Source organism: Rhodococcus sp. 05-340-2, from assembly GCF_002258915.1.
In the GTDB taxonomy this organism is placed as follows: domain Bacteria; phylum Actinomycetota; class Actinomycetes; order Mycobacteriales; family Mycobacteriaceae; genus Rhodococcoides.
Genome location: NZ_NOYU01000022.1, coordinates 345,094 through 433,746, shown reverse-complemented (window position 1 = coordinate 433,746; position 88,653 = coordinate 345,094). Strand labels below are relative to the sequence as shown.

Sequence of the window (88,653 nt, the reverse complement as noted above, 5' to 3'; positions counted from 1 at the left end):
GGCCAGATCGTCACCGCCCTACGACTGCTCGAACGCAAACAAGTCACCCTCCCACCCAAGAAACACGGAAACATCCCACTATGAGCGAAGCGAATCATGACGCAGTGAGCGGCGAAGCGAATCATGACGAAGCGGTCTCCGCAACCCCCGCTGCCGTTCGTGTGGTGAAGGGCAATCCGAGCGACGAGGAACTCGCCGCGTTGGTGGCTGTTCTGACCGCTGCGCAGGGCGGATCGGAGTCGGCGGGCGATTCTCGTCCTCGCGAGCTCTGGGGTTCGCCGGAGTTGCTGCATCGCCGATTCGCACCTCAATCGGCGTATTCGTTTGCCGCATCGGGCCGTCACCCACGGTGACGGTGCGGTCCTCCGACGCTGCGCCGGGGCCTGTTCGTCTGGTCCTGGCGTCGGCGTCGCCTGCGCGCCTGTCGGTGCTACGTGGTGCCGGGGTGGAGCCGATCGTCCGAGTGTCGGGTGTCGACGAGGATGCGTTGACTGCAGAGCTCGGACCGTCGGCGTCTCCGGAAACGGTGGTCACGGAATTGGCTCGAGCCAAGGCTGCCGCAGTGGCCGAGACGTTCACGGATTCGACCGAGGATCTGGTGATCGTCGGCTGCGATTCGATGCTGGCCATCGGCGGGGAGCTGCACGGAAAGCCGCATTCGGTCGAGGTGGCGCGCGAGAGATGGCAGTCCATGGCGGGGAACAGCGGCGAATTGCTGACCGGCCACGCTGTGCTCCGAGTGACCGACGGGGTGGTCGTGGCGCAGGCTGCAGCGCACAGTTCGACAGTCGTGCATTTCGCGACGCCGTCTTCGGTCGACCTCGAGGCCTACCTCGACTCCGGTGAACCGTTGTCGGTGGCGGGGGCGTTCACGCTGGACGGGCTCGGCGGCTGGTTCGTCGACCGCATCGAGGGCGATCCGTCGTCGGTGATCGGGATAGGCCTACCGCTGGTGCGCACCCTGCTCACTCGTGTGGGTACGTCCCTGGCCGCGCTGTGGGACAGAAGCCCGTCCTGACCCTTGCGGCTCCGCCGGCCGCAGGGCCGCCGGTGCCGATTCCTGCTCTCAGGGCAGCAGGTCGATCAGTTCGCGAGCCCACTCCTCGGCCATGGTCTTCGGCCTGATGTTCGACGAGCTGTCGTGCCGAGCATGAGTACCCACCTGCTTGCCGCCGAGCTCGGTGAGCTTCTCTGCGATGATCTCGCCGCCGCGGTTGAAGGTGTCCTCGTAGACCCGGTCGCCGAGACCGAACACCGCGAACTGCAGTCCGGCCAGGTCCGGCGCGTCCTCGACGAGTGCTTCGAAGAAAGGTTCTGCACCAGTGGGGAGCTCTCCGTCTCCGTAGGTGGAGCAGATGACCACGTGGAAGTCGTCGGTGTCGATATCGGACACCTCGTACTCGAGCATGTCGCGTACCTCGGCGTCATGATCGCTGAGGACGTCCGCAATCTTGTCGGCGACCTCCTCGGCCGTACCGGTCTCGGACCCGAACAACACGACCACTGCCATGGATCGCTCCCCTTTCTCACACCTGCCCGAACACTCGAACAGTCGGAAAGCATAGCCTCACGGGCGATCCGGTCGAAAATCCGTCCTCGCCCGCAGTTGTGACTTGTCTCGAGGTCACCAGAATTCCGGCGTCAGGCCCCATCGATCGAACTCCGCCTCGACCAGCCCTCTCAGGTGTTCCTTGCTGGGAAAGCTGTCCGGATCGAGCCCGGTGACGCACAGGGTTGCGCGTTCGCCCGATTCGTTCCACCAGGCACTGACGCCACCGCCGGTGCGGCGCAGCAAGGCCACATCGGTGTTCTGCGTGATCGACCTCATCGCCACCGCGGTGGCGTCGACACCACCGATGGTGCGCAGTGCGACACCTCTGGCACCGAGATTCGAGCACAGGCACAGCGGTGCCGAGCCCGACGCGGCGAGTTTGGCCACGATCGCGTCGGGCAGCAACTGCATCAGCGGTTTGAGGAGCTCGAACGTCGTCGTGACCGTGCGATCGGCCTGGGTGCTGAATGCCTGCTTGCTCGACGCTCGAATTGCTCCGAGATCGTCGAGATACGCCGCTCCCGGGTCGACGTGGATCGAGACCCCGGACGTCGCGTTGGCCCGCCGATCTCCCACGGTCCTGGTGCTGACCGGGAGGGCGACGCGTACCCGGTCCTCCACCCCGACCCGGCCGCTCCCGGTCAGGATCCCGAGCACCACCGCGACCAGAAGGCTGTTGGAACTGCCGCCTTTGTTCGCCGCGGCAGCAGACCACTCGGCGGACAGGCAATCGACGACGACGGTGCTCGGCCTCCACGCCCCTTCCGCAGGGGCGACGATCACACGCGGACGGTCAGGGCCTGCACCCGTGCCGTCCGGTATTCCCTCGCTCGGCTCGGCGGACGCCGTGGTCCGTGCCCGTATCGCCTCCACCGCGGTGCGGCCGAGCACTCGGGCCGCACCCGAGAGCGCCGCACCGACGCGGCCGAGACCATCGGACAGATCGGCGCGGGTGACCGCCGCCGCGGACTCGGAACCGTGATCGAGCCCGACGCGTGCGAAATCGTCGGGCACTGCGTGTCCGGCCAGTGCGGCCGCAGCCGCGGAGGTGAGGGCACCGCCGTCGCCGACGACGTGAGAGCCGACCAACGACACGACCGTCCCGCCTTCTGCCACCGAGGTGGCCGACAACCGCCACGCCGGTCCCCCGATCGGGTCCAGCGTCACCGCGGCCTCGTCCTCGATCCACCTGTCGACCGCCGCGCGGGCGATCGGTGATCCGATGACCACGGGATCGGCGGGTCGACGCGCTGCTGTCCAACTGTCACGGGCTCCGGGCACCCGGGCCCGCCGAACCGATCGATCGATGGGGCCTGCGGCGAGCAATCGCCACATGGATCGGAGCGCGTCCGGTGCGACGGCGCGGTCGAACCTCCAGACGATCTGGTTCACCACGGGTACCCCGAGAACGCATTCCATGCGGAGGAACAGGTCGTCGTCGTACGTCAGTCTTTCCACTACGCGAGACTATCGCTGCACGAGTGCGGACGCAGGTGGGCCGCAAATGTGTTTCCCGCCATATGTTTTCCGAACCGGACTGGAACGGGCAGGACTGATAGGTTGAGGACGTTTTCCACGCCGACGCGACTGCGAGTGACCCTATGAAGTTCGTGATGCCATTCAACGGCAGTCGCGGTGACGTGACGCCGGGTATCGCACTCGGCGTCGAACTCGCGGATCGCGGACACGACGTGGTGTTCGGCGCACCGCCCAACCTGCTGGACTTCGCTCGCGCGAAAACGGCTGAGTCCGAACGCGTCAGCGTGGTCTCGTTCGGGCCCGACACCCAGCGTCTGTTGGAGTCGGAGTTGATCAGAGTGCGCATCAAGTCGCGTAACCCGCGGACCAGGATGGCGGCACTCGCGGAACTGGCCAATCACGGCTGGGATCAGATGACCGCCGAACTCGAGCAGATGGCCCAGGATTGCCACGGAATCGTCACCGGTTCGCTGGGGCAGGAGATGGCGTTCAACATGGCGGAGTCTGCGGGCAATGCCTTTGTGGCACTGCACTATTGCCCGCTTCGACGCAACGACGTCGTGCCCGTGACCCCGGGGGCCACGTTGCCGGGATACGTCAACCGATCGATGTGGGCGCTGGCGGAATCCATGCGCTGGAAGTCCATGAAGGCTCGCGAGAACGCGCAGAGAGTGTCCCTGGGCCTGGCACCGACCCGCAGTTCGCTGCCCGTTCGATCCGAACGCTACGGCGGAGTGGAGATTCAGGCCTACGAGTCGGCACTGTTCCCCGGGCTCGCCGAACAGTGGGGCCCGCACAGGCCGTTCGTCGGATTCCTGGGGCTGAGCGGCGCTCGCGTCGACGTCGATCCAGCACTGGAGACATGGCTGCAGGCAGGGTCCGCGCCGGTGTACTTCGGATTCGGCAGTATGCCCGTGCCCGATCCGACGGCACTGTTGCGCATGATCGAGAACGTGACCGGACGGCTGGGCGTGCGCGCTCTCGTCTGTGCCGGCTGGAGTGACCTGGTCGGTGCCGATTCTGTTGCTGCCCAGTCGAACTCGAACATCATGATCGTCGAATCGGTCGATCACACGAGCATTCTCCCGCGATGCCTGGCTGCGGTCCACCACGGTGGCGCGGGTACGACGGCTGCAACGGCGCGGGCCGGACTGCCGACACTCGTCTGCTGGTTCAGCGCCGATCAGCCGTTCTGGGGAGCCGCGCTGCGCCGGATCGGAGCCGGAACCAGCACGAAGTTCTCGACGTTGACCGAATCCGTTCTGCAGCAAGGCATTGCCGATATCACTACCGACCGTGCCAGGCAGGCGGCACGCCGACTCGCAGACGCCGTTGCCCCGACCGCAACAGCGGTGGCCGCAGCTGCCGACATCACCGAGGCGGCTGCGCGGAACCGCTGAGGCACTCACCAGAAGCGCGCGGTCAGTTCCCAACGATCCAGGGCCTCCGCCAGGTGGTCACGCAGCGCCTGGTCATCGACGAATCGATCGGGATCCATGGCGTGGACGGTCACGGTGACGCTCGCGTCCGTCTCGCACACCCACGCAGTCAGGCCACCGTCCAACGATCGCGCAAACGCGGCGTCGGCACCCGCGAAGGTCGCTCTGCCCGACACGGCCCGAGCTCGAATGCCGGCCACCGTGGTGAAGACCTCGGGCAGAACACCCAGGTTCGACGCCAGTCCTTCCGCGCCGTCACGCGGTTGCGGAACTCGCGCGACCACGGCGTCGGGCAGCATCTGCACGAGGGCCTGCGAGATGCCTGCGGGTGGTAGACCGGCAGCCTGCCTCGCGGCGAAGGCGGTGAACGCCGCTTTACTGGCTGCCCGAATCGTCGACAGATCGCGGTCGGCCGCGTCGGTGATGGGGACCTCGATCTTGACGATCTTGGTGGCGTTGGATCGAGTGTCGTCGACGGTGCGATCGCTGACCGGCAACGACCACTGCACCGAGTCTCCGATCGAGGCTCGCCCGGCCTGCAACGAGGCAGCCGTGAGGACCGCGATGAACAGGGAATTCGACGTGCCACCCCATCGCTGGGCGGCTGCCTTCCAGGCACCTGCATCCACCTCCGCCACCGCGTGAGGCGATACCCAGGCGGCGTCCACCGCCCCGGCCGTCGGCTGCGAGCGAGTCGGCCGCGAGCGCGGGACAGCTGCGTCCGGACCGGATCGGGCGGGAATCGGGAGCGCGGACGCAGCGGTGTTCACCAACCAGCCTGCAACGGACCCCACCTGGTCCGCGGCGTCTCGCAGGTCCGAGGCGATGGCCGCGATGCCGCCCGCGCTCGGAACCGGCCGAGATTGTTCGGACGGAGAATTCGCAGCAACGAACGCGGCGATCAGAGCGCCGCCGTCGGCGACCATGTGCGAAGCGACCAACGACAGCACCGTCCCACCGTTCGTCAACGGTGCCGCCGACAGCCGCCAACCGAGACCGGTCTCGGGATCGATGTCTCGATCGATGCGACCGTCGGCCCAGGCCGACACATCGGTGGATTCGATGAAGTGTGGGTGAAAATCCAGTGAATGGGAGACGTTCGATGCCACCCATCGATCGCGGGCAGTAGGCACCGTCGACGCGACCACTCGGCGCGCGAGCAGACCGTCGGACAGGTTGTCCCGTAGTTTTTCCAGGTCCACTCGCTGGACGGATTCGTCGAACCACCACAGGAACTGGTTGTAGACGGGATATCCGATGCCGTGATGCATTCGCAAGAATAGGTGATCGGCAAATCCAATTCGAGTCACGCGCCGAACCTACTACATCGAGGAAACAGGGGCGGTGGTGTCAATTCGCCACCATCAATGCATTCACATTCGGCAATACATGTACGGAAAAGGGGTCGGATGCACAGAAAAGGGTCCCGATTGTGTCCCGCACCATGTTCGGGCCGTTCAGTGGCGTGGGTCGTGTGTGGACCTCCGACACCGATCGCACCACACTCCGACTGTGATCTGTCATCACTATGACCAGCAAAATCAGTGATCCGATCGTAGGATACGACAATCGGACACACCGCCGACTGCTGATCGGAGCCCGGTGGGTCAAGACGTTCGGCAGTGAGAAGAATTACTTTTACGCGTCGCGAAATAATTTCACTTACGCCCTATCGTGTGTGCTGAACTCACTTCGGGTCGACGGCAATGACGTTGTTCTTTCAATGCGGAAAGCAGCAATCCAACAGCAAGCAGATAAACGACCGGTCCGCTGCACGAACACCGCTGACAGGTTTACACGATCGACTCGACCGTAATCGAACGTGCGAATACGAACCGACGCCGCACACCGCTGACCGAGCCCGGAACGGAAGAGGACTCCCATGGAATACACCGAACTCGCCGACTACCCCCTCCCCGCCGGTCGCCTGACCGAGTGGGTCCCCCGCGTCGACGACGACCGTTGGGCACCGGACCCCCGTGGGCTGTCGTTCACACACCAGGACCATTGCGAACGCAGCGCACCGGGCTCGTGGATCGGCACGGTGTTCGAGATTCATCGCCGCTACGACGTCGAGGCGGTGCGCGCAACGATCACCGCATACATGGGCCGTCACGAGGCATTTCGCACAAAGGTTCGGCGCGACGAGGAATCCGGTTCCTGGCTGCGCTACACCGCACCGACAGATGCGGTGCAGGTGATCGACCGGGCGCACACCGAACCCCGGACCGAGACTCAGGTCTTCAGCCATCTGCACTCCTGGTTCGGCGAAACCGTGTCCCCGACGGCATGGCCGCACTTCGTCCTCGCCACCATCGAACCGGACGATGCCTCACGCGCTCTCTCGAACGGTCCAGGAGAGTCGTTCCTGCTCGCGTTCGCCGCCGACCATTCGGTGATGGACGCCTACAGCCAGATCTATGCCATCAACGAGATCGACCGGCTCTACGCACACGCTCTCGAAGGCATCGACCCGGAGTTGCCCGAAGTTGGCAGCTACGTCGACTTCAGCCAGTCCGAGAGGACTCTCGGCGAGACGCTGACCGGTGACCACAGCGCCGTACGGACGTGGCAGGACTTCCTGGCAGTCGAGGACGGACGCTTTCCCGCGTTTCCGCTTCCGGTGTCGGTCGACCGTGCGCTCACCGGCACCGAACCGGCTGCGCAGAGCAGCATCTCGTCCTGGCTGCTGACCTCCGATCAATCGGACGCCTTCAATGCCGCATGCCGCGCAGGCGGGTACAACATGCAGGCCGGAATACTCGCCGCTCTGGCGCTGACGAACGTCCGCCTGTCCGGCCGCACGACGTTGCGCACCGTGATGCCGATGCACACCAGGGACGAACAGAAGTGGGCCGCGGCGGTCGGCTGGTACGTCGGAATTCTCCCGATGGAGATTCAGCTCGACAACGCACGCACGTTCGGGGAGGCGCTCGAGGCCGCGGCGACTGCAGGCGCAGCCAACAAGGGGTTGGCCCGGATGCCGTACTCCAAGATCGCCCAGATCCTCGAGTCGACGGAAATTCCCCGATTCGTGGTGTCCTACATCGATCTTCGATTCCTCCCGGACGCCGAGCAGTGGCAGGACCGTAAGGGCAGGGCTCTGCGGAGCAACTGCCACGCCGACGACGAGGTCTACTTCTGGGTCAACCGGACGCTGCAAGGGCTCAACATCTCCGCACGATTCCCCAGCTCGGACGTCGCATCCACCAACGTCCACCGTTTCATCACCGAGTTCGTCGCGGTGTTGACGGCAGTGATCGACTCCGACCGCGGTACCGATACGGTGCTCACGTCGGCCGCTCGGTCGGTGACAGTCGCCGCAGAGTGAGCGATGGAATCGGCCCGCGGCCCGTATCGAGGAGGATGAAGCGACGATGATCATCACCGCCATGGGTAGATGGAATCCCGCTCCCGGCCGGCTGTTGGAGTGGCACCCCACTTCGGCGGCCCGGGCGAGTGCCGAAGCGGCGCCTGTCGATTCGACTCCTGCCTCGTTCCTCCAGGAGGACCATCTCAAGGCTGCGTGGGCGGCCCGCGAACGCGGCGACCTTCATACCGCGTACACCGGGGTGGCAACCGAGATCGACGGTGACGTGGACACCGATGCGATGAGCCGCGCACTGGCCGCCTACGTATTGCGCCACGAGGGTCTTCGATGCTGGTTCGAGGTCGAGGGAAACGACGTCGTTCGGCGTCTCGCCCCACCCGAGGTCGCAGCGTTCGAGGTGTCCGACGCCGGAGAAACCACGGACGACGACGAATTCCAACGCTACGTACGTGGGCGCTTCTCGTCCGAGGCGACGGCCGACGTCTGGCCCGGATTCGTCGTCGGTGTCGTGGCCAGGCCCGGCAGCTTCACCTTGTACTACGGCGCAGATCACGCGTTCACCGACGGTGGCTCGCAGGCGTTGGTGATCAGCGAGTTGGCCGATCTGTACGCACTCGAGACCGGCGCGGACGTACCGGCTCCCGCAGAGGCAGGTAGCCATCTGACCTACGCCGCCGACGAGCGGGCTCGGGCCGCGACGTTCACGGCCGATTCTCCCGAAATCGCGGCCTGGCGAGACATTTTCACCCGACACGACGGCCGCATGCCTCGGTTCCCACTCGACCTCGGACTCGCGCCCGGCGAGAAAGCTCCGGTTCGCATCGTCGAACGCCACCTGTTGAGCAAGGAACCGACTGCTGCATTCGACGCCGCATGCAAGGCCGCCGGGGCCCGGATTAGCAGCGGCATATTCGCCGCCGTCGGGATCACCGACTTCGAATTGGCCGGAACCACCGACTACTTCGGGATCACCGTGCTCAGTACCCGGCACCACGGTGACTACGGACAATCCCAGGGGTGGTTCGTCAATTTCGCTCCGGTCGCGTTCGAGGTGGCAGGAAACGACAGGTTCTCCGACGTCGCGGCCGCAGCCCACCGAGGATTCGAGCAGGCCAAGCAGATCGCGGAGGCCCCGGTGCACGCCGTACTGGGCGCTCTGGCCGCCGACGGCACTCTCGGTAGCGAGTTGGCAGTGAGTCCGAACATGCTCTCGTACATCGACTTTCGCTGGTTCCCCGGCGTCGGGCGAGATGCGGACACACGCGCCGAACATTTCACCGGCGAGGGTTCGACTTCGAACGCGTCGATGTGGATCAACCGAGACGGTGAACACCTGTATCTGGTGGCCCAGACCCCCGATACCGACGTTGCCGCCGCAGCGGTGAAGCGGTACCACGATCATCTGGCGCAGGTGCTGGAAACCATTGCCCGCGAAGGTGATTACAGCCTGACGCCCGGCGATCTCGTTCAGGAGGCGGCCGGTGCGGGTCACCTCGATCACTGAGTACACCCCACGCGCGGGTGCAGTCGTCGAGTTCAACGCCGTCGTCACCGGGAATCCACAGCCGTCACCGGTTCCGCCGTCGTTCAACCAGCAGTTCCACCTCGGTGATCTGGACGAGGCCGAGCGCGTCTGGATAGCCGGAGCCTTCGAAGTGCAGGGCAACCTCGATACCCGAGCACTCGGGTGGGCCTTCGAGCACCTGATCGACCGCCACGACACTCTGCGCAGTTCCTTCGTTCGCGGGGTGGACGGAGTAGCGAGAACGCTCTACGAACCGGGTGCAGTCGAGATGAGGCAATCCACTCGAACCGCCTTCTCGTCGGCGTCGACACTCCGGGATCACCTCCGAAGCACGCTCGAACTACATTGCGATGCACGACGATTCCCGTCGTACACCTGCCTCGGAATCGATCGGCCGGATACCTCGACGATCCTGTGCGCTTTCGACCACTCCAACGTCGACGCCATGTCGATCGCAGTCGTTGTCGACGAGATCCACACCCTGTACGACGCCTACCGCCGCTGCCCGCCGAACCCGGAGACGGACCTGCCTCCGGTCGGTGGGTTCGTCGAATACTGCCGCGTCGAAGCTACCCGGCCGCTCGTCGATGCCACGGACGAGCGCATGGTGCGGTGGTCGAACTTTCTCACCGAGTGCGGGGGCACCACACCACGTTTCCCACTCGACCTCGGCGTCGCCGAAGGTGAAACCGCGCCTCAGGCAACGACTGTCACCTCCTTGCTCGACGCGCAGCACACCCTCGACTTCGAGCAGCTCTGCGCCCGTTCCGGAGCCGGAATGTTCGCCGGTGTCGTCGCTGCGATCGCACAGGCCTGCGCCGGCATCGGCGGACCGAGCCGCGTGCCGTTCCTGTTCCCGTTGCACACCCGCCATCAGCAGCAATTCTCGCGTGCACTGGGCTGGTTCACCACCAACGCTCCCATGACCGTGGAGGTCGAACCCGACCTCACCGACACGATCACCGCGGCCCACACCGCGTTTCGCGCGGCACTACCGTTGAGCAGCGTTCCGATCCCCCAGGTACTGAACAACCTCGGTGACGCGTTCACCCTGTCGCGTCGAGACGTGTTCATGGTGTCCTACATCGACTACACCAAGATCGGTGGCCACGAACGCTTCGACCGAACCGATGCACACCACATCAGCAATGCCACGGTGTCCGACGACGCACAGTTCTGGGTCTCCCGCACCGCATCGGGCCTGGCACTGCGGTCACGATTCCCCGACACTGCAACGGCACACTCGGTGATGGATGCGTTCACCGCGGAACTCGTCGCTCTCATGCGGACCTCGGCAGCGAAAGCCGAGAACGCTGCACTGACGCTCTGAGACCCCACTGAAGTCATTCCGCAGGCTCCACTCCCATCCCCTCAGGTCATTCCGCAGGCTCCACTCCCGCCATGGAAGTCATTCCGCAGGCTCCACTCCCGCCCCGCGACAGAGGTTCCGCATAGGATCGACAGTGCAGACCGTTCACCCCCGGGCGGGCCGCCAGCCGAATATCTTCCGTAGGAGCCGATACGTGCCTGTACCAACCGATTCCAACGCAACGTTCGCCGACTACGCGCATCCGGATCGTCTCGTATCGACCGAATGGCTGTCCGCTCATCTCGGTACCCCCGGTCTTCGCGTCGTCGAGTCCGATGAGGACGTGTTGCTCTACGACGTCGGCCACATTCCCGGCGCGGTCAAGATCGATTGGCATCTCGACCTCAACGATCCGGTCACCCGCGACTACATCGACGGCGAGCAGTTCTCGAAGCTGATGAGCCGCAAAGGCATCTCCAGAGAAGACACCATCGTCGTGTACGGCGACAAGAGCAACTGGTGGGCCGCGTACGCACTGTGGGTCTTCACTCTGTTCGGACATCAGGACGTCCGTCTCCTCGACGGCGGTCGCGACGCCTGGCTGTCGGAGAACCGCGACACCACCCTCGACGTGCCCGAGTTCCCCGCAACCGACTACCCGGTGATCGAACGCGACGACGCGCCCATCCGCGCGTTCGCCTCCGACGTCCTCGGCTCACTCGGAACGGTGCCGTTGATCGACGTTCGCTCCCCCGCCGAGTACACCGGCGAGCGCACCCACATGCCGGACTATCCGGAGGAAGGTGCATTGCGCGGAGGTCATATCCCCACCGCCGTGAGCATTCCCTGGGCCAAGGCAGCCGCACCGGACGGACGCTTCCGTTCTCGGGCCGAGCTGGACGAGATCTACTCCGACACCTCCGCCACCGACGACGTGATCGCGTACTGCCGCATCGGTGAGCGTTCGAGCCACACCTGGTTCGTGTTGACCCATCTGCTCGGGTACCAGTCGGTTCGCAACTACGACGGCTCGTGGACCGAATGGGGCAACGCCGTTCGCGTTCCGATCGCCAAGGGCGAGGAGCCCGGATCGGCTCCGGCCGCTCGATGAGCGCCCTGCCGGAATCCCTGGCCGAGATCGTCGAAGACTTCGCAGCGGTGGAGGGTCAGGACAAGCTGCAGCTACTGCTGGAGTTCAGTCGCGAACTGCCTCCACTGCCGGACCACCTTGCGCAGGACGCGATGGAACCGGTGCCGGAGTGCCAGTCTCCCCTGTTCCTGTCGGTGGATGCAGGCGATCCGGCGCGGGTCCGGCTATACTTCAGCGCCCCGCCGGAAGCTCCGACCACGCGGGGATTCGCCTCGATCCTGGCGCAGGGTCTCGACGGTCTCGGCGCTCAGGAGATCCTCGACGTACCGGACGACTTCTACTCGGCTCTCGGGCTGAGCGACGCGGTCAGTCCGTTGCGACTGCGCGGAATGTCGGCAATGTTGGCGCGGATCAAGCGTCACCTGCGTTGACGGGCGACGGCGCCGGTAGCGCGCCGTCGTCTTGATCGATACAACGGGTCGTCGTTAGACTCCGCGGCAGGGCCGCAAGGGCCCTGTCCCCCGATGCGTACGACGAAGGTTGGTTGCTGCCGATATGGAGTTCACGGAGTTGGCGGACTACGCGGTTCCCGCGGGCACGCTCACCGAGTGGATACCCAGCGTCGGCCCGCAGGCCCGCACTCCCGAGGCCGCAGGGTGGCATCCCGACGCCAGGCCGACGTCCTACGTCCACGAGGCGCACCTTCGTACGAGCCTGAGCAGTCCTCGTCGCGGTCGTGAATCATGGCTCGGCGCGGCCTTCGAAATCGCAGGCCCCCTGAACAAGCCCGCGTTTCGCCAGGCAGTTCTGAACTGGATCGACCGGCACGAGGCGATGCGTTCGAGCGCGTCGATCGACGAGGTGACGGGCGAGATGACGCGGGTGACGGCCGCGCAGGGTGCCATCGACATCTGGCAGGTCGAGCAGGAACGGTGCGCGCAATCGAGCGAGGTGTTCGAGCATCTGCAGTATCTGTTCGACGAGTTCACCTCACCTCTGATCTGGCCCGCCTACGCATTCGTGACTCTCGAACCGGTGGACGAGACGCGTCCGGTCACCGTGTTCTTCGCAGCGGATCACTCGATCATCGACGGTCTGTCCACGGTTCTGGTCGCCCACGAGATCGCTGCGCTGTACGGAGAGGAACTCGGTGGCGCGCCTGCCGGCCTGTTCGAGGCCGGCAGCTACCTCGACTTCGGGTCCTCCGAGCGCGAGAGGAACGCAGAGCTGGAACACTCGCACGACGCAGTGAGGATATGGCGAGATTTCCTCGTCGACGGCGAGGGTGAGCTACCCGCCTTTCCACTCGACATCGGCGATCCGAGCCCGGACGATCTGCCGCAGGGCGGTTTGTCCGCGTGGGTGCTCGATCCCGATCAGGCCGACTCGTTCTCGGTCGCGTGCCGCAAGACCGGACACAGCCTGTTCGCCGGGTTGCTCGCAGTGCTCGCCCTCACCGGCTCCGAACTGGGCGGCGGCACTCGTTTTCGCACGGTGACTCCGGTCCACACTCGCGACGAGCCCCAGTGGGCCTCCGCACTGGGCTGGTTCGTCGGACTGTGTCCGATCTCTTTCGACATCGCCGGTGCGGATTCGTTCGGCTCGGTGGTCGCGGCGGCCTCGGCCGAGGTGAAGAAGACCAAACCGATCGCCCGCGTTCCTCTCGATCGTGTGTTCACCACTCTCGGCTATTCGGCCCGCCCGCGTTTCGTCGTCTCGTTCATGGATGTGCGGTTCGCGCCTGCCGCCGAACACTGGCCGGACTGGAACGCCCGAGCGCTGCGCAGCAAGCAGTACCAGCACGACGTGTACATCTGGATCAACCGAACTCCGCAGGGAATCAACATCGCGGCTCGCTATCCCAACACCGAGCAGGCCACCGCGCGGGTTCACGAGTACATAGGTGCCTTCCGGAAGCTGTTGACCGATGTGGCGGACACCGGCACCGCTCGAATCCCTCATGCGGACGACGACCGATCCGAAATCGGACATACCGACACCGGACAGATCGCTACCAAGCAGTAGCTCACTGCGGCTCGCCGCCGATCCGCTGCAGCTGTGCGGACCGATTGCAGCGATGACAGCGCCGGTGCTTAGACTCCGACGTGACGTTCGTAACGAAGCACGCGAGAAATACATCTGTAGGAGGCTCAGTGCCCAGCCATGCCAGTGCTCAGATCACCAAGGTTCTTGTCGCCAATCGTGGTGAGATCGCGGTGCGGGTGATCCGGGCGGCCGCCGATGCCGGGTTGGCCAGTGTCGCTGTGTATGCCGAGCCCGATGCCGATGCCCCGTTCGTACGCCTTGCCGACGAAGCGTTCGCGCTCGGTGGGCAGACATCTGCGGAGTCGTATCTGGTGATCGACAAGATCCTCGACGCCGCCGCCAAGTCCGGGGCCGACGCCATCCACCCCGGCTACGGATTCCTCTCCGAGAACGCCGAGTTCGCTCAAGCGGTGATCGATGCAGGCCTGATCTGGATCGGACCGTCCCCGCAGTCGATCCGCGACCTCGGCGACAAGGTCACCGCCCGCCACATCGCCGCCCGCGCCAAAGCCCCGTCGGTCCCCGGCACGTCCGAGCCGGTCAAGGACGCCGACGAGATCCTCGCCTTCGCCGACGAACACGGTCTGCCGATCGCGATCAAAGCCGCGTTCGGTGGCGGCGGCCGCGGCATGAAAGTGGCCCGCACCCGCGAGGAAATCCCCGAGCTGTTCGACTCCGCCACCCGCGAAGCCGTCGCCGCGTTCGGGCGTGGGGAATGCTTCGTCGAGCGCTACCTCGACAAGCCGCGCCATGTCGAAGCGCAGGTCATCGCCGACACCCACGGCAACGTCGTCGTTGCCGGCACCCGCGACTGCTCCCTGCAACGTCGATTCCAGAAGCTCGTCGAGGAAGCACCGGCCCCGTTCCTCACCGACGCCCAGCGCAAGGAGATCCATTCGTCGGCGAAGGCCATCTGCCTCGAAGCCGGCTACTACGGTGCCGGCACGGTGGAGTACCTCGTCGGCCAGGACGGGCTCGTCTCGTTCTTGGAGGTCAATACCCGTCTGCAGGTCGAGCATCCCGTCACCGAGGAGACCTCGGGCATCGACCTGGTGCTGCAGCAGTTCCGCATCGCCAACGGTGAGGAACTGTCCATCACCGAAGATCCCGAGCCGCGGGGGCATTCGTTCGAGTTCAGGATCAACGGCGAAGACGCCGGGCGCGGGTTCCTGCCCGCCCCCGGACCGGTCACCACCTTCACCGCGCCGTCGGGGCCGGGTGTGCGGGTCGATTCCGGTGTCGAATCCGGCTCGGTGATCGGTGGCCAGTTCGACTCGATGCTCGCCAAGCTCATCGTCACCGGAGCCACCCGTGAGGAAGCGCTCGCGCGGTCGCGTCGGGCGCTCGCGGAGTTCACCGTCGAGGGACTTGCCACGGTCATTCCGTTCCACGCCGCGGTGGTCTCCGATCCGGCGTTCATCGGCGACGGGGAGTCGTTCTCGGTGCACACCCGCTGGATCGAGACCGAATGGGACAACCAGGTTCCCCCGTTCACCGCCGGGCAACCGCTCGACGAGGACGAGGTCCTGCCGCGTCAGTCCGTGGTCGTCGAGGTCGGCGGCCGCCGTGTCGAGGTGTCCCTGCCCGGGGAACTGTCCCTCGGTAACGGAGGTGGCGGCGGTGCTGCCGGTGCAGTACGCCGCAAACCCAAAGCCCGCACCCGCGGCGGTGCCGGAGCAGGCGCGGCATCCGGAGATGCGGTGACCGCACCGATGCAGGGCACCGTGGTCAAAGTCGCCGTCGACGAAGGCCAAACCGTCGACGCCGGTGACCTCATCGCCGTCCTCGAAGCGATGAAAATGGAAAACCCCGTCAACGCCCACAAAGCAGGCACCATCACCGGCCTGACCGTCACCGCAGGCGACGCCATCACCCAAGGCACCGTCCTCGCAGAGATCAAATGACGTAGCGATGTCCGAGATTCCGGAAATTCGGATCGGTACGGCCGATCGGGAGAAGGCCCTAGAGGCACTGAGTCTGCACTTCAGTGAGGGTCGGCTGACTGTGCCCGAATTCGACGAGCGCAGCGCCGTCGTTGCTTCGGCGACGACGCGTGGGGAGATCGACAAGGTATTCGTCGATCTCCCCGCTGCTTCGACGTCGCACACACCCGCCCAGCTCGGGAAGTCGCCGGCACCGACCGAGGGCGGTGCCGCAATCGATTGGCGCGCAGTGGTGATGCCCCTGGTCATCTTCGGTTCACTGGCATTGTTCTTCCTCACCGACTTCGATCAGAAGTGGCTCTTCTTCCTTCTCATTCCACTCGCGGGTGCGCTGCTGTCGGCAGGTGGCCATTCCAAGGACGAGAAAAAGAAGAAAAAGAAGAGGGATCGTTGAAGGCGCTTCTGTTCGATGTGTTCGGCACAGTGGTCGATTGGCGCACCAGCGTGGCCCGCGAGGTCGAATCCGTGTGTGGTCCCGGCGTCGACAGTCATGCATTCGCCGACCGCTGGCGCAGCCTGTATCAACCGGCGATGGAACAGGTTCGATCGGGCAGTCGACCGTTCACCCGGCTCGATGTACTCCATCTCGAGTCGCTTCGCGTCGTACTGTCGGAGTTCGACATTAGGCTCGACGAGAGTGATGTCGCGTCCTTGAATCACGCGTGGCATCGATTGGATCCGTGGCCGGACTCGGTGCCAGGGCTCACGCGACTGCGTACCGATTTCATCATCGCCCCGCTCTCCAACGGCAACATCTCGTTGCTGTTGGACATGGCCAAGAATGCCGGACTGCCATGGGACGCGATCCTCGGCGCAGAACCGGTACAGACGTACAAGCCCCTGCCCGACGCGTATCTCCGCACCGCGGACATTCTGGGTCTTCAGCCGAGCGAGTGCATGATGGTCGCCGCACACAACAGTGACCTCGCTGCCGCTGCCGACTGCGGCTTCGCAACGGCATTCGTCGCCCGTCCGCTCGAACACGGGCCGAGTCAGACCACCGACCTCGCCGCGGAATCCGACTGGACTCACAGCGCCGACTCGATCGCTTCTCTCGCAACGCAATTGGGCTGCTGACGACAGTTATCGGGTCAGAGGAATCAGCTGGTGCGCAATCCACGCGTCCACGTCCCGATGCGAACGGAAGCGAACAATCGTCAGCTCCGGGCGGCGCACACTCAGTTGCTGCACTCGCTCGGTAGTCGACCGGTACGTGTTCCATGCCCATCGAACGACATGGTCGCGGTCGAAGAGGATGCGATGCAGTGACGGTTCGAAGTTGCCGTTCCACAGCTCGCGCCCACCGAGCCTGCGGCGTAGCGTCCGAATCATCACCTGCCGCATGACTGTTCGACGTGGCAAGTCGAGCCACAAGAGTAGATCCGCACGATCTGCGAGGCGATCGCGCACAACGCCGTACTGCCACTCGGTGACCCACGACGGGCGTGCGATGAACTCCGCCACGTCGGACTCGAACGTCGCACGCGGCGTCCAATTCGGCCCGTGATAGAGGCTGTCGATCTCAATATGTTCGATTCCCAGAATCGATCCGAGACGGGCAGACAGCGTCGTTTTCCCGGAACCGGACGTCCCGGCAACGACGATCCTCGAGGGGCGACGGGACACTGCATCGTTCGGTCCGAGAATCACGGAGACGACGGTAGCGAATCGTGGAAGCCGATCGGTCGTCGACTACGTCGGACGATAGCCACGATCCCGACCATCAGGGGCAACTGCAGAAAGACGATGGCATTGAGTGCGTCGTTCGGAAGAGGCAGACGGTCGAAGAACTGGGCCGTTCCGGTCACGATCAGCACCAGATAGGACAGTTGCATCGACAGCATGTGCCGCCGCACCCAACCCGTACGAGAGCGCCCGAACACGGGCTGGCACCAGCCGAACAGCACCAGCGCGGCTGTCAGGATCGAGACCGCGTGGAACACGCTCCATCCGTCACCGATCTCGGTGACGAAGAAGGACGCCACGATCATCACCAGAATCGCTACGACGTAGGTGCGTCCACACACCCGATGAAAAACGGTGCCTTTGCGGGCGAACAGAACCACTGCTCCGACCAGAACGGACAGCACTGCGGCCGACGTGTGGATCACCGTGATCGACATCGACAGCCACCTTTCGCCCAACCGACGCTACCGGTCGTCGGGTCCGACGGTGTTCCTTTTACGTGCTATCAGAAATGCCTGCGATGTCGACTCGTATCCCATCGGAGCACGATGCACGCGCACGTCCACCTCGAAGTCGGCCTCGACGAGCATGCCCACGACCGCGTCGGGGTCGAGTCGGTACGCGTCGTACGAGACCGAGTGTCCATAAACATGTTCGAGTCGCACTCGCTCGTTGCCGGATTGAAACGCCAGTAGCAGTGGCCCGTTGGGCGTCAGCACTCGATGCAGTTCGGCGAACACCGCAGGCAGCTGCGTGGGAGGAGTGTGGATGATCGAGTACCAGGCGACGATCCCGGCAACGGAACTGTCCCCCGCGTCCAACGCCTCCATCGATCCGACACCGAATCGCAGGTGCGGATGTTCGCGCCCAGCAACCTCGATCATGTTGGGCGACAGATCCATCCCCGCTACGTCGAGGCCGAGGCGGTACAGCTGCTCGGTGATGCGGCCGGATCCACACCCCACCTCCAGCACCTGTCCGCTCGTAACCCGGGCTGCGAACGTAGCCAACAATCCGTGCTCGAGATGTCGGCCGTCGAGTTCGTCGCGAACGATGTCTGAGTAGCTCTCGGCAACGGTGTCGTAGGCAGCTCTCGTCATCGAAACATGCTGTTGCTCGGCCACAGTGGCTACGGTACCGGCTCACCTGGCGTCGGCAGGTACGAGTGCGTCAGCATCTCGAAGAAGTGCCCGGTCGGGTCGCGGAAATACACTCCGCGGCCTCCGTGGTCGGTGTTGACGGTGCCGGGTTCGGTCATCCGAGGGTCGGCCCAGTGTTCGACGCCCCGGTTCACCAGCCTGGTGTAGGCCGCGTCGAACAGATCGTCGCTGACCCGAAACGCATAGTGCTGAAACTGAATATCGTCGAAGGGGGGCTCGGCGAATTGGATGAGGGTTCCATCGGTGAGTTGCACGTTGACGAACGGCCCCCACGACGGCACTTCCGGAAGAGCGAACAGCTCGCGAAAGAACGCCGCGGAATCGGAGCTGTTCTTTGCAACGACGATGGTGTGATCGAACGAAATGGACATGCGCTGCCTCCTGGGCAGTACGACGCCTCCATGCCTGACGCAGTCCGTCATCGACACGCGACGCTGCCGACGATGCTCGCACGGCGCCCGAATCCGAGTCAACCGGTGAATTCACGACCGCAGTTCGGTCATCTTCGATGACACCATTGCCGAGGAAAGGACCCCAGCATGGTCGGCCGACTTCTGTTCGTTCACGGTGCCGGCGGATTTGTCGACGACGCACCGCTGGCCAACGGGCTTGCGAGGGCTCTGCATCTCGATGTTCGGATGCCGGAGCTGTCCGACACCGCCATGGGTTTCGAGGACTGGGCCGGACCGGTTCGGCAACACCTGGACAGGCTCGGACCGGAGGATTCGGTGGTGGCGCATTCCTTCGGCGCATCGATCCTCGTCGGGGTCCTGGCAGAACATCGCCGCCGATGGCCCCTGCAGGCCACTCTGCTGGCGATGCCGGACTGGACTCCGTGTGGGTGGGACGTTGCCGACTACGCGTTCACCGACCCGGAACCCGAGACCGACCTGACGCTCGTCCATTGCCGGGACGACGACGTGGTTCCTGTTTCTCACCTGGCGCTGAACTCGACGGCTCTCCCGTCGGCGACAGTGATCGAGTTCCCGACCGGTGGTCACCAGTTCGACGGCATGATCGACGCCGTTGCCGTCGAAATTCTCGGACCGGCCGCTCACCGATAGTCGTGGTCGATTCCCGTTGCCCATTGCGAACATTCGACGGCAGTCACGTCGTCTCTTCCCCGCAGGAAGTCCCGGGCACCGGCGTCTCCCGACGCCGATGCCACGGCTGCGTCGACGTGTCGACGCGCCAGAACGACCGGATGTCCGGGACGGCCGTCGAACACGGCCCTGGCAAGACCTGTTTCCCGCGCTGCGGCGAGTACTGCCTGCACCACCTCGGGTCCCACGTCCGGCGTATCGACCACGTGCACAACCGCGTAGTCCGCGTCCGACGCCGCCGACAGCCCGGTGATGAAGGAGACGCTCATGCCCTGGTGCCAGTCGGGTGTGTGCACCGCGATCACGCCGTCGGGCACGGGCGCATCCGCCGCGCCCAGCACCACGAACACGCGATCACAGCCGCCGTCGCGCAATGCCTGCACCGCCGTCCTCAGCCACAGCCCGTCGTGGGCGAGGACTTTGGGCGATCCGTATCGCGTTCCGGCACCGGCGGCGAGTAGCACTCCGACGGCAAGGTCCGACACGGTCGCTCCTTTCACTGGTGGGTGCAGTCTTGGATGTTCGCACAACGTCCACGTCGAGTACGACCCGAAGTTTGTGCTCGCTCGACTAGCGAGGATAGGCGTGATGGCTGATTCTTAGTGCACTTCTCCTGCAGCGTCGCAGGAATCCTGCCCTGTTGCTTCCGCGAGGTGCCCACCCATGTCCGTCAAGCCCACCACACGCAAACGTGTCCATCCTGTCGACGAAGTGCTCCCCGTTCCGAAACTTGCCGCCTACGGGTTTCAACATGTCGTCGCGTTCTACGCAGGCGCGGTCTTGGTGCCGATCATCATCGGCAGCGCGATCGGACTGACCAACGAGCAGTTGATTCACCTGATCAATGCGGATCTGTTCACCTGCGGCATCGCGTCGATCATTCAATCGGTCGGATTCTGGAAGATCGGTGTCCGTCTGCCGCTCCTGCAGGGCGTGACGTTCGCCGGTGTCTCTCCGGTGATCGCGATCGCGATGGCGAACGGCGGCGGCACCGAGGGGTTGCTGTACGTCTACGGTGCCGTCATCGTCGCCGGGCTCGTCACGTTCTTCATGGCGCCGTACTTCAGTAGGCTGCTGCGCTTCTTCCCACCGGTGGTGACCGGCACCGTCATCACGATCATCGGTGTGGCGTTGCTCCCGGTGGCCGTCAACGATGCGGTGACCAATCCTGCTACTCACGAACAGGATCCGACCAACGGACGGTGGATGGCCTACGCGATCGGCACGCTGCTGATCATCGTGCTGATCCAACGATTCTTCAAGGGCTTCATGGCCACCATCGCCGTGCTTCTGGGTCTGGTGATCGGCAGCGCCGTCGCATTCGCGTTGGGAGACATGAACTTCGACGGCACCTCCGACGCGTCCTGGATCGGCTTCACGCAGCCCTTCCTGTTCGGTGTGCCCAAATTCAGTGTCATCGCGATCATTTCGATGATCGTCGTCATGCTGATCATCGCCGTGGAAACCACCGGCAGTGTGTACGCGACGGGTGAGATCGTCGGCAAGCGCATCAAGAAGGACGACATCGCAGCAACCCTGCGCGCGGACGGAGTGGCCACCGTCATCGGCGGTACGTTCAACTCGTTCCCGTACACGGCCTTCTCCGAGAACGTCGGCCTGGTGCGCCTGACCGGCGTGCGCAGCCGTTGGGTGGTGGCCACGGCAGGCGGCATCATGATTCTTCTGGGCCTGCTACCCAAGACGGCAGCCGTCGTGGCATCCATTCCGCCGCCGGTGCTCGGCGGAGCCGCGCTCGCCCTGTTCGCGACCGTCGCCGTGGTCGGAATCCAGACCCTGTCGAAGGTGGACTTCACCGATCACCGCAACCTGATCATCGTCGCCACGAGCCTCGGTCTCGCGATGCTCGTGACCATTCAACCGACGGTCTCCGAGGGTGTGCCCGCCTGGCTCGAAATGTTGTTCGGCAGTGGCATCGTTCTCGGCGCGGTCTCGGCAATCGTGCTCAACGTCTTGTTCTTCCACATCGGCAATCGTGGGCAGGCCGTCGCCGGTGGTCCGGGTAAGGGCATCACCCTCGACAAGGTCAACGAGATGTCCTCCGAGGACTTCGCTGCCACGTTCGGGGGCTTGGTGCAGGGCACGCCGTGGGTGGTCGAACGCGCCTACCAGCAGCGGCCTTTCGCCGATGCACACGGTCTGCGCGAGGCGTTCCAGGAGGCACTGTTGGCCGGCACCACCGAGGAACAGATCGAGCTGATCAACAGCTACCCCGATCTCGGTAGCGAGGACGCCACCGGCACCCTCAACGCAGCGGACCACGTCGGCCTGTCCAACCTGGAGGAGGACGAGCACGACAACATCGTCCAACTCGCCGCCGAATACCGCGAGCACTTCGGCTTCCCGCTGGTGATCTGTGCACGGGAGACGGAGCGTTACGATCGAGTCCTGGCCAACGGGTGGTCGCGCGTCGAGAACGCACCGTCGGCGGAGCGGTCGTTCGCGATGATCGAGATTGCCAAGATCGCGAACTACCGATTCGACGATCTCGTGGCCGATGCCAACCCGATCGCCGCCGCGCGGTTCGGGCGCATCAACGACTTCAGATAGCGAGCGAGATGTGCTGCACGAATGGATAGGGCTCGACGGGTTCAATCGACTCAGTGATCGGCAGGCGATGCATGCTCTCTACGAGTGCTGCGCATCGTCGATCTGGGCCCGTCGAGTGGCCCAGGGTCGCCCCTTCGACAGTCGAGACCTGCTGTTGGACAGAGCAGATCGAGTGCTCGCCGAGCTACCCGAGGCGGAGATCGACCACGCGCTCGACGGCCATCCACGGATCGGAGGTAAGGCCGACAACCCGTCTTCGAAACGTGAGCAGGCTGCGGTGACGACGGCGGGTACCGAGGTACGCGAGAAGTTGGCGGCGGGAAACCGTGCGTACGAGGAGAAGTTCGGGCACGTCTACCTGGTGTGCGCCACCGGCAGATCCGCGGAGGACCTGCTCGCTATCCTCGAGGAGAGGCTCGACAACGATGCCGAAACCGAAAGACGGGTGCTCCGCGTGGAACTGGCCAAGATCAATCGAATTCGCCTCGGCCGCATGCTGGGTCCGGAGCAGTGACCGGGCTGTCGACGCACGTACTCGACGCCACCTCGGGAACACCCGCGGTGGGAATGCGGGTGCGGCTGTTCCACCCCGATAAGGGCGAGATCTCCACCGCCACCACGGACGGGGACGGACGCATCGGGGAAGTCGTACCGGGGCCGATCGATCCGGGCATATACCGACTCTCCTTCGACACCGGCGACTATTTCGAGGCGACGAAGACACCGAGCTTCTACCCCGAGGTGTCGATCTCGTTCACCGTCACCGATCCCGATGCTCACTATCACGTCCCATTGCTGTTGTCCCCCTTCGCTTATTCGACCTATCGCGGGAGCTGACATGACCGACCTGACCGGAAAGATCGTCCTCGGATCCAATCAGTACGGCAAGGCGGAGAACCGCGTGGTGCGGATCTATCGGGACTCGCCCCGGCACGAGATCCATGACATCAACGTGTCGAGCGCTCTGCGTGGCGATTTCTCTCCCGCGCATCTGGTGGGCGATCAATCCAATGTGCTTCCCACCGACACCCAGAAGCAGACCGCCTACGCGTACGCCAAGACCAAGGGCCTACTGCACCTGGAGAGTTACGGCCTCGATCTGGCTCGTCACTACGTCGACGACGTGGCGCCCGTCGACGGTGCCCGCATCGAACTCGAGGAATACGCCTGGGCTCGGGCGGTGATCGACGGCGTCGAGCACGATCACACGTGGACACGCAAGGGAGAGGAGATCCGTACGTCGGCGGTGACCGTCGAGGGCAAGGGCGACGCGCAGCAGACGTGGGTGATCAGCGGCTTCAAGGAGATGGTGATCCTCAAGTCCACGGGCTCGGAGTTCCACGGATTCCTCGAGGACGACCTGACGATTCTCGAGCCCACGACCGACCGGGTGATGGCGACATCGCTGACAGCGCAGTGGCGGTACACCACCACCGACGTCGAGTGGGACGCCGTCTATGCGGGCGTGAAGGCGGCCATGATCGAGCGGTTCGCCAATCTACAGTCGCTGGCCCTCCAGCAGACCCTCTACGCCATGGGCGAGGCGGTGCTGGAGAAGTATCCGTTCATCGCCGAGATCACCATGTCCGCACCGAACAAGCATCACTTCGTCTACGACCTGGGCAAGTTCGGCATCGAGAACAATCTCGAGGTGTTCAACGCGGACGATCGGCCGTACGGTCTGATTCAGGCAACCGTCGAACGCGAGGATGCCCCGGACGCTGGAAGTGCTTGGCGGACATACTCTGTCGTCGGATAGTGCGCTGAGTTCACGTGTGCAGTGCCGCAGTCCACTCCACCAACGGTGCGAGAGCACGCCAGGCATCGCGCACCTTCGTCGCGGCCTTGGGTGTCTCGAGCCACGCGGGTGAGCCGAAATGCTTGCCCGCGGTGAGTGACTTGTGGCGCAAGAGGTCGATGCGCGGGTGGTCGAGCTCGTATCCCCGCGGCTTGGTCTTGAGCTTGTCGCCGCCGATCTCGTATCCGGCCTTGGTCAACGTCGCCAAAATCCGCTCGAGCTCGGCTCCGCGGACGTCGTCGTCGACGGTGCGGCGGTAGCGGGCAACGCCGTCGGTCGAGGAGTTGTAGAAGCCGCCTGCGACGAACAATCCGGCGGGGTCGATCTGGACGTAGTAGCCCAGGCTGTCGCCGCGAGCGACGAATCCGCCCTGATGGGTCTTGTACGGGGTTTTGTCCTTCGAGAAGCGAACGTCACGGTAGGGGCGGAAGACCTTGGCAGTACCGAACTCCGGTTCGAGTGTCGCGAGCAACGCGGTCATCGGTCCCTTGACCGCATTGTCGTAGACATCCTTGTGCTCGCTCCACCAGAGCTTGCTGTTGTCGGCTTCGAGGTCCTCGTAGAAGTCCAGGGCCGCGAAGGGTATTCCGGTGAAGCCAGTCATCGTTCGATCCTATGCGGCCCCGGTGGCCGACGAACGCGGGATGGATTGAAGCGCGAGGTAGACATCGAGCCGGTCCGAGGTGGAACTCAGATCGCGGCCCAGCAATTCCTCGACGCGCTTGATTCGGTATCGCACGGTGTTGAGGTGGACGTGCAACGACTCGGCTGTTCGATTCCACGATCCACCGGTGGCCAGGAACTCGCGGAGGGTGTCCGTGAGTCCGGCGTCGGTGCGCCGGTCGTAGTCGAGCAGCGGAGCGAGAACGTGTTCGACGAAGGACCGACGGACGTCGTCCGGCAGAGCCGAGAGCATCGACACAGCCGATGTCAGTTGGGCCCCCGCGGTGACGGTCACCGGGCTGGACCCTTGCCTGCTGACTTCGAGTGCGTGACGGGCCGATCGCAGCGCGCCGTCGATGGTGATCCCGGTCGCTTCGGAACTGACCCCCACGAGCAGCCGGCTGTGCCCGATGCCGGAACCCAAACGAGTCAATCGGGTTCGCAGTGTCTGTGTGAAGTTGGGATCGTCGGTGTTCACGACAGCGACGATGTCCCCGTGCGTGCTGCACCCGACACAACCCCCACCGAAAGAGGTCAGTGTGTCGCTGAGAACAGTGCGCAGCATCTCGCGCAGGTCGATCCGTCCGCTGTGGACGACCCTGACGACGACCAGCGAGCGGTCCGGGTCGACTCCTGCCTGGCGCAGCCGCGTCAGGGCTTCGGGTCTGGTGCTGTCGGCTTCGATCAACGCCACTGCCTGGTCGGCGATTTCGCGTCGGACCAGCCGCCCCTCCTCGCGTCGAGCACGATCGAGCGCAGCGATGGCGGCGAGCTGGCCGAACGCATCGGCGATGGCGGGTGGGAACGTCGCCATGTCTCCGGCGACCGCGAGAAACCATCGCGTGGTCCGCTGCACGAGCGACGGCCCGATGCCGAAGATGCTGTACACGCCGCCGTCACTGAGAGTGGTTGTCGTGGGCAGTCTTTCGGAGGACAGCGCAGCGTGGGTCAGCGTGTCCACGTCGGCGTCGGAGAACGCCGAGACCTCGGCCACGAGCCGACGTCCGGTCGCCGTGAAGATCAGACACGCCATCCCGGTTTCCCTCGAGGTGTGCAGCGCCAACTCGTCGAGGGCTCTACCGTCCGCGATCGCGGTGAGCAGCTGGCGTTGCCGGACGAGCGAGGTGTTCAGCGAGGCGATGCGATCTCCGGTGACACGGCCGACGAGAAACTCGGTCACCTCACCGAACGAGACGGTGTCGGGTACCGCGAGCAGGGGTAGTCCGTGCCGCTCGCATGCGTCGACCAGGTCCGGTGGAATGTGACCGAGCAGCCCTTCACCGGCGGCCAGTGCCGAGGCCCCTGATTCGGTGACGGCCCGGACGAACACCTCGCTGTCTGCGGCCGTCCGATGCCACACGAGGCCGGTGATCACCAGTTCGCCACCCGCGATGTAGCGCGACGGGTCCGGCAGGTCGGTCGTGTACGTCCATCGCAGCGTGCGACCCAGGGCGTCCGGATCGGAGGTGAGCAATCGGATGCCGAGCTGCGTGGCGTCGAGCAAGTCCTTGACCTGCACTGTGCTGTTCCTCCCCCGGCCCCGGCCCTCGCTGAGCGTGCTCGAAACAGCTGAGCTCGTAGGAAGAAACAGTATGTGTGGGTTGTTTCCTCCGAGTTTCGGGCGTATCGCCGGACGACCGAAGATCGGTAACAGATACTCACTACAGTTCGAGATGACACATCGGGTGGTCGATCTGCCGGCGTGGTGGATCTGCCGGCGAGAACGAGGTGAACGAAGGCCATGGATCTCGGCACTGTCGACGACATTCTGCTTCCCGGCTCCCGCGCGGACCTTCCGCCCGGACGCGCGGACACCGCGGTCCTTGCCGGCGGTACCTGGCTGTTCTCGGAGAAGCAGGACCACTTGGCCACCCTCGTCGATGTCACTGCCCTGGGCTGGGAGCCGTTGACCGTCACCGAGACCGGGCTCGAGATCGCTGCGACCTGCACCATCGAGACTTTGGCGAACTACGCCTCTCCGTGGCCGGCCACCGCATTGTTTCCCCGCTGCGCAGCAGCGTTGTTGGCCTCGTTCAAGATCTGGAAGACCGCCACCGTCGGCGGCAACATCGCGCTGGCCCTGCCTGCCGGAGCGATGATCTCGTTGACCGCCGCCCTCGACGGTGTCGGGCAGGTGTGGTCGGGTGATGGGCCCGATCACGACTACCGCATCGCGATCGCTGATCTGGTCACGGGCCCGCACGCCAACGCACTTCGATCGGGAGACGTGCTGCGCAGCATCGATATTCCACTGCACGCGCTCCGGTCCAGAACGGCGATGCGCAAGCTCGCACTGTCACCGCTCGGGCGATCGGCCGCCGTGGTGATCGGGCGAGTCGACGACGGCGGCGAATTCGTTCTGACCGTCAGCGCGTCGACCGTCCGTCCGTTCGTTCTGCGCTTCCCGAGCCTGCCGACGGCGGGCGAACTCGACGACGCGCTCGCCGCCACCATCGGTCCCCAGCACTGGTACGACGACCCCCACGGGGCTCCGGACTGGCGCCGTCACATCAGTTGCACTGCAGCGCAGCAGATTCGCGAGGAGTTGTCATGATCGTAGACATCAACGGTGTACCGACCGATGTCACTCCGCGGCCCGGTCAGTGCCTGCGCACCATGCTCCGTGAACACGACCACTTCGAGGTGAAGAAAGGATGCGACGCGGGCGACTGCGGCGCATGCTCGGTGCTCGTCGACGGCGAACCGGTGCACTCGTGCATCTTTCCCGCGTTCCGTGCCGCCAACCGGTCCGTCACCACCGTCGCGGGGCTCGGTACACCGGACGACCTCCATCCGATGCAGAGGCGATTCGTCGACGCGGCCGGTTTCCAGTGCGGGTTCTGCACTGCCGGAATGGTCGTCACCGCCTCGACGCTGACCGAGGAAGATCTGGACGAGCTTCCCGAACGGCTCAAGGGAAACCTGTGTCGCTGCACCGGGTATCGCGCCGTGTCCGACGCCGTCTGCGGGGTGGTCAACACCGAGAAGTCCGTCGACGGCCCGGCGTGTGGACGATCCCTCGCGGCACCCGCCGGCACGCGCATCGTCACCGGAACCGAGCCCTACACACTCGACCACACCCCTCCCGGGTTGCTGCACGCCAGTGTTCTCGGAAGTCCACACGCGCATGCCCGGATCGTCTCCGTCGATACCACCGCAGCGGAGCAGGTACCGGGGGTGCACCTGATCCTGACTGCGAAAGACAGCCCGTCGACCGCCTTCTCGACGGCCCGCCACGACCGCCGCGTCGACGATCCGGACGACACCCACGTTCTCGACACCGTCGTGCGCTTCATCGGCCAGCGGGTGGCAATCGTGGTCGCAGAATCGGTTGCAGCGGCCGAGGAGGGGTGCCGCGCTCTTGTCGTCGAGTACGACGTGCTGCCCGCCGTATTCGATCCGGAATCCTCGCTCGCACCGGATGCGCCGAAGATCCACGGCGACAAGGACGCCACGGCTCGGATCACGGATCCGTCTCGCAATCTGGTGGCCGAGCTGCACGGCAGTACCGGGGACGTCGACGCTGCCGTTCGCAGCGCAGCGGCGGTGGTCACCGGCCGCTGGACCACTCAACGGATTCAGCACGTACACCTGGAAACCCACGGCACCATCGGCTGGTTGGACGAGACCGGAAAACTGAATCTGCGCACCAGCACTCAGGTTCCGTTTCTGGTCCGCGACGAGATCTGCGAGATCTTCGGTTTGGCACGCGACCGCGTCCGCGTGTTCACTGCGCGCGTCGGCGGCGGATTCGGCGGCAAGCAGGAGTTGCTCACCGAAGACGTGGTGGCTCTGGCGGTACTGCGTACCGGTCGACCGGTGCAGTTCGAGTTCACGCGCACGGACGAGTTCACCGTCGCACCGTGCCGCCATCCGTTCCGCGTCGACGTCACGGCCGCCGCGAGCGCCGACGGTACGCTGACCGCCCTGTCGATCGACGTTCTCACCGACGCTGGTGCCTATGGGAACCACAGTGCCGGTGTGATGTTCCACGGTTGCGGCGAATCGGTGGCGATCTACCGGTGCGCCAACAAGCGAGTCGACGCAAAAACCGTGTACACCAACAACATTCCGTCCGGAGCGTTCCGAGGCTACGGATTGGGACAGGTGATGTTCGCGATCGAATCGGCGATGGACGATCTGGCGCGAGAGATCGACGTCGACCCGTTCGAGTTCCGCAGACGCAACGTGATCGTCCCCGGCGACGACATCGTGGCCGCCCATCACGAAGAAGACGACCTGCAGTTCGGCAGTTACGGCCTCGATCAGTGCATCGACCTGGCGGAAGCCGCTCTGCGACGGGGCAACGGCGAGCACGCCCCGGCGGGCTGGAAGGTCGGCGAAGGAATGGCGGTGGCCATGATCGCGACCATTCCGCCGCGTGGTCACCGAGCCGAGACCTCGGTCGCACTGCTGCCCGAGGGTCGGTACGAGATACGCGTCGGGACTGCGGAATTCGGCAACGGAACCACCACCGTCCACACTCAGATCGCGGCGAGTGAACTCGGCACGTCCGTCGACCGCATCGAAGTCGATCAATCCGATACCGACTCGGTCACGTACGACACGGGTGCCTTCGGATCGGCGGGCACTGTGGTGGCAGGCAAGGCCCTGTATGCGGCGGTTCGCGCGATGTCGGCTCGCATTCTGGATCTGGCCGCCACCGCGACCGGACACCGAAATTCGGACTGCACACTCGGACCGGAGGGCGTGCGCTGCGGAGATCGCTTCGTCACCCTCGACGACATTCTGGCGATGGCGGGAGGCTCCCTCGTCACCGAGGGCAACAGTGGCGGGCTGCCGCGTTCGCTGGCGTTCAACGTGCACGCGTTCCGGGTGGCGGTCCAGGAGGACACCGGGACCGTGAAGATATTGCAGTCGGTACAGAGCGCCGACGCCGGAACCGTGATGAACCCGCAGCAGTGCCGTGGGCAGGTCGAGGGCGGCGTCGCCCAGGCGATCGGCAGCGCGCTGTACGAGGAGATCCGCACCGACGGTGCCGGTCTCGTCACCACCGATTCGATTCGTAGCTACCACGTTCCGCAGTTCGCGGACATACCTCGCACCGAAGTTCTGTTCGCCGACACCTACGACCGTCTGGGCCCGTTCGGTGCGAAGTCGATGAGCGAGTCTCCGTACAATCCCGTGGCACCGGCCCTGGCCAACGCCATTCGTGACGCCGTCGGCGCTCGACTGTACGACCTACCCATGTCGTCGGACCGGGTGTGGCGGGCGGTCAGCGGTCGTAGAACGTCTGCAGAATGATCGTGCTGCGCGTCTGCACGTTGGCGGTGGCGCGGATCTCCTGCAGCAAGCGCTCGAGCGCCCTCGGCGACTCGACCCGCACGAGCAGAACGTAGCTTTCCTCACCGGCAACCGAGTGGCACGACTCGATGGCCGACAGATGCTTCAACCGAGCGGGGGCATCGTCCGGTTGCGCCGGATCGATCGGAGTGATGGCCACGAACGCCGACAGCGGCCGGCCGAGGGCCTCCGGGTCGACCTGCGCCGTGTACCCACGGATGACACGTCGGGACTCCAGCCGCCGAACTCTGGATTGAACGGCCGAGACGGACAGGGAAGCTTTCTCCGCCAACGTCGCCAAAGTGGCGCGGCCATCGGAGACAAGCTCGTCGATGATCAAGCGATCGACGCGATCGAGATTTTCACTCACCTGCGCAATGTAGCCCAGATCCGAGACGAATCAGCGCCCACATCAGTTTCTGCTGGTCGAATCGGTGCTTGTGCCTCTTTCTGCTCGACCGGCAGAGATCACACGAAGAGCGGCGGTAGGGCGAGAACCATGACCGCCGACCAACTGACGTGCGTCAGGATCGGTGCCAATATTCCGCCGGACGCGCGCCGCTGCAGGCCCATCACGTAGCCCAGAAGCACTGCGGCGAAGCCGAGCATCGGGTTGCCCGACGCGAGGGTGGCGATCGCGTAGACGACCGTCGAGATGATCACCGGATGCTTGACGCCGATGGCCGAGTACAGCGCTCCTCGGAAGAAGATCTCCTCCGCCACGCCGTTGAGCAGCGCGATGAACACGATGAGCACCAGCGAACCCACCCGGGCGTGAGCCAATACGTTCTCGGTGAAATCGGCGAGCGGCGGAATCTGCCGCACCACGAGACCACCGAGCATGAACACCCCGCCGACGGCGAGACCGATCAGGATGGGCGTGACGATCGGTCGCCTGATCGATCCCCCGACCTGAATGCGTCCGAGATGCAGTGGGCCCGACAGGAATCCACCGACCGTCCACACTGCCGCCAATACCAGGGTCAGTGCGTAGAACGCCGGATCACCCGGCTCGACCTTGAGCGAGAAGTAGAGCACGGTGGCACCGATCACCAGTGTGATCAGCACGATGATCCGCCGCTTGCGGAACGCCGCGTCGGACTCCTTGTGATCGCGCTCGACCGGGTCGACCAGAGCGGACTTCATCACGTTGAGCGCGGTCGTGGACCACGTTCCCATCACGCCTCCTCGGTATCGGTCAGTCGGCGTACGGCCGACCTCGCGCGTCGATTCACGTCGGCCATCACGTCGAGATTGGTACGCACCGCTGCCGCAACGGGCTTCGAGTACAGCAATCGTCGCCCACCGAGAGCTTCGATCAAGCCCCAGGTGCGGTCCGAGGACGCCGCGACACCCCGACGTCTGATCCCCAGAGCGTCACCGCCGCTCCACGCCGCATCGGTGCTCGCGAGCCGAAGCGGATCCTTCAGCGCACACACACCGGGTGGGTCACCGACCATTCCCCGCACACTACGGGCCATGGCGTCGGCAATCGTGGTCAGACCTCGGGGAGGGTCGGGAACGAGCTCACGAATCCGGCTCTCCGACGTCGTCATCGTGTTGTGCAGCGACCCGACGAGATCCTCGGCGAGTCCGGCGGGAACCGGAATGATCTTTCCGATGACCTTGCCTGCGAGCGAGGTCGGCACCAGCGGCACCGGAACGCCGATGCGCTGGAGACCTGCAGCTTCGACGTACGCGAACACCAGATCTCGATACGGCACCACATCCGGCCCACCGATGTCGTAGGAACCCGCGGGAACTGCCTCGGCGTCGGCGGATGCCACCAGGTAGTGCAGCACGTCGTCGACGGCGATGGGCTGCACGGGCTCGGCGAGCCAACTGGGCAGCGGAAGCACCGGCAAGCGGTCGGCGAGATAGCGCAACATCTCGTACGACGTCGAACCTGCACCCAGAACGATGGCCGCTCTGAGCCAGACCAGCTCGACACCGTCCACCGTCAGAGCCTCGCCGACGTCCGCCCGGCTGGCGAGGTGCTCCGACAGCTGGTCGTCGTCGGGTACGAAACCGCCGAGGTAGACGATTCGGCGTACTCCCGCCCGCGCGGCCGCTGCGGCGAACTGCTCGGCGGAACGTCGGTCCTGCGCGCGGTAATCGGACTCGCCGATCGCGTGCACGAGGTAATAGGCCACATCGATGTCGCCGGATTCCGCGAACGCGGCAGCGCAGGACCGGTCGTCGGTCACATCGAGCGATACTGCGGTGACGGAGTCGAAGAAGTCGAAGGTCCGCAGGTTGTCCGGCGTTCGGGAGCCGACCACGACCTCGGCCTCGTCGGCCAACAGAGCTGCCACCAACCGCGACCCGATGTACCCGCTGGCACCGGTGACGAGAGCTCTCATGCTTCGAGGCTAACGGCACTCGAGGCGTTGTGTCGGTGTGGCATTGTCGCTCCTATGGCTCTGGTCTTGGCAGGTGTGGTTCTCCCCGATCCGCTCGGTACCGAAACGGTGCTCCGACGAGGAGTCGCGGTCGCTCGGGCCGGTGCGGGCTGGATGCTCACCACGACCGCTTTCGCGCTTACCCTGCCCGGCCGAATCGAAGCACTGTTGACGCGTATTGAGATGTTGATGACACGCATCGATCACGTGATCGACTCCGCCGACGCCGTGGTCGCCAGCGTGCAGCGGACAACCGGTGCCGCGGACGAGGTGGTAGCGTCGGCGTCGGTCGCCTCGCACACCGCGCTGGAGCTGATCGAATTGTTCGATCCCATCGCCAAGAAATCCGAACCCATGGCGCGAAAGTTCGTCGACAACCTCTCCGAGGAGGAAGTCGACGCCGCGATCGCCATGGTCGATCAACTGCCCGGGCTCCTCGATCACATGGAAGCGTTGCTTCCCATTCTCGCCACGCTCGACACGGTGTCCCCCGAGATTCACGAGCTTCTCGGAGTCACCAAGGACGTTCGACGCGCGGTCATCGGCATTCCAGGGTTCAAGTTCTTCCGCAATCGCGGCGAGGACAAGCTCAACGACGAGTTGCGAGACGAAGAGCGGTAGTCCCTACTTCACGAATGCGAACTCGTCTCCGGCGTGGAAGCGGGCCAGGGTCTCCGAGATGGACCGCCGTGACGGCGGATGAAATGCGAAGGCGTGCAATGCCGCTGCGACGTACGCGATTTCGGGAGACTTGATGAAGCCGATTCCGCCGAGCGATTCGATCGCAGCCGAACTGCTCCGCACCAGAGCGTCGCGAATTGCGATGCGGTTGAACAACAACCTCACCGAGATGTCCTGTCCGCGTTCGCCTTCGTCGAAGGCGCGAGCCACGTTCTCGATGGCCGCCATCGATGTCTCGAGTTCGGCCGCTGCGCGAACGTAGCCCTCGTGGTCGCCCTTGTCCTGCTCGATCATGCGTTCCAGCAGTGATGTCGCGGCACCGATGTAGTTCGCCGAGATCAACATGCCGAACCAGAGGTAACCGGTCATCTCGTGCACGCCATCGGGATCGTCGTCCTTGTTGGGTAGGACCAGGCTCGCGGGCACTTCGACGTCGTCGAGCACGACTTCCTCGCTTTGCGCGCCGGCCAGGATGTCGGTGGTCCAGAACGGCTTCACGCTGATACCGGGAAGGCTTGCCGGAATCAGAGCGACGGCGCGGTCGCCGGAGTCGATCTCGACACTGCAGGTCAGCAGATCCATCGAACGAGCCAGGCTGCAGGGCTTCTTGCTTCCGTTGACTATGTAGTTGTCACCCTTCTTCACGGCTGTCATCGTCGGAATGAACACACTGCCACCGGTGACGCCCTCGGAGAATCCGGACGCGACGATCGCCTTCTGCTCGACCAATCCCTTGATCAACGCGCGGTCGTCCTCGGTGGCACCGCGAGCGAACTCCGTCAGCGAGGCCAGCGAGAGATGGTGCATCGTGGTTCCCGCGCCCAGCGAGGGCGAGCGAGACCCGATGGCCCTCTGGGCCCGGACCGCGTCGATGGCCGGAGCGCCGAGACCGCCCAGTTCGGCCGGGACCACCAAACCGGTGCCGCCGAATTCTCGAAATTTGTCGACAGCGTTGGAATCGCGCGCTTCCAATTGTGCAAGCGGTGCCTCGTCCAGATATGCCAACAAACCCGGAATGTACTTTTCGAGAGTTTCTCTTTCGCGCACCATCAGGCCGGTCATAGCTAATCTCCTGTGTCATCGATTGTTACGGTTGTGCCATAGTTTGATCGCGACATAACGGTCACGGATACAAATTGGCGGATGAAGAAATGCAGAAGTCGAATTCGCGCTGATCGTCGACGATACCCCTCGACCTGCGGATACAAACACCCTTTTTCTGAGAATCGCCTGAGCCGAAAGATACTTCGATCACTTTTCGAGGAATTTTCCTGACAGCGCTTCCTGATTTGTTCGACCGAAACATTCGATGATTATTCTTCGCCCGTAAACCCATCGCGTTTGTCGACCGCGCCGAATGACTGATGAATTCGCGACAGATTGAAGACAAAACCAAATCCGACTCTGTGAGGAGTTCTGGTCGATAATGGCTGTCAACAGATTGATGAAAAGACTCGGCGGTGACGAGCGTGTGGACTTGCTGCGCGCCGTTCGGGAAGCAGACGTGGCTCCGTACTTTCGCAGGATGGAGTCCGCCGTGGCGCCGGTCGTCCGAGTCGAGGGCAAAGACAAGCTCATGCTCGGCTCCAACAATTACCTCGGGATCGCAGACCACCCCAAGGTCGTCGAGGGAGCCCAGCATGCGTTGGACACCTTCGGAAGCGCAGTGACCGGTAGCCGGCTGCTCAACGGAACGATGGATCTGCATCTCGAGCTGGAGAACGAAATTGCCCAGTGGCACGGAACCGACGACGCGCTGGTCTTCACCACCGGATATCAGACCAACCTCGGAACCATCAGTGCGATCGTCGGACCCGGCGACACCATCATCGTGGACTCGGCGGCACATGCATCCATTCGCGACGGCAGCACTCTCTCCGGCGCTTCGGTGGTCAAGTTCAAGCACAACGACATGGCCGATCTCGAAGCCAAACTTCAACAGCCCGTCGTCGACGACGGAGCCGTGCTGGTCATCGTCGACGGCCTCTATTCCATGGAGGGCGACCTTGCACCGCTCGATGTGGTGTCCGAGCTGTGTATCCGCTACCACTCGGCACTGATGGTCGACGAAGCACACAGCCTCGGCATCTACGGGCCGGAACTCACCGGAGCCGCCGAACTCTTCGGCATCACCAAGGACGTCGACGTCACGATGGCATCGCTGTCGAAGAGCCCCAGCTCCACCGGCGGGTTCGTCACCGGTTCGAGCGATTTGATCGACACCCTCCGAGTCAAGGCCCGCGCCTTCCTGTTCACGACCTCCGGCGTGCCTGCTGCAGTGGGTGCCGCGTTGGCATCCGTCCGTCTGATCCGAAGCGACGAGGGCAAGGATCGAGCTCGGCGCGTACTCGACAATGCCGAGATCCTTCGCGGCGGATTGCAATCGGCTGGGCTCGACGTGGCAGGCCGCTCCGCCACCCCGCACGGAGATACCGCCTCACCCATCGTCTCTCTCCACGTCGGCGACGATCTCGTAGCCATGAATCTGTGGAAGAACCTGTACGACCGTGGCATCTTCACCAGCGCCGCACTGCATCCCGCCGTGCCGAAGTTAGGTGCGATTCTTCGCCTGTGCGCGATGGCCACCCACACCGAACAGCAGCTGGCGACCGCCACGGAGCAGATCATCGAGGCCGTGGCAGGGCTGCCCGAATGAGTGAGCACACTCGTGGCCTGCGCATTGCGGTCACCGGGGCAACGAGCGATTTCGCGGCCGCGATACTACCGCGGTTGTTCGATGATCCCGAGGTGGATTCGGTAGTCGGCATCTCTCGTCGACCAGCTCGACTCGAACACCCCAAGTTCGCCTCGCTCCGGTCCGATATCAGGTCACCGGACCTCGAGGACATCTTCACCGGCTGCGACGTCGTCATGCATCTCGCGTTCGTGGTCGAGGAGCTCAAAGACAAGGCCGAGACTCACGACATCAACCTCCGCGGCTCACGCAACGTCATCGATTCGGCATATCGAGCGGGCGTGGCGCGAGTGGTGATCGCGTCGAGCATCAACGCATACGGTGCCGACATCGCTCCCGAGCCGCTCACCGAGAACAGTTATCCCGCAGGCGATCCCAACCGCTATTACTTCTACGACAAGGCCGAGGTGGAGCACTACGCGGAGTGGTGGCTCCGTAGGCACCCCGGCGAGATGACCATCTCCATGTTGCGGTGCACGTACATAATCGGACCCGACTTCGCCAACGACGGAATCGACCAGTTCACCGGGCCGATCGGTGCATTCCCGGAGGCGGATCGGGCGTCGTACCAATTCCTGTACCAGGACGACATGGCCGACGCCTTCCACCGCGCGGTCAAGACCGACCTGATCGGCCCGTACAACCTGGGTCCGGTGGACTGGGTCGGTGTGCGCGAACTCGCTGCGATGCAGGGCCAGTTGATGTTCGACGTACCGCAGAAGGCCGCAACCCGCGTCGCGAACGTCGCGTTCAGACTCGGCTTGACACCCTTCTCCGGGCAGTGGGTCACACCAGGGGAACCCATCGTCGATTCCTCTGCTCTCGGCCGAGCCACCGGCTGGGCACCGACGCTCACGGCACACGAGAGCGCGGCGGTGATGATTCTGCTGCAAGGCAAGTCGCTCGTGCGACGCGGCGACGCCCTGGCTCGCGGCATCGCCTGCGAGGCGGCGCTGCGCCCGGCATCGGAGGCCGTTGCGCTGAGCCGCGAGGATGTCGCAGCACTGCGGGTCGAACATCGGCAGCTCGACACCGGCCACGGAAGCGTGCACGTGGAGATCCATCGAGCATCCGTCGGATCCGGACAGTCGGTGGTACTCGTCGCCGACGCCGGTCTGCATGCGCGCTATCTCACGTCGTTGGCCTCGGACATCGCCGCCGGGGGTGCCCACACTGTGGTGCTCGATCTACCCGGGCACGGCTTGAGCACCGGTCCGCGCGGGCGATCGTCGGCAGCGCAGACCACCGAGGCCGTGGATGCAGCACTACGATTCGCTCGAATCGAACTCGATACCGCGCCGATCGCTGTACGTAGCGGAACCCGTCATGCGGCGGACACTCTGGTCGGCGGCATTCTCAGGCGGGCCACCGGCTGGAAGACGATGGAAGAACCGACCCGGCCCGACGCGCTGCTGCCGTCGAAGATCCGGGTCGACGGAACAGCCGGCATTCGGTTCGTGTCGACGGCCGCCGATGCGTTGGCCCAGTGCACAGCGACGACGGGGCTCAGCGTCGCCGGGTGAATGTCCGACGGACGCGCGTCCACCACGACGCTCCCGCTGTATCGAGTCCTGCAGTCGGGGGTTCGGCCGACCGGGAGCGATGCTCGCGCTCGAGTCGGTCCACCTCGGCTCGGTTGGTTCTCCAGCTCTCCATCCAGGTCTCGACGTCGACCGGTGCCAGCGGCACGACCGGAGGCGTCGGGAACCGGATCCAGTCGACGATGCGAGCGTTCAACTCGTCCAACACGTCTCGCGCCGAATCCTCACGCCGAATGCCGATCAGTGTCGACGGCAACCGCTCGATCTCCTTGCGCAACTGCAATGCGGTGGGCAGCAACGCATCGGCGGGCAGGTTCTCCCGTTTCAGGTAGCCACGCACCCACCACAGCTCGTCGCCGGGATCGCCGACCGGAATCGGCTTACCGGTGCCCTCGAGCCCCTCGAACGCACCGTTGTCCTGCGCCTCACGAATCTGCTTGTCCACCCAGGACTCGAACGTGACTCCTGGTTTCTTGCGTTCGGTCACCCCGTCGACTGTAGATCCGGAGCCGGGCTCCGCGCCACGTCTTCCGCACCGGAGCGTTCACCATCGGACGCCGAGCGCGGGATTCTGCCGGTTCTGCTCGATCGTGAACGGTCGGGTGCGGCCGGCGAACACGACGAAGCCCCGACCCGATACGCGGGCCGGGGCTGGTGTCATACAGCGGTGCTGGTCAGCCGTACTCGGCGACCAGGCGATCGAATTCTTCGCGGTCGATGACCTGGGGCTCGTTGATGGCCAGAGCCTGCGCGTACTTGCTCGCCAGGTGGTAGTCGCGACCGAGTGGTCCGTGCTCGGCATCGTCCTCGTCCGATTGGATGCTCGCACCCGGCGGCACCTCGTTCTGCAGGCCGTTGGTCTTGCTGCCGAGCAGAGCGTCGAGTTTCGCGGAAATCTTCTGCATGGTCTCTAGGTCGTCGGTCATGGAAGCGGTGTACCCGAAACGCTCGAATCGACACCGCCGCGCGATCGGGGAACTGCGTGAGGATTATCTGTCGGCGCCCGGGGGCATGATGATGGGATGGCCAGGCACAGTACGGGCACCGAGACAGCGAGCGAGCTGTCGGTGATGCAGAAGTTGTCGCGGCCGACCCGTGAATGGTTCACCGGCGCTTTTCCTGCTCCCACGTCCGCGCAGTTGGGCGCATGGTCGTCGATCTCGAGCGGCGCTCACACCCTCGTCGTTGCACCGACCGGATCGGGCAAGACCCTCTCGGCTTTTCTGTGGGCTCTGGACGAATTGGCGCAACTGGGCGCGGACAGCAAGCGCAAGACGAAGGTCCTCTACATCTCGCCGCTCAAAGCGCTGGCGGTCGATGTCGAACGCAACCTGCGCGCACCCCTGGTCGGTATCACTCAGACGGCCAAGCGACTCGGCCTCGATCCACCCGACATCTCGGTGGGCGTGCGCTCCGGTGACACCAGCGCGGCCGACCGTCGGAACATGATCAAGACTCCCCCGGACATCCTCATCACCACCCCGGAGTCGCTGTTCCTCATGCTCACCTCGGCAGCGCGAGACATTCTCGCCGAGGTCGACACCGTAATCGTCGACGAGGTACACGCCGTGGCCGGTACCAAGCGCGGCGCACACCTTGCGGTGTCACTCGAACGTCTCGACGGCATGCTGGACAAGCCTGCGCAGCGCATCGGCCTGTCTGCGACGGTTCGCCCGCACGAGGAGGTCGGCCGCTTCCTGGCCGGTGCTGCTCCCATCGAGATCGTCGCGCCGCCAGCTCCGAAAACGTTCGATCTGACGGTCCAGGTACCCGTCGAGGACATGACCGAACTGGGTGTCACCGATCCGAACGCCGATACCTCCGCCGCTCCCCCGGCGCAGGGCTCGATCTGGCCGCACGTCGAGGAGAAGATGGTCGATCTCATCCTCGAGCACAGTTCGTGCATCGTGTTCGCGAACTCGCGAAGGCTCGCCGAGCGACTCACGGCGCGGCTGAACGAGGTGTATGCCGAGCGAATCGGCGACGGCGTCGACACTCAACACAAGCCGCCGTCGCAGGTCGGTACTCCCAACGACGTGAACCACGGTGCCGATCCGTTGTTGGCCCGGGCCCACCACGGCAGCGTCAGCAAGGACCAACGCGCACTGATCGAGGACGACCTCAAGACCGGCAGGCTGCGCTGCGTCGTCGCCACCAGCAGCCTCGAACTCGGAATCGACATGGGCGCAGTCGATCTGGTCGTTCAGGTCGAGGCACCGCCGTCGGTGGCCAGCGGGCTCCAACGCGTCGGCCGCGCGGGGCACCAGGTCGGCGAGATCTCGAAGGGCGTGCTGTTCCCCAAACACCGCACCGACCTGATCCACTGTGCGGTCACCGTCGAACGCATGACGTCGGGCAAGATCGAGGCTCTTTTCGTACCCGCCAATCCCCTCGACGTGCTGGCTCAACAGACCGTCGCGGCGTGCGCACTCGAGCCCATCGACGCCGAGGACTGGTTCGATTCCGTCAGGCGCACAGGCAGTTTCGCCACACTGCCCCGATCCGCCTACGAGTCGACCCTGGATCTACTCTCGGGCCGCTACCCCTCGGACGAGTTCGCGGAACTACGGCCACGGCTCGTGTGGGACCGCGACGCAAACACCCTCACCGGCCGTCCCGGTTCGCAGCGGTTGGCGGTCACCTCAGGCGGAACCATCCCCGACCGTGGATTGTTCACCGTCTACATGGTCGGCGAAAAGCAGTCCAGGGTAGGCGAACTCGACGAAGAGATGGTCTACGAATCACGAGTGGGCGATGTCTTCGCGCTCGGTGCCACCAGCTGGCGCATCGAGGAGATCACCCACGACCGAGTGTTGGTCAGTCCGGCGTATGGCCAACCGGGCAGGCTCCCGTTCTGGCACGGCGACGGCCTGGGCCGGCCGGCCGAACTGGGCCAGGCTCTGGGAGAGTTCCTGCGAAGCACCACCGATCGCAGCAACTTGGCCGAGCGGCTGAGCTCCGACGGTCTCGACGCCAATGCCGTCAACAATCTGATTGCGTTGCTCGACGAGCAACTCGAGGCGACGGGTCAACTGCCCACCGACAAGACGATGATCGTCGAGCGGTTTCGCGACGAACTGGGCGACTGGCGGCTGGTGCTGCACTCGACCTACGGCCAGCAGGTACACGCGCCGTGGGCACTCGCGGTGGGCGCGAGACTGATCGAGCGCTACGGCATCGATGCCGCCCCCACGGCCTCCGACGACGGCATCATCGTCCGACTCCCCGATACCGACGATCAGCCACCCGGCGCGGAGCTGTTCGTGTTCGAGCGCGACGAGATTGCCGACATCGTCACCGAACAGGTCGGCGGATCGGCATTGTTCGCGTCCAGATTTCGCGAATGTGCCGCTCGCGCACTTCTTCTGCCCCGCCGCAACCCGGGCAAGCGGGCACCGCTGTGGCAACAACGGCAGCGTTCGGCGCAGCTGCTCGACGTGGCACGCAAGTACCCGACGTTCCCGATCCTGCTCGAAACCGTCCGCGAATGCCTCCAGGACGTCTACGACCTCCCCGCCCTCGAAGACATCCTGGCCCGCATCGGTCGGCGCCAGATCAGAATCGTCGACGTCGAGACACCATCGCCGTCCCCGTTCGCCAATTCGCTGCTGTTCAACTACGTCGGCGCATTCATGTACGAGGGCGACAGCCCGTTGGCCGAACGCCGAGCCGCTGCACTGTCACTGGACTCCGCGCTGCTGGCCGAGTTGCTCGGACGCGTCGAACTGCGAGAGCTACTCGACGACAGCGTCATCACCACCACCGAACTCGAACTGCAGCGCCTCCCCGAGGACCGCCACGCCAAGGACATCGAAGGCGTCGCGGACCTGCTGCGGCTGCTCGGTCCGCTGACCGTCGAGGAAGTCGGCCTTCGAACCGACGGCGACGAGTACCCGCAGTGGCTCGCCGAGCTCGCCGATGCCAAGCGGGCGATGGAGGTCTCGTTCGCCGGCAAGAACTGGTGGACGGCGATCGAGGACGCCGCTCGGCTGCGCGACGCATTGGGCGTCCCTCTTCCCATCGGAACTCCGGCTGCCTTCATCGAACCCGTCGACGACCCGCTGGTCGACCTGATCAGCAGGTACGCCCGGACCCACGGACCGTTCACCCTCGACGACGCGGCAGCGCGCTTCGGGGTCGGTACCGCTGTGGTACGCGACGTTCTGCGCAGACTCGCCGTCGACAAGCGCGTCGTCGAGGGCGAATTCCGGCCCGGTGCCACAGGCAGCGAATGGTGCGAGGCCGAGGTCCTCCGGCGTTTGCGGCGGCGGTCGCTCGCTGCGGCCCGGCAGGAAGTCGAACCCGTCTCCACCGCCACCCTCGGCCGCTTCCTGCCGGCGTGGCAGCACGTGGACAGCCGACGCCTGAGCGGAATCGACGGCGTCGCGACCGTCATCGAACAGCTTGCCGGCGTTCCTGTTCCGGCATCGGCCTGGGAATCTCTCGTGCTCTCGTCGCGGGTGACGGACTACAGCCCGGCGATGCTCGACGAGCTCACCTCCACCGGCGAGGTGTTGTGGGCGGGGCACGGCGCGATCTCGTCGAAGGACGGCTGGGTGAGCCTGCACATGGCCGATACCGCTCCGCTGACTCTCGTGGCCGCGGCCGAATCCGACCTGTCGGAGTTGCAGATTCGCATTCAGGACGCTGTCGCGGGCGGCGGCGCGTACTTCTTCCGCCAACTCTCCGACACCGTCGGCAGTACCGACGACACCGCACTGCAGGCTGCTCTGTGGGAGCTGGTGTGGGCGGGCCGTCTGAGCAACGACACGTTCGCCCCGCTGCGCGCCCTGTTGAACTCCACGACCACCCGCTCGGCCCCGAGTCACCGAGCACCACGTCGCACACCGCGGTTGCGCTCGTACCGGCAGTTCGAGCGCCCCGCTCTTCCGACTCGCACCGGTCCACCGACTGCGGGTGGACGGTGGTCGAGGTTGCCCGAGCTCGAGCCCGACCTGACCGTCCGCGCCCATGCGACCGCCGACGTGCTGCTCGAACGCTACGGCGTGGTGACCCGCGGTTCGGTGATGAACGAGGGCGTGCCCGGCGGATTCGCCACGATGTACAAGGTGCTCACCGGATTCGAGGATTCCGGTCGCTGCCGTCGCGGCTACTTCGTCGATTCCCTCGGTGGGGCGCAGTTCTCCACCTCCGACGTGGTGGACCGGTTGCGCAGCTACGACGAACCGAAGAAGAACGCCACCGCCGTCGTGCTCGCGTCCTGCGATCCGGCCAACCCCTACGGCGGAGCACTGCCCTGGCCGAAAGCCGGCAGCGGCGAGGCCGGGGTCGGGGAGAAGCCGGACGAGACGACGAAGCATCGGCCGGGTCGCAAGGCCGGTGCACTGGTCGTCCTCGTCCGCGGCGAATTGACGATGTTCGTCGAACGCGGCGGGAAGTCGGTGCTGACGTTCGGTGAGAACACCGACGACATCGGCGCTGCAGCAACCGCATTGGCGGCCACCGTTCGACGCGGCGGTGTCGACAAGCTACTCGTCGAGCGGATCAACGGCCACGACATTCACGGCACCGACTTCGCCAAGACCTTGACCGAAGCAGGTTTCTCGGCCACACCACGCGGCCTTCGCCTGCGTCGCTGAATTGCCCACGACCCGTACGAACACCAGAGAGGACACCGACAGCGATGCCCGAGGGCGATACCGTCTGGCGCGCCGCCAACACCCTGCGCGCAGCACTCGAGGGCAGGCAGCTCACCACCTGCGACATTCGCGTACCCCGTTACGCCACAGTCGACTTCACCGGAGAGACCGTCGATTCCGTCGCCTCACGCGGTAAGCATCTGCTGATTCGAGTCGGCGGCCACGTCATTCATTCGCATCTGAAGATGGAGGGCACCTGGCACGTCTATGCACCCGGTGCGAGGTGGCGTCGCCCGGCCTTCCAGGCGCGGATCATCTTGAACACCGCCGACGCGCAGGCGATCGGTTTCGAGCTCGGAGTCCTCGACATCGTCGAGGACGAGGACGAGGTCGTCGGCTATCTCGGACCGGATCTGCTGGGTCCCGACTGGGACCCGAAAGCCGCCCTGACCAATCTGGAGTCGGATCCGGCTCGTCCCGTCGGACTCGCTCTACTCGATCAGCGCAACATCGCCGGGCTCGGCAACGTCTATCGAAACGAGATCTGCTTTCTCCGTGGCATCGACCCGCGCACGCCGGTCGCCGAAGCCGGTGACCTGAAGAAGACGATCGACCTGTCCTATCGATTGATCATGGCCAACAAGGATCGCAACCAACGCGTCACTACCGGGGATCGGCGCCCGGGCCGACACTTCTGGGTGTACGGGCGCGAGAACAAGCCGTGCCGACGATGCGGAACCACCATCGAATTCGGGCTCATCGGTGACAACCCACTCGAGGAACGGCAGATCTACCACTGCCCGCACTGTCAGAACTGAGATCTGGCGAGATCGTCCGGTCCATGGTGTCCTTTTCGACGAACCCTGTTCGTCCTTCGTGTGTAGGTCGACGAACGGCGCCGACCACGACGATTCGAAGGAGCCTTCATGACCACGTACGCAGCCATCGTCTACACCCACGACGCCGACTGGACCTCGCCCGAAGTTGCGGACGAGATGGCCGAATACGGTGCATTCAGTGCCGCGGCAGGATCCGCGATCACCGGCGGAGCGGTCCTCCACCCCACCTCGACCGCCACCACGGTGCGCGTGTCGGGAGGGAAGGGAGGTGACGTCCTGGCAACGGACGGTCCCTTCGCCGAGGCCACAGAGGTGCTTGCGGGGTTCTTCCTCCTCGAGGCGCAGGACCTCGACGCCGCGATCGCACTGGCCGCACAGATCCCAGCGGCGTGGAACGGAGCGATCGAAGTCCGGCCGGTCATTCCGATGACTCGATGAAAACGCCGGCCGAGCACCTGTCGGCCGTGGTCCGTGACGAGGGTCGCCGGGTCCTGGCGACCCTCGTTCGCACTACCGGCAGTTTTGCCGTCGCCGAGGACGCAGTCTCCGAGGCTGTGGTGACCGCACTTGCTCACTGGCCCAGATCGGGTGTGCCCGACAATCCGCGTGCCTGGCTCACGACCGTGGCTCGCAACAAGGCGCTCGACATCATCAGACGAGAGGCCGGGCGCTCCGCGAAGGAACGAGAGGCGTCCGATCTCGCCCTGCTGAATCGGAATTGGAGCGAGGGTGATGAGTCCGCGATCGCCGACGATCTGTTGCGGTTGGTCTTCACCTGCTGCCACCCGGCGCTCTCCGTCGAGGCGCAGGTGGCGCTGAGTCTGCGCACCCTCTGCGGGCTGGCCACTGCCGATGTTGCTCATCTGATGCTCGTGCCGGAGGCAACCATGGCCAAACGGCTCACACGCGCGAAGAAGAAGATCGCCGCAGCCAACATTGCGTACCGAGTACCGGAGTCGGCGGAGCTACCGCAACGACTCGACGCGGTGGCCACCACGGTGTATCTGATGTTCACCGCCGGCCATCACGGCGGCGACACGCTGGTGCGTCCTCGACTGTGTGACGAGGCAATTCGGTTGGCCCGCTTGCTGATCGACCTCATGCCGGACGAGCCGTCACTTCAGGGGCTACTGGCCCTCATGCTGTTCACCGACTCGCGCCGGGCGACCAGGACCGACCAATCGGGCGGCCTAATCAGGCTGGAGGATCAGGACAGATCTCGATGGGATCGAGAGGCGATCGAGGAGGGTGCTCGATCGATGAACAGTGCACTGCGTCGCAGCGACTCTCGGCACAGTCGGTACACCATCCAGGCAGCCATCGCAGCATGTCACGCCGGCGCAGCGACGTACGCCGACACCGATTGGTCGCGGATCGTCATGTTGTACGACGCGCTCGTGGTTGTGGAGAACACACCGATCGTGGCACTCAACCGTGGTGTCGCCGTGGGAGAAAGCCAGGGGCCTGCCGCCGGGCTCGATGCACTCGACGCGATCGATTCTCTCAGCGGCCACTACCTGTGGCATGCCTGTCGAGCTGTGATGCTCGATCGCCTGGACCGCGCGGAGGAGGCCAGAAGTGCACGAACGACTGCGCTCGCTCTCGCCCCGTCGCCGGCCGAGAGGGCGTTCCTCCGATCGCAACTCGCGTCGTCTTCCCACCCTGCTCGGCGACGACACGAAGAACTCTGAAAGCTCCCTGTCAGGTGCGACCAAGGCTGTTCACAGCTTCGCCGATCACCATGGATCGCATGCTGACACTTGCGATGTTCACCCTGCTGATCATGGCCGTTTCCGGCGCGATGGCGGCGCGCGCACCCCGGACGCTGGTTCGATTGCGCTAGATCGTGCGAACGGGTTCGAGTATTTCCTGGCGAGCCTCGGGAGCGACGACTCGTAGGGCGTCCGCCGATGCGTCGTCGGGCTGACGCTGCGACTCGATCTCGGCCTCCACTCGGGCGCGGTACGTCTCGACCTCACGGTCGACCGTGGCCTCGTCCCAACCCAGGACCGGTGCGATCAACGCCGCAACCTGACCCGCGCAGTTCATTCCGCGATGCGAGTACTCGATCGAGATTCGGGTGCGACGCGAGAGCACGTCCTCCAGATGCAGTGCGCCTTCCGCTGCCGCGGCGTACACCACCTCCACCTGAAGGTATGCCGGCGCATCGGTGAGTGGTTGCAGCAGTTCGGGTTTGCCGTCCGCCATCGCCAACACCTCGTCGATCAGCGAGCCGTATCGGTCCAGCAGGTGCGTCACCCGATGTGGATGCAAGTTGTACATTTCGCCCAGATGCGGTGCCTGATTGACCAGGGCGAAGTAACCGTCGGCACCGACGAGGGGCACCTTCTCGGTGATCGAGGACGCCGCTCGCACCGGGATGTCCTCGGCCGCCAGATCGACTGCGTCCTCGGCCATCACGCGGTAGGTCGTGTACTTGCCGCCCGCGATCGCAACGAGTCCGGGTGCAACCCGGGCAACCGCGTGTTCCCGGGACAGCTTGGAGGTTTCGTCGCTCTCACCGGCGAGCAATGGCCGCAAGCCCGCGTAGACACCGTCGATGTCCTCGTGGGTGAGTGGCGTGACGAGCACCGAGTTGACCTCGCCCAGGATGTAGTCGATGTCGGCTTTGGTCGCGGCCGGGTGTGCCAGATCGAGGTTCCAGTCGGTGTCGGTGGTACCGATGATCCAGTGCGCACCCCACGGAATGATGAACAGCACCGACTTCTCGGTGCGCAGAATGATCGCGGCCTCGCTGACGATTCGATCGCGCGGCACCACGATGTGCACGCCCTTCGAGGCGCGTACCCGGAACCGTCCGCGCATGTTGGACAGCGACTGGATCTCGTCGGTCCACACGCCGGTGGCATTGATCACCACGTGTGCACGCACCTCGGTGGTGGCACCGGTCTCCGAATCACGCACGCGCACACCGGATACCCGGTCGGCCTCACGCAGGAAACCGACGACCTGCGTGGAGGTTCGCACCACTGCGCCGTAGTGAGCGGCCGTCCTGGCGACGGTCATGGTGTGCCGGGCGTCGTCCACGACCGTGTCGTAGTACCGAATCCCGCCGATCAACGACTTGCGTTTGATACCGGGCGACATACGCAGCGCACCGGATCGAGTCAGGTGCTTCTGCTGCGGCACCGATTTGGCCCCACCCATACGGTCGTACAGAAAGATACCCGCGGCGATGTACGGACGCTCCCACAACCGATGTGTGAGCGGGAAGAGGAACTTCAGCGGCTTGACCAAGTGCGGTGCGAGCGTGGACAGGGAGAGTTCACGTTCGTGCAGGGCCTCACGGACCAGCCCGAACTCGAGCTGCTCGAGGTATCGAAGCCCGCCGTGGAACATCTTGGACGAGCGAGACGACGTTCCCGACGCGTAATCTCGCGCCTCGACCAGGGCCACCTTCAGTCCCCGCGTCGCCGCGTCGAGTGCGGCTCCGGAGCCGACGACGCCACCGCCGATCACCACCACGTCGAACTGCTCGGTTCCGAGCTGGTCCCACGCCTCCACCCGCTGGTCGGGTCCGAGGAACTTCGTATTCGATCGGTTGCTCATCTCGAACGCTCCCTCTCCATCGAAAATCCCCGCATTGCTTGCACGTCAGGCTACCGCCCCAGGTCCTTCGAGCGCAGAACCTGCCGTGGTGGAGGCACTCGGGTCAGGTCGCTCGGGTCGACGCCGAGTGCGCGGCACCCAATCGCCGCACTGCTTCTGCCAGCACGGTCGGGGTCGATCCGGCGAAACTCAACCGGAGCGAGTGCCGGTACTGCGCACCCGAAGCGAACGCCGTGCCCGGCACGAAGGCAACTCCGTGTTCGAGAGCCGCGTCGAGCAACTCGCCGGTGTCGGTTCCGTCCAGGAAGGTGGCCCAGGCGAACATCCCACCCGCAGGGCGCGAGACGCTGAGGCGATCACCGAACTCGGCGACGAGAGCAGAAGTCAATGCCGTTGCACGGCAAGCGTACTCACCCCGCAGAACGGCCAGATGCGCATCGAGCCACGGGGTGTCGGCGAGCATCTCCGCTGCCATCGACTGCGTCATCGAGGATCCACACAGATCTGCGCCCTGCTTGAGCAGCTCCACCGCCCCACAGACGCTGGGCGGGGCGACGAACCAGCCGACACGAAGCGTCGGAGCCAGGATCTTCGACGCACTCGAGAGTCGAATGACGCGGTCGCTGTGACACGCGATCGGTGGCGGAGCGCCGACTCCGAATTCCGTTGTGTCGAAATATATCTCACCGTACGGGTCGTCCTCGATCACCCAGAATCCGTAGCGATCCGCGAGCGCCGCGAGGTGGCGTCGACGCTGCTCGCTCATCGTGACTCCGCGAGGATTGTGAAAGTTGGCGACGGTATGGACCACCACGGGACGCAGCCCCGCCGTCAGTCTGCGTTCGAGTTCGTCGGTATCCATTCCGGTATCGGCGATGGGGATGGACTCGATACTCGCCTCGGCGATCGAGAAGACCTGCAGCGCACCGGTATACGCGGGTTCGTCGACCACGACGACAGCACCCGGGTCGATCAGGGCCTGCGCGAGCAACGTCAGGGCCTGTTGCGAACCGTGTGTCACGATGACGGACTCAAGCGGAACTGGCGCTCCCCCGCGCACGAGCGATTCCCTGGCCGCAATGACGCCACGCAGAGTGCGGTGGCCGGATGTCTCGCAGTACTGCACTGCGTCGGGGCGGCGAAGCACAGCCTCCGCTGCTGCGGCGATGCGGTCGACCGGGATCAGGTCGGTGGCCGGTAGACCACCGGCCAGGCTGATCACATCGTCGCGTGCAGTGAGAGCGAGAAGATCACGGATGGCCGAGCTGGTGAGTGAATCGGTACGCCTGGCCAGGCCGGCGGAACGGTACGTAGTGGACATGAGAGGAACTCCGGGGCAGCAGGAATGGGAGAACGGCCCGCGGATCCGCTGAGTCGAAGAAGGAGCGGACGGGTGTGTCCGCTCCTTCCGACTGTCTCACGTGCTACCGAAATATGAAACGCAGTTCTCACATTATGAGATCAGTCCAGATCGTCGTGCGCCATCAGCTGACGCGCGGCCTCGATGACCGAACCGGACAGCGACGGGTACACCGAGAACGTGTTGGCCAGGTCGTTGACCGAGAGGTTGTTCTGCACGGCCATCGCGATCGGCAGAATCAGCTCCGACGCACTCGGGGCGACCACGACGCCACCGATGACGACGCCGGTGGCCGGGCGGCAGAAGATCTTCACGAAACCACGCTTGAGTCCGCTCATCTTCGCTCGCGGATTTGTGGTCAGCGGCAGCATCACCACGCGCGCCGGTACTTCACCGGCGTCGATCTTGGACTGCGCGACGCCGACCGACGCGATCTCGGGCCGAGTGAACACCGCCGAGGCCACGGTCTTGAGCTTGATCGGGCTGACGGCCTGTCCCAGTGCGTGATACATCGCAATGCGTCCCTGCATCGCCGCGACCGAGGCCAGCGGCAGCAGACCGGTGCAGTCACCGGCTGCATAGATGCCCGCGACGGCAGTACGCGAGACGCGATCCACCCGCAGGTACCCGCCCTTGTCGAGTTCGATGCCGACGTTCTCGAGTCCCAGACCGGAGGTGTTGGGCACCGATCCGACGGTCATCAGCGCGTGACTGCCCTCGACGGTGCGGCCGTCCGAGAGCGTCACGAGAACACCGTTGTCGGTGCGGACCACGGAATCGGCGCGGGCGTGCTTGACGAGGGTGACGCCACGTTCGTTGAACGCGTCCTCGAGCACCAGCGCGGCATCCTCGTCCTCGTGCGGAAGGACGCGGTCGCGGCTCGAGACCGCGGTGACCTTGACGCCCATCTCGGTGTAGGCGGAGACGAACTCGGCACCGGTCACACCGGATCCGACGACCACCAGGTGCTCGGGGAGGGCCTCGAGGTCGTAGAGCTGACGCCAGTTGAGGATTCGTTCGCCGTCGGGTTCGGCTCCCTTGACCACGCGGGGGCGGGCTCCGGTCGCGATGAGCACCACATCGGCGTCGAGGATGCGCTCTTCGCCGTCGGCGAGCACTGCCTTGATCTGGTGCGAGGCCATCCCGACATGGGTGTCGATCATCTCGGCGCGTCCGGCCAGCAGTTGCACGCCGACGGAGGTGACGCGGTGGGCGATGTCGGAGGACTGCGCCTGCGCGAGGCTCTTCACGCGGTCGTGAATCTTCGGCAACGCGACGGCGGCCTGCGATGGATCGAGCGAAATGCCCAGGTCGCTGGCTCGACGCATCTCGGTGCGAATGCCGGTCGAGGCGATGAACGTCTTCGACGGCACGCAGTCCCAGAGAACGCAGGCACCGCCGATACCGTCGGAATCGACGAGCGTCACCTCTCCGCCGTGCTGTGCGGCAACCAACGCTGCTTCGTACCCTGCCGGACCACCACCGATGATCACAATCCGGGTCATTGATCCTCTTCTCGCATGCTCGAAATCTCTCGTCGTGTCGCGTCAACGGTATTCCAGAGGCTGCCCTCCCGCGTCTTCAGGGCTGGCCTGCCTCGCCCCGCAGGAGGGCGGACCTGGGGCGACGCACCGAAACACGACCACGAGGCGTCAGTGGGTACCGATACGGTTTAGGCTGGCCGACGTGCCAATTTATGCCGCCTACGGATCCAACATGCATCCGGAGCAGATGTTGCAGCGATGCCCTCACTCGCCCCTGTCGGGAACCGGGTGGCTGCACGGATGGCGGTTGACCTTCGGCGGTGGCGACATCGGTTGGGAAGGCGCACTGGCCACGGTCGTGGAGGATCCCGACTCCCAGGTCTTCGTCGTGCTCTACGACGTATCCGAGGAGGACGAGGAGAGCCTGGATCGCTGGGAGGGCTCGGAACTCGGTATTCACCGGAAGATCCGGCTGCGCATCGAGACCGGCCGGGAGCCGGTACTCGCCTGGATGTACGTACTCGACGCCTACGAGGGCGGCCTGCCGTCGGCGCGCTACCTCGGCGTCATGGCAGAGGCAGCCGAAATTGCCGGTGCCCCAGCCGAATACGTGCGAGACCTACGAACCCGCAACAGCCGCAACGTCGGTCCCGGTACCGCCTCGTAGCTCGAGAGACGGATCAGAAGTAGTTCTTCATGACCGACGCCACCCACGTCGGTTCCTTCACGTCTTCACGCTCGGGAACCATCGACTGCAGGAACGGCTTGACGTCCAACACCGGTGTGCCGTCGATCGCGTCGAGACCTCGGACTCGGATGCGCAGTCCGGCCACGTCGACGATCTCGCACCGCGACACCCCGAGATGATTGGGCCGGTCCTTGACCCGTTGAGCGAGGACGCCTACCCGAGGAAGCGTCGTGTCACCGCGGGGGTGCCGCGAACCGGTCGTCGTCGCGGCCGGATCGCACAGGTGGAAGCCGTAGACCACTTCGAGGTGGGAGAACTCGGCGAGACCGAGGGTCGCGTCGGCGTCGAGGACAGTGTCGTGGAGTTCGATGACGGACTCGACCGATCCCCAGTTGTCGTCCACCACCTCGGCGCGATCGGATCTGACGACCCCGATCGGCGACACGTCGAATGCCATCTCTTCTCCTGCCTCTAGGTCGGATCCAGCGCGATTCCGGTCATCACCTTCACGCCCACGGCCAGTGCTCGTTCGTCGAGATCGAAGGTGGGTTGGTGGATGTCGAGTTGTGGTCCGGTGCCCGGCCACACACCGAGTCGAGCCATCGCGCCCGGTACTCGTTCGAGGTACCACGAGAAATCCTCGCCACCGCCGGACTGCGCGGTGTCGGCCAACGCGTCGGGTCCGACCCGGCCGATCGCCTTCTCGAACGTGTGCGTGGAGGCCGCATCGTTCACCACGGGAGGCACGCCGCGACGGTAGTGCAACTCGAACTGCACCCCGGTGGGTGCCAGCAAGCCGGTGACGATCTCGCGGACCAGCGGTTCGAGCAATGCCCAGGTCTCGTGGTCGCCGGTGCGGACGGTACCGGTCAGCATGCCGGTCTGCGGTATGGCATTGGGGGCCTGGCCCGCGACCACCGCTCCCCACACCATGACCGTGCTGGTCCGCGGGTCGATTCGCCTGCTCAACATTCCGGGCAGACCGGTGATGACGGTGCCCAGTGCGTAGATGAGATCGGTGGTCAGGTGCGGACGAGAGGTGTGTCCGCCGGGTGAATCCAGCCGAAGCTCGACGGTATCGGCCGCAGAGGTGATCGCACCGAGGCGCAGGCCGACCTGCCCCACCTCGAGCCGCGGATCACAGTGCAGCGCAAAGATCTTGGTGACGCCGTCGAGCGCGCCCGCGGCCACCGCGTCGAGGGCACCGCCAGGCATGACCTCCTCGGCGGGCTGAAAGATCAGGCGCACCCCGTACTGCAGGTCCGGCAATGACGCCAGCGCCAGCCCGGTCGCGAGCAGCACCGTGGTGTGCGCGTCGTGCCCACAGGCGTGCGACACCCCAGGCACGGTCGACGAGTACACCGCGCCGGTGTTCTCCTGCAGCGGCAGGGCGTCCATGTCCGCCCGCAACGCCACCCGGGGACCGTCGGGTCCGATGTCGCAGATCAACCCCGTTCCGCCGGGGAGCGGCTTGGGCGACAGACCCGCTGCTTCGAGATGCTCCATCACGAACGCGGTGGTGGCGAACTCGCGTCGAGCGAGTTCGGGATTGGCGTGAATGTGCCGACGCCACTGAGACAGATCGGAAGTATGCGCGTTGATCCACCGATCGATCGCGTCTTCGCGGGTACTCACGACTGCGCCGCCGAGCGAGCGATCACGCCGTCGAGCAGGCGGGCGCGAGTACCGGGATCGGCTGCGGCACGCGCGGCAGTTCTGGCGAGACCGAGAGCTCCGTCGAGCAACGCTCGATCGGCCGACTCGGTGACACACGCCGCGGCGAACTCCGGCTGATGCGTCACCGCCCCTCCTGCATCGAGTCCGACGACGGGATGAATACCGGGTAGAACATTCGTCACGTTTCCCATGTCTGTGCTGCCCAACGGGCGAAATCCTTCCAAATCCGGAGCCAGGGGCGATCGGCCCAACGCTTCGATCTCCTGCCGAAAAGCTGCGACCAGCCACGAATCGGGTGTCAACGCCGCATAGGTGGGCGACACCGTGCGGATCTCGTGAGTGCACCCCGTGGCGATCGCTCCTGCCTCGAAACACGCGTACGTCTTCGCCGTCAGAGCGTGCAGCGATTCGGTGGTGTTCGCGCGCAGGTAGTAGAGCAACTCGGCGTGGCCGGGCACGATGTTCGGTGCCACACCCCCGTCGCTGACGATGCCGTGCAACTGCTGACCCGGCGAGAGGTGCTGCCGCAGCAGCCCGAGTGCCACCTGACTGATGGTCACCGCATCGCCCGCGTTGATTCCCCATTCGGGAGCTGCCGAGGCGTGCGCGGCACGGCCGGTGAACTTCACGGCGATGTCCGCCAGCGCCAGCGAGGTCGCACCCACGATGTCGAAGGGGCCGGGATGGACCATCAACGCCGCGCCGACGCCGTCGAACACTCCTCGCTCGAGCATCAACACCTTGCCGCCGCCGGTCTCCTCGGCCGGGGTGCCGAGCACTCGCACGGTGATGCCGAGAGCGTCGGCGACCGGCGCGAGCGCGAGCGCTGCACCCACAGCCGAGGCCGCGATGATGTTGTGCCCGCACGCATGACCGATCTCGGGCAGAGCGTCGTACTCCGCGCAGATACCGATCACCAGATCGCCGCTTCCGAACGACGCGGTGAACGCGGTGTCCATGCCTGCGACGGCCGCCTCGACCTCGAAATCGTGGGCTCGGAGCGTATCGAGGATCTTGGCGACGCTGCGATGTTCGGCGAACGCCAGCTCCGGTTCCGCGTGAATCGAGTGCGAGAGCGCGACCACTTCGTCGGTGGCGGTGGCCAGGGCGCGGTCCATCGCCTCGCCCACGGCAGCACTGTTCGTTTCGTCGATCACGAGAGACAGTGTGTCACTAGCGCGACCGAGTGTCGGAACAGCTGTGCTTCAGTCGTGGGTGAAGTCGGTCCTGCTACTTCCCGAAGCTGAAGTTGCTGTCGTCGGTCGCGGTGTTCAGCGCGGCGAGCAGATCCACGTGCATACGACTCTTGATCCCGGCCAGGTTCGCACCTCGGGTGCTCGTCAACGCGGCCGCCTTGGCGACCGCGTCGGACACCAACGACTCCTCCGACGCCGTCGCCTCGGCGATTCCGGCGGCCACGGCGTCGGCACCGCCGTAACGGCGACCGGTCGTCATGGCCTCGACGGCGGTCTGCTTGGGCAGCCGGGAGTTGATCAGAGCAGACATTCCGACGGTGAACGGCATGTTCAGGTTCACCTCGGGCAGGCAGTAGAAGCCGCGATCGACGCGCTGGATGCGGAAGTCGTGCGAGGTGGCGAACATCGCGCCCGCGCCGAATGCGTGCCCCTGCACCGCGGCGACGGTGGCCATCGGAAACGCCAGGAGCCGGGTGTAGAGAGTGTGCACGCGGTCGAGGTACCAGGTGATCTTGTCCAGGTTGGCGAACAGCCAGTCGGTGTCGAGGCCGTTGCTGTAGAACTTGCCCGCCGACGTGGTGACCAGCGCGGCCGGACCGGTCGAGGCCTCGACCTCGTCGAGCAACGCATGGGTGGCGTCGATCCAGTCCGGATGGAACCGATTCTCGGGATTGTCCGCCCCGTTCTGGGCACCGAGGAACAGGATGTGGACGTCGCCGTCGCGTTCGAGATAAGGCATGCAGCGGATACTACCCAACAGTAACTTCCGCCGGTCGCACATCCGTGGCGTCGATCTCCTACTGTTGTTCATCGTGGCAACAACCGACGCACATGCGACCGACCCCGTGACCGATCCGGAGGGTGCCGCGCGCACCGCCGCCGACGCACTCGCCGCGGCAACCGGAGTCGACACCCACACCGTGGCCATCGTTCTCGGTTCCGGATGGCAGGCGGCAGCCGACGTCTTCGGCTCCCCCACCGCAACCGTGCGCATGGCCGACCTGCCCGGTTTCGCGCCACCGTCGGCGTCCGGCCACTCCGGCACCATCACCTCGGTGGACGTCGGCGGCACCCACACCCTGCTGCTGCAGGGACGCACACATGCCTACGAGGGGCACGACCTGCGACGCGTCGTGCATCCCGTGCGTACCGCGATCGCGGCAGGTGCCACGACCGTCGTGCTCACCAACGCTGCAGGCGGTATCCGAGACGGCATGAGCGTCGGACAGCCCGTGCTGATCTCGGACCACCTCAACCTGACGGCTCGCTCGCCCCTCGTCGGGGCCGAGTTCGTCGATCTGGTCGACGCGTACTCCCCCGAACTCCGGGCCCTTGCGGCCGAGATCGATCCGTCGCTCGAGGACGGCGTCTATGCAGGCCTGCCCGGTCCGCACTACGAGACGCCCGCCGAGATCAGGATGCTGCGCACGCTCGGCGCAGACCTCGTGGGTATGTCGACGGTGCACGAGACGATTGCCGCACGAGCGAAAGGCGCACGCGTCCTGGGCATCTCGCTGGTGACCAATCTCGCGGCCGGCATGACCGGAGAGCATCTGAACCACACCGAAGTACTCGCTGCCGGCAAGGAGTCCGCTGCCCGCATGGGAGCGCTCCTGCACGAATTGGTCTCCCGCCTGTGACCGAGGATCTCACCGAGCGAGTACAACGATGGATCGCAGGCGATCCCGACCCCGCTGCTCGCGAGGAACTCGACGGTCTGTCCGATGCCGAACTCGCCGACAGGTTCAGCGGTCCCCTGACGTTCGGTACCGCAGGTCTTCGTGGCCCGGTGCGCGCGGGACCCAACGGAATGAACGTGGCGGTGGTGACGAAGACCTCGGCCGGCATCGCGGCCTGGTTGATCGAGAACGGTCTGGGCGGGTCCACGGTCGTGGTCGGTCGCGACGCCAGGAACGGCTCCGAACAGTTCGCATTCGCGGCCGCCGAAACCTTCTCCGCCCAGGGCTTTTCCGTGGTGATGCTGCCTCGGCCGCTACCGACCCCCGTCGTCGCCTTCGCGGTACGGGCACTCGATGCCGAGCTCGGCGTGCAGATCACCGCGTCGCACAATCCCGCCGCGGACAACGGGTACAAGGTGTATCTCCGCGGCGGCTCGCAACTGATCCCGCCGAGCGACGCCCAGATCGAAGCGCTCATCGCGGCCACTCCGGACGCGATCGAGGTTCCGCGCGCGATCGTCCAGCCCGGCGGCTCCGACATCGCGGCTCGATATCTCGATTCGGTTGTTGCACTGCCACATTCGACGCGTCGAGACATCCGAATCGCACTCACCCCACTGCACGGCGTCGGCGGTGAGCTCGCAATGGCAGCACTACGCGGTGCGGGGTTCCGCGATGTCCAGGTGGTCGAGGAGCAGTTCGAGCCCGATCCAGCGTTTCCGACCGTCACGTTTCCCAACCCCGAGGAGCCCGGAGCTGCCGACGCCGTGCTCGCGTTGGCGGCGGACATCGACGCCGATATCGCGATCGCCCTCGACCCCGATGCCGATCGCTGTGCGGTCGGGGTGCCTACGGACAGCGGGTGGCGCATGCTGACCGGCGACGAGACCGGGGCCCTGCTCGCGAACCATCTCCTCGCCGATGCGCCCGCCGACTCACTGGTGGCCAACACGATCGTCTCGTCGCAACTGCTCTCGGCGCTCGCTCCGGCGCGCGGCGCGCGCTATGCCCGCACCCTGACCGGATTCAAATGGCTCGTCCGCGCGGGCGAGGGCCTCGTGTACGCCTACGAGGAAGCCATCGGGCACTGCGTCGATCCGAACGTGGTGCGAGACAAGGACGGTATCTCGGCCGCGGTGGTGCTCGCAGATCTGGCCGCCGGCCTGAAGCAGGATCGTCGCACCCTGCTCGACGTGCTCGACGACCTCGCGGTCGAGTTCGGGGTTCACCTGGGTGCGCAGGTCTCGCGGCGGGTCGACGACCTCGCCGAGATCGGGAACATGATGCACCGGTTGCGCAGCGCACCGCCGACGGAACTGGCCGGGCGGGCCGTCACCGCGTCGGACTACGCCCAGCGCGACGACGAATTACGCACCGACGCAGTCGAGATCAGCGGATCGGGCCTGCGGGTGATCGTGCGGCCCTCCGGCACCGAACCCAAACTCAAGGCCTACCTCGAGGTGATCGAGCCGGTCGACGGCCCCGAAGACCTGCCGAGAGCGCGGGCGGCAGCAGCCGAGGTTCTGGCCGAACTGACCGACTTCGCCCAGCACCTCTAGCCGTCGACGACCCGAACCTCAGAACAGCGCCGACTGCACCGCGGGCAGATCGGACGTGAAGGCCCCGAGTTCGATTCGCCGACCCTTCAATGCCGCAAGATCCACGACGTAGGTCTCGTCGTCGACCGTCGCGATCACCGCCTGCCCGACGCATGTCCTGATCTCGAGTCCTTGCGAGCCGGTTGCGACATCGGCGGGGTAGGCGACGCGGCTGACGTTCTCGCTCAACGCCTCCCGGCCTGCGGGCGGAGCCCATGGTTCGTCGATCGGGGTGCATCCGGCAATGCCTGCCTCGGTCAGCATCTCGCGGACCTGCTGGGCCCGGGCAGCGGTGGCGGCATCGAGCCTGTCCACGTCGATCGGCAGACACAGCGAGGCGGCTTTCGCCGCGGACCTCACCGCCTGCCGTAGCCCCATCGATTCGGTCACGAGATCCTCGGCAACCCGGACGGCCTTTCCGTCGTCGGCATGGGCGACGTACTGCGCGCAGATGGCACCTTGCTCGGCGAGCCGGCCCCATTTGCGCGTGTCCGCCGCCGTCCCGATCTTGAAGGTGCCGTTGGCGAACGCCGCCAGATACAGCCAATGCGGTTGCATGACATGCTTTTCCAGATCACGCGAGACGAATCCGCTGCGATGCACGGTGTGCACGAATCGAAAGCTGTCCTTGTCGGCGCACGTCGCGCACTGCCCCGACGCGACGGCCCGCTCCCGGCCGGGGCACGGCACGTAGCGCGGCGGGCCGTCGGCCCGAAATGCCATGCGCCCGGTGCAGTACCGATCGGTCGACGCACCCAGCGCGCGGAAGCCGAGCCTGCAGCCGACCAGTTCGTGGAACTCGATCTGCTCGGTGTCGACGTCGAGCACCCGCAATCTCGGGCGCGGTGCAGGTGCTGCCTCCGAGGGCCAGGAGACGCCGAGAACCAATCGATCTGCGACAGAGGGAGTCAGCGCGGACCGAACTGGCGATCGCCCGCGTCACCGAGGCCGGGAACGATGAAGGCGTTGTCGTTGAGACCGTCGTCGATGCTCGCTGCCACCAGTCGCACCGGCAGACCCGAGGCTTCGAGCGCGGCAACTCCTTCGGGAGCGGCAACGACGCAGATGGCGGTCACGTCCGCCGCGCCACGGCCGACGAGCAGTTCGATGGTGTGGACCATGGATCCGCCGGTGGCGAGCATCGGGTCCAGTACGTAGACGGGCGTCTGCGACAGGTCGTCGGGCAGAGATTCCATGTACGGCACGGGCTGGTGAGTTTCTTCGTCTCGGGCCATTCCGACAAAACCGACGCGAGACTGCGGGATGAGGCTGCTGGCCTTCTCGACCATGCCGAGGCCTGCGCGCAGGACCGGGACCAGCAACGGCGGTCGTGCCAGCCTGGTGCCCTCGGTGACTGCGACGGGTGTGCGTACCTCGAAGGTGTCGATCGCAGCATCGCGGGTGGCCTCGTAGACCAGCATGTGGGTGAGCTGGCGCAGAGCCGACCGGAACGTGGCGTTGTCGCTGCGCTCGTCCCGCATCGTGGTGAGCAGGGCTGCGGCCAGTGGGTGATCGACCACGTGTGTTTCCATGCCGACAAGGATAGGACTTCGGTGGCAGGACGCGAACGGCAACTCGGGGGAACCGAATGGCAAGTACCCGCGTCGAACCAGTTGGGCGTCGCACTCGGCGACCGTCGATCGATCGCATTCTCAGGGGGCACCGATGGCCGAGCTCGTCGTCGAAACCGAGGGGGTCCTCGCATACGGTGCGGTGGCGTCGACCATGGCCGAACAGATCGCCGCGGCAGGTGCTGCCGCCGCCGCATGCGGACCCGCGGTGCTGGCTCCGGTCTTCGGTCTGATCGGACAGGAATTTCTCGGTGCGGTCACCGGCACCCATCTGGCGCACACCGACGCCGTGGTGCGCCTGGCGGGCACGGTGGCGAGCATCGGTTCCGCGGCCACCGCATCCGCGGTGTCGTACGCCCTCACCGATGCAGGCACCGGCGCAACCCTTGCGGCCTCGGCCGCTGATACCACCGTGGCCTCGGCCGCCGGTGTCGCGCAGGACGCGAGGTAAACGCCGATGATCGATCTGCTGGCCCGTCCCATCGTCGATCTGCTCGGAGCCTTCGGCAACGGTGAGCTCCCCACCGGCGGTCCGGCCGACGTGCTGCGTGTGTCCTCGGCAGCGATCGAGGCGGCGCAGGGAATCGGCAGGGTCGCGATCACCGAGCTCGCTGCGAACTGGAACGGTGACGCCGCCGACGCGGCCATTCGGTACGCCGAGAACGCTCATAGGAGCGCCATCGCCCTCGCCGACCACGCCGACGACATCGCTGCCGTCGTCGATCAGGCCTGCCGCGACGCCACTCGAGGCTTCCTGGAACTGCAGTCGATCGTCCGATCGTTCGTAGGAATCGCACTGTCGGCCGGGCCGATCATCGCCACCCCGGCCGGCCAGACCATGCTGATCACGGCGGCCATCGAACACCTCGAGCGAGCTCTCGTGGTGGTGGCGCGCGTTCGGGGCGAATTGGCCGTCCACTCCGCGAGAGTCGGTGAACTGGCCGCTCCCCCGACAGTTCCCGCCCCCGTGGGCGGCGGACCGACACCGACCCCCGGCTCCCCCTCGAATCTCATGACCTCGCCCGCGACATCACAGGTGATCGAGGCAGGCGAGAAGCTGGCGAAGACGTTCGCGCAGTCCGTCTCCTCCCATGCCGCCGGAGCCGAGTCGCCGAGCATCGGCGGCGCACAGAACTACCTGGGCAATCCGGGCGCCGATCCCTCCCCGACCCCGGACAGCACCGGCCGGGGAGTCGAGATACGACTACCCGACGGCAGTACCGTCACCGCACCCAATGCCGAAGCCGCAGGTGCCGTCCGCAGCGCGCTGACCCAGCAGGGTGTGCCCTACGCGTGGGGCGGCACCACGCCGGGCAGCGGGCTCGACTGCAGCGGGCTGACCCAGTGGGCGTACGCACAGCAGGGCGTCGAGATCCCGCGTCTGGCACAGGAACAGGACATCGGCTCCGCCGTGGCACCGGGTGAGGTGATGCCCGGTGACCTCGCAGTCTGGGACGGGCACGTGGCCATGGTCATCGGCAACGGTCAGCTCGTCGAGGCAGGCGACCCCGTACAGGTGGGACCGATCAGAACGACCAACAGCGGTATGGGCTTCAAGGGCTTCTACCGTCCGACCGAATGAAGGGCCGGCCAGTGACGGACTCGGACATCACCGTCGTCAGCGCGGTATCGGGTACGCGATCGGGATCGGTGACCGTGCGCGCCACCGAACACGGACTGCCGATCGGGATCGCGATCGACGAACGCGAACTGCGTTACGGCGGAGGCGCATTGGCGTCGGCAATTCTCGAGCACTGCGTACGGGCGAGTGCGGCAGCACGAGCCCAGCGCCGCACCCTCCTCGCCGAGGAGGGCGTTCCCACCGAGGTTCTCGATCGTCTCGGTCTGCCCACCCGTGCCCGAGTCGCCGCCGAAGCGAACGCCGATCTCGCAGAGGACTCCGCACCCACGAGTTGGTTGAAGCAGGTATGACCCACGCCCACACCACCGAACTCGACGCTCTGGTCGGCAGCGCCCAGCACCGGCTGGATGCACTCCGCGAAACGCACGAGCGACTGGACCGCATCAGAATTCGACTCACCTCGCCGGACAACCTGGTGACCGTGGTCGCCGATGGATCAGGAGCCCTGGTCGAGCTCGAACTAGCCGAGAACCTCGGATCGATTGCCGCTCACGCACTCGCGTCGACGATCACCGCAGTGGCTGCCGACGCTGCACGTGCGGCGCTCGACCAGCGCGAGGCGATCCTGCAAAGTCTGCAGGGTTCGTTCACAGACTCCTGAGATAGGCTTCGCGCCATGGCTGGAGACATCATCCCGATCGAACTCGGTCTCACCGCCGGTGACTTCTCGACACTGTGGGCACCGGAGTGGCGAGAAGGCGACGACGAGTGGGAGGCATTCCTCGGACACGAGGAAGACCTGTACGGATTCTCGACCGTCGCAGAGCTCGCGGCATTCGTCAGATCCGACGACGACAACGATCTCGTCGATCATCCGTCGTGGACGGTGGTCTCCGCACTCGCCGCACACGAGCTCGAGCCCGACGATCTGCACCGCTTCGATCTGGTGGCGGTGCCGGAGTTGGTGGCCTCCGATCCCGAGGCCGACGTTCTCGCCGAACTGCAGGCCACCTTCGACATCGTTTCCTCCATCGGCGATGTCTGCGAATTGCGACCTGTCACAAGCTTTTTCGGCTCCAACCCGTTCGTCGGTGCCGTCGGCGGAGGCGTGGAGAACTTCCTCGGTCGCGAGGGCGGCGAACTGTGGGACCGCATCGGTGCAGCGGTCGCCAAACACTGGGACGACGTGCTCGACGCAGTCGACTCCATCGTCACCTCCCCCGCTGTCGACTCCGCAGCCGTAGCCGTCGCCGAGGCCGAGATCACCGCAGCCGCCGAGAACGCCGTCGACGCCGATGACGTCACCGACGACATCGACTCCGATTCGGACGACGAAGACGAAGACGACTCCGCCGAGGTGGACCGCGATCCGATCGCCGCTGCCGCAGCCGAAGAAACGTTCTGGACCACGGTCGGCATCGACCCGATTCGCATCATCACCTCGGACGACACGCTCTACACCCTGCGGTGCTACCTCGGCGACAAGCCGGTGTTCCTCGGCCGCGGCGGTGCCATCAGCGTCTTCGGTTCCGAGCGTTCGTTGGCCCGGTATCTGGCCGACGATCACGATCATGATCTGGCGCAGGTCAGCACTTACTCCGATGTTCAGACCGCAGCCATCGACGGCTCCCTCGACATCACGATCACCGACGACAACGTGTACGTGCTGCCCGGCCTCGCCGACGACCTCGCAGACGGGCCAACCGCAGTCGACGTCGAACAACTCGACCTGGCCGTCGAATTGTTCACCGACGCCGCCGATTTCGCCGGTGACGATTCGGTCGACGAGGCTCTCGCCACGTCCACCCCGCTGGGTTGGTACGTCTCGTACGCCCTCGAGCCCAGTCCCGACCGGCTCGCTCCGAGCGCACCGTTCGACGTCGAGGCCGAAGCATGGCGCGCCCTCGAGCGTGAGTTCGAGAGCCGACTGCGCAAGAAGTAGCCGGCCGCCGGGTCTGGTCGATCAGCCGATCAGAACTGCGTAACCGGGCTTGATGACGTCGTCGATGAGCGCCAGCCGCTCGTCGAACGGCAGGAACGCCGACTTCATCGCGTTGATGGTGAAGCGCTCGAGATCGCTCCAGCCGTAGCCGAAGGTCTCGACGAGCTTGGCCATCTCGCGACTCATCGAGGTATCGCTCATCAACCGGTTGTCGGTGTTGACGGTGACTCGGAATCGCAATCGGGCAAGCAGATCGAACGGGTGCGTCGCCAACGATTCGACGGCTCCGGTCTGGACGTTGGAGCTCGGGCACAGTTCGAGGGGCATTCTCGTGTCGCGGACGTACGCGGCGAGCAGACCGAGTTCGGGTGTGCCATCGGCACCGGTGGTGATGTCGTCGGTGATCCGGACCCCGTGACCGAGCCTGTCGGTGCCGCAGAATGCCACCGCTTCCTGGATCGACGGCAGACCGAACGCCTCTCCCGCGTGAATGGTGAAGTGCGCGTTGCTCGCTCGCATGTACTCGAAGGCGTCGAGGTGGCGACTGGGAGGAAAGCCCGCTTCGGCACCGGCGATGTCGAAGCCCACGACCCCACGGTCGCGGAACCGGACCGTCAGTTCGGCGATCTCCCGCGAACGCGCCGCGTGCCGCATCGCGGTGAGCAAGGTGCCGATCGTGATGTTCTTGCCCCGCACCTTGGCCGCGGAGATCCCTGCTTCGAAGCCGGCGAGCGTATGGGTGACGACCTCGTCGAGGGTCAGTCCGCGCTCGAGGTGCTGTTCCGGTGCGAAGCGCACCTCGGCGTACACGACGCCGTCGTCGGCCAGATCCTCGGCGCATTCGCGCGCCACTCGGAACAGCCCTTCGGGGGTCTGCATCACGGCGACGGTGTGCGCGAACGTCTCGAGGTACCGCACCAGCGAGCCACTGTCCGCGGCGTCGCGGAACCACTCGCCCAGCGCCGCACCGTCGGTGGCAGGAAGATCGCCGTAACCGCATTCGTCGGCCAGCTCCAACACGGTCTGCGGGCGGAGTCCGCCGTCGAGGTGATCGTGCAGCAATGCCTTGGGAGCTGTCCTGATCGACGCGAGATCGAGTGGCGCACTGCCACCGATCGAGGACTGAGTGTTCTCCGCGGTGCTCATGTGTCGACGGTAGCGTGCGGCTCCCGCGCACGCGCGCCTGTCATCGCCACTCGGCGAGTCCGCGGATTCCCCCGACGTCCGCCCCTTCCGCGACCCATTTCGTTGCATTGTTACTCCGATGAAAACAATTCCGTCGATACACAGCGGATCGGCGACGGAAATCGTAGTGTTCAGCACACACGCGCAGCCGATTCCGTCGGGTCCCCTCCGACGTCCTCGGTCGACTCGAACCTCGGAGAGACCTATGTCCACTGTGGAACCGCCGAACACCATTCCGGGTAAAGGGCTCAACACCGGCGCTCTCGGGCTGGTCGGCAACATCGTCATCGGCTTGTCGGCGGTAGCCCCGGCCTACAGCCTCGCCGCCACCCTCGGTTACGTGGTTCTGGCCGTCGGCGACAAAGCGCCCTCCATGTTTCTCATCGCCTTCGTTCCGATGCTGCTCACTGCCTTCGCATACCGCGAACTCGGTCGCGACACACCGGACTGCGGAACCTCGTTCACTTGGGGCACCAAGGCCTTCGGACCCTGGGTCGGTTGGATGGCCGGGTGGGGGCTGGCCGTGTCGGCGATCATCGTGCTGGCCAACGTCGCCGAGATCGCAGCCATCTATCTGTTCGAGTTCCTGGGCCTGTCGGGGTTGGCGGAGTCGACCGCGGCCAAGGTCGCTCTCGGTTCGTTCTTCATCGTCTCGATGACCTACGTCAGCTTCCGCGGCATCCTCATCAGCGAACGCATGCAGAACGTGCTGCTGGTCGTGCAGTTCGGAGTGCTCATCGGAGTCTCGGTGACGGCACTGGTGAAGGTGGGTACCGGAACCGCAGGACCGCAGGCCATCACGCCCCAGTGGAGTTGGTTGGTGCCCACCGGAGTGACGATGTCCGACGCGGCCCAGGCCATCATCCTGTGCATCTTCATCTACTGGGGATGGGATGCCTGCCTTGCCGTCGGCGAAGAAACGAAGGACTCGGAGAAGACGCCGGGACGGGCCGCAGTGATCACGACACTGATCCTCGTCGCTACGTACGTGCTCGTCGGATACGCCGTGCAGTCGTTCGCCGGGTTCGGCGATACCGGCATCGGCTTGAACAACCCGGACAACGTCGACGATGTGCTCACCATTCTCGGCGATCCGGTCGCCGGGTCGATCGTGGCGTCGCTGCTGTTGTTGACGGTCTCGATCTCGGCGCTGTCCTCGACGCAGACGACCATTCTGCCCACGGCCCGCGGAACCCTGTCGATGGCCGTGTACGAGGCCATTCCCAAGCGGTTCGCCAGCGTGCACCCCAAGTACATGACGCCCGGCTTCGGCACGCTCGTGATGGGTGCCGCAGCCCTGCTGTTCTACCTGGTGCTCACCTTCGTCAGCGCCAACGCATTGCAGGATTCGGTGGCCTCGCTCGGGCTCGCGGTCGCGTTCTACTACGGCATCACCGCGTATGCGTGCACGTGGTACTTCCGCCGGACGCTGCTGACGTCCGTGCGAAACCTGTTCATGCGCGGCATCTTCCCGTTCCTCGGCGGATTGTCGATGACGTGGGCGTTCGTGCAGAGCGCAATCGACATGATCAAGCCCGACTACGGTTACACCGTCTACGGTCCGATCGGCGGTGTGTTCGTCCTCGGCGTCGGCATGCTGGTACTCGGAATCCCGCTCATGCTGCTGTGCTTCGTGGGCAACAGGGACTTCTTCCAGGGCAAGACACTCACCGCGTCCACCGAAGTCAAGGTTCCGGACACTTACTAGAAGAGAAGGACCGAAACTCATGAAGATCACCGTCGGCTACCTCGCCACCCCCAGCGGCGACGACGGCGTAGCCCTGGCCTCCGCCCTCGCCCGCGCCCTCGACGCGTCCATCGACATCGTGCTGGTCATGGCCGTCGACGAACCGGTCATGGAAGGCAGCGGACCGTATCGCAAAGTTCTCGAGGCCAAGGCACGCGGCTGGGTGGACGACGCGGCCGCTCAGGTGCCGTCGGGCATCGAGGTGACCACACACGTTCTCTCCCACGAGTCGTTCGCCCGCGCGTTGATCGACTTCGCGGTGAACACCGATGCCGACATGATCGTCGTCGGCGGTGCGGGTGACGGCCTGCTGAACCGGCACTCGATCGGGTCGGTCGCCAGTCAACTGCTGCATGCCTCGGAAGTGCCGCTGGCACTTGCCCCTCGGGGCTATCGGCTCTCGAACGCACCGATCACCGACCTGACCGTCGCCGTCCCCACCCGGGCATCGGCCCCGAATCCGCTGCCCTTCGCGATCACCATTGCCAGCGCGGCGCACGTTCCGGTCCGCTTGGTGTCACTGGTCTCGCTCGAGCCGACCGGGGCACCGAGCGACGAGACGTCACTGGACACCCGTCGCCGACAGGTCGCTGCCGCGCAGGACAATCTCGACCACGCGGTGCGCACACTCCCCGACATCGACGGTCTGGAGTCGGTCGTCGCCGACGGGTCGACGCTCGACGAGGCGATGGGCAACCTCGACTGGAAGCCGGGCGATGTGCTGTTCCTCGGCTCGAGTCGATTGGCGACTCCGAAGCGGGTGTTCCTCGGTTCGAGCGCGGCCAAGATTCTGCGTGCTGCCCCGGTGCCGGTGGTCGTCGTTCCGCACGATTAGTGCCACGGCAGTGGTGCGGTCGAGTGCCCCGAGTAGCACTCGACCGCACCACTGCCTCTGGCACCTCAGCTGTCGAAGCCGAGACCGAGCGCGTCCATGCCCTTGAGCCACAGGCCGCGTTTTCCGCCGTTGCGGTCGGCTCGGGCGAATGCCGCACGGGTGATGTTGATTCCGATCGACTTGAGGGGCTCGGGCGGGAACGGCAGCGGCATGCTGCGCACCATCTTCAGGCGTGTTCGTTCGGTGTCCTTGCCGTCGAGAAGATCGAGCGCGGTGCGGGCCCCGAAGTGCGACGCGCCGACGCCGAGTCCGGTGAACCCGGCCACCGAGGCCACCCGTCCGTTCATGCCGAGATCCCAGAAGGCGCTGAACCGCGAGCACGTGTCGATCGATCCGCCCCAGGCATGGGTGGCGCGAATTCCTTCGAGGCTCGGGAACATCTGCAGCAGGTGTTCGGCGAGCAATGCGAACTCTTCGGGATGTTGGGTTCGGCGTGGGTCGGTGTCGCTACCGTAGAAGTAGTGCGCATCCCACCCGCCGAACAGGATTCGGTTGTCCGCCGTCAACCGGAAGTAGTGGAATCGGTTGCCGGAGTCCGCCAATCCTTCGCGGCCGGACCAGCCGATGTCGGCGAGCTGCGCCGACGTCAGTGGTTCGGTCATGATCACGTAGTCCCACACCGGGACGATCCAGTGACGGAGTTTGCGGCGCAACGATTTCGACGCCGACGTGGCCAGCAGCACCTTGCCGGCCTCGATGGTGCCGTAGCCCGTCTTCACTCGAATACCGTTGCCGGACTTGTCGATCGACAGCGCCCGAGTGTTCTCGTGAATGCGAACGCCGAGCGATTCGGCCGCGTCGGCCAGGCCCCAGGCGAGTTTCGCGGGGTCGATCATCGCGACATCGGGGTCGAACAGTGCACCGCGCGCCATCGGTGAGGTGATCCTGGACTGCACTGCAGCGGCGTCGAGGTATTCCATCGGCTGCGACAGGCGTGCACCCTCGTCACCGAGCTCCCGCAGGTCGTTCACCTGCCAGTCGAAATTGGCGATGTCGAGCTCGCCGGTGCGCTCGATGTCGGCGTCGATCCCGTACTTCTCCGCAGTCGCGCAGATCGCGTCGAGCGTCTCGGTGCCCATCCGCAGCAACTCGGGTAGTTCGTCGGCGTAGCGGTCGAGCCCGTTGCCCAGTCCGTGCGTCAGGCTGGCCGCACAGAAGCCGCCGTTGCGTCCGGTTGCGCCCTCGGCGATGCGGTCGCCTTCGAGCAGCACGATCGATCGGTTCGGGTTCTCTTCTGCCGCCTGCAGAGCCGCCCACAGTCCGGTGAATCCGCCGCCGATGATCACCAGATCCGCTGCAGCCGAACCGGTGTGCCGTGTCCGCGGGGCCGGGCGTTCGGGACGATCGAGCCAGTAGGACTCCGGTGCCGCGCCCGCCACCATCGCCACGCCGCGGTCGGTGGGTTCGGTTGCCCATGATGCGCTCATCGGGCGTCCTCCTGCGCTTCGGGATCGGCCGACGCGAACACCGTTCGATGCCAACCCTTTCGAGCCACACCGGTGATGTCGGTCATGACGTGCTTGACAGTGAGGTACTCGTCGAGCGAGTAGCTCGACATGTCCTTTCCGAAGCCCGAGGCCCCGAATCCGCCGTGTGGCATCTCGCTGATGATCGGGATGTGGTCGTTGATCCACACACAGCCGGCGGCGATCTCCCGCGTCGCTCGGCCCGCGCGGTACAGGTCTCGGGTCCACGCGGATGCGGCGAGTCCGAACGCAGTGTCGTTGGCGCGCCGGATCGCATCGTCGTCGCCGTGATGCTTGGACACCGTGAGCACCGGACCGAACACCTCGTCGCGATAGATCTCGTCCTGCTCACCGACATCGGCGATCAGGGTCGGCGGATAGAACGCACCCCGGCCCTCCGGGACACGGCCTCCGGTCACCACTCTGGCCCCCGCGTCGCGAGCCCGATCCACCATCGCCGCCACCCGATCTCGATGCGCGACGGAGATCAACGAACCCATGTCGGTTGCCGGATCCGTCGGGTCTCCCACGACGACGCGACCCATCAACTCGGCGACCCCGGCGACGAAGTCCTCGTACAGGGATTCGGCGACGATGGCGCGCGTGGCTGCCGTGCAGTCCTGGCCGCCGTTGATCAACGATCCGGCGACGGCACCGTGCACAGCGGCATCGAGATCCGCGTCGTCGAAGACCACCAGCGGTGCCTTGCCGCCGAGCTCGAGCTGCACCCGAGTTCCGTGCGCGGCGGCCTGCGCCATGACGCGCCTGCCGACGGGAGTGGAGCCGGTGAAGGTCATCAGGTCCAGTCCTGCATGGGAGGACAGCGCGACTCCGGCGTCGAGACCGGTTCCGGTGACGACGTTGAACACCCCGTCGGGCACGCCTGCCTCGGTGGCCAACCGCGCCAACCGCAACGTGGTCAGTGGCGTGAGTTCACTGGGCTTGAGCACGATGGAACACCCGGCCGCCAACGCCGGTATCGCCTTCCACACCGCCATCTGCAGCGGATAGTTCCACGGCGTGATCGAACCGACCACTCCGACAGCGTCACGCCGAATGGCGGAGGTGTGCTCACCCGAGTACTCCGCAGCAGCCTTGCCGTCCAGGTGCCGCGCAGCTCCGGCGAAGAACTCGATGTTGTCCACGCTCCCCGGAACGTCGAATTCCGTTGCCAACCTTGTCGATTTACCGGTCTGCGCCACTTCCTCGGACACGAAGTTCTCCGCGTCGGCCGCAACGAGACGCGCCAGTTCCAGCAACACAGCGCTGCGGTGTGCGGGGGTGGCGCTGGACCACGAGGGAAAGGCCGATCGGGCATGCGCGAGAGCCGAATCGACGTCTTCGGCGGTCGCCAGACCGACCTCGGCGACGACAGCTCCGGTCGCGGGATCGTCGACCTCGTACCGATCACCACTACCGTCGACCGCGCGTCCGTCGATCCAACAACCAGGAATGTTCGCCATACCTGCAGAGTACCGTCGGACCCACGGATTCTCTCTGTTTCCAGCCTTTCGACAACTGATTCTGTCGTCTGAATCCACAATTGACACGCTTTTCATCGTCGACGGGTTGTGTTCACGGCCACGACAGTGACAAGATCGGTCCATGCCCGAGCAACCACCCATCGCACTCGACGACGTCTCCAAGGCGATCATCGAGCAACTCCAGGAGGACGGGCGTCGCTCGTACGCTGCCATCGGCAAAGCCGTCGGACTCTCGGAAGCGGCTGTGCGTCAACGAGTTCAGCGCCTGACGGACTCCGGCGTCATGCAGATCGTCGCGGTGACCGATCCGGTGCAGGTCGGGTTCAAGCGGCAGGCCATGATCGGCATCAAATGCACCGGTGACAGTCATGCACTGTCCGAGGAACTGTCGGCGATCGATGCGATCGACTACGTCGTCCTCACCGCGGGGTCGTTCGACGTCGTCGTGGAAGTGGTGTGCGAGGACGACGAACAACTCCTGCAGATCCTGAACAAACAGATCCGCAGCCTGGACGGTGTCACCAGCACCGAAACGCTGGTCTATCTCAAACTCGTCAAGCAGCAATACAATTGGGGAACACGATGACGCGAACGACATCCGAACTCGACGCTTCCGCAGCCAAGCATCTGTGGGGCCACTTCACCCGCCACGGCGCAGGGGTCACACCCCCGATCATCACCCGCGGTGAGGGCTCGACCATCTGGGACTCGAACGGCAAGAGCTACATCGACGGTCTCTCGGGGCTGTTCGTGGTGCAGGTGGGCCACGGACGCGAGGAACTGGCCGAGGCTGCCGCCAAGCAGGCCAAGGAGTTGGCGTTCTTCCCCCTGTGGTCGTACGTCACCGAACCTGCGATCGAGCTCGCCGAGCGGCTCGCCGGGTACGCCCCGGGCGATCTCAATCGCGTCTTCTTCACCACCGGCGGCGGCGAGGCCGTCGAGAGCGCATGGAAGCTCGCCAAGCAGTACTTCAAGAAGGTCGGCAAGCCCGGCAAGCACAAGGTGATCTCGCGGTCCATCGCCTACCACGGCACCCCGCAGGGCGCGCTCGCCATCACCGGAATCCCGGCGCTCAAGGAACCGTTCGAGCCGTTGACGCCGGGTGCGTTCCGGGTGCCGAACACCAACATCTACCGCGCCCCTGCTCCCCTGGACACCGATCCGAAGGCGTTCGGGATCTGGGCTGCGGATCGCATCGCCGAGGCCATCGAGTTCGAAGGCCCCGACACGGTTGCCGCGGTGTTCCTCGAGCCGGTTCAGAATGCCGGCGGGTGCTTTCCTCCCCCGCCCGGATACTTCGAGCGCGTCCGTGAGATCTGCGACCGCTACGACGTTCTGCTCGTGTCCGACGAAGTCATCTGCGCGTTCGGCCGCATCGGGTCGATGTTCGCCTGCAGCGACTTCGGCTACGTACCCGACATCATCACCTGCGCGAAGGGAATGACCTCGGGCTACTCGCCCATCGGCGCAATGATCGCCTCCGACAAGCTCTTCGAGCCGTTCGACGACGGCACCTCGAGCTTCGCGCACGGATACACCTTCGGTGGCCACCCCGTCTCCGCCGCCGTTGCCATGGCCAATCTCGACATCTTCGAGCGCGAGGGCATCAACGCGCACGTCGCAGACAACGCACCGGCGTTCCGTGCAACGCTCGAGAAGCTGCACGACCTGCCGATCGTCGGAGACGTGCGCGGCGAGGGATTCTTCTACGGCATCGAGTTGGTCAAGGACAAGACCACGAAGGAGACGTTCAGCGACGCCGAAGCAGAACGCATCCTTCGCGGCTTCCTGTCCACGGCCCTGTTCGACGCAGGCCTGTACTGCCGCGCCGACGACCGTGGTGACCCGGTGGTGCAGCTGGCTCCGCCGCTGATCTGCGGTCAGAAGGAGTTCGACGAGATGGAGCAGATCCTGCGCAGCGTGCTGACCGAGGCGGGCAACCTGATCTGACCGGTCTCGCTACAGCCCGATGCGGTCGATCACGAGGGGCCTCGGCTGCGTGGCCGTGGCCCCTATCTCCCAGCTGGATTCGAGTGCCTGTTGCGCGTACTCGAAACGCTCGGGGGTGTCGGTGTACAGGGTTGCGAGCCGATCCCCGGCCCGCACCCGATCACCGGGCTTGGCGTGCAGCCGCACCCCGGCTGCGCTCTGCACCGGCTCACCCTGACGTTCTCGGCCTGCCCCCAGCCGCCACGCCGCCAGTCCGACGCCCATCGCGTCCAGTCCGGTGACGACGCCGTCGTGCGTCGCAGTGAATTCCTGGCTCTCGCGGGCGACGGGTAGTGCGGCATCGGGATCGCCGCCCTGCGCGGCGATCATCGTTCGCCACCGATCCATGGCCGAACCGTCGGCGAGCTTGTCGGCCGGATCGATCCCCTCGATCCCGGCAGCGGCGAGCATCGTGCGCGCCAGCGTGATCGTCAGCTCGACGATGTCGGCCGGGCCACCTCCGGCAAGGACCTCGACCGATTCCTGAACCTCCAGCGCGTTCCCTGCGGTCAGCCCGAGGGGGGTGTCCATCGCAGTGAGGACCGCCAGAGTGCGTACGCCCGCATCGGTTCCGAGTTCGACCATCGCGGTGGCCAGTTCACGTGCGTCGTCGACGTTCTTCATGAACGCACCGGCACCGACCTTCACATCCAACACGAGCGCTCCGGTGCCCTCGGCGATCTTCTTGCTCATGATCGAGCTGGCGATCAGCGGTATCGACTCGACCGTTCCGGTCACGTCGCGCAGTGCATAGAGCTTCTTGTCGGCCGGAGCCAGATCGGCACCGGCAGCACATACGACGGCACCGATCGCCGGATCGGCCAGAATGCGATGCATCTCCTCGCCGCTCAGATCCGCTCGCCATCCGGGGATGGACTCGAGCTTGTCGAGTGTTCCGCCGGTGTGCCCGAGTCCTCGACCCGACAGCTGCGGCACAGCGGCCCCGCAGGCGGCGACGAGCGGAGCCAGCGGCAGCGTGATCTTGTCTCCGACACCACCGGTCGAATGCTTGTCGACGGTGGGCAGCGGCAGCGCCGAGAAGTCCATTCGTGTGCCCGACGCGATCATCGCGTTCGTCCACGTACCGAGCTCGCGACGCGACAATCCGCGCCACAGAACGGCCATCGCGAGAGCCGACATCTGTTCCGGCGCGACGGATCCGCGGGTGAACTCGGCGATCACCCATTCGATCTGCTCGTCGTCGAGAACGCGTCCGTCGCGCTTGGCACTGATGATGGATACGGCGTCAGGCATGGTTGTTCACGCGTCCTTCGTCGAGGTTGTCGGGGCCGAAAGCGTTCGGGAGCAACTCTGCCAGTCGAGCCGGTCCCGAGACGGTGTCGACGAGCAGATCCGGGCCGCCGAACTCGTACAGCAGCTGTCGGCATCGCCCGCACGGCATCAGAATTTCACGCCTGGAATCGCAGCACGAAAAGGCCACGAGTCTGCCGCCGCCGGTCGAGTGCAAGTTCGACACCAACCCGCACTCCGCGCACAGCCCCAAACCGTATGAGACATTTTCCACATTGCACCCGGTGACTATCCGATTGTCGTCCACCAGAGCTGCTGCACCGACCGGAAAGTTCGAGTACGGGGCATAGGCACGGCCCATGGCCTCATGAGCATTGTCGCGCAACGTCTTCCAGTCGATTTCGTTCATGGTGAACCATCCAATCACGGTGTCTGAATTGATGCAGAGATCCGCCCGAAAGTGCGTGCATCAATTGGGAAGGCAAACCTAACACCGGATTTCGGCACCGTACGAACCTCGAGTCGAATTAGTTCCGTGTTTCGAATGGGTTTACAGTTTCGAGTAAGCGGCTAGTACAACCAGCACTAGGGCCGAATCGCGACAAATCGAGCCAGGCAAGACCGACCACCGGGGCTCGATGCGTCCACCAACGACGTTGGAGGCATTGCACTCGATGAGTAGCACGACGGAAGTCGCTCCGGTCAAGGAGCGCAAGCGGTCCCTGTACCGCGGGGATCCGGGCATGTGGTCCTGGGTTCTGCACCGCATCACTGGCGTGTTGACGTTCTTCTTCTTGTTCGTCCACGTCCTCGACACGGCGATGGTCCGGGTCAACCCCGAGACGTACGACGCCATCATCGAGACCTACAAGACCCCGCTCGTCGGTCTGATGGAAATCGGTCTCGTCGCGGCAGTGCTGTACCACGCGTTGAACGGCATCCGCGTGATGCTGATCGATTTCTGGTCCAAGGGACCGCAGTACCAGAAGCCGATGCTGTGGGCGATCGCAGTCGTCTGGCTCGTCGTCATGATCCCCGGCGCGGGACGAATCTTCTACAACATGTTCACGGCGGGTGGTCACTGATGTCGACGCAGGGTCCCGAGGCGAAGGTCCTCGGCACGAACTACGACCGTCCGGCCAGCTTGGCCAACCCGCGTTCACCGCGGCGCCAGAGCAAGGGCAACTTCGAGCTCTACGCATGGCTGTTCATGCGCTTCTCCGGCCTGGCACTCGTCGTGCTCGTCCTGGGCCACATGTTCATCATGCTGATGCTCGACGACGGTGTGCACCGCATCAACTTCGCATTCGTCGCCGGTCGCTGGGCCAGCCCGTTCTGGCAGTTCTGGGACCTGACGATGCTGTGGCTGGCGCAGCTGCACGGCGGCAACGGCCTGCGGACGATCATCGCGGACTACTCCCGCAAGGACTCGACGCGATTCTGGCTGACCACGCTGCTGGTGCTGTCGATGATCCTCATCATGGGCGTCGGCACCTACGTCATCTTCACGTTCGATCCCAACATCACGGCGAGCTAAGGACACTGACGCTTACATGCAGGAACATCGTTACGACGTACTGATCGTCGGCGCAGGCGGTGCCGGTATGCGTGCTGCGATCGAGGCCGGACCCCGTGCTCGCACAGCCGTACTGACCAAGCTCTACCCCACGCGCTCGCACACGGGCGCGGCTCAGGGCGGCATGTGTGCCGCTTTGGCCAACGTCGAGGAAGACAACTGGGAGTGGCATACGTTCGACACCGTCAAGGGCGGCGACTACCTCGCCGACCAGGACGCCGTGGAGATCATGGCCAAGGAAGCCATCGACGCAGTTCTCGACCTCGAGAAGATGGGTCTTCCGTTCAACCGGACGCCCGAGGGCAAGATCGATCAGCGGCGCTTCGGCGGCCACACCCGCGATCACGGCAAAGCTCCTGTGCGTCGTGCGTGCTACGCGGCCGACCGCACCGGCCACATGATCCTGCAGACGCTCTACCAGAACTGCGTCAAGCACGACGTCGAGTTCTACAACGAGTTCTACGCGCTGGATCTGTGTCTGACCGAGACCGACGACGGTCCTGTCGCGACCGGAATCATCGCCTACGAGCTGTCCACCGGCGAGCTGCACATCTTCCACGCGAAATCGATCATCTTCGCCACCGGAGGCTCGGGCCGGATCTACAAGACCACCTCCAATGCCCACACCCTCACCGGTGACGGCATGAGCATCGTGTTCCGCAAGGGTCTTCCCTTGGAGGACATGGAGTTCCACCAGTTCCACCCGACAGGTCTCGCAGGCCTCGGCATCCTCATCTCCGAGGCCGTGCGTGGTGAGGGCGGCATCCTGCGCAACGAGTCGGGTGAACGCTTCATGGAGCGCTACGCACCGACCATCAAGGACCTCGCGCCCCGCGACATCGTCGCGCGCTCGATGGTGCTCGAGGTGCTCGAAGGACGCGGTGGCGGCCCGAACAAGGACTACGTCTACATCGACGTCACGCACATTCCCGAGGAAGTTCTGGACGAGAAGCTCCCGGACATCATGGAGTTCTCCCGCACGTACCTCGGCGTCGACCCCGTCAAGGAACCGGTGCCCGTCTACCCGACGTGCCACTACGTGATGGGCGGTATCCCCACCAAGATCCGTGGCGAGGTTCTGCGCAACAACGAGGACATCGTCCCCGGCCTGTACGCGGCCGGCGAATGCGCCTGCGTCTCCGTGCACGGAGCCAACCGTCTCGGCACCAACTCGCTGCTCGACATCAACGTCTTCGGACGTCGTGCCGGCATCGCGGCGGCCGAGTACGCGAACTCGGTCGACTTCACCCCGCTCCCCGAGGAGCCGGCGAAGATGGTGCAGGACTGGCTGGAGTTGATCCTGTCCGACCACGGTCACGAGCGCGCAGCCGACATCCGTACCGAGATGCAGCAGTCGATGGACAACAACGCATCGGTGTTCCGTACGGAGGAACGTCTCGAGACGGCGCTCAAGGATGTTCGCGCCCTCAAGGAGCGCTACAACAAGATCACCGTCGAGGACAAGGGCAAGCGCTACAACAGCGACCTGCTCGAGGCCATCGAACTCGGCTTCCTGCTCGAAATGGCGGAGGTCACGGTCGTCGGCGCACTCAACCGGAAGGAATCGCGCGGCGGACACGCTCGCGAGGACTACCCCGAGCGCAACGACGCCGAGTACATGAAGCACACCATGGCCTACAAAGAGGGCGAAGGTCTGCTGACCGATATCCGCTTGGATTACAAGCCGGTAATCCAAACCCGCTACGAGCCGATGGAGCGGAAGTACTGATATGAGCGCACCAACACTGGACAAGAAGTCCAACGAGTCCGATCTGCCGCCCGTCCCCGAGGGCGCGGTGATGGTCAACCTCAAGATCGCGCGCTTCAACCCCGAGAACGGTGACGGTCAGCGCTGGGACACCTTCCAGGTCCCCACCCTGGCCACCGACCGTCTGCTCAACCTCCTGCTGTACGTGAAGGGCTACCTGGACGGCACACTGACGTTCCGCCGCTCGTGCGCACACGGTGTCTGCGGCAGCGACGCGATGCGCATCAACGGTGTCAACCGTCTCGCCTGCAAGGTGCTCATGCGCGACATGCTCCCCAAGGACTCGTCGAAGACGCTGAACATCACCATCGAGCCCATCAAGGGTCTGCCGGTGGAGAAGGACCTCATCGTCGACATGGAGCCCTTCTTCGACGCGTTCCGCGCCGTGAAGCCGTTCCTCATGACGACGGGCAACGAGCCGACCCGCGAGCGGATCCAGTCCGCAGCGGACCGCGCCCGGTTCGACGACACCACCAAGTGCATCCTGTGCGCGTGCTGCACCACCTCGTGCCCCGTGTTCTGGAGCGACGGCAGCTACTTCGGCCCCGCTGCGATCGTGAACGCACACCGGTTCATCTTCGACAGCCGTGACGAGGGTGCAACCGAACGCCTGGACATCCTCAACGACGTCGAGGGTGTGTGGCGTTGCCGCACCACCTTCAACTGCACCGACGCATGCCCCCGCGGCATCCAGGTGACCAAGGCGATTCAGGAAGTCAAGCGCGCGTTGCTCTTCGCTCGCTAGCAGGCACATCCACAACGGAAAGCGCCCCTTCGCATATGCGAAGGGGCGCTTTCCGTTTCCGGTCTCAGACGAACGCGCTGAAGCCGGTCACACCACGGCCGACGATCAGGTTGTTGATCTGCGCGGTGCCCTCGTAGGAATACAGCGCCTCGGCGTCGGCGAAGAACCTGATGACGTCGTGCTCGATCAGAATTCCGTTGCCGCCCATAATTTCTCGGGCCCAACTCACCACTTCGCGCAACCGCGTCGTACAGAACGTCTTCGCGAGCGCCGCATGCTCGTCGTAGTGGACGCCGTTGTCCTGCAGTTGAGAGACGCGAATCGCCATGCCGAGCGAGGCGGTGATGTTCGCCGTCATGCGTGCGATCAGGTCGGAGATGAGCTGGAACGACGCGATAGGAGATCCGAACTGTTCGCGTTCGCGCGCGTACGTCACGGCCCGCTCGTACGCGCCCATCATCACGCCCACGGCCTGAAACGCCACTCCCCCACGGGTCAAGCGGAGCACCTTCGCGGTGTCGGCGAACGAGTTGGCCTCGGCAAGCTTGTTCTCGACCGGGACTCGGCAGTTCTCCAGATGGATGTCGGCGTTCTCGACCGCGCGGAGCGAGTACTTGCCCTCGATCTTCTCGGCCCGGAATCCCTCGAAATGCTTTTCGACCACAAAGCCCTTGACCTCGCCATCGGCCTCGTCCTTGGCGAACACGATGGTCAGGTCTGCGAAGGTAGCGTTGCCGATCCAGCGCTTGCTGCCGTTGAGGATCCAGTGATCTCCGTCGAGTCGAGCGGTGGTCTCGAGTCCGCCTGCGACGTCGGAGCCACCGTGCGGTTCGGACAGTCCGAACGCGCCGATCGTCTCCATCCGGCGCATGGCGGGCAACCACCGCTGGCGCTGCTCCTCGGAGCCGAGAATGGAGATACTGCTCATCGCCAGCGAACTGTGCACGCTGAACATCGTTCCGGTGGACGGATCGACCCGCGCGAACTCCATCTCGAGCCAGCCGGTGAGCAGCTTGCGGGAGGCCTTGCGATCGTCGAACGCGTAGCCGAGACCAGCGATCTCGAGCTGGGCGATTTTCGGCATCAGGTGCACCGGCGAGGTGGCCTTCTCCCAGAATTCGTTCGCCCGCGGCGCGACCTCCTCCTGCAGGAACCGGCGGGTACGCAGGACCACCTCGGTCTCGGCCTCGTCGAGCATGCTCTGATACCCGTAGAAATCGGATTCGAGAAAGTCCGGCGACAGTGGTCCGAGGGGCTCGTGCTCGCTCATGTTCGGCTCCTTCGTCTGGCACCTCTCATCGGGCACCGCTACCGATCTTCTACCCGCCGCGCCCGATTCTCACGCATGCACCGCGGCCTTCGCCGGTCAGCGGCGCAGTTCGTCGGAGAGGGTCGCCAGTTCGTCGCCGCCCGCCATTTCCTTGGTGAGGTCGTCGAGCGAGATCTCGTGGTGCGCACAGTCCAACGTCTGACGTCCACGATCGAGGAGAACGAAGTGATCTCCGACCATGTACGCGTGATGCGGATTGTGGGTGATGAACACGACGCCGAAGCCCTTCTCCCTGGCCGCCGAGATGTACCGGAGAACCATGCCGGACTGCTTGACGCCGAGAGCGGCGGTCGGCTCGTCGAGAATCAGCACCCGGGCACCGAAGAAGATGGCGCGAGCGATGGCCACGCACTGACGTTGGCCACCGGACAGCGAGCCGATGGGGGCATCGACGTCCGGCAGATCGATACCCATCTTGCGGAGTTCGTCGATGGTCGTCGCGCGCATGGCATGGGTGTCGAGGGTCTTGAAGATCGTGCCCTTGCGCAGTTCCTGGCCGAGGAAGAAGTTGCGCCACACCGGCATCAGGGAGACGACCGCGAGGTCCTGGTAGACCGTGGAGATACCTTGTTCCACCGCCTGCTTCGGCGAACCGAACGTCGTCGCCTTGCCATCGACGAGCAGTTCCCCCTCCGACTGCCGATGCAGACCGGACATGATCTTGATCAGAGTGGACTTGCCTGCGCCGTTGTCACCGAGAACGCAGGTGACCTCACCGGCACCGACGCGGAGGTCTATCCCGTGCAGCGCGATGATGTTGCCGTAGCTCTTGCCGACGCCTTTCAGCTCGATGAGGGGCGTGTTCGCAGAGGACGTCATGGTCACCTTTTCGCCGCGTAGTTGCGGAAGGAACTGTTCGCGATCACTGCGAACAGCAGCATCGCGCCGAGGAAGAACTTGAACCAGTCCGGGTTCCAGCCGGCATAGACGATGCCCTGGTTGGTCATGCCGAAGATGAACGCTCCGATGAAAGCACCGACAGCCGTACCGTATCCACCGGTCAGCAGGCATCCACCGATGACGGCGGCGATGATGTAGAGGAACTCGTTGCCCACGCCCTGGCCGGACTGGACCGTGTCGAACGCGAACAGCAGATGCATGCCGACGAACCAGGCGCAGAAGCCGACGAACATGAACAGGCCGATCTTGACCCGGGTGACCGGGACGCCGACCGCACGCGCCGATTCCTGGTTTCCGCCGACTGCGAAGATCCAGTTGCCGGTCCGGGTCTTCATCAGCACCCAGGTCGCGGCGAGCGTGAACACGATCCACCACACGACGGTGATGCGGACCGAGACACCCAGCAGCGAGAACGAGGACGAGAAGAAGGCCTTGGCCGAGTCGAATCCCTCCATGTCCGAGATGGACGGGGTGGCGACCTGGCCGGTGACGAGCTTGGTGACGGCGAGATTGATGCCGGTGAGCATCAGGAACGACGCCAACGTGATCAGGAACGACGGAATCTTCGTCGTCATCACCAGGTATCCGTTGAGGAAACCGACCGCAAGTGCCAACACCAGCGCCAATGCAGAGCCCGCCCAGACGTTCAGGTGCAGGTTGTAGGCCAGCATGGAGGCCATGATCGAGGAGAACGTCACCGCAACCCCGGTGGAGAGGTCGAATTCTCCGCCGATCATCAACAGGGAGACACCGATCGCCATGATGCCGATGGTCGAGGATGCGTACAGCACGGTGGCCAGAGCCTCGGGCGATCGAAACGGCGGTGCCACGATGCAGAAGAAGACGAAGATGGCGACCGCGCCGAACAGGGCACCGACCTCCGGTCGAATCAGCAATCGCTGCAACGGTTTCTGCTTCTTGACCCGCTCGTCTGCGATCACGGTGTGTTCGGACAGAGCCGGATCGGCCTGTGTGGACATGAATTTCCTTCCGCGCCGGAGCGACGCACTCAGCGCGTGCCGTTACGGGCGTATTCGGCGACCGCGTCGATGTTGGTCGAATCGATGAACGCGGGCCCGGTCAGCACCGGTGTACCTCCACCGATCGTGTTGCCGTTGTTGAGGTAGAGCCACAACGAGTCGATGGCCAGGTAACCCTGCAGATACGGCTGCTGATCGATGGCCCACGCCACGTCGCCGGACTCGATCGCATCGACGAGTGCTGCGTTGGTGTCGAACGTGACGATCGTGGCGTCGCTGCCCGCATTGGTCTTGGACTGCACCGCAGTCAGAGCGATCGGAGCGGCGAGGGCGATGACGTGGTCGATCGTCGGATCCTGCTGCAGCTTGGCCGTGATGGTCGACTCCACGGACGGCATGTCCTTGCTGTTGACGTTGAGGATCTCGGTGGTGCCTCCGGTGAAGCCTTGCCTGACGCCGGCGCAGCGAGCCTCGAGTGCCACCGCGCCCTGCTCCTGGATGATGCACAGCGTCTTGCGAGCACCGTCCTCGGTGAGGCGCGCTCCAGCAGCCTGTCCGGCGATGGTCTCGTCCTGGCCGAAGTACTGCTGGACTCCCATGTCCTTCCAGGAGTCGTAGCCGGAATTGAACGCGACGACCGGAATGCCTGCGGCGCTTGCCGTCTCGACTGCGGAGGCCATCGCGTCGGGCTTGGCCAGAGTGACCGCGATTCCGTCGACCTTCGAGTCGATCGCACTCTGGACGAGGTTGGCCTGGTTGGGTGCCTCGGGATCTGCGGAGTAACGCAGTTCGATGTTGTCCTTGGCCGCGGCGGCCTCGGCACCCTTGCGAACCAGATCCCAAAAGGTGTCGCCGGGAACCTCGTGCGTGATCATCGCGATCGTCGCCGACGGAGTGTCGGCGACTCCCGCGTTGCTTCCGTCGTCGGACGATCGAGGAGCCCCACCGGTGCTCGAACAGGCCGCGACAGTCAGTGCTGCGACCGCACAGACCGCGCCGACCGCGATCGGCCCGCGTCTTTGCCGAAACCTCATTGCACTTCCCTTTCCAACAACCGGCTCTCGAACACCGACGAATCCGAGCCGCCGACCTGATCACTGTAAGAAACGATTGGTACCCGTCACGCATCTTCGACGATTATTCGTCACACAACAGAACCGGGGTGTGCACCACCGGACCTCGGACGACATGAGAGAACTCTCATCTCCGATTCACGTAGCCACAATCCACCGTCGTCAGACTCGGCCGTGTGCGAACCATCATCGTCTCGGCCCTGGGACTGCTCACGCTCGCCGTGCTCGTCACGGCATTGCTGACGACTCGATCGACGGGCGAGCAGACCCCGTTGCCCGCACCCATCGTTGCACCCGCCGCACCCGTGCAATCCGCCCCGGGTACCCCACAACCCGTTCCCCCTCTACCTGGACCGAGTGAACCCACGCCCACTCCCGCGCCACAATCGGTGGCACCGGACGGATTCGTGCCCCCGCCTCCGCTACCGCCTGCCGACTGGGACGATGACTTCGACGACGACTGGGATGACGATGACGACGACTGACCTTGCTGCGAGACCGACCACGTGATGCGGACGCGACTGCTCGCCCTACGCCCGACGAGCGCCAGGAGCCGCATCTTCTCGTGGGTGCTCCTGCTGGTGCTGGCATCGCTGGCGGCTGTCACCGTCACCACCTGGCTGCTCATGATTCGCGCGACCGACAATCGCATGCGCGAATCGCTGCGCACCGAAATCGCCGAGTTCACCACCCTCACCGACGCGGGCGTCGATCCTGGAACCGGCGCACCGTTCGACGACATCAACGACGTGCTCCGCGTGGTGATCACCTACAACCTCGCCCGCCCCAACGAGAAGTTCCTGGGCTACGTGGACGGTGCGTTCGCCGTGCAGAGCAGGCAGCAGGCACCGGTGCGACTGTCCGACGACAACGGCTTCACCGCCGAGGTGGGTACCGTCACCGCGCCCGTCGAGGGTTCGTATTCGAGCGCGGCAGGTGAAGTGGTGTACCTCGCGGTGCCGGTCTCCCTGACGGGCGACCCGGTGACCGGGGTCGTGGTCGCCGCCTACTTCGCCGACCAGGAACGCGCCTCCGCCGACGAGACCGCGACCCTGATGCTCGTCGTCGGCGGCGTCACCTCGGTGCTGGCGGCGGTCGGGGCGTGGTTGGTCGCGGGCCGCATCATGTCTCCGATCAGACACATCACCGCCACCGCCAGAACGATCACCGAGACCGACCTGTCCGGCCGAATCACCGATGCCAGAACAACGGGTCGAGGCGACGACATCGGAGCCCTGATCGACACACTGAACTCGATGCTCGACCGAATCGAGTCGGGTGCGGCCAGTCAGCGCAGATTCCTCGACGACGCAGGCCACGAGCTCCGCACTCCCATCACCATCGTCCGAGGTCATCTCGATGTGCTCGACCACGACGACCCCGCCGACGTTCGCGATACCGTTGCGCTGGTCGACGACGAACTCGATCGGATGAACCGGCTCGTAGCCGACCTGTTGCTGCTCACCCGGGCCGACCAGACGAGCTTCGTCACCCCTGTGGTCACCGACGTCGACGCGCTCACCCGAAGCGTGTTCGACAAGGTGACCACCCTCGCCGACCGGGAGTGGGTGCTCGAGGCGAGCGCAACCGTCCACGCACCGCTCGACGCACAACGACTGACTCAGGCGTTGCTGGCACTGGCGGACAACGCAACTCACCACACGACGCCCGGCAGTCGCGTCGGCATCGGATCCCAACTGTCCGACGGTGACATCCGGTTCTGGGTCACCGACTCGGGCCCTGGAATCGAGCGCGACGAACAGGAACGAATCTTCGAGCGCTTCGCCCGCGGTCGCAACGGAACCAGACGCACCGAGGGCGCAGGTCTCGGCTTGTCCATCGTCACCGCCATCGCACAGGCCCACCGTGGACGGGTCAGTGTCGGCAGCGCACCGGGACACGGGGCCACGTTCACCATCACGATTCCACTGACCGATTCCCCTCCCCCGCAGAAGGATCGACCATGGCCCGCATCCTGATCGCCGAAGACGAATCTCGCATCGCCTCGTTCGTGCACAAGGGACTGCGAGCGAGCGGTTTCAGCACGACGACCGTCTCCGACGGCAGATCCGCGTACGAACACGCGCGCAGCGGCGACTTCGATCTGGTGGTACTCGACATCGGGTTGCCGATCATGGACGGCTTCGAGGTACTGCAGCGACTGCGCGGAGAGCAGTGCGAGATACCGGTGATCGTGTTGACCGCACGCGACAGCGTCCAGGACGTGGTGTCCGGTCTCGAGACCGGTGCCGACGACTACATGGCCAAGCCGTTCCGCTTCGAGGAACTGCTGGCGCGCATCCGAGTTCGCCTGGGCACCAAACGAACCGTCGACACCACACAGCTTGCGGTCGCCGACCTCACCCTCGACCTGCGTACCCGGCGAGCTGTGGTGGGAGACCGCACCGTCGACCTGTCGGCACGGGAGTTCGCCCTGGCCGAGACCTTCATGCGCCACCCCGGCCAGGTCCTCTCGCGAGAGCAACTCCTGTCGCAGGTGTGGGGATACGACTTCGACCCGGGCTCCAATGTCGTCGACGTCTACGTCCGCTACCTTCGGGCGAAATTCGGTGCCGCCCGAATCGAGACAGTCCGCGGAATGGGATACCGACTCGCCGAGACATGAGTGGCGTCGGCCGGTGCCGACGCCACTGCTGGAGTGTCAGTCGTCCCAGTCGTGATCGTCGTTGTCGTCGTCCAGATCGTCGTTGTCGTCGTCCAGATCGTCCCAGTCGTCGTCGCGGTCGTCGAGATCGTCGTTGCGGTCGTCGTTGCGGTCGTCGAGATCGTCGTACCGGTCGTCGTTGCGGTCGTACCGGTCGTCGTCGTTGCGATCATCCCAGTCGTCGTCGTAGCGGTCGTTCGGGATCTGGGTCGGCGCGGGCTGTTGGGGAGCGGCCGGCGGGGTCGGAGCCGAATCCGACTCCGACAGAGGCTGTTCCACCGAGATCGAGGACGGCCGCTGCTGGGTGGGGCCGTCGTCGGCGATCGCGAGTGCGCCGACGCTTCCGAGGGTGACGACAACGGCTGCTGCACCGACGATCATGAACTTTCCTGGCATTCTCATGGCTGCTCCTTCGATCCGAGTTCTGTGGGCCACCGTTTCGGTGATGACTCAACGATCGCTGTCGAACGTGAGAAGCGAAGGAGCACAACATGAGCGAGTTCTCATACTGGCGACGGGCGAATGCGGCAACGCGAGATCGACATTCGGCCGTTGTCGGTGGCGGTGTCGGGACAAGATCCGGAGCGGCCGTTCGGGCGACGCTCGCCGGTGGGTCGCCACGTCACCCGACCCCTGAGCGCCTATGGTGATTCGCGATGAAAAGGATTCGAGTGTGTGTGGCCGTGTCGGCAGTGTCGATGGTTCTCGTCGGCATGGGCTGTGGACCGGCTCTGGCGCAACCCGCCGGCGAGCCACCGGCGGTGACGACGACACCGCCGTTCACGACGCCCGACACCGACAGCTGCCCGTACGCCGCGTCACCTCCCCCGGCGATCGACCTGTCCGAGGTACCGGAACCTGGAAGCACTGCCCCGCAACCACTCCCGATTCCCGCCGAGGCCGTCGGCGGGAATCGGCTCGCCGAGTGTGGAGCGGTGCTGCCGGACGGGGCTCCCCCGTTGCCTGCGGATATCTCGGCGACCGGGTTCGTGGTGGCCGACATGGACTCCGGCTCCGTTCTGGCCGCCAAGGATCCGCACGGGCGGCATCGGCCGGCGAGCACGATCAAGGTGCTGCTTGCGATCGTCGCCCTCGACGAGCTGAACTTGAACGACCGGATCACCGCGACCGCAGAGGACGCCGATGCAGAGGGCAGTGCCGTCGGCATCGGAGAGAACGGTGTCTACACCAATCTCCAATTGATGCAGGGCCTGGTGATGGCGTCGGGAAACGATGCAGCGCATGCGTTGTCCAGGCAGTTGGGCGGCGACGCGGCCACCGTGGACAAGATGAATGCCAAGGCCGCAGAACTGGGTGCGCTCGATACGCGCACCGCCACGCCGTCGGGTCTCGACGGTCCAGGCATGGCCAGCTCTGCCTACGACCTGGCGTTGATCTACCGCGCGGCCATGCGTGATCCGACCTTCGCGCAACTGATTTCGACCGAGAACGTTCAGTTTCCCGGCTACCCGAAGGACCCCACGATCCCGGACGACCAAGACCGGCCCGGGTTCACCCTCTCCAACGACAATCAGCTGCTCTACAACTACGAGGGCGCACTCGGAGGCAAGACCGGGTACACCGACGATGCTCGCCAGACATTCGTCGCAGGAGCAGAGCGGGGCGGTCGACGTCTCGTCGTGACGATCATGAAGGGCGACGTGCTGCCGATCCGGCCCTGGGAGCAAGCGGCCCGCCTGTTGGACTACGGGTTCGCTCTCGATTCGAGTCAGGGAGTAGGCGAACTCGTGGAGCCACAGTCGACGTCCGCGGTGACGAGCACACGTGCGCCCGAGGCCACGCCGACTCTCGCCCAGCCACCCGCATCGGCGTCGGGGTCGAGCTCCCGCCAGTCCGAGATGCAGGCACAGGGCGACACCGTCGTTCGCATAGCGATAGGCGTCATCGGTGCGATCGTGGTGATCGGGCTGCTGTGGGGAGCTCGACGGCTTTCGCGCAACCGCTGATCAGCGACGCCGGTTGCGCAATCCCGCAACGCCGAGAGCTGCGAGGGCACCGGCACCCACCAGCGCCAGACCGCCCGTCACGCCAGGTCCTTCGCTGACCTCGACCCTCGTGTTGATCACTGCCGGCTCCGGTGCCGGAACATGCGCTTCGGCCAAGCTTTCGCGTGTCGTCGCAGCGAACGACGTGGAGAACAGCACCAGCCGTGACGTCGTGAACACGAACACCAGCAGGCCGATGATGGGACCGAAGACCACGCCCGCGGGCCCGCTCGTCACCGATGCCAGGTAGAGGGCACCGAGCTGCTTGAAGATCTCGAACCCGACGGCAGCGAGCAGCGCACCTTTGGCTGCGCTGCGCCACGACACCGGCTCGCGCGGCAGCCTCGAGATCACCCAGGTGAACAATGCCCAGGTGCCCGCAAGCGCAAGGAGAATCGAGAAGACGCGCAGCGCGACGCCCACTCCTGGGATGGAATCGAGATTGGCCCACTCCAGAATGCTGCGCATCAGGTCACCTCCGGCCAGCGCCGACAACGCCAACGACAGCACCAGCGCGGTCCCCAGCCCGAGCAGCGCGGCGAAATCCTTGGCCTTGGTGGCCAGAAAACCACCCTGCTCGTGCTGGCTCTCCCACATGGCGGTCAGTGCCTCGCGTAGGTTCGCGATCCAACCGAGACCGGCATACAGGGCGCCGAGCAGACCGATGATGCCGACGCTCGTCCGAGACTCGATGGCCGTCTGAATCAGCGAATTGATGGTCTCACCGAAGCTGCCGGGCACGTTCTCGGCAATCTGCGACTGGATCTCGGCAAGCCACTCGGGCTGATTCACCAGCACGAACCCGGCGATCGCGAACGCGACCATCAGCAGCGGGAACAGGGCCAGCACACTGAAGTACGTCATGCCTGCGGCGTAGTAGTCGCCCTTCTGACCCTGATACCGCTGCGCAGCAACAACAGTGTGATCGAGCCACGGCCACCGTTCGCGCCGGTCGTCGAGGATCGCCTTGAAATCGGGCATGGCACTCACCTTCTCGCTGTCGTCGCCTGCTGTCGGATCGTGTCGCCACGGTGCTGCGCCTCGAACTACTCTTTGCCGAAATGCAGCACGCCCAAACTCGGTGTGCCGTAGATGCTATGCACCCGGCGGCAGGAAACCCACCCTGTCGTAGACCTGAGCGAGCGTTCGACTCGCCACTTCCCTGGCTCGATCCGCACCGGCCGCGAGGATGCGGTCGAGTTCGGCCACATCGGCCATGAACCCGTCCATCCGCTCCCGCAGTGGAACGACGAACTCGGTCAGAACGTCGGCGGTGTCGGACTTGAGGTCGCCGTATCCCTTACCCGCGTAGCCGGCAACGAGATCGTCGATACTCGCGCCCGACAGCGCGGACTGAATCACCAGAAGATTGCTGACGCCCGCCTTGTTCTCCGGATCGAACACGATGTCGCGTTCGTTGTCCGTCACTGCCGAACGAATCTTCTTCGCCGACACCTTCGGATCGTCGAGAATGTTGACGATGCCCGCCGGATTCGACGAGGACTTGCTCATCTTCGCGGTGGGATCCTGCAGATCGAAGATCTTCGCGGTGCCCTTGATGATGTGCGCATCGGGCACGACGAACGTCTTCTTGAACCGCGTGTTGAAACGCTGCGCCAGATCACGAGTCAACTCCAGGTGTTGCCGCTGATCCTCGCCCACGGGAACCAGATTCGGCCGATAGAGCAAGATATCGGCGGCCTGCAGAATCGGGTAGGTGAACAGTCCGACGCTGGTGTGATCGCGTCCCTGCTTGGCCGACTTGTCCTTGAACTGAGTCATCCGCGCCGCTTCGCCGAATCCGGTGATGCAGTTCAGAACCCACGCCAACTGCGCATGCTCGGGTACCTGACTCTGAACGAACAGCGTCGACTTCTCCGGATCGATTCCCACCGCGAGCAACTGCGCAGCGGCCACTCGGGTGCGGCGGCGCAGTTCCTTCGGGTCCTGTGGAACGGTGATCGCATGCAGGTCCGGGATGAAATAGAACGCGTCGAACTCGTCCTGCAACTCCACCCAGTTCCGCACCGCACCCAGGTAGTTACCGAGATGGAACGAATCGGCAGTCGGTTGGATGCCCGAGAGCACCCGCCGACGCGGACCCTGCGGAGTGTCGATGGAGTCGGAAGAAGACATACCGCAATCTTTTCACGACCCCATCGACGCCAACTCCCTGCCTAGCCAACACGGGTCACTCCGCAGGCTCCGCTCTAGGAACACGGGTCACTCCGCAGGCTCCGCTCTAGCGGTAGCGCACAGTCACCGGCGCATGATCGGACCATCGCTGGTCGTACGCCTCGGCCCGCTCGGTCCTCGCTTCCTTGGCGCGCTCGGCCAGATCACTCGTGGCCAGCTGATAGTCGATTCGCCAGCCGGCGTCGTTGTCGAAGGCCTTGCCGCGGTACGACCACCAGCTGTACGGACCTTCGACGCCCGGGTGCAGTGCCCGTACGACGTCGGTCCAGGGAGCCTTCTCGGCGAGCAACCGCGTCACCCACTCGCGTTCCTCGGGCAGGAAGCCGGAGTTCTTGCGGTTGGTCTTCCATGCCTTGAGATCGGCCTCGGTATGGGCGATGTTCCAATCGCCGCACACCACCACGTCCCGATCGTCGGACTCAGCGGCCTTTGCCGTCTTGGCCAGATACTTCGCGAACGCCGCCATGAAGCGTTCCTTCTCGTCCTGCCGCTCGGTACCCACCTCGCCCGATGGCAGATACAGGCTCGCGACGGTGATATCGCCGAAATCGCCCTCGATGTACCGACCTGCATCGGCGAACTCGACGGCCCCGATGCCGGTACGAATCGCATCGGGAGCCGCCTTCGACAGCAAGGCCACCCCGTTGCGTCCCTTCGCGGACGGCTCGGCCGAGGCCAGGTGCCAGCCCGCATCGAGGGCCGGGGCCAGCGCCTTGGTCAGCTCCCCGTCGTTGGCGCGGGTTTCCTGCAGGCAGATGACGTCGGCATCGGTGGCCTCGAGCCACGGCAGCATGCCCTTGCGAACAGCTGCGCGAATTCCGTTGACGTTGACAGTGGAAACAGTGATCGGCACGCCGACGACGGTAGCGGACCCCACCGACAGAGCGCGGACGGGCTGCTTACCTGGGTTCATTCCTGCCCGGCCTGCTGTCGACGCCTCGGCTTCGCCCCGGGTTTCGGCGCGGTGACCACCGATGTCACCTCCGGCACCACCACCGGTTCACGATCGATGCGTCGGTAGACGATGTGCTGTTGGACGTAGGTCCAGATGTTGTTGCTCACCCAGTACAGCAACACCGCGACCGGCAACACCGGGCCGCCGACGAGCACGCCTGCCGGGAACACCCAGAGCACGAGCTTGTTCATGATCGCGGTCTGCGGGTTTGCGAGCGCCGCTGCGTCCTGCCGGGCGACGGACGCCCGCGAGTTCAGATGAGTCGCCACCGCCGCAACGATCATCAACGGAACCGCAACGAACGCGATGCTCCACACCGACGGCACTCCCCCGAACGGACC

At 65.0% G+C, this 88,653-nt stretch carries 85 protein-coding genes (1 of these 85 only partly in view); 46 read left to right on the top strand and 39 right to left on the bottom strand.

Annotation, left to right across the window (positions count from 1 at the left end; genetic code table 11):
• Positions 1-80: 80 nt before the first annotated feature.
• Complete coding sequence (locus CH271_RS12710) at positions 81-353, top strand: acyl-CoA carboxylase epsilon subunit (protein ID WP_094633784.1); 273 nt, start codon at positions 81-83, stop codon at positions 351-353.
• Between the two features lie 2 nt (positions 354-355).
• Complete coding sequence (locus tag CH271_RS12705) at positions 356-1,018, top strand: Maf family protein (RefSeq protein ID WP_256986391.1); 663 nt, start codon at positions 356-358, stop codon at positions 1,016-1,018.
• 48 nt (positions 1,019-1,066) lie between these two features.
• Here CH271_RS12705 and CH271_RS12700 read toward each other — a convergent pair whose 3' ends face one another.
• Together CH271_RS12700 and CH271_RS12695 are read right to left on the bottom strand one after the other, a co-directional pair.
• Entirely contained in the window at positions 1,067-1,510 is a 444-nt protein-coding gene (locus tag CH271_RS12700) for a flavodoxin domain-containing protein (protein ID WP_032397647.1), read from the bottom strand.
• Positions 1,511-1,624: 114 nt separating this feature from the next.
• On the bottom strand, positions 1,625-3,010 hold the full coding sequence (locus CH271_RS12695) for a hypothetical protein (RefSeq protein WP_094633783.1): 1,386 nt from the start codon (positions 3,008-3,010) through the stop codon (positions 1,625-1,627).
• 155 nt (positions 3,011-3,165) lie between these two features.
• On the opposite strand from CH271_RS12695, the gene CH271_RS12690 reads away from it, so the two are divergent.
• Positions 3,166-4,431, top strand: coding sequence for a glycosyltransferase (locus CH271_RS12690; RefSeq protein ID WP_143546050.1), 1,266 nt, complete (start codon positions 3,166-3,168; stop codon positions 4,429-4,431).
• A gap of 5 nt (positions 4,432-4,436) precedes the next feature.
• On the opposite strand, the gene CH271_RS12685 is transcribed toward CH271_RS12690, so the two are convergent.
• Positions 4,437-5,741: a hypothetical protein gene (locus CH271_RS12685; RefSeq protein ID WP_094633781.1), complete on the bottom strand. Its 1,305-nt coding sequence runs from the start codon at positions 5,739-5,741 to the stop codon at positions 4,437-4,439.
• A 611-nt stretch (positions 5,742-6,352) separates the two neighbouring features.
• Between CH271_RS12685 and CH271_RS12680 the strand changes: the two genes are divergently transcribed.
• The 9 genes from CH271_RS12680 to CH271_RS12640 all read left to right on the top strand — a co-directional run bounded on the left by CH271_RS12680 (position 6,353) and on the right by CH271_RS12640 (position 16,791).
• Positions 6,353-7,801 carry a condensation domain-containing protein gene (locus tag CH271_RS12680; RefSeq protein WP_094633780.1) on the top strand — a complete coding sequence of 483 codons (1,449 nt, stop codon included), beginning with the start codon at positions 6,353-6,355 and terminating at the stop codon, positions 7,799-7,801.
• A gap of 46 nt (positions 7,802-7,847) precedes the next feature.
• Positions 7,848-9,305, top strand: coding sequence for a condensation domain-containing protein (locus CH271_RS12675; RefSeq protein ID WP_094633779.1), 1,458 nt, complete (start codon positions 7,848-7,850; stop codon positions 9,303-9,305).
• Positions 9,283-10,656 (top strand): condensation domain-containing protein, encoded by a 1,374-nt coding sequence (locus tag CH271_RS12670; RefSeq protein WP_179274867.1) that lies wholly within the window; start codon positions 9,283-9,285, stop codon positions 10,654-10,656. The genes CH271_RS12675 and CH271_RS12670 overlap by 23 nt, the downstream gene beginning before the upstream one ends.
• Before the next feature lie 193 nt (positions 10,657-10,849).
• Positions 10,850-11,746 (top strand): sulfurtransferase, encoded by an 897-nt coding sequence (locus CH271_RS12665; protein WP_037188058.1) that lies wholly within the window; start codon positions 10,850-10,852, stop codon positions 11,744-11,746.
• Positions 11,743-12,156, top strand: a complete 414-nt coding sequence (locus tag CH271_RS12660) for a SufE family protein (RefSeq protein WP_037188062.1) — start codon at positions 11,743-11,745, stop codon at positions 12,154-12,156. The genes CH271_RS12665 and CH271_RS12660 overlap by 4 nt, the downstream gene beginning before the upstream one ends.
• Before the next feature lie 124 nt (positions 12,157-12,280).
• Positions 12,281-13,750, top strand: a complete 1,470-nt coding sequence (locus tag CH271_RS12655) for a condensation domain-containing protein (RefSeq protein ID WP_094633777.1) — start codon at positions 12,281-12,283, stop codon at positions 13,748-13,750.
• Between the two features lie 128 nt (positions 13,751-13,878).
• Positions 13,879-15,675, top strand: a complete 1,797-nt coding sequence (locus CH271_RS12650; RefSeq protein ID WP_094633776.1) for an acetyl/propionyl/methylcrotonyl-CoA carboxylase subunit alpha — start codon at positions 13,879-13,881, stop codon at positions 15,673-15,675.
• 7 nt (positions 15,676-15,682) lie between these two features.
• A complete protein-coding gene (locus CH271_RS12645; RefSeq protein ID WP_094633775.1) occupies positions 15,683-16,108 on the top strand; it encodes a DUF1707 SHOCT-like domain-containing protein in 426 nt (141 codons plus the stop codon).
• Positions 16,105-16,791, top strand: a complete 687-nt coding sequence (locus CH271_RS12640) for a haloacid dehalogenase type II (RefSeq protein ID WP_094633774.1) — start codon at positions 16,105-16,107, stop codon at positions 16,789-16,791. Before CH271_RS12645 ends, CH271_RS12640 begins: the two co-directional genes overlap by 4 nt.
• 6 nt (positions 16,792-16,797) lie before the next feature.
• On the opposite strand, the gene CH271_RS12635 is transcribed toward CH271_RS12640, so the two are convergent.
• Genes CH271_RS12635 through CH271_RS12620 form a run of 4 tightly spaced genes read right to left on the bottom strand, consistent with a single transcriptional unit; the run spans position 16,798 to position 18,931 of the window.
• Positions 16,798-17,364, bottom strand: a complete 567-nt coding sequence (locus CH271_RS12635) for an AAA family ATPase (RefSeq protein ID WP_256986390.1) — start codon at positions 17,362-17,364, stop codon at positions 16,798-16,800.
• Positions 17,361-17,837, bottom strand: coding sequence for a DUF2306 domain-containing protein (locus CH271_RS12630; RefSeq protein ID WP_094633773.1), 477 nt, complete (start codon positions 17,835-17,837; stop codon positions 17,361-17,363). Before CH271_RS12630 ends, CH271_RS12635 begins: the two co-directional genes overlap by 4 nt.
• Positions 17,838-17,864: 27 nt before the next feature.
• A complete protein-coding gene (locus CH271_RS12625) occupies positions 17,865-18,500 on the bottom strand; it encodes a class I SAM-dependent DNA methyltransferase (RefSeq protein WP_094633821.1) in 636 nt (211 codons plus the stop codon).
• A 29-nt stretch (positions 18,501-18,529) separates the two neighbouring features.
• Positions 18,530-18,931, bottom strand: a complete 402-nt coding sequence (locus tag CH271_RS12620; RefSeq protein WP_094633772.1) for a VOC family protein — start codon at positions 18,929-18,931, stop codon at positions 18,530-18,532.
• 168 nt (positions 18,932-19,099) lie between these two features.
• Here CH271_RS12620 and CH271_RS12615 point away from each other — a divergent pair, with 168 nt between their 5' ends.
• Positions 19,100-19,624: an alpha/beta fold hydrolase gene (locus CH271_RS12615; RefSeq protein ID WP_094633771.1), complete on the top strand. Its 525-nt coding sequence runs from the start codon at positions 19,100-19,102 to the stop codon at positions 19,622-19,624.
• Here the strand turns inward: CH271_RS12615 and CH271_RS12610 are convergent.
• The gene (locus CH271_RS12610; protein WP_094633820.1) at positions 19,615-20,148 is read right to left on the bottom strand and encodes a nucleotidyltransferase family protein; all 534 of its coding nucleotides are present in this window, start codon (positions 20,146-20,148) and stop codon (positions 19,615-19,617) included. The genes CH271_RS12615 and CH271_RS12610 overlap by 10 nt on opposite strands.
• Positions 20,149-20,326: 178 nt before the next feature.
• Between CH271_RS12610 and uraD (CH271_RS12605) the strand changes: the two genes are divergently transcribed.
• The 4 genes from uraD (CH271_RS12605) to pucL are packed head-to-tail and all read left to right on the top strand — an operon-like array spanning position 20,327 to position 23,990.
• Positions 20,327-22,231 carry a 2-oxo-4-hydroxy-4-carboxy-5-ureidoimidazoline decarboxylase gene (gene uraD / locus CH271_RS12605; RefSeq protein ID WP_037188082.1) on the top strand — a complete coding sequence of 635 codons (1,905 nt, stop codon included), beginning with the start codon at positions 20,327-20,329 and terminating at the stop codon, positions 22,229-22,231.
• 10 nt (positions 22,232-22,241) lie between these two features.
• Positions 22,242-22,745 (top strand): 2-oxo-4-hydroxy-4-carboxy-5-ureidoimidazoline decarboxylase, encoded by a 504-nt coding sequence (gene uraD, locus CH271_RS12600; RefSeq protein ID WP_037188083.1) that lies wholly within the window; start codon positions 22,242-22,244, stop codon positions 22,743-22,745.
• Complete coding sequence (gene uraH / locus CH271_RS12595) at positions 22,742-23,068, top strand: hydroxyisourate hydrolase (protein ID WP_094633770.1); 327 nt, start codon at positions 22,742-22,744, stop codon at positions 23,066-23,068. The genes uraD (CH271_RS12600) and uraH overlap by 4 nt, the downstream gene beginning before the upstream one ends.
• Before the next feature lies 1 nt (position 23,069).
• The gene (gene pucL / locus CH271_RS12590) at positions 23,070-23,990 is read left to right on the top strand and encodes a factor-independent urate hydroxylase (RefSeq protein ID WP_094633769.1); all 921 of its coding nucleotides are present in this window, start codon (positions 23,070-23,072) and stop codon (positions 23,988-23,990) included.
• A 10-nt stretch (positions 23,991-24,000) separates the two neighbouring features.
• On the opposite strand, the gene CH271_RS12585 is transcribed toward pucL, so the two are convergent.
• Both CH271_RS12585 and CH271_RS12580 read right to left on the bottom strand, forming a co-directional pair.
• Positions 24,001-24,633, bottom strand: a complete 633-nt coding sequence (locus CH271_RS12585) for a DUF2461 domain-containing protein (protein ID WP_037188088.1) — start codon at positions 24,631-24,633, stop codon at positions 24,001-24,003.
• 9 nt (positions 24,634-24,642) lie between these two features.
• Positions 24,643-26,211: a PucR family transcriptional regulator gene (locus tag CH271_RS12580; RefSeq protein ID WP_094633768.1), complete on the bottom strand. Its 1,569-nt coding sequence runs from the start codon at positions 26,209-26,211 to the stop codon at positions 24,643-24,645.
• Positions 26,212-26,433: 222 nt separating this feature from the next.
• Here CH271_RS12580 and CH271_RS12575 point away from each other — a divergent pair, with 222 nt between their 5' ends.
• Both CH271_RS12575 and CH271_RS12570 read left to right on the top strand, forming a co-directional pair.
• Positions 26,434-27,246, top strand: a complete 813-nt coding sequence (locus CH271_RS12575; RefSeq protein ID WP_094633767.1) for an FAD binding domain-containing protein — start codon at positions 26,434-26,436, stop codon at positions 27,244-27,246.
• Entirely contained in the window at positions 27,243-29,957 is a 2,715-nt protein-coding gene (locus CH271_RS12570; RefSeq protein ID WP_094633766.1) for a molybdopterin-dependent oxidoreductase, read from the top strand. The genes CH271_RS12575 and CH271_RS12570 overlap by 4 nt, the downstream gene beginning before the upstream one ends.
• On the opposite strand, the gene CH271_RS12565 is transcribed toward CH271_RS12570, so the two are convergent.
• The 3 genes from CH271_RS12565 to CH271_RS12555 all read right to left on the bottom strand — a co-directional run bounded on the left by CH271_RS12565 (position 29,929) and on the right by CH271_RS12555 (position 32,359).
• Entirely contained in the window at positions 29,929-30,366 is a 438-nt protein-coding gene (locus tag CH271_RS12565; protein ID WP_032376860.1) for an Lrp/AsnC family transcriptional regulator, read from the bottom strand. The two genes, CH271_RS12570 and CH271_RS12565, sit on opposite strands and share 29 nt — an antisense overlap.
• Positions 30,367-30,464: 98 nt before the next feature.
• Positions 30,465-31,175 (bottom strand): CPBP family intramembrane glutamic endopeptidase, encoded by a 711-nt coding sequence (locus CH271_RS12560; RefSeq protein ID WP_037188095.1) that lies wholly within the window; start codon positions 31,173-31,175, stop codon positions 30,465-30,467.
• Positions 31,175-32,359, bottom strand: coding sequence for an NAD(P)H-binding protein (locus CH271_RS12555; protein ID WP_094633765.1), 1,185 nt, complete (start codon positions 32,357-32,359; stop codon positions 31,175-31,177). The genes CH271_RS12560 and CH271_RS12555 overlap by 1 nt, the downstream gene beginning before the upstream one ends.
• A gap of 54 nt (positions 32,360-32,413) precedes the next feature.
• Between CH271_RS12555 and CH271_RS12550 the strand changes: the two genes are divergently transcribed.
• On the top strand, positions 32,414-33,019 hold the full coding sequence (locus CH271_RS12550; protein ID WP_037188097.1) for a hypothetical protein: 606 nt from the start codon (positions 32,414-32,416) through the stop codon (positions 33,017-33,019).
• Positions 33,020-33,022: 3 nt separating this feature from the next.
• Here CH271_RS12550 and CH271_RS12545 read toward each other — a convergent pair whose 3' ends face one another.
• Positions 33,023-34,141: an acyl-CoA dehydrogenase family protein gene (locus CH271_RS12545; protein ID WP_037188101.1), complete on the bottom strand. Its 1,119-nt coding sequence runs from the start codon at positions 34,139-34,141 to the stop codon at positions 33,023-33,025.
• Between the two features lie 364 nt (positions 34,142-34,505).
• On the opposite strand from CH271_RS12545, the gene CH271_RS12540 reads away from it, so the two are divergent.
• Together CH271_RS12540 and CH271_RS12535 are read left to right on the top strand one after the other, a co-directional pair.
• Positions 34,506-35,735, top strand: a complete 1,230-nt coding sequence (locus CH271_RS12540) for an aminotransferase class I/II-fold pyridoxal phosphate-dependent enzyme (protein WP_094633764.1) — start codon at positions 34,506-34,508, stop codon at positions 35,733-35,735.
• Positions 35,732-37,297 carry an NAD-dependent epimerase/dehydratase family protein gene (locus tag CH271_RS12535; RefSeq protein ID WP_094633763.1) on the top strand — a complete coding sequence of 522 codons (1,566 nt, stop codon included), beginning with the start codon at positions 35,732-35,734 and terminating at the stop codon, positions 37,295-37,297. The genes CH271_RS12540 and CH271_RS12535 overlap by 4 nt, the downstream gene beginning before the upstream one ends.
• On the opposite strand, the gene CH271_RS12530 is transcribed toward CH271_RS12535, so the two are convergent.
• Positions 37,281-37,802: a J-domain-containing protein gene (locus CH271_RS12530; protein ID WP_094633762.1), complete on the bottom strand. Its 522-nt coding sequence runs from the start codon at positions 37,800-37,802 to the stop codon at positions 37,281-37,283. The two genes, CH271_RS12535 and CH271_RS12530, sit on opposite strands and share 17 nt — an antisense overlap.
• 187 nt (positions 37,803-37,989) lie before the next feature.
• Complete coding sequence (locus CH271_RS12525; protein ID WP_037188110.1) at positions 37,990-38,241, bottom strand: hypothetical protein; 252 nt, start codon at positions 38,239-38,241, stop codon at positions 37,990-37,992.
• Positions 38,242-38,337: 96 nt separating this feature from the next.
• Between CH271_RS12525 and CH271_RS12520 the strand changes: the two genes are divergently transcribed.
• The 4 genes from CH271_RS12520 to CH271_RS12505 all read left to right on the top strand — a co-directional run bounded on the left by CH271_RS12520 (position 38,338) and on the right by CH271_RS12505 (position 45,445).
• The gene (locus tag CH271_RS12520) at positions 38,338-42,915 is read left to right on the top strand and encodes an ATP-dependent helicase (RefSeq protein WP_094633761.1); all 4,578 of its coding nucleotides are present in this window, start codon (positions 38,338-38,340) and stop codon (positions 42,913-42,915) included.
• A gap of 44 nt (positions 42,916-42,959) precedes the next feature.
• Positions 42,960-43,733, top strand: coding sequence for a DNA-formamidopyrimidine glycosylase family protein (locus tag CH271_RS12515; RefSeq protein WP_037188112.1), 774 nt, complete (start codon positions 42,960-42,962; stop codon positions 43,731-43,733).
• A gap of 108 nt (positions 43,734-43,841) precedes the next feature.
• Entirely contained in the window at positions 43,842-44,192 is a 351-nt protein-coding gene (locus CH271_RS12510; protein WP_094633760.1) for a YciI family protein, read from the top strand.
• Entirely contained in the window at positions 44,189-45,445 is a 1,257-nt protein-coding gene (locus tag CH271_RS12505) for an RNA polymerase sigma factor (protein WP_094633759.1), read from the top strand. The genes CH271_RS12510 and CH271_RS12505 overlap by 4 nt, the downstream gene beginning before the upstream one ends.
• Positions 45,446-45,593: 148 nt before the next feature.
• On the opposite strand, the gene glpD is transcribed toward CH271_RS12505, so the two are convergent.
• From glpD to CH271_RS12490, 3 genes are all read right to left on the bottom strand, one after another.
• Positions 45,594-47,324: a glycerol-3-phosphate dehydrogenase gene (glpD, locus tag CH271_RS12500; RefSeq protein WP_094633758.1), complete on the bottom strand. Its 1,731-nt coding sequence runs from the start codon at positions 47,322-47,324 to the stop codon at positions 45,594-45,596.
• Positions 47,325-47,427: 103 nt separating this feature from the next.
• On the bottom strand, positions 47,428-48,645 hold the full coding sequence (locus tag CH271_RS12495; RefSeq protein ID WP_094633757.1) for an aminotransferase-like domain-containing protein: 1,218 nt from the start codon (positions 48,643-48,645) through the stop codon (positions 47,428-47,430).
• Between the two features lie 140 nt (positions 48,646-48,785).
• Positions 48,786-50,189, bottom strand: coding sequence for an NAD(P)H-quinone dehydrogenase (locus tag CH271_RS12490; protein WP_037188122.1), 1,404 nt, complete (start codon positions 50,187-50,189; stop codon positions 48,786-48,788).
• 181 nt (positions 50,190-50,370) lie between these two features.
• Between CH271_RS12490 and CH271_RS12485 the strand changes: the two genes are divergently transcribed.
• Positions 50,371-50,835: a gamma-glutamylcyclotransferase gene (locus tag CH271_RS12485; RefSeq protein WP_037188123.1), complete on the top strand. Its 465-nt coding sequence runs from the start codon at positions 50,371-50,373 to the stop codon at positions 50,833-50,835.
• A gap of 13 nt (positions 50,836-50,848) precedes the next feature.
• On the opposite strand, the gene CH271_RS12480 is transcribed toward CH271_RS12485, so the two are convergent.
• From CH271_RS12480 to CH271_RS12465, 4 genes are all read right to left on the bottom strand, one after another.
• Positions 50,849-51,313, bottom strand: a complete 465-nt coding sequence (locus CH271_RS12480; RefSeq protein ID WP_094633756.1) for an SAM-dependent methyltransferase — start codon at positions 51,311-51,313, stop codon at positions 50,849-50,851.
• Positions 51,314-51,327: 14 nt separating this feature from the next.
• A complete protein-coding gene (locus CH271_RS12475; RefSeq protein ID WP_094633755.1) occupies positions 51,328-52,491 on the bottom strand; it encodes a M20 family metallopeptidase in 1,164 nt (387 codons plus the stop codon).
• Entirely contained in the window at positions 52,488-53,651 is a 1,164-nt protein-coding gene (locus CH271_RS12470; RefSeq protein WP_094633819.1) for a M20 family metallopeptidase, read from the bottom strand. The genes CH271_RS12475 and CH271_RS12470 overlap by 4 nt, the downstream gene beginning before the upstream one ends.
• Before the next feature lie 112 nt (positions 53,652-53,763).
• On the bottom strand, positions 53,764-54,468 hold the full coding sequence (locus CH271_RS12465; RefSeq protein WP_094633754.1) for an enoyl-CoA hydratase/isomerase family protein: 705 nt from the start codon (positions 54,466-54,468) through the stop codon (positions 53,764-53,766).
• Here CH271_RS12465 and CH271_RS12460 point away from each other — a divergent pair.
• Both CH271_RS12460 and CH271_RS12455 read left to right on the top strand, forming a co-directional pair.
• Positions 54,467-55,369, top strand: coding sequence for a purine-nucleoside phosphorylase (locus tag CH271_RS12460; RefSeq protein ID WP_373453612.1), 903 nt, complete (start codon positions 54,467-54,469; stop codon positions 55,367-55,369). The genes CH271_RS12465 and CH271_RS12460 overlap by 2 nt on opposite strands.
• Positions 55,366-56,967, top strand: coding sequence for a phospho-sugar mutase (locus tag CH271_RS12455; protein ID WP_094633753.1), 1,602 nt, complete (start codon positions 55,366-55,368; stop codon positions 56,965-56,967). The genes CH271_RS12460 and CH271_RS12455 overlap by 4 nt, the downstream gene beginning before the upstream one ends.
• Before the next feature lie 18 nt (positions 56,968-56,985).
• On the opposite strand, the gene CH271_RS12450 is transcribed toward CH271_RS12455, so the two are convergent.
• Together CH271_RS12450 and upp are read right to left on the bottom strand one after the other, a co-directional pair.
• Positions 56,986-57,834 carry a DUF2797 domain-containing protein gene (locus CH271_RS12450; RefSeq protein ID WP_256986388.1) on the bottom strand — a complete coding sequence of 283 codons (849 nt, stop codon included), beginning with the start codon at positions 57,832-57,834 and terminating at the stop codon, positions 56,986-56,988.
• Positions 57,835-57,914: 80 nt separating this feature from the next.
• Positions 57,915-58,538: a uracil phosphoribosyltransferase gene (gene upp / locus CH271_RS12445; RefSeq protein ID WP_037188128.1), complete on the bottom strand. Its 624-nt coding sequence runs from the start codon at positions 58,536-58,538 to the stop codon at positions 57,915-57,917.
• A 133-nt stretch (positions 58,539-58,671) separates the two neighbouring features.
• Between upp and CH271_RS12440 the strand changes: the two genes are divergently transcribed.
• The 5 genes from CH271_RS12440 to CH271_RS12425 are packed head-to-tail and all read left to right on the top strand — an operon-like array spanning position 58,672 to position 62,101.
• Positions 58,672-59,028 carry a type VII secretion target gene (locus tag CH271_RS12440; protein ID WP_143546048.1) on the top strand — a complete coding sequence of 119 codons (357 nt, stop codon included), beginning with the start codon at positions 58,672-58,674 and terminating at the stop codon, positions 59,026-59,028.
• A 6-nt stretch (positions 59,029-59,034) separates the two neighbouring features.
• Positions 59,035-60,159, top strand: coding sequence for a C40 family peptidase (locus CH271_RS12435; protein WP_094633752.1), 1,125 nt, complete (start codon positions 59,035-59,037; stop codon positions 60,157-60,159).
• Positions 60,156-60,509 (top strand): hypothetical protein, encoded by a 354-nt coding sequence (locus tag CH271_RS12430; protein ID WP_094633751.1) that lies wholly within the window; start codon positions 60,156-60,158, stop codon positions 60,507-60,509. The genes CH271_RS12435 and CH271_RS12430 overlap by 4 nt, the downstream gene beginning before the upstream one ends.
• Positions 60,506-60,820, top strand: a complete 315-nt coding sequence (locus CH271_RS28830; RefSeq protein WP_052047362.1) for a YbaB/EbfC family nucleoid-associated protein — start codon at positions 60,506-60,508, stop codon at positions 60,818-60,820. Before CH271_RS12430 ends, CH271_RS28830 begins: the two co-directional genes overlap by 4 nt.
• 15 nt (positions 60,821-60,835) lie before the next feature.
• Positions 60,836-62,101: a primosomal protein gene (locus CH271_RS12425; RefSeq protein WP_179274866.1), complete on the top strand. Its 1,266-nt coding sequence runs from the start codon at positions 60,836-60,838 to the stop codon at positions 62,099-62,101.
• Positions 62,102-62,122: 21 nt separating this feature from the next.
• Here the strand turns inward: CH271_RS12425 and CH271_RS12420 are convergent, their stop codons facing one another.
• Positions 62,123-63,247 carry an adenosine deaminase gene (locus CH271_RS12420; protein ID WP_052047363.1) on the bottom strand — a complete coding sequence of 375 codons (1,125 nt, stop codon included), beginning with the start codon at positions 63,245-63,247 and terminating at the stop codon, positions 62,123-62,125.
• A 244-nt stretch (positions 63,248-63,491) separates the two neighbouring features.
• Here CH271_RS12420 and CH271_RS12415 point away from each other — a divergent pair, with 244 nt between their 5' ends.
• Positions 63,492-64,994, top strand: a complete 1,503-nt coding sequence (locus CH271_RS12415) for an APC family permease (RefSeq protein ID WP_037188136.1) — start codon at positions 63,492-63,494, stop codon at positions 64,992-64,994.
• Between the two features lie 19 nt (positions 64,995-65,013).
• Positions 65,014-65,868 (top strand): universal stress protein, encoded by an 855-nt coding sequence (locus tag CH271_RS12410; protein ID WP_094633750.1) that lies wholly within the window; start codon positions 65,014-65,016, stop codon positions 65,866-65,868.
• Between the two features lie 65 nt (positions 65,869-65,933).
• On the opposite strand, the gene CH271_RS12405 is transcribed toward CH271_RS12410, so the two are convergent.
• The gene (locus tag CH271_RS12405) at positions 65,934-67,355 is read right to left on the bottom strand and encodes an NAD(P)/FAD-dependent oxidoreductase (protein ID WP_094633749.1); all 1,422 of its coding nucleotides are present in this window, start codon (positions 67,353-67,355) and stop codon (positions 65,934-65,936) included.
• Entirely contained in the window at positions 67,352-68,857 is a 1,506-nt protein-coding gene (locus CH271_RS12400; protein ID WP_094633748.1) for a gamma-aminobutyraldehyde dehydrogenase, read from the bottom strand. Before CH271_RS12400 ends, CH271_RS12405 begins: the two co-directional genes overlap by 4 nt.
• A 142-nt stretch (positions 68,858-68,999) precedes the next feature.
• Here CH271_RS12400 and CH271_RS12395 point away from each other — a divergent pair, with 142 nt between their 5' ends.
• Complete coding sequence (locus CH271_RS12395) at positions 69,000-69,464, top strand: Lrp/AsnC family transcriptional regulator (RefSeq protein WP_037188142.1); 465 nt, start codon at positions 69,000-69,002, stop codon at positions 69,462-69,464.
• Positions 69,461-70,828 (top strand): aspartate aminotransferase family protein, encoded by a 1,368-nt coding sequence (locus tag CH271_RS12390; RefSeq protein WP_037188144.1) that lies wholly within the window; start codon positions 69,461-69,463, stop codon positions 70,826-70,828. The genes CH271_RS12395 and CH271_RS12390 overlap by 4 nt, the downstream gene beginning before the upstream one ends.
• A gap of 9 nt (positions 70,829-70,837) precedes the next feature.
• On the opposite strand, the gene CH271_RS12385 is transcribed toward CH271_RS12390, so the two are convergent.
• Together CH271_RS12385 and CH271_RS12380 are read right to left on the bottom strand one after the other, a co-directional pair.
• Entirely contained in the window at positions 70,838-72,121 is a 1,284-nt protein-coding gene (locus CH271_RS12385; protein WP_094633747.1) for a thymidine phosphorylase, read from the bottom strand.
• Positions 72,114-72,527, bottom strand: coding sequence for a cytidine deaminase (locus CH271_RS12380; protein WP_037188964.1), 414 nt, complete (start codon positions 72,525-72,527; stop codon positions 72,114-72,116). The genes CH271_RS12385 and CH271_RS12380 overlap by 8 nt, the downstream gene beginning before the upstream one ends.
• 265 nt (positions 72,528-72,792) lie before the next feature.
• Here CH271_RS12380 and sdhC point away from each other — a divergent pair, with 265 nt between their 5' ends.
• Genes sdhC through CH271_RS12360 form a run of 4 tightly spaced genes read left to right on the top strand, consistent with a single transcriptional unit; the run spans position 72,793 to position 76,207 of the window.
• On the top strand, positions 72,793-73,203 hold the full coding sequence (gene sdhC, locus CH271_RS12375; RefSeq protein WP_082073728.1) for a succinate dehydrogenase, cytochrome b556 subunit: 411 nt from the start codon (positions 72,793-72,795) through the stop codon (positions 73,201-73,203).
• Positions 73,203-73,655, top strand: coding sequence for a succinate dehydrogenase hydrophobic membrane anchor subunit (locus CH271_RS12370; protein WP_032397462.1), 453 nt, complete (start codon positions 73,203-73,205; stop codon positions 73,653-73,655). The genes sdhC and CH271_RS12370 overlap by 1 nt, the downstream gene beginning before the upstream one ends.
• A gap of 16 nt (positions 73,656-73,671) precedes the next feature.
• The gene (gene sdhA / locus CH271_RS12365) at positions 73,672-75,423 is read left to right on the top strand and encodes a succinate dehydrogenase flavoprotein subunit (RefSeq protein ID WP_037188148.1); all 1,752 of its coding nucleotides are present in this window, start codon (positions 73,672-73,674) and stop codon (positions 75,421-75,423) included.
• 1 nt (position 75,424) lies between these two features.
• Entirely contained in the window at positions 75,425-76,207 is a 783-nt protein-coding gene (locus CH271_RS12360) for a succinate dehydrogenase iron-sulfur subunit (RefSeq protein ID WP_037188150.1), read from the top strand.
• 64 nt (positions 76,208-76,271) lie between these two features.
• Here CH271_RS12360 and CH271_RS12355 read toward each other — a convergent pair whose 3' ends face one another.
• From CH271_RS12355 to CH271_RS12340, 4 genes are all read right to left on the bottom strand, one after another.
• Positions 76,272-77,477: an acyl-CoA dehydrogenase family protein gene (locus tag CH271_RS12355; RefSeq protein WP_052047364.1), complete on the bottom strand. Its 1,206-nt coding sequence runs from the start codon at positions 77,475-77,477 to the stop codon at positions 76,272-76,274.
• A gap of 96 nt (positions 77,478-77,573) precedes the next feature.
• A complete protein-coding gene (locus tag CH271_RS12350) occupies positions 77,574-78,356 on the bottom strand; it encodes an ATP-binding cassette domain-containing protein (protein ID WP_037188966.1) in 783 nt (260 codons plus the stop codon).
• A gap of 2 nt (positions 78,357-78,358) precedes the next feature.
• Positions 78,359-79,417, bottom strand: coding sequence for an ABC transporter permease (locus tag CH271_RS12345; protein ID WP_037188152.1), 1,059 nt, complete (start codon positions 79,415-79,417; stop codon positions 78,359-78,361).
• Between the two features lie 29 nt (positions 79,418-79,446).
• Positions 79,447-80,451 carry a substrate-binding domain-containing protein gene (locus CH271_RS12340; RefSeq protein WP_094633746.1) on the bottom strand — a complete coding sequence of 335 codons (1,005 nt, stop codon included), beginning with the start codon at positions 80,449-80,451 and terminating at the stop codon, positions 79,447-79,449.
• A gap of 215 nt (positions 80,452-80,666) precedes the next feature.
• Here CH271_RS12340 and CH271_RS12335 point away from each other — a divergent pair, with 215 nt between their 5' ends.
• The 3 genes from CH271_RS12335 to CH271_RS12325 are packed head-to-tail and all read left to right on the top strand — an operon-like array spanning position 80,667 to position 83,116.
• On the top strand, positions 80,667-80,975 hold the full coding sequence (locus CH271_RS12335) for a hypothetical protein (RefSeq protein ID WP_094633745.1): 309 nt from the start codon (positions 80,667-80,669) through the stop codon (positions 80,973-80,975).
• A gap of 24 nt (positions 80,976-80,999) precedes the next feature.
• Positions 81,000-82,469: a sensor histidine kinase gene (locus CH271_RS12330; RefSeq protein ID WP_094633744.1), complete on the top strand. Its 1,470-nt coding sequence runs from the start codon at positions 81,000-81,002 to the stop codon at positions 82,467-82,469.
• Positions 82,454-83,116, top strand: a complete 663-nt coding sequence (locus tag CH271_RS12325; RefSeq protein WP_094633743.1) for a response regulator transcription factor — start codon at positions 82,454-82,456, stop codon at positions 83,114-83,116. Before CH271_RS12330 ends, CH271_RS12325 begins: the two co-directional genes overlap by 16 nt.
• Positions 83,117-83,152: 36 nt before the next feature.
• Here the strand turns inward: CH271_RS12325 and CH271_RS12315 are convergent, their stop codons facing one another.
• Complete coding sequence (locus CH271_RS12315; RefSeq protein ID WP_179274865.1) at positions 83,153-83,557, bottom strand: hypothetical protein; 405 nt, start codon at positions 83,555-83,557, stop codon at positions 83,153-83,155.
• Between the two features lie 254 nt (positions 83,558-83,811).
• Here CH271_RS12315 and CH271_RS12310 point away from each other — a divergent pair, with 254 nt between their 5' ends.
• A complete protein-coding gene (locus tag CH271_RS12310) occupies positions 83,812-85,122 on the top strand; it encodes a D-alanyl-D-alanine carboxypeptidase family protein (RefSeq protein ID WP_094633742.1) in 1,311 nt (436 codons plus the stop codon).
• Here the strand turns inward: CH271_RS12310 and yhjD are convergent, their stop codons facing one another.
• The 4 genes from yhjD to yidC all read right to left on the bottom strand — a co-directional run.
• Positions 85,123-86,142 carry an inner membrane protein YhjD gene (gene yhjD, locus CH271_RS12305; RefSeq protein WP_037188162.1) on the bottom strand — a complete coding sequence of 340 codons (1,020 nt, stop codon included), beginning with the start codon at positions 86,140-86,142 and terminating at the stop codon, positions 85,123-85,125.
• 114 nt (positions 86,143-86,256) lie between these two features.
• The gene (gene trpS / locus CH271_RS12300; RefSeq protein ID WP_032397468.1) at positions 86,257-87,297 is read right to left on the bottom strand and encodes a tryptophan--tRNA ligase; all 1,041 of its coding nucleotides are present in this window, start codon (positions 87,295-87,297) and stop codon (positions 86,257-86,259) included.
• Positions 87,298-87,403: 106 nt separating this feature from the next.
• Positions 87,404-88,150 (bottom strand): exodeoxyribonuclease III, encoded by a 747-nt coding sequence (locus CH271_RS12295; protein ID WP_373453614.1) that lies wholly within the window; start codon positions 88,148-88,150, stop codon positions 87,404-87,406.
• A gap of 116 nt (positions 88,151-88,266) precedes the next feature.
• Positions 88,267-88,653 carry the 3' end of a membrane protein insertase YidC gene (gene yidC, locus CH271_RS12290; protein WP_094633740.1) on the bottom strand. 534 nt of this gene lie beyond the right edge of the window, so the window shows 387 of its 921 coding nt (coding positions 535-921); its start codon lies beyond the right edge, outside the window — the gene reads right to left on this strand; the stop codon is at positions 88,267-88,269.

Coding starts and splice junctions, on each gene's coding strand:
- glpD (WP_094633758.1), bottom strand. CDS start 47,324: ATGAGCAACCGATCGAATACGAAGTTCCTCGGACCCGACCAGCGGGTG.
- CH271_RS12585 (WP_037188088.1), bottom strand. CDS start 24,633: ATGACTGGCTTCACCGGAATACCCTTCGCGGCCCTGGACTTCTACGAG.
- CH271_RS12295 (WP_373453614.1), bottom strand. CDS start 88,150: ATGCTGCCGTGGCTCGAGGCCACCGATGCCGACGTCATCTGCCTGCAG.
- CH271_RS12690 (WP_143546050.1), top strand. CDS start 3,166: ATGCCATTCAACGGCAGTCGCGGTGACGTGACGCCGGGTATCGCACTC.
- CH271_RS12340 (WP_094633746.1), bottom strand. CDS start 80,451: ATGAGGTTTCGGCAAAGACGCGGGCCGATCGCGGTCGGCGCGGTCTGT.
- CH271_RS12390 (WP_037188144.1), top strand. CDS start 69,461: ATGACGCGAACGACATCCGAACTCGACGCTTCCGCAGCCAAGCATCTG.
- CH271_RS12685 (WP_094633781.1), bottom strand. CDS start 5,741: ATGCATCACGGCATCGGATATCCCGTCTACAACCAGTTCCTGTGGTGG.
- CH271_RS12425 (WP_179274866.1), top strand. CDS start 60,836: ATGGCTGGAGACATCATCCCGATCGAACTCGGTCTCACCGCCGGTGAC.
- CH271_RS12420 (WP_052047363.1), bottom strand. CDS start 63,247: ATGAGCACCGCGGAGAACACTCAGTCCTCGATCGGTGGCAGTGCGCCA.
- CH271_RS12395 (WP_037188142.1), top strand. CDS start 69,000: ATGCCCGAGCAACCACCCATCGCACTCGACGACGTCTCCAAGGCGATC.
- upp (WP_037188128.1), bottom strand. CDS start 58,538: ATGGAAACACACGTGGTCGATCACCCACTGGCCGCAGCCCTGCTCACC.
- CH271_RS12545 (WP_037188101.1), bottom strand. CDS start 34,141: ATGACCGGCCTGATGGTGCGCGAAAGAGAAACTCTCGAAAAGTACATT.
- CH271_RS12490 (WP_037188122.1), bottom strand. CDS start 50,189: ATGACCCGGATTGTGATCATCGGTGGTGGTCCGGCAGGGTACGAAGCA.
- CH271_RS12435 (WP_094633752.1), top strand. CDS start 59,035: ATGATCGATCTGCTGGCCCGTCCCATCGTCGATCTGCTCGGAGCCTTC.
- CH271_RS12570 (WP_094633766.1), top strand. CDS start 27,243: ATGATCGTAGACATCAACGGTGTACCGACCGATGTCACTCCGCGGCCC.
- CH271_RS12440 (WP_143546048.1), top strand. CDS start 58,672: ATGGCCGAGCTCGTCGTCGAAACCGAGGGGGTCCTCGCATACGGTGCG.
- CH271_RS12625 (WP_094633821.1), bottom strand. CDS start 18,500: ATGACGAGAGCTGCCTACGACACCGTTGCCGAGAGCTACTCAGACATC.
- CH271_RS12540 (WP_094633764.1), top strand. CDS start 34,506: ATGGCTGTCAACAGATTGATGAAAAGACTCGGCGGTGACGAGCGTGTG.
- CH271_RS12515 (WP_037188112.1), top strand. CDS start 42,960: ATGCCCGAGGGCGATACCGTCTGGCGCGCCGCCAACACCCTGCGCGCA.
- CH271_RS12510 (WP_094633760.1), top strand. CDS start 43,842: ATGACCACGTACGCAGCCATCGTCTACACCCACGACGCCGACTGGACC.
- CH271_RS12675 (WP_094633779.1), top strand. CDS start 7,848: ATGATCATCACCGCCATGGGTAGATGGAATCCCGCTCCCGGCCGGCTG.
- CH271_RS12460 (WP_373453612.1), top strand. CDS start 54,467: ATGCAGCGGATACTACCCAACAGTAACTTCCGCCGGTCGCACATCCGT.
- CH271_RS12495 (WP_094633757.1), bottom strand. CDS start 48,645: ATGTCCACTACGTACCGTTCCGCCGGCCTGGCCAGGCGTACCGATTCA.
- sdhC (WP_082073728.1), top strand. CDS start 72,793: ATGAGTAGCACGACGGAAGTCGCTCCGGTCAAGGAGCGCAAGCGGTCC.
- CH271_RS12560 (WP_037188095.1), bottom strand. CDS start 31,175: ATGGGAACGTGGTCCACGACCGCGCTCAACGTGATGAAGTCCGCTCTG.
- CH271_RS12550 (WP_037188097.1), top strand. CDS start 32,414: ATGGCTCTGGTCTTGGCAGGTGTGGTTCTCCCCGATCCGCTCGGTACC.
- CH271_RS12350 (WP_037188966.1), bottom strand. CDS start 78,356: ATGACGTCCTCTGCGAACACGCCCCTCATCGAGCTGAAAGGCGTCGGC.
- CH271_RS12710 (WP_094633784.1), top strand. CDS start 81: ATGAGCGAAGCGAATCATGACGCAGTGAGCGGCGAAGCGAATCATGAC.
- CH271_RS12465 (WP_094633754.1), bottom strand. CDS start 54,468: ATGCCTTATCTCGAACGCGACGGCGACGTCCACATCCTGTTCCTCGGT.
- CH271_RS12325 (WP_094633743.1), top strand. CDS start 82,454: ATGGCCCGCATCCTGATCGCCGAAGACGAATCTCGCATCGCCTCGTTC.
- CH271_RS12645 (WP_094633775.1), top strand. CDS start 15,683: ATGTCCGAGATTCCGGAAATTCGGATCGGTACGGCCGATCGGGAGAAG.
- CH271_RS12370 (WP_032397462.1), top strand. CDS start 73,203: ATGTCGACGCAGGGTCCCGAGGCGAAGGTCCTCGGCACGAACTACGAC.
- CH271_RS12355 (WP_052047364.1), bottom strand. CDS start 77,477: ATGAGCGAGCACGAGCCCCTCGGACCACTGTCGCCGGACTTTCTCGAA.
- CH271_RS12620 (WP_094633772.1), bottom strand. CDS start 18,931: ATGTCCATTTCGTTCGATCACACCATCGTCGTTGCAAAGAACAGCTCC.
- CH271_RS12310 (WP_094633742.1), top strand. CDS start 83,812: ATGAAAAGGATTCGAGTGTGTGTGGCCGTGTCGGCAGTGTCGATGGTT.
- CH271_RS12630 (WP_094633773.1), bottom strand. CDS start 17,837: ATGTCGATCACGGTGATCCACACGTCGGCCGCAGTGCTGTCCGTTCTG.
- CH271_RS12330 (WP_094633744.1), top strand. CDS start 81,000: ATGCGGACGCGACTGCTCGCCCTACGCCCGACGAGCGCCAGGAGCCGC.
- CH271_RS12380 (WP_037188964.1), bottom strand. CDS start 72,527: ATGAACGAAATCGACTGGAAGACGTTGCGCGACAATGCTCATGAGGCC.
- CH271_RS12680 (WP_094633780.1), top strand. CDS start 6,353: ATGGAATACACCGAACTCGCCGACTACCCCCTCCCCGCCGGTCGCCTG.
- sdhA (WP_037188148.1), top strand. CDS start 73,672: ATGCAGGAACATCGTTACGACGTACTGATCGTCGGCGCAGGCGGTGCC.
- CH271_RS12415 (WP_037188136.1), top strand. CDS start 63,492: ATGTCCACTGTGGAACCGCCGAACACCATTCCGGGTAAAGGGCTCAAC.
- CH271_RS28830 (WP_052047362.1), top strand. CDS start 60,506: ATGACCCACGCCCACACCACCGAACTCGACGCTCTGGTCGGCAGCGCC.
- CH271_RS12575 (WP_094633767.1), top strand. CDS start 26,434: ATGGATCTCGGCACTGTCGACGACATTCTGCTTCCCGGCTCCCGCGCG.
- CH271_RS12655 (WP_094633777.1), top strand. CDS start 12,281: ATGGAGTTCACGGAGTTGGCGGACTACGCGGTTCCCGCGGGCACGCTC.
- CH271_RS12360 (WP_037188150.1), top strand. CDS start 75,425: ATGAGCGCACCAACACTGGACAAGAAGTCCAACGAGTCCGATCTGCCG.
- CH271_RS12535 (WP_094633763.1), top strand. CDS start 35,732: ATGAGTGAGCACACTCGTGGCCTGCGCATTGCGGTCACCGGGGCAACG.
- yhjD (WP_037188162.1), bottom strand. CDS start 86,142: ATGCCCGATTTCAAGGCGATCCTCGACGACCGGCGCGAACGGTGGCCG.
- CH271_RS12480 (WP_094633756.1), bottom strand. CDS start 51,313: ATGGCATTCGACGTGTCGCCGATCGGGGTCGTCAGATCCGATCGCGCC.
- pucL (WP_094633769.1), top strand. CDS start 23,070: ATGACCGACCTGACCGGAAAGATCGTCCTCGGATCCAATCAGTACGGC.
- CH271_RS12505 (WP_094633759.1), top strand. CDS start 44,189: ATGAAAACGCCGGCCGAGCACCTGTCGGCCGTGGTCCGTGACGAGGGT.
- CH271_RS12410 (WP_094633750.1), top strand. CDS start 65,014: ATGAAGATCACCGTCGGCTACCTCGCCACCCCCAGCGGCGACGACGGC.
- CH271_RS12470 (WP_094633819.1), bottom strand. CDS start 53,651: ATGGACCGCGCCCTGGCCACCGCCACCGACGAAGTGGTCGCGCTCTCG.
- CH271_RS12385 (WP_094633747.1), bottom strand. CDS start 72,121: ATGCCTGACGCCGTATCCATCATCAGTGCCAAGCGCGACGGACGCGTT.
- CH271_RS12660 (WP_037188062.1), top strand. CDS start 11,743: ATGAGCGCCCTGCCGGAATCCCTGGCCGAGATCGTCGAAGACTTCGCA.
- CH271_RS12615 (WP_094633771.1), top strand. CDS start 19,100: ATGGTCGGCCGACTTCTGTTCGTTCACGGTGCCGGCGGATTTGTCGAC.
- CH271_RS12700 (WP_032397647.1), bottom strand. CDS start 1,510: ATGGCAGTGGTCGTGTTGTTCGGGTCCGAGACCGGTACGGCCGAGGAG.
- CH271_RS12520 (WP_094633761.1), top strand. CDS start 38,338: ATGGCCAGGCACAGTACGGGCACCGAGACAGCGAGCGAGCTGTCGGTG.
- CH271_RS12315 (WP_179274865.1), bottom strand. CDS start 83,557: ATGAGAATGCCAGGAAAGTTCATGATCGTCGGTGCAGCAGCCGTTGTC.
- CH271_RS12525 (WP_037188110.1), bottom strand. CDS start 38,241: ATGACCGACGACCTAGAGACCATGCAGAAGATTTCCGCGAAACTCGAC.
- CH271_RS12555 (WP_094633765.1), bottom strand. CDS start 32,359: ATGAGAGCTCTCGTCACCGGTGCCAGCGGGTACATCGGGTCGCGGTTG.
- trpS (WP_032397468.1), bottom strand. CDS start 87,297: ATGTCTTCTTCCGACTCCATCGACACTCCGCAGGGTCCGCGTCGGCGG.
- CH271_RS12400 (WP_094633748.1), bottom strand. CDS start 68,857: ATGGCGAACATTCCTGGTTGTTGGATCGACGGACGCGCGGTCGACGGT.
- CH271_RS12345 (WP_037188152.1), bottom strand. CDS start 79,417: ATGTCCACACAGGCCGATCCGGCTCTGTCCGAACACACCGTGATCGCA.
- uraD (WP_037188082.1), top strand. CDS start 20,327: ATGTCCGTCAAGCCCACCACACGCAAACGTGTCCATCCTGTCGACGAA.
- CH271_RS12430 (WP_094633751.1), top strand. CDS start 60,156: ATGAAGGGCCGGCCAGTGACGGACTCGGACATCACCGTCGTCAGCGCG.
- CH271_RS12405 (WP_094633749.1), bottom strand. CDS start 67,355: ATGAGCGCATCATGGGCAACCGAACCCACCGACCGCGGCGTGGCGATG.